The 115343-nt window shown below is 70.9% G+C and carries 101 protein-coding genes and 1 pseudogene (2 of these 102 cut by a window edge); 62 read left to right on the plus strand and 40 right to left on the minus strand.

From position 1 onward, the window contains the following. The 3 genes in view from ACIHFB_RS04585 to ACIHFB_RS04595 are tightly spaced (each overlapping or abutting the next) and all read right to left on the minus strand, a layout consistent with a single transcriptional unit that may run on beyond the window. Nucleotides 1-185 carry the beginning of a xanthine dehydrogenase family protein molybdopterin-binding subunit gene (locus ACIHFB_RS04585; RefSeq protein ID WP_400125187.1) on the minus strand. It extends 1942 nt beyond the left edge of the window, so the window shows 185 of its 2127 coding nt (coding positions 1-185); its start codon is at nt 183-185; its stop codon lies beyond the left edge, outside the window. Next, the gene (locus ACIHFB_RS04590; protein WP_400125189.1) at nt 182-1174 is read right to left on the minus strand and encodes an FAD binding domain-containing protein; all 993 of its coding nucleotides are present in this window, start codon (nt 1172-1174) and stop codon (nt 182-184) included. The genes ACIHFB_RS04585 and ACIHFB_RS04590 overlap by 4 nt, the downstream gene beginning before the upstream one ends. Beyond that, complete coding sequence (locus tag ACIHFB_RS04595) at nt 1171-1743, minus strand: 2Fe-2S iron-sulfur cluster-binding protein (RefSeq protein WP_400125191.1); 573 nt, start codon at nt 1741-1743, stop codon at nt 1171-1173. The genes ACIHFB_RS04590 and ACIHFB_RS04595 overlap by 4 nt, the downstream gene beginning before the upstream one ends. Nucleotides 1744-1987: 244 nt before the next feature. Between ACIHFB_RS04595 and ACIHFB_RS04600 the strand changes: the two genes are divergently transcribed. Next, nucleotides 1988-2575 carry a TetR/AcrR family transcriptional regulator gene (locus tag ACIHFB_RS04600; RefSeq protein WP_400125192.1) on the plus strand — a complete coding sequence of 196 codons (588 nt, stop codon included), beginning with the start codon at nt 1988-1990 and terminating at the stop codon, nt 2573-2575. Nucleotides 2576-2717: 142 nt separating this feature from the next. Continuing rightward, nucleotides 2718-3737, plus strand: coding sequence for a DUF5954 family protein (locus ACIHFB_RS04605; protein ID WP_400125194.1), 1020 nt, complete (start codon nt 2718-2720; stop codon nt 3735-3737). 26 nt (nt 3738-3763) lie between these two features. Here ACIHFB_RS04605 and ACIHFB_RS04610 read toward each other — a convergent pair whose 3' ends face one another. Next, complete coding sequence (locus ACIHFB_RS04610) at nt 3764-3988, minus strand: heavy-metal-associated domain-containing protein (protein WP_400125196.1); 225 nt, start codon at nt 3986-3988, stop codon at nt 3764-3766. A gap of 109 nt (nt 3989-4097) precedes the next feature. Further along, a complete protein-coding gene (locus ACIHFB_RS04615; protein WP_365269968.1) occupies nt 4098-4715 on the minus strand; it encodes a 2'-5' RNA ligase family protein in 618 nt (205 codons plus the stop codon). A gap of 400 nt (nt 4716-5115) precedes the next feature. Between ACIHFB_RS04615 and ACIHFB_RS04620 the strand changes: the two genes are divergently transcribed. Continuing rightward, a complete protein-coding gene (locus ACIHFB_RS04620; protein WP_400125198.1) occupies nt 5116-6285 on the plus strand; it encodes an MFS transporter in 1170 nt (389 codons plus the stop codon). 15 nt (nt 6286-6300) lie between these two features. Here the strand turns inward: ACIHFB_RS04620 and ACIHFB_RS04625 are convergent, their stop codons facing one another. Both ACIHFB_RS04625 and ACIHFB_RS04630 read right to left on the minus strand, forming a co-directional pair. Continuing rightward, a complete protein-coding gene (locus ACIHFB_RS04625; RefSeq protein ID WP_400125200.1) occupies nt 6301-8679 on the minus strand; it encodes a glycoside hydrolase family 65 protein in 2379 nt (792 codons plus the stop codon). Next, the gene (locus tag ACIHFB_RS04630; RefSeq protein ID WP_365269977.1) at nt 8676-9434 is read right to left on the minus strand and encodes a beta-phosphoglucomutase family hydrolase; all 759 of its coding nucleotides are present in this window, start codon (nt 9432-9434) and stop codon (nt 8676-8678) included. Before ACIHFB_RS04630 ends, ACIHFB_RS04625 begins: the two co-directional genes overlap by 4 nt. An 88-nt stretch (nt 9435-9522) precedes the next feature. On the opposite strand from ACIHFB_RS04630, the gene ACIHFB_RS04635 reads away from it, so the two are divergent. Further along, complete coding sequence (locus ACIHFB_RS04635; RefSeq protein WP_400125201.1) at nt 9523-9978, plus strand: archease; 456 nt, start codon at nt 9523-9525, stop codon at nt 9976-9978. 36 nt (nt 9979-10014) lie between these two features. On the opposite strand, the gene ACIHFB_RS04640 is transcribed toward ACIHFB_RS04635, so the two are convergent. Both ACIHFB_RS04640 and ACIHFB_RS04645 read right to left on the minus strand, forming a co-directional pair. Then, the gene (locus tag ACIHFB_RS04640; RefSeq protein ID WP_400125203.1) at nt 10015-10671 is read right to left on the minus strand and encodes a phosphoribosyltransferase; all 657 of its coding nucleotides are present in this window, start codon (nt 10669-10671) and stop codon (nt 10015-10017) included. Nucleotides 10672-10747: 76 nt separating this feature from the next. Beyond that, a pseudogene (locus tag ACIHFB_RS04645) lies at nt 10748-11073 on the minus strand (DNA polymerase/3'-5' exonuclease PolX); the annotation flags it as partial. A gap of 66 nt (nt 11074-11139) precedes the next feature. Here ACIHFB_RS04645 and ACIHFB_RS04650 point away from each other — a divergent pair. Further along, nucleotides 11140-11616 (plus strand): pyridoxamine 5'-phosphate oxidase family protein, encoded by a 477-nt coding sequence (locus ACIHFB_RS04650; protein ID WP_400125205.1) that lies wholly within the window; start codon nt 11140-11142, stop codon nt 11614-11616. A gap of 136 nt (nt 11617-11752) precedes the next feature. Beyond that, nucleotides 11753-13699 (plus strand): protein-arginine deiminase domain-containing protein, encoded by a 1947-nt coding sequence (locus tag ACIHFB_RS04655; protein ID WP_400125207.1) that lies wholly within the window; start codon nt 11753-11755, stop codon nt 13697-13699. A 43-nt stretch (nt 13700-13742) separates the two neighbouring features. Here ACIHFB_RS04655 and ACIHFB_RS04660 read toward each other — a convergent pair whose 3' ends face one another. Both ACIHFB_RS04660 and ACIHFB_RS04665 read right to left on the minus strand, forming a co-directional pair. Then, nucleotides 13743-14465, minus strand: coding sequence for a response regulator (locus ACIHFB_RS04660; protein ID WP_365269992.1), 723 nt, complete (start codon nt 14463-14465; stop codon nt 13743-13745). Continuing rightward, the gene (locus ACIHFB_RS04665) at nt 14462-16087 is read right to left on the minus strand and encodes an ATP-binding protein (RefSeq protein WP_400125209.1); all 1626 of its coding nucleotides are present in this window, start codon (nt 16085-16087) and stop codon (nt 14462-14464) included. Before ACIHFB_RS04665 ends, ACIHFB_RS04660 begins: the two co-directional genes overlap by 4 nt. Nucleotides 16088-16304: 217 nt before the next feature. On the opposite strand from ACIHFB_RS04665, the gene ACIHFB_RS04670 reads away from it, so the two are divergent. The 4 genes from ACIHFB_RS04670 to ACIHFB_RS04685 all read left to right on the plus strand — a co-directional run bounded on the left by ACIHFB_RS04670 (nt 16305) and on the right by ACIHFB_RS04685 (nt 20513). Continuing rightward, nucleotides 16305-17291 carry a tripartite tricarboxylate transporter substrate binding protein gene (locus tag ACIHFB_RS04670; RefSeq protein ID WP_365271052.1) on the plus strand — a complete coding sequence of 329 codons (987 nt, stop codon included), beginning with the start codon at nt 16305-16307 and terminating at the stop codon, nt 17289-17291. 31 nt (nt 17292-17322) lie between these two features. After that, nucleotides 17323-17859: a tripartite tricarboxylate transporter TctB family protein gene (locus ACIHFB_RS04675; RefSeq protein ID WP_365269998.1), complete on the plus strand. Its 537-nt coding sequence runs from the start codon at nt 17323-17325 to the stop codon at nt 17857-17859. Nucleotide 17860: 1 nt separating this feature from the next. After that, nucleotides 17861-19354 carry a tripartite tricarboxylate transporter permease gene (locus ACIHFB_RS04680; protein ID WP_400125210.1) on the plus strand — a complete coding sequence of 498 codons (1494 nt, stop codon included), beginning with the start codon at nt 17861-17863 and terminating at the stop codon, nt 19352-19354. Nucleotides 19355-19514: 160 nt separating this feature from the next. Then, entirely contained in the window at nt 19515-20513 is a 999-nt protein-coding gene (locus ACIHFB_RS04685) for a trypsin-like serine peptidase (protein WP_400125211.1), read from the plus strand. A gap of 63 nt (nt 20514-20576) precedes the next feature. Here ACIHFB_RS04685 and ACIHFB_RS04690 read toward each other — a convergent pair whose 3' ends face one another. Together ACIHFB_RS04690 and ACIHFB_RS04695 are read right to left on the minus strand one after the other, a co-directional pair. Beyond that, entirely contained in the window at nt 20577-22217 is a 1641-nt protein-coding gene (locus tag ACIHFB_RS04690; protein WP_400125213.1) for a thiamine pyrophosphate-binding protein, read from the minus strand. Beyond that, nucleotides 22214-22999 (minus strand): cyclase family protein, encoded by a 786-nt coding sequence (locus ACIHFB_RS04695; protein ID WP_400125215.1) that lies wholly within the window; start codon nt 22997-22999, stop codon nt 22214-22216. The genes ACIHFB_RS04690 and ACIHFB_RS04695 overlap by 4 nt, the downstream gene beginning before the upstream one ends. 104 nt (nt 23000-23103) lie before the next feature. Between ACIHFB_RS04695 and ACIHFB_RS04700 the strand changes: the two genes are divergently transcribed. After that, nucleotides 23104-24282 (plus strand): cytochrome P450, encoded by a 1179-nt coding sequence (locus ACIHFB_RS04700; protein ID WP_400125216.1) that lies wholly within the window; start codon nt 23104-23106, stop codon nt 24280-24282. A gap of 6 nt (nt 24283-24288) precedes the next feature. Here ACIHFB_RS04700 and ACIHFB_RS04705 read toward each other — a convergent pair whose 3' ends face one another. Together ACIHFB_RS04705 and ACIHFB_RS04710 are read right to left on the minus strand one after the other, a co-directional pair. Beyond that, a complete protein-coding gene (locus ACIHFB_RS04705) occupies nt 24289-26265 on the minus strand; it encodes a trypsin-like serine peptidase (protein WP_400125218.1) in 1977 nt (658 codons plus the stop codon). Between the two features lie 121 nt (nt 26266-26386). Continuing rightward, nucleotides 26387-28078 carry a heme peroxidase family protein gene (locus ACIHFB_RS04710; protein WP_400125220.1) on the minus strand — a complete coding sequence of 564 codons (1692 nt, stop codon included), beginning with the start codon at nt 28076-28078 and terminating at the stop codon, nt 26387-26389. 373 nt (nt 28079-28451) lie between these two features. On the opposite strand from ACIHFB_RS04710, the gene ACIHFB_RS04715 reads away from it, so the two are divergent. After that, nucleotides 28452-31247: an AAA family ATPase gene (locus tag ACIHFB_RS04715; protein WP_400125222.1), complete on the plus strand. Its 2796-nt coding sequence runs from the start codon at nt 28452-28454 to the stop codon at nt 31245-31247. A gap of 16 nt (nt 31248-31263) precedes the next feature. Here ACIHFB_RS04715 and ACIHFB_RS04720 read toward each other — a convergent pair whose 3' ends face one another. The 5 genes from ACIHFB_RS04720 to ACIHFB_RS04740 all read right to left on the minus strand — a co-directional run bounded on the left by ACIHFB_RS04720 (nt 31264) and on the right by ACIHFB_RS04740 (nt 36481). Beyond that, on the minus strand, nt 31264-32370 hold the full coding sequence (locus ACIHFB_RS04720) for an NAD(P)/FAD-dependent oxidoreductase (RefSeq protein WP_400125223.1): 1107 nt from the start codon (nt 32368-32370) through the stop codon (nt 31264-31266). 175 nt (nt 32371-32545) lie between these two features. Then, nucleotides 32546-32887 carry a VOC family protein gene (locus tag ACIHFB_RS04725; protein ID WP_365270028.1) on the minus strand — a complete coding sequence of 114 codons (342 nt, stop codon included), beginning with the start codon at nt 32885-32887 and terminating at the stop codon, nt 32546-32548. 79 nt (nt 32888-32966) lie between these two features. Then, complete coding sequence (locus ACIHFB_RS04730; protein WP_400125225.1) at nt 32967-34385, minus strand: DEAD/DEAH box helicase; 1419 nt, start codon at nt 34383-34385, stop codon at nt 32967-32969. Nucleotides 34386-34575: 190 nt separating this feature from the next. Beyond that, complete coding sequence (locus ACIHFB_RS04735; protein WP_210586179.1) at nt 34576-34779, minus strand: cold-shock protein; 204 nt, start codon at nt 34777-34779, stop codon at nt 34576-34578. Between the two features lie 328 nt (nt 34780-35107). Beyond that, nucleotides 35108-36481, minus strand: coding sequence for an alpha/beta hydrolase-fold protein (locus ACIHFB_RS04740; protein WP_400125227.1), 1374 nt, complete (start codon nt 36479-36481; stop codon nt 35108-35110). A gap of 263 nt (nt 36482-36744) precedes the next feature. Between ACIHFB_RS04740 and ACIHFB_RS04745 the strand changes: the two genes are divergently transcribed. Next, nucleotides 36745-38136: a hypothetical protein gene (locus ACIHFB_RS04745; RefSeq protein ID WP_400125229.1), complete on the plus strand. Its 1392-nt coding sequence runs from the start codon at nt 36745-36747 to the stop codon at nt 38134-38136. Between the two features lie 68 nt (nt 38137-38204). Here ACIHFB_RS04745 and ACIHFB_RS04750 read toward each other — a convergent pair whose 3' ends face one another. Next, nucleotides 38205-38828, minus strand: a complete 624-nt coding sequence (locus ACIHFB_RS04750; RefSeq protein ID WP_400125231.1) for a hypothetical protein — start codon at nt 38826-38828, stop codon at nt 38205-38207. Nucleotides 38829-39070: 242 nt separating this feature from the next. On the opposite strand from ACIHFB_RS04750, the gene ACIHFB_RS04755 reads away from it, so the two are divergent. From ACIHFB_RS04755 to ACIHFB_RS04775, 5 genes are all read left to right on the plus strand, one after another. Continuing rightward, nucleotides 39071-40210: a sensor histidine kinase gene (locus ACIHFB_RS04755; protein ID WP_400125233.1), complete on the plus strand. Its 1140-nt coding sequence runs from the start codon at nt 39071-39073 to the stop codon at nt 40208-40210. Beyond that, entirely contained in the window at nt 40207-40857 is a 651-nt protein-coding gene (locus tag ACIHFB_RS04760; protein WP_400125235.1) for a response regulator, read from the plus strand. Before ACIHFB_RS04755 ends, ACIHFB_RS04760 begins: the two co-directional genes overlap by 4 nt. A gap of 151 nt (nt 40858-41008) precedes the next feature. Beyond that, complete coding sequence (locus tag ACIHFB_RS04765) at nt 41009-42268, plus strand: EfeM/EfeO family lipoprotein (RefSeq protein ID WP_400125237.1); 1260 nt, start codon at nt 41009-41011, stop codon at nt 42266-42268. Continuing rightward, nucleotides 42265-43485: an iron uptake transporter deferrochelatase/peroxidase subunit gene (gene efeB, locus ACIHFB_RS04770; protein WP_400125239.1), complete on the plus strand. Its 1221-nt coding sequence runs from the start codon at nt 42265-42267 to the stop codon at nt 43483-43485. The genes ACIHFB_RS04765 and efeB overlap by 4 nt, the downstream gene beginning before the upstream one ends. A gap of 185 nt (nt 43486-43670) precedes the next feature. Further along, nucleotides 43671-45548 carry an alkaline phosphatase family protein gene (locus ACIHFB_RS04775; RefSeq protein ID WP_365270055.1) on the plus strand — a complete coding sequence of 626 codons (1878 nt, stop codon included), beginning with the start codon at nt 43671-43673 and terminating at the stop codon, nt 45546-45548. Between the two features lie 125 nt (nt 45549-45673). Here ACIHFB_RS04775 and ACIHFB_RS04780 read toward each other — a convergent pair whose 3' ends face one another. Continuing rightward, nucleotides 45674-47308, minus strand: a complete 1635-nt coding sequence (locus ACIHFB_RS04780) for an APC family permease (RefSeq protein ID WP_365270058.1) — start codon at nt 47306-47308, stop codon at nt 45674-45676. 323 nt (nt 47309-47631) lie between these two features. Here ACIHFB_RS04780 and lanKC point away from each other — a divergent pair, with 323 nt between their 5' ends. From lanKC to ACIHFB_RS04800, 4 genes are all read left to right on the plus strand, one after another. Then, nucleotides 47632-50238 carry a class III lanthionine synthetase LanKC gene (gene lanKC, locus ACIHFB_RS04785; protein WP_400125242.1) on the plus strand — a complete coding sequence of 869 codons (2607 nt, stop codon included), beginning with the start codon at nt 47632-47634 and terminating at the stop codon, nt 50236-50238. A 36-nt stretch (nt 50239-50274) separates the two neighbouring features. Then, complete coding sequence (locus ACIHFB_RS04790) at nt 50275-50403, plus strand: SapB/AmfS family lanthipeptide (RefSeq protein WP_006130296.1); 129 nt, start codon at nt 50275-50277, stop codon at nt 50401-50403. Nucleotides 50404-50585: 182 nt separating this feature from the next. Next, the gene (locus tag ACIHFB_RS04795; protein ID WP_400125244.1) at nt 50586-52367 is read left to right on the plus strand and encodes an ABC transporter ATP-binding protein; all 1782 of its coding nucleotides are present in this window, start codon (nt 50586-50588) and stop codon (nt 52365-52367) included. 20 nt (nt 52368-52387) lie between these two features. Then, nucleotides 52388-54250 carry an ATP-binding cassette domain-containing protein gene (locus ACIHFB_RS04800; protein ID WP_400125607.1) on the plus strand — a complete coding sequence of 621 codons (1863 nt, stop codon included), beginning with the start codon at nt 52388-52390 and terminating at the stop codon, nt 54248-54250. Between the two features lie 45 nt (nt 54251-54295). Here ACIHFB_RS04800 and ACIHFB_RS04805 read toward each other — a convergent pair whose 3' ends face one another. Further along, nucleotides 54296-54901: a response regulator transcription factor gene (locus ACIHFB_RS04805; protein ID WP_365270067.1), complete on the minus strand. Its 606-nt coding sequence runs from the start codon at nt 54899-54901 to the stop codon at nt 54296-54298. A gap of 576 nt (nt 54902-55477) precedes the next feature. Between ACIHFB_RS04805 and ACIHFB_RS04810 the strand changes: the two genes are divergently transcribed. From ACIHFB_RS04810 to solA, 12 genes are all read left to right on the plus strand, one after another. Continuing rightward, entirely contained in the window at nt 55478-56278 is an 801-nt protein-coding gene (locus ACIHFB_RS04810; protein WP_400125246.1) for an N-acyl homoserine lactonase family protein, read from the plus strand. A 105-nt stretch (nt 56279-56383) separates the two neighbouring features. Further along, a complete protein-coding gene (locus tag ACIHFB_RS04815) occupies nt 56384-58039 on the plus strand; it encodes an ABC transporter substrate-binding protein (protein WP_400125247.1) in 1656 nt (551 codons plus the stop codon). Then, nucleotides 58032-58910 (plus strand): ABC transporter permease, encoded by an 879-nt coding sequence (locus tag ACIHFB_RS04820; RefSeq protein ID WP_400125249.1) that lies wholly within the window; start codon nt 58032-58034, stop codon nt 58908-58910. The genes ACIHFB_RS04815 and ACIHFB_RS04820 overlap by 8 nt, the downstream gene beginning before the upstream one ends. A 26-nt stretch (nt 58911-58936) precedes the next feature. Next, nucleotides 58937-59986 (plus strand): ABC transporter permease, encoded by a 1050-nt coding sequence (locus ACIHFB_RS04825; protein WP_400125250.1) that lies wholly within the window; start codon nt 58937-58939, stop codon nt 59984-59986. Nucleotides 59987-59991: 5 nt separating this feature from the next. Further along, nucleotides 59992-60681, plus strand: a complete 690-nt coding sequence (locus tag ACIHFB_RS04830) for an alpha/beta hydrolase (RefSeq protein ID WP_365270082.1) — start codon at nt 59992-59994, stop codon at nt 60679-60681. Further along, nucleotides 60678-61724 (plus strand): ABC transporter ATP-binding protein, encoded by a 1047-nt coding sequence (locus tag ACIHFB_RS04835; RefSeq protein WP_365270085.1) that lies wholly within the window; start codon nt 60678-60680, stop codon nt 61722-61724. The genes ACIHFB_RS04830 and ACIHFB_RS04835 overlap by 4 nt, the downstream gene beginning before the upstream one ends. Next, the gene (locus ACIHFB_RS04840; protein WP_400125253.1) at nt 61721-62740 is read left to right on the plus strand and encodes an ABC transporter ATP-binding protein; all 1020 of its coding nucleotides are present in this window, start codon (nt 61721-61723) and stop codon (nt 62738-62740) included. The genes ACIHFB_RS04835 and ACIHFB_RS04840 overlap by 4 nt, the downstream gene beginning before the upstream one ends. Then, nucleotides 62737-63501, plus strand: coding sequence for an amidohydrolase family protein (locus ACIHFB_RS04845; RefSeq protein ID WP_400125255.1), 765 nt, complete (start codon nt 62737-62739; stop codon nt 63499-63501). Before ACIHFB_RS04840 ends, ACIHFB_RS04845 begins: the two co-directional genes overlap by 4 nt. Further along, nucleotides 63498-63956, plus strand: coding sequence for a cytidine deaminase (locus tag ACIHFB_RS04850; protein WP_400125257.1), 459 nt, complete (start codon nt 63498-63500; stop codon nt 63954-63956). The genes ACIHFB_RS04845 and ACIHFB_RS04850 overlap by 4 nt, the downstream gene beginning before the upstream one ends. A gap of 20 nt (nt 63957-63976) precedes the next feature. Then, nucleotides 63977-64825 carry a creatininase family protein gene (locus ACIHFB_RS04855; protein WP_365270097.1) on the plus strand — a complete coding sequence of 283 codons (849 nt, stop codon included), beginning with the start codon at nt 63977-63979 and terminating at the stop codon, nt 64823-64825. Between the two features lie 91 nt (nt 64826-64916). Further along, the gene (locus ACIHFB_RS04860) at nt 64917-66374 is read left to right on the plus strand and encodes an aldehyde dehydrogenase family protein (protein WP_400125259.1); all 1458 of its coding nucleotides are present in this window, start codon (nt 64917-64919) and stop codon (nt 66372-66374) included. Then, the gene (gene solA, locus ACIHFB_RS04865) at nt 66371-68839 is read left to right on the plus strand and encodes an N-methyl-L-tryptophan oxidase (protein ID WP_400125261.1); all 2469 of its coding nucleotides are present in this window, start codon (nt 66371-66373) and stop codon (nt 68837-68839) included. Before ACIHFB_RS04860 ends, solA begins: the two co-directional genes overlap by 4 nt. Before the next feature lie 35 nt (nt 68840-68874). Here the strand turns inward: solA and ACIHFB_RS04870 are convergent, their stop codons facing one another. Continuing rightward, nucleotides 68875-69564: a GntR family transcriptional regulator gene (locus ACIHFB_RS04870; protein WP_365270106.1), complete on the minus strand. Its 690-nt coding sequence runs from the start codon at nt 69562-69564 to the stop codon at nt 68875-68877. Between the two features lie 143 nt (nt 69565-69707). Between ACIHFB_RS04870 and ACIHFB_RS04875 the strand changes: the two genes are divergently transcribed. From ACIHFB_RS04875 to ACIHFB_RS04900, 6 genes are read left to right on the plus strand one after another with little or no spacing between them, the layout of a single operon-like run. Further along, nucleotides 69708-70361 (plus strand): cyclase family protein, encoded by a 654-nt coding sequence (locus tag ACIHFB_RS04875; RefSeq protein ID WP_365270109.1) that lies wholly within the window; start codon nt 69708-69710, stop codon nt 70359-70361. Next, on the plus strand, nt 70358-71980 hold the full coding sequence (locus ACIHFB_RS04880) for a gamma-glutamyltransferase family protein (protein ID WP_400125263.1): 1623 nt from the start codon (nt 70358-70360) through the stop codon (nt 71978-71980). The genes ACIHFB_RS04875 and ACIHFB_RS04880 overlap by 4 nt, the downstream gene beginning before the upstream one ends. After that, complete coding sequence (locus ACIHFB_RS04885; protein WP_400125265.1) at nt 71977-73938, plus strand: primary-amine oxidase; 1962 nt, start codon at nt 71977-71979, stop codon at nt 73936-73938. The genes ACIHFB_RS04880 and ACIHFB_RS04885 overlap by 4 nt, the downstream gene beginning before the upstream one ends. 41 nt (nt 73939-73979) lie before the next feature. After that, the gene (locus tag ACIHFB_RS04890) at nt 73980-75332 is read left to right on the plus strand and encodes a Rieske 2Fe-2S domain-containing protein (RefSeq protein ID WP_400125267.1); all 1353 of its coding nucleotides are present in this window, start codon (nt 73980-73982) and stop codon (nt 75330-75332) included. Between the two features lie 5 nt (nt 75333-75337). Then, the gene (locus ACIHFB_RS04895; RefSeq protein ID WP_400125268.1) at nt 75338-76768 is read left to right on the plus strand and encodes a glutamine synthetase family protein; all 1431 of its coding nucleotides are present in this window, start codon (nt 75338-75340) and stop codon (nt 76766-76768) included. Continuing rightward, nucleotides 76758-77729, plus strand: a complete 972-nt coding sequence (locus ACIHFB_RS04900; protein WP_400125270.1) for a PDR/VanB family oxidoreductase — start codon at nt 76758-76760, stop codon at nt 77727-77729. Before ACIHFB_RS04895 ends, ACIHFB_RS04900 begins: the two co-directional genes overlap by 11 nt. Before the next feature lie 32 nt (nt 77730-77761). Here ACIHFB_RS04900 and ACIHFB_RS04905 read toward each other — a convergent pair whose 3' ends face one another. Continuing rightward, nucleotides 77762-78190: a YjbQ family protein gene (locus tag ACIHFB_RS04905; protein WP_365270127.1), complete on the minus strand. Its 429-nt coding sequence runs from the start codon at nt 78188-78190 to the stop codon at nt 77762-77764. 123 nt (nt 78191-78313) lie between these two features. Between ACIHFB_RS04905 and ACIHFB_RS04910 the strand changes: the two genes are divergently transcribed. The 6 genes from ACIHFB_RS04910 (at nt 78314) to ACIHFB_RS04935 (ending at nt 83482) form a co-directional block, all read left to right on the plus strand. Continuing rightward, nucleotides 78314-78397: a putative leader peptide gene (locus ACIHFB_RS04910; protein ID WP_343234701.1), complete on the plus strand. Its 84-nt coding sequence runs from the start codon at nt 78314-78316 to the stop codon at nt 78395-78397. A 127-nt stretch (nt 78398-78524) separates the two neighbouring features. Next, nucleotides 78525-79439 (plus strand): ABC transporter permease, encoded by a 915-nt coding sequence (locus tag ACIHFB_RS04915; protein ID WP_365270130.1) that lies wholly within the window; start codon nt 78525-78527, stop codon nt 79437-79439. Then, nucleotides 79412-80152 (plus strand): ABC transporter ATP-binding protein, encoded by a 741-nt coding sequence (locus ACIHFB_RS04920; protein ID WP_365270133.1) that lies wholly within the window; start codon nt 79412-79414, stop codon nt 80150-80152. The genes ACIHFB_RS04915 and ACIHFB_RS04920 overlap by 28 nt, the downstream gene beginning before the upstream one ends. 27 nt (nt 80153-80179) lie before the next feature. Next, nucleotides 80180-81205 carry an ABC transporter substrate-binding protein gene (locus ACIHFB_RS04925; RefSeq protein ID WP_365270136.1) on the plus strand — a complete coding sequence of 342 codons (1026 nt, stop codon included), beginning with the start codon at nt 80180-80182 and terminating at the stop codon, nt 81203-81205. Beyond that, nucleotides 81205-82344 (plus strand): LLM class flavin-dependent oxidoreductase, encoded by a 1140-nt coding sequence (locus ACIHFB_RS04930; protein ID WP_400125273.1) that lies wholly within the window; start codon nt 81205-81207, stop codon nt 82342-82344. The genes ACIHFB_RS04925 and ACIHFB_RS04930 overlap by 1 nt, the downstream gene beginning before the upstream one ends. Before the next feature lie 70 nt (nt 82345-82414). Beyond that, nucleotides 82415-83482: an NAD(P)-binding domain-containing protein gene (locus tag ACIHFB_RS04935; RefSeq protein WP_365270142.1), complete on the plus strand. Its 1068-nt coding sequence runs from the start codon at nt 82415-82417 to the stop codon at nt 83480-83482. A gap of 12 nt (nt 83483-83494) precedes the next feature. Here ACIHFB_RS04935 and mltG read toward each other — a convergent pair whose 3' ends face one another. Both mltG and ACIHFB_RS04945 read right to left on the minus strand, forming a co-directional pair. Next, complete coding sequence (gene mltG, locus ACIHFB_RS04940) at nt 83495-84337, minus strand: endolytic transglycosylase MltG (protein ID WP_365270145.1); 843 nt, start codon at nt 84335-84337, stop codon at nt 83495-83497. Nucleotides 84338-84380: 43 nt separating this feature from the next. Then, nucleotides 84381-86183: an ABC transporter ATP-binding protein gene (locus ACIHFB_RS04945; RefSeq protein WP_400125276.1), complete on the minus strand. Its 1803-nt coding sequence runs from the start codon at nt 86181-86183 to the stop codon at nt 84381-84383. 94 nt (nt 86184-86277) lie between these two features. On the opposite strand from ACIHFB_RS04945, the gene ACIHFB_RS04950 reads away from it, so the two are divergent. Further along, the gene (locus tag ACIHFB_RS04950; protein WP_400125277.1) at nt 86278-86742 is read left to right on the plus strand and encodes a MarR family winged helix-turn-helix transcriptional regulator; all 465 of its coding nucleotides are present in this window, start codon (nt 86278-86280) and stop codon (nt 86740-86742) included. Nucleotides 86743-86807: 65 nt separating this feature from the next. On the opposite strand, the gene ACIHFB_RS04955 is transcribed toward ACIHFB_RS04950, so the two are convergent. Together ACIHFB_RS04955 and ACIHFB_RS04960 are read right to left on the minus strand one after the other, a co-directional pair. Further along, nucleotides 86808-88184, minus strand: a complete 1377-nt coding sequence (locus tag ACIHFB_RS04955; RefSeq protein ID WP_400125279.1) for a cation:dicarboxylate symporter family transporter — start codon at nt 88182-88184, stop codon at nt 86808-86810. Between the two features lie 168 nt (nt 88185-88352). Further along, nucleotides 88353-89966, minus strand: coding sequence for a peptide-N4-asparagine amidase (locus ACIHFB_RS04960; protein ID WP_400125281.1), 1614 nt, complete (start codon nt 89964-89966; stop codon nt 88353-88355). Nucleotides 89967-90146: 180 nt separating this feature from the next. Between ACIHFB_RS04960 and ACIHFB_RS04965 the strand changes: the two genes are divergently transcribed. Next, nucleotides 90147-91934, plus strand: coding sequence for an ABC transporter ATP-binding protein (locus ACIHFB_RS04965; RefSeq protein WP_365270160.1), 1788 nt, complete (start codon nt 90147-90149; stop codon nt 91932-91934). Then, the gene (locus ACIHFB_RS04970; RefSeq protein ID WP_400125283.1) at nt 91931-93712 is read left to right on the plus strand and encodes an ABC transporter ATP-binding protein; all 1782 of its coding nucleotides are present in this window, start codon (nt 91931-91933) and stop codon (nt 93710-93712) included. The genes ACIHFB_RS04965 and ACIHFB_RS04970 overlap by 4 nt, the downstream gene beginning before the upstream one ends. An 82-nt stretch (nt 93713-93794) precedes the next feature. Here ACIHFB_RS04970 and ACIHFB_RS04975 read toward each other — a convergent pair whose 3' ends face one another. Next, the gene (locus ACIHFB_RS04975; RefSeq protein ID WP_365270166.1) at nt 93795-94316 is read right to left on the minus strand and encodes a hypothetical protein; all 522 of its coding nucleotides are present in this window, start codon (nt 94314-94316) and stop codon (nt 93795-93797) included. A gap of 277 nt (nt 94317-94593) precedes the next feature. On the opposite strand from ACIHFB_RS04975, the gene ACIHFB_RS04980 reads away from it, so the two are divergent. The 5 genes from ACIHFB_RS04980 to ACIHFB_RS05000 all read left to right on the plus strand — a co-directional run bounded on the left by ACIHFB_RS04980 (nt 94594) and on the right by ACIHFB_RS05000 (nt 98480). Then, nucleotides 94594-96105: an alpha/beta fold hydrolase gene (locus tag ACIHFB_RS04980; protein WP_400125284.1), complete on the plus strand. Its 1512-nt coding sequence runs from the start codon at nt 94594-94596 to the stop codon at nt 96103-96105. A gap of 120 nt (nt 96106-96225) precedes the next feature. Continuing rightward, the gene (locus ACIHFB_RS04985; protein ID WP_365270172.1) at nt 96226-96828 is read left to right on the plus strand and encodes a sigma-70 family RNA polymerase sigma factor; all 603 of its coding nucleotides are present in this window, start codon (nt 96226-96228) and stop codon (nt 96826-96828) included. After that, on the plus strand, nt 96812-97465 hold the full coding sequence (locus ACIHFB_RS04990; protein ID WP_365270175.1) for a hypothetical protein: 654 nt from the start codon (nt 96812-96814) through the stop codon (nt 97463-97465). The genes ACIHFB_RS04985 and ACIHFB_RS04990 overlap by 17 nt, the downstream gene beginning before the upstream one ends. A 229-nt stretch (nt 97466-97694) precedes the next feature. Further along, nucleotides 97695-98165, plus strand: a complete 471-nt coding sequence (locus ACIHFB_RS04995; protein ID WP_365270178.1) for a DUF5709 domain-containing protein — start codon at nt 97695-97697, stop codon at nt 98163-98165. Between the two features lie 57 nt (nt 98166-98222). Further along, nucleotides 98223-98480 carry a type B 50S ribosomal protein L31 gene (locus tag ACIHFB_RS05000; RefSeq protein ID WP_365270181.1) on the plus strand — a complete coding sequence of 86 codons (258 nt, stop codon included), beginning with the start codon at nt 98223-98225 and terminating at the stop codon, nt 98478-98480. 122 nt (nt 98481-98602) lie between these two features. Here the strand turns inward: ACIHFB_RS05000 and ACIHFB_RS05005 are convergent, their stop codons facing one another. After that, nucleotides 98603-99397 carry a metal-dependent hydrolase gene (locus ACIHFB_RS05005; RefSeq protein WP_365270184.1) on the minus strand — a complete coding sequence of 265 codons (795 nt, stop codon included), beginning with the start codon at nt 99395-99397 and terminating at the stop codon, nt 98603-98605. Between the two features lie 145 nt (nt 99398-99542). On the opposite strand from ACIHFB_RS05005, the gene ACIHFB_RS05010 reads away from it, so the two are divergent. Continuing rightward, entirely contained in the window at nt 99543-102056 is a 2514-nt protein-coding gene (locus tag ACIHFB_RS05010; RefSeq protein ID WP_400125287.1) for a DEAD/DEAH box helicase, read from the plus strand. A 19-nt stretch (nt 102057-102075) separates the two neighbouring features. After that, entirely contained in the window at nt 102076-102942 is an 867-nt protein-coding gene (locus tag ACIHFB_RS05015) for an acyl-CoA thioesterase II (RefSeq protein ID WP_365270190.1), read from the plus strand. Between the two features lie 7 nt (nt 102943-102949). Here the strand turns inward: ACIHFB_RS05015 and ACIHFB_RS05020 are convergent, their stop codons facing one another. After that, nucleotides 102950-103843, minus strand: a complete 894-nt coding sequence (locus tag ACIHFB_RS05020) for a DUF6397 family protein (protein WP_365270193.1) — start codon at nt 103841-103843, stop codon at nt 102950-102952. A 121-nt stretch (nt 103844-103964) separates the two neighbouring features. Beyond that, entirely contained in the window at nt 103965-104378 is a 414-nt protein-coding gene (locus ACIHFB_RS05025) for a roadblock/LC7 domain-containing protein (RefSeq protein ID WP_365270195.1), read from the minus strand. Between the two features lie 93 nt (nt 104379-104471). On the opposite strand from ACIHFB_RS05025, the gene ACIHFB_RS05030 reads away from it, so the two are divergent. After that, nucleotides 104472-104900, plus strand: a complete 429-nt coding sequence (locus ACIHFB_RS05030) for a PPOX class F420-dependent oxidoreductase (protein ID WP_400125290.1) — start codon at nt 104472-104474, stop codon at nt 104898-104900. Nucleotides 104901-104914: 14 nt separating this feature from the next. Here ACIHFB_RS05030 and ACIHFB_RS05035 read toward each other — a convergent pair whose 3' ends face one another. The 5 genes from ACIHFB_RS05035 to ACIHFB_RS05055 all read right to left on the minus strand — a co-directional run bounded on the left by ACIHFB_RS05035 (nt 104915) and on the right by ACIHFB_RS05055 (nt 109897). Continuing rightward, on the minus strand, nt 104915-105520 hold the full coding sequence (locus tag ACIHFB_RS05035; protein WP_400125291.1) for a GTP-binding protein: 606 nt from the start codon (nt 105518-105520) through the stop codon (nt 104915-104917). Between the two features lie 114 nt (nt 105521-105634). After that, nucleotides 105635-106048: a DUF742 domain-containing protein gene (locus ACIHFB_RS05040; protein ID WP_365270204.1), complete on the minus strand. Its 414-nt coding sequence runs from the start codon at nt 106046-106048 to the stop codon at nt 105635-105637. Nucleotides 106049-106070: 22 nt separating this feature from the next. After that, a complete protein-coding gene (locus ACIHFB_RS05045) occupies nt 106071-106544 on the minus strand; it encodes a roadblock/LC7 domain-containing protein (RefSeq protein WP_400125294.1) in 474 nt (157 codons plus the stop codon). Then, nucleotides 106541-109063, minus strand: coding sequence for a nitrate- and nitrite sensing domain-containing protein (locus tag ACIHFB_RS05050; RefSeq protein ID WP_400125296.1), 2523 nt, complete (start codon nt 109061-109063; stop codon nt 106541-106543). Before ACIHFB_RS05050 ends, ACIHFB_RS05045 begins: the two co-directional genes overlap by 4 nt. A gap of 60 nt (nt 109064-109123) precedes the next feature. After that, complete coding sequence (locus ACIHFB_RS05055) at nt 109124-109897, minus strand: MHYT domain-containing protein (RefSeq protein WP_400125297.1); 774 nt, start codon at nt 109895-109897, stop codon at nt 109124-109126. Between the two features lie 152 nt (nt 109898-110049). Here ACIHFB_RS05055 and ACIHFB_RS05060 point away from each other — a divergent pair, with 152 nt between their 5' ends. Further along, nucleotides 110050-110649, plus strand: coding sequence for a class I SAM-dependent methyltransferase (locus ACIHFB_RS05060; protein ID WP_400125299.1), 600 nt, complete (start codon nt 110050-110052; stop codon nt 110647-110649). Between the two features lie 3 nt (nt 110650-110652). On the opposite strand, the gene ACIHFB_RS05065 is transcribed toward ACIHFB_RS05060, so the two are convergent. After that, nucleotides 110653-111408, minus strand: coding sequence for an alpha/beta fold hydrolase (locus tag ACIHFB_RS05065; RefSeq protein ID WP_400125301.1), 756 nt, complete (start codon nt 111406-111408; stop codon nt 110653-110655). Nucleotides 111409-111559: 151 nt separating this feature from the next. Between ACIHFB_RS05065 and ACIHFB_RS05070 the strand changes: the two genes are divergently transcribed. The 4 genes from ACIHFB_RS05070 to ACIHFB_RS05085 all read left to right on the plus strand — a co-directional run bounded on the left by ACIHFB_RS05070 (nt 111560) and on the right by ACIHFB_RS05085 (nt 115167). Then, nucleotides 111560-112099 carry a PadR family transcriptional regulator gene (locus tag ACIHFB_RS05070; RefSeq protein ID WP_365270219.1) on the plus strand — a complete coding sequence of 180 codons (540 nt, stop codon included), beginning with the start codon at nt 111560-111562 and terminating at the stop codon, nt 112097-112099. Nucleotides 112100-112271: 172 nt separating this feature from the next. Continuing rightward, nucleotides 112272-112511: a hypothetical protein gene (locus tag ACIHFB_RS05075; protein WP_400125303.1), complete on the plus strand. Its 240-nt coding sequence runs from the start codon at nt 112272-112274 to the stop codon at nt 112509-112511. Nucleotides 112512-112702: 191 nt separating this feature from the next. After that, complete coding sequence (locus ACIHFB_RS05080) at nt 112703-113578, plus strand: hypothetical protein (RefSeq protein WP_400125305.1); 876 nt, start codon at nt 112703-112705, stop codon at nt 113576-113578. Between the two features lie 197 nt (nt 113579-113775). Beyond that, complete coding sequence (locus ACIHFB_RS05085) at nt 113776-115167, plus strand: tannase/feruloyl esterase family alpha/beta hydrolase (RefSeq protein WP_400125306.1); 1392 nt, start codon at nt 113776-113778, stop codon at nt 115165-115167. Nucleotides 115168-115171: 4 nt separating this feature from the next. Here ACIHFB_RS05085 and ACIHFB_RS05090 read toward each other — a convergent pair whose 3' ends face one another. After that, on the minus strand, nt 115172-115343 hold the 3' portion of the coding sequence (locus ACIHFB_RS05090; RefSeq protein WP_365270231.1) for a hypothetical protein. It continues 11 nt past the right edge of the window; only the last 172 of its 183 coding nucleotides appear in the window; its start codon lies off the right edge, out of view; the stop codon is at nt 115172-115174.

A 115343-nucleotide genomic window follows, 5' to 3' on the forward strand; every position in this document is an offset into this window, starting at 1 on the left:
ACGGCGTCGGTGTCCATCGCGCGGACACGGCCGCGGGCGATCGTGGACAACACCAGCCAGCCGTGGGCGAGTTCGGCGAAGGGGATCTCCGCTGCGTAGCGGGCGGCACCGGTGACCTTGTCGCGTCCCTCCACACGGGTGTGCGCGGTGCCGACGGAGCCCTTCAGCGGCGTGACGGTGGTCATCGGGCGGTCTCCTGGGCGAGTTCGGTCAGCACGGCCACCATCAGGTTGCGCATGAGGGTCACCTTGTATCCGTTGTGCGGCAGCGGTGTCGCGGCGGCGAGTTCGGCGTCCGCGGCGGCCTCGAAAGTGCGGGCATCGGCCGGTGCGCCCTTCAGCACCCGCTCGGCCTCCCGGGCCCGCCACGGCCGCGACGCGACCGCCCCGAGGGCCAGGCGTACGTCGCGTACGACGCCTGCCTCGACGTCCAGCGCGGCGGCGACCGAGCCGATCGCGAAGGCATACGAGGCACGCTCGCGCACCTTGCGGTAGCGGGAGTGGGCGGCGACCGGCGCGGGCGGCAGGGTGACCCCGGTGATCAGCGCGCCCTGCGGCAGGGCGGTCTCCAGGTGCGGGGTGTCACCCACCGGCAGATAGAAGTCCGCGAGCGGCAACTCGCCGGGCCCGTCGGCGGTTTCGTACGACACGACCGCGTCGAAGGCGGTCAGCGCCACGCCCATGTCCGACGGGTGCACGGCCACGCAGTGATCGGAGGCGCCGAGGATCGCCGAGTTGTGGTGCTCGCCCTCGATCGCGGGGCAACCGCTGCCGGGGACACGCTTGTTGCACGGCTGGGTCACGTCGGCGAAGTAGCCGCAGCGGGTGCGCTGGAGCAGATTGCCGCCGACGGTGGCCATGTTGCGCAGCTGCCCGGAGGCGCCGGCCAGCACCGCCTGTGTCAATGCCGGGTAGCGGCGCCGGACTTCGGGGTGGGCGGCGAGATCGCTGTTGGTGACCGTGGCGCCGATCCGCAGCGCGCCCTCGCGCGTCGACTCGATGCGGTCCAGCGGGAGTTCGCGTACGTCGACGAGCCGGGCGGGCCGCTCGACGCCTGTCTTCATCAGATCGACGAGGTTGGTGCCACCGCCCAGGAAGCGGGCGTCCGGATCCGCGTCGAGCAGCGCGACGGCGCCTGAGACGTCGAGCACGCGCTGATAGCCGAACTCCCTCATGCCGCCTCCTCCGTGGTCTGCGTGGTCTCCGCGCCGGCGGCGGCAGCCTGGGCGACCGCCTGGACGATCGACACATACGCGCCGCAGCGGCACAGGTTGCCGCTCATCCGCTCGCGGATCTCCTCGGCGGTCAGTGGCGGCGGTCCCGCCTCGGGCCGTACATCGCCGGTGACGGCGCTCGGCCAGCCCGCGGCGTGTTCCTCGATCACCGCCACGGCGGAACAGATCTGGCCCGGTGTGCAGTAGCCGCACTGGTAGCCGTCGAGGTCGAGGAACGCCTGCTGGACGGGGTGCAGCCGTTCGCCTTCGGCCAGGCCTTCGACGGTGGTGATCTCACGCTCCTCGGCGGCCACCGCGAGTTGCAGACAGGAAACGGCTCGGCGGCCGTCGATCAGGACGGTACACGCACCGCATTGGCCCTGGTCACAGCCCTTTTTGGTACCGGTGAGGTCGAGGCGCTCGCGCAGGGCGTCGAGCAGGGTGGTGCGGTGGTCGACGGACAGCAGATGCTTCTCGCCGTTGATGTTCAGGGTGATGGCGCTGTACGTAGACGTGGGGGCTGGAGCCATGATCAGCCTTCTTTCGCAGATCCGGAGCGCGTCGGGGGAGGCGATCCGGCAGACAGGCTTGCAACGAGATTCGGAGGCGTCAGGAGAGAGAGTGAGGGGAAAGAGACAGCTCCATGCGTGGCTGGATCCACTCGGGCGCCGCTATGGTGAAACCAACCGGACAGCTGTCCGCTATCAGGAAACGTACCGGACAGCTGTCCGCTTAGCAAGGCCGGGCCCGTCCGCGAGTCCGCAAGGAGGACCAGTGGCGGAGAAGAAGGAAGCACCGTTGCGCTCGGACGCCCAGCGCAACCGCGAACGCATCCTGGAAGTGGCGCTGGTCGAGCTGACCCGCGACGCCGACACCCCACTGAGCGTGATCGCCAAGAAGGCGCGCGTCGGACAGGGCACGTTCTACCGGAACTTCCCCAACCGCGAGGCGCTCGTCCTGGAGATCTACCGCCACGAGATCCAGCAGGTCGCCGATCACGCGGCCCAGTTGCTCGAGACGCGGGAACCGGACCGGGCGCTGCGGGAGTGGATGGACCGGCTGGCCCGGTTCGCCATGACCAAGGTCGGCCTGGCGGACGCGATCCGTCAGGTCACGAGCGCGCCGGGCGCCGCGGTGAAGCCCGAGTACACCCCGGTGACCTCCGCCGCCGACCTCATCCTGCGCGCCGCCGAGAAGGCCGGCACCATCCGCCCGGGCATCACCGCGGACGACTTCATCCTCGCCATCTCCGGCATGTTCCTGATCGATCCGCACGGTGACTGGGAGGCCCGCACCACCTGGCTCTTCGACCTGGTCATGGACGGACTGCGCGCGGGAGCGCCCGGCCGGAAGGCCGACTGAACGGGGCACGAACCCGCCCGATGCGCTTGCGACCCTCTTCGACCAGGTGGCATAAGGACCTACCGCGGCAAAGGAGTTCAACACTTCGGTCAGTTGCGATCGTCCGACCGGGCGGGCCACGCCGGGCCAGCACACTGTGTGCATGACCGATGACTGGAAGCGACAACTGGACCGGATCCACGCGGAGTTCGTACGGCGCGACGATCCTGCCGCCTGGGTGACCGAGGCCGATGCCGTCGAGGCGTCGCTCCGCTACCCGCACCTCGCGGTGCGCGGCCCCGTCTTCGGCATCGCCGTGCAGGATCAGCGATCCGGCCCGCACTGGCGGGTGTTGAAGCCGGTGACCGACGGAACGCCCCAGCAGGCCCGGGACGGTCTCAACTCCCATCTGTGGTTCCGGGCCAAGGACGACACCGACGATGCCGCCACCCGTCGCGCGCTGCTGGCCGCGGTCGCCGTTCTGGAACGCGAGCCGGTCGACGAACTGGAAGTCCTGGGCCTGCGCTACCGGGTGGTGCGCGGGGACGAGTTCGCGCGGTCCGGTGACGACGGCCTGGAGCCGCCCCGGCCGACCGACCGGGAGCCGCCCGAGTCGTCCTGGGACGGCCGACACCTCACCCCCACACCGGACATCGATGTCGTCCTGGACCCCGACCCCGGCGACACCGGCGTGGCGGCGGCCGCACTGCGGCTGGGCCTGACGGACTTCGCCTACGCCGGCACCCGCTTCCCCACCGAAGTGCGCAGGGACTCCCAGCGGTCCGTCACCACCCATCCCGGCATCGCCCTGCTGCCCGTCGGCTTCGGTGTGGCCGAACGCGCCGACAAGGGCTGGCAGCCGGTGGGCACCCTCATGCCCACCCCGCACGACGCCCGGCGGCTGCTGTACGGCGGGATGACCGAGACCTGGCCGCTGGTCTACCAGTTCGACGACGAGGAACGCGCGGTGTACGCGCAGGCCGCCGAGGCGTTCCGGGCAGCCGGCCGCGCCAACGAGGTCCGCGTGGCCGGCACCCTCTACCGCATCATGCGCACCGAACGCCTGGTCCGGATCGGCCCCGACGGACCGGAACCGCCCCGCCCCTCCGACCAGGACTCCTACGGCCCGATGAAGCTCCACCCGACCATGGACGAGAACGGCACGGTCCACCACGACGACTGAACGCCGCAGAGCCGGGGTGGAGACGCTCAGGCCGCGGTGGCCCGCGCGCCCTGCGTGACCTCGAAGCCCGCCTCGACGATCGCGCTGCGCACCGCGTCCTCGCCGAACGAATCACCGCGCACGATCACCCGGCCTGCCCGCACGTCGACGTCGACTTCGGTGACGCCGGACACGGCCACCACCTCTTCGGTGACGCTCGCCGCGCAGTGACCGCAGCTCATGCCGGAGACGTAGTACAGCTTCTCGGCCATGGCAGGTGCTCCTGTCGTACGGGGCTGGTGTGCCCTGAGGTACGTGACCGGGAGCAGTGGTGTTCAACGGCCTTGCGTGGACGGCCGGTTGAGAGGACGGCCGGGGCCGTCACCCCGCACCTCCCAGCGGCACGAACGCCAGCTCCTGCCAGCGGATCTCGTGCCGTTTGCGGTCCTGGACGGCCTCCACGAGCCGCACGCCGTCCACGGTCAGCGTGGCCCGCTGAGCCGTGGCGCTGCGCAGCCTGCCCTGGAGGAGGCGCGAGTCGCCGGATGTGATGCCATAGGCGAGCGCAACCCTCGGGCGCTCCTCCTCGTAGTCGTCGGCCTCCTCGCCGAACACCTCCACGACCGCGTCCCTGGCCTGGTGCCGCAGCTCCACGAACTCGGTGTCGGGCGCGAGGTCGAGCAGGACACCGCGCCGACCCGCCACCGCCCCGCCCACCGTCACTGTGAACGTGGGCAGTCCGCCCAGCCGTTCACGCAACCGGGACTCGAACAGGGCGAGTTCGGGGGCGGTCACCTCGCGCGCGGGCCGGTCGTCGACGACGGCCAGCGTCTCGTGCAGCCACTCGTCCTTGACCGGCGAGACGAACCCGAACCGGGCGAGGACCGGGCGGTAGGCGTCGGTCACCGGTTTGATCTCGGGGAGCCGCGGGACGAAGTCCACCCTGAGCTTGGTCCAGCCGTCGGGCCAGAGCGTCGCCCCCGTGAGATACCGGTCCATGAAGCTCCCTCTCATCCAGCCGAAATCGACGCCGTCCATGCCGCCGACCCGGCGCCGCGACCAACCCGTACCGGGTACGGCTCACGGCAGTCTGCCGCAACCGGGCTCCGGTGTGTAACGGCCGCGGTACTGGGAGTCGTCGCCGACTGCCCCCGATTGACCGGCGGTTGACCGTCGAGCACGTCCAGGGCCGGGCGATCATGCAGGTCATCGCGGTCTCGGCCCTGCACCGCCCCCGTCATCGAGGTCGGATCCCGTCGCCATGACGTGAGTTGACGTCGGGGAAGGCCCCTATCCGTCCCTCAACCAGCTCCGGTACGTTGGACCGCCTGAATCGGGTCTGTCGACGCGCCGGTGGCTGGGTAGCGCGTCTCCTCGACATGCCCGACGGAGACCGCACGTGTCCTACCGCTCCCTGCTGCGCATCGCAGGCCCCGGCTTCTTCCCCCTCGGATTCCTCGCCCGGCTGCCGTACGCCTGTACCGCCCTGTCCACCCTCGTCCTGCTCCAGGCGTCGACCCGCAGTTACGCCTTCGCCGGGCTGGCCACCGCGGCGCAGAGCCTGGCCGTCGCCGTCGGCGGTCCCCTGGTCGGCGCCCTCGCCGATCGCCACGGTCATCGCTCCGTGGGAAGTGCCGCGGCGCTCGCCGACTTCGGTGCCTGGGCCGTCCTGTTGGCGGCGAGTCAGGGCACGCGCGCGTCCATGGTGGTGGCGGCCGCGCTCGTAGGCCTGACCCAGCCCCAGGTCGGCCCCCTCGTGCGCGTGCACTGGGCACGACTGGTCCGGGCGCACGACCGGCAGCACCTGCTGACCACGGCCCTGTCCTACGAGGCGACCGCCGACGAACTGAGCTTCGTCGCCGGACCCGCGCTCGTCGGACTGCTGGCATCGGTCAGCCCCTTCGCACCCGCCGTGGTGACCATGTCGCTGATCGCGGGGGCCACCCTCCCCTTCGCCCTGCGCCACGCCCACGGCGGCGGCCACAGGCAGCCTTCGAAGCAGCACCGCAAGCCGCCCCTGCCGTGGCGCCCCCTGGCCGTCGTATGCCTGGCGATGGTGGCGATGGGCGCGGTCTTCGGTGCGCTCCAGACCGCCGTCACCGTGTACGCCGACACGATCGGCGAGCCGGGCGCCGCGGGGCTGGTCTACGCCGAGTTCGGCGTCGGCAGCGCACTGGCGGGTGCCGCCTGTGCCTGGCTCCCCGGGCGGTTCTCCCTGCGGGCCCGCTATGTCTGGTTCGCCGCGGCTCTCTGCGCCGGTACGGCGTGGCTCCTCGTCGGCACCCCGCTGGTCTCGCTGCCCGTCGCCGTCGCCCCGGCGAGCCTGACCGTGGCGCCGTACATGATCAGCCTGTACGCCCTCACAGAGCGGCTCGCGCCCGCCGAACGGGCCACGACCGCCATGACCGTCCTGTGCGCGGGCGGCCCCCTCGGCACGGCCGCCGGTCAGGCCGCCTCGGGAGGTCTGGCCGAGTCGCACGGTCTACAGGGCGCGCTCCTGGTGGCCTTCACCGTCGCGGCCGGTGCCCTGCTGCTGGCGCTGGCCGGGCGGCGGGTTGCGCACCCGTGAGCGGTCGGTGCGCCGTCACCCGGGCAGCACCAGTCGCCGCATCTCCCCCGGCTGGACGGAGACCGTGTGGTCCGGCAGCCGGACGTCGATCGGGTCACGGTCGGAGGCGGGCACCGCGATCTCCAGCCGTCCGCGTTCCAGCCGGAGCCGTACGCCCCAGTGGCCCTGGTACTGGACGGCGAACCCGTACGACGACAGCTCCGGCAGCGGCACGGGGTTCAGCCACAGCGCCCCGCCCCGGGTCTCCAGTCCGGTCAGTCCGCGCTGGACGAGGTCGAGGGTGCCGGCCATGGCGCCGAGGTGGATGCCCTCACCGGTGGTGCCGCCCTGGAGATCGGCGATGTCGCCCCGCAGGGCCTCCTGGCAGAACATCCACGCCTCGGCACGCCGGGCCCTGGCCAGCACCCAGCCGTGGACCAGGCCGCTGAGCGTGGAGCCGTGGCTGGTGCGGCGCAGGTAGTAGTCGACCGTGCGCCGCCAAGTTTCCTCCTCCAACGGGTACCCCAACCGGCCGAAGAGGGAATGGAGTTCGGCAGGCGAGAACAGATAGCCGAGCATCAGCACGTCCGCCTGTTTGGATGCCTGGTAGCGGTTGACGGTGTCGCCCTCCGCCTCCAGGATCCGGTCCAGACGCCGGATGTCGCCGTAGCGCTCGCGATAGCCGTCCCAGTCGAGTTCGGCGAGGTCGCCGTAGCCCTCGAACTGGCTGACGACTCCGCTGTGAAAGGGCACGTGGAGGGTGCGGGACACCTCCTCCCACTGTTCCCTCTCGCCGCCGTCCAGGCCGGTGCGTTCGAGGAGTTCGCGGCGGCGGGGCTCGGGCAGGGCGGTCAGCACCTCCAGAGTGCGGGTGAGCACCCACGCGGCGGCGACGTTGGTGTACGCGTTGTCGTCGAGTCCGGGTTCCTTCGCGTCGGGGTAGGCGTCGTGGTACTCGTCGGGCCCGACCACACCCCGGATCCGGTGCCGGCCCAGACTCTCGTCGTAGACCGCCGAGTCGGCCCAGAAGCGCGCGATCTGGAGCAGCATCTCGGCGCCCTTGGTGTGCAGGAACTCGTCGTCGCCGCTCGCCTCGCAGTACTGCCAGACGTTGTAGGCGATCGCCGAGCCGACGTGGTGCTGGAGCCGGGAGTGGTCCGGCAGCCAGCGTCCCGAGCGCGGGTTGAGGTGCAGTTCCTGGGTCTCCTCCCGCCCGTCGCTGCCGCTCTGCCACGGGAAGAGCGCACCGCGCCGGCCGACCGCGCGGGCCGCGGCACGGGCCTGGTCCAGGCGCCGGTGGCGGTAGTGGAGCAGGGCGCGGGACACCTCCGGGAAGTGCAGGTTCAGATATGGCAGCACGAACAGCTCGTCCCAGAAGACATGCCCCCGGTACGCCTCACCGTGCAGGCCCCGCGCCGGCACGCCCACGTCCAGGTCTGCGGTGTGCGGCGAAAGAGTCTGGAGCACATGGAAGAGATGCAGCCGGAGGATGCGGCCGGCGCCCCCGGGGACGTCGAGTTGGGCCCGGCGCCACAGCTGGTCCCAGGCCGTGCGATGGGCCTTCAGCAGGTCGTCGAAGTCGGATGCCGCGGCCACGCGGTCCACGGCGGCGTCCAGGGGATCGCTGATCGCCCGGTCGCGGGAGGTGTGCAGGGCGACGGTCTTGTCGACGGTGACGGTACGGCCGGGGGTCAGGTCGAGGCGGAGCCGCTGGACGGCACGGGTGACTTCGAGCCGCGGGGTGACCCGGGCGTCGGCGGTCAGCCGGGACGCCATGCCGATCCGGATGTCCGAGGTACGGGTCCGGCACCGCAGCCACACGGTGTCGGGCGTGGAGCCGCCGCTCTGGATGTGGGTCAGATGATGGCCGTCCAGATCGCGGTAGCGCGCGATCCCGCCGTTGGTGACGCCCCCGTCGAGCGCCGCCTCGACATCGAGACCGCCGGTGAAGCCCTCAGCGGTGAACTCGGTGCGCAGGACCGCCAGATGGGGGTCGGCCATGTGCACGAACCGCTGCTGCCGTACGAACAGCGAGCGTCCCTGCGCGAGTGAGTACCGGGTGCGGCGCTCCATCAGCCCCGATTCGAGATCCAGCAGCTGACGGTGGTCGAGGACCGTCGCCGTGTCCGGTGCGAGCCACTTCCCGCCGGGGCGGCGGAAGCGCAGGGGCAGCCAGTTCGGCAGGTTGACCATGTCCTCGTTCTCGACGCGGCGCCCGTCGACGTCCGTGGTGAGCCGGTTGTAGCAGCCGGCCGCGTAGGTGCCGGGGTAGTGCACCTCGTCGGCGGTGCACTCCGGGAACGCGCCCCGGGTGGCGAAGTATCCGTTGCCCAGGGTGCACAGCGATTCCCTGAGGCGTTCGTCCTCGGGTTCGTAGCCCTCGTACTCCCAGGTCCAGGCCGTCGCTGCCGTCACTGCGGTGTCCCTTCCACGAGCAGTTCCCCCAGGTCTCGTACGACGATGTCGGCGCCGTGCCCGAGCAGTCTCGCGCCGGTGTCCGCACCGGCGGCCCGGTCCACGCCGACGACGAGTGCGAACGCACCCCGACGCCCCGCTTCCACGCCCGCCAGCGCGTCCTCCACGACGGCGGAGTGCCCGGCGGGGACACCGAGCCGGCGGGCCGCCTCCAGGAAGAGGTCGGGCTCGGGCTTGCCGGCGAGCCCCAGCCTGGCCGCCTCCCCGCCGTCGACCAGGGCGTCGAAGAGATCCCGCACCCCGGCGTGGGTGAGCAGCTCACCGGCGTGCCGGGAGGCCGAGGCCGCCGCCACCGGTACCCCACCCCGGCGCAGGGCACGCACCAGTCGCACGGTCCCCGGATAGGCGTCGACGCCCTGTTTCCGGAGCCGCTCGGTGAACAGGCGCTCCTTGTCCGCGGCGACGGCCCGCACGGACCCCTCCGATGTGTCGAGGCCACGGGAGGCGAGGAAGGCGGCGGCCCCGTCGAGCCGGGACTTGCCGTCCACGTACCGCAGGTAGTCGTCGCCGGGGTCGAACGGGCGCCGTTGCCGCGGATCCTCGGGCGGGTGGGCGGCCAGATAGGCGTCGAAGGCGGTCCGCCAGGCTGCGGCGTGCACGCGGGCCGAGTCGGTGATCACCCCGTCGGTGTCGAAGACGACGGCTCTGACGTCCCGCAGTGCGGGTGCGAGCGCGGGGTGGGTCGGGTCGGTCATGGCGGCTCCTGAGGCGGTCGGTGCCCTGCCGGTCGATATCCCGCCCCTGAATCAGTGTGCGCCCCGGATCGGGGGGAACACGGACAGCATGGTCGGCGACATGGGCGACGACATCACGGCGCGGAGAGTCGGTGTGAGCGGCCACCGACTGGTGCCGCACACGGCTGACGTGCGCGTCGAGGCCTGGGGAGACAGCCGTGAGCGCTGCCTGGTGGAGGCCGTCACGGGCATGGTGGAGGGGTTCGCGGACGTCTCCGGGACGCGGCCGACCGGCGTGGCCCGGCTGCGGCTGACCGAAGGCAGCCCGGAGGACCTGCTGACCACGCTGCTCGACGAGGTCGTCTTCCGGCTGGAGGAGCACGGCCAGGTGCCGGTCGACGTGGAGGCGGAGGCGTTCGACGAGGGACTCGATGTGCGGATGGCGGTCGCCGACCTCGGCGTCGTGGAGGTCATCGGTGCGGCGCCCAGGGGCATCGCGTGGGAGAACCTGCGCATCGAGCCGGGTCCGTACGGCTGGTCCTGCGCGGTGACCATCGACATATGAGCCCATCCGGCGCTTCGATCACTCGCTCTCCCTTCCTCAGCCGGGTGTGGTGTGGGAGGCGTGCAGCGCGTCGAGGACCTCGTCGTCGGTGAGCTGGTCGAAGTTCTCGTACCAGAGACCGACGGCCATGAACTGCTCCGGCCGGTGCAGACAGACCACGTCGTCGGCCTCTCCGCGCAGCAGCGCGACCGCCTCCGGTGAGCAGACCGGCACGGCCAGCACGACCCGCCCGGGCGACTCACGGCGTACCCGGCGCAGCGCGGCGCGCGCGGTCGCGCCGGTGGCCAGTCCGTCGTCGACGACGATCACCGTGCGGCCCCGCAGATCCAGTGCGGGACGGCCGCGCCGGTAGCGCTGCTCGCGACGCCGTACCTCCTCCTGCTCCCGTTCGACGGTCCCGGCGAGAGCGGCCTCGCTCAGGCCCAGCCGGTCGAGGGCCCGTTCGTCGAAGAGCGGAGGGTCGTCACCGGCGATCGCGCCGACGCCCAGCTCCTCCTGGAACGGCGCTCCGATCTTGCGGACGACGAGGACGTCGAGCGGGGCGTCCAGCACATGCGCGACCTCACGGGCGACCGCGGCACCACCGCGGGGCAGGGCGAGGACGACGGGGTGCGGGAGGATGCCCTTCTCGTGCAGGGTGCGCAGCCGCTCGGCCAGTTCCCGCCCGGCCTGCTTGCGGTCACGGAACTGCATGGCCGCTCCCTTCCGGTCTCCGGTTGCCTCCGTGCGCGCCCCCCGGGTACCCGGCCCACCGGTCGCCCACACGGCGTCACCGCCGCTGCGAGCCCTTGCGCAGGAAGCGTCGCAGCCGTGCGTGCGGCCAGGTGTTGATCACGTCGTCCCTGGTGAGCCAGCCGCGCTGTGCCGTGCCCACGCCGTAGCGCATGTTGGCCAGGTGGATGACGGAGTGCGCGTCGCTGTCCACGGCGAACTTCGCCCCGTGCCGGTGCGGGCGCAGGCGGCGCAGAACTCGTCGAGGCCGACGTCGAGGCCGGGTCGCTTGCCGATGAGGCGTGTGGTGGGGTGGCCGATGATGTTGACGTACGGGTTCTCGCAGGCCCGGACGAGCCGGCGGGTCAGCGCCTTGCGTCCCTGGATGAGTTCGCCCGCTCGCCGCAGTCTGCACCTGAGAACGAACGAGAACCGTCCCATGAGAGCGGAGTGATCGACGTGGCGCAGGACGAGGCACAGGCGCTGGTGCGCGGGATCATCGAGGCCAATCGCTACCTCGTGCTGTCCACCGCCGACGCGGCGGGACGACCGTGGGGTTCGCCCGTCTACTTCGCCCACATCGGCTGCACCGAGTTCTTCTGGGTCTCCTCGCCCGAGGTCACGCACTCCCGCAATATCGCGGTGCGCCCCGAGGTGGGGATCGTGGTCTTCGACTCCCAGGTGGCGATCAGCACCGGGCAGGGCGTCTACATGCCCGCCGTCGCGGAGTTGGTGGACGACGATGCGACCGCCCGGGGCATCGAGGCGTTCTCGCGTCGTTCGGTGGCTCACGGCGGCCGGGAATGGACCGGCGAGGACGTCCGGTCCGGCGGCGCAATCCGGCTCTACCGGGCGACCGTCGACTCCCACTGGATCCTCGCCAAGGACGGCAGCCCCGACCACCGCGTCCCCGTACACCTCGCCTGAACGCTCTGCCGCAGCCCGTCATACCTGGGTATGAACCCTCCATACCCAGGTATGAACTCCCCGCCTCACAGTCAACGCACTGCTTCCATTCCTTCTCTTGCACGGCGAACACCCCCCACCTGAGAAGGGATACGCCGTGCGCGCACGTACGCGTATACGCACCCACCCCGCGGGACCCGTGCTCCTCGCCCTCGCCGCCACAGGATCCGTGCCGGCCACGCCGCTCTCCCCCGCGTTCGCCGCGGAACCGGCCGCGACGGCTGATCTGCGCGCGGACGTCGACCGCGACGGCCGGGTCGATGTCACCGGCGACACCGACACGGCCGGCGAGGACAGTTGGACCGTCGGCCGCGGTGCGGTCACCTTGCCCAACATCGACGACGACACCAAGCGCTGCCCGGTCACCGGACCCGGCGGCAGACCGTTGTCCGACGCCAAGCTGGCCGCCTGCAACGACGCCTCCGACACCGAGGTCAACGGCCGGACCGACGCCGCCGACCTGGCCCGGGTCCGTTCAACGCCCCTGCCCGGCCTGCCGGCGGACGCCAAGGGCAGCCTGAAGGTCACCGCGGGTGCCAAGCAGACGCACGTCTTCCTCAAGCGTTCCGGCCGGTGGGTCCTGATCACGCCCCGGACCCGGCTGACCGCCGTCGAGGTTTGCTCCGGCGTGGAGTTCGGCGTCGAGGCCACCGACGTCATCCGCAACACCGCGAAGTGGGACGGCCGGACGGTGATCCGCCTGACCGTGGCGTCCGCGGCCGGCACCACCTCCGACGAAGTCACCCTGCGCGTGGCTCCGCTCCTCACCCACCACCATCTCCAGCAGACCCAGCAGGTGATGGTCACCAAGGCGCAGGGCGAGCAGGTCTTCCGGCGCTTCGTCCGGAATCTGGAGAAGGAGGTCCGGCGCGCCGGCATCACGAAACCACTGGTCACCTTCGACAAGTACGGCGACATCTGGGCGCAGGACTTCGTCGAGCCGGCGTACGTCGGCATGACCGGACCCGGCGGGCGTCGGCAGGTGATGCGTGTGATGCTGCGCTCGGCCCAGCCCGACCGGGAGGCGGGCCGGGAACTGTTCGAGAAGATCCGCGGCCGGGACATCGGCGTCGTCCAGGTCACCGACCGGTCCGAGCAGCGTGACTGGTCGCTCAATTCGATGGGCAACCTGGAGACCGTCCCGCCGTACGCCCACAACGGCCGCTCGTTCCCGGCGGGGCGGATCATCATGGGCGAGCGCAAGGACAGCGGCGCACGGCCGTCCCAGGTGATGCGTACGATGCTGAAGTCCCAGGGGCTTCAGGACCCGCTGCTGCTCGACACCTCCTGGCTGGGCGTCGGCCATGTCGACGAGTTCGTGCAGTTCCTGCCCGCCGACACCCCGCGTGGCTGGCGGATCGGCGTCGCCGCCCCGGAGGCCGGGCTCAAGCTGCTGCGCGACGCCCGGCAGGCCGGTCACGGCAGGACGAAGATGTTCTCGGTTCCGCGTCTCGGGGACCGGCCGGCCCCGAGGGAAACCATCGAACAGGCCCTGGCCTCCCGGCACCTGGTGGCCGACAACACCATGGCGGCCCGGCGGATCGCGGCCAACCTGGAGATCCTCAAGCGCGAGACCGGTGTCACCGACGACGAGATCGTCCGCGTACCGGCCCTGTACACCCGCGACATGGAGGTTTCGGCGGGCGGACGTGCCACCCCCATGCCACGCCTGACGCGCATGGGCGGCGACGCGGCTCTCGCGGACGCGGCCGGGAAGCACGGTCAGCAGAAGTGGCTCGCCGAGAAGTCGGACGCCTCGGCGGCTCCGGCCACCGTCACGACGAGCGCCTACGTTCCCGGCGCCGTCAATGGCGTGCTGCTCGCCCGCGACCGCTATCTGGCGCCGAAGCAGTGGGGGCCGGTCGTCGGCGGCAAGGACATCTTCACGCAGGCGGTCACAGCCGTCTATCGGCGGGCCGGCCTGAAGGTGTCGTACATCGACGACTGGTACACCTACCACCTCGGCATGGGCGAGGTGCACTGCGGCACCAACACCCTGCGGGACGCGTCGGGCGCCTGGTGGCAGAGCACCGCGCGGCGCTGACACACAGGTCCGATGTGTGATCGGCCGGCATCGCGAGGGTGACTCACCGTATGACGGCGGGCTGTCCGCGGAACCGGTAGCGGCGTTCGGGGCGCCCTGCCGCGCCGTAGCGCAGGGAGACCTCCGCGTTGCCGGTGGTGTGGAAGTACTCCAGGTAGCGGCGGGCGCTCACCCGGGAGACACCGGTCAGGGTCGCGCACTCGGAGGCGGACAGCGTGCCGGGACAGTCGCGGAGGGTGCGCTCGATGAGGTCGGCGGTCTCCACGCTCATGCCCTTGGGCAGCACGGAGACGCCCGACGCCGGTACCGCGGCACCGGCCAGGACCCGGTCCACGTCGGCCTGGCTGCGGACGACCGTGGTGTGCAGCCGGCCGCGCTGAGCGGCGTACCGCTCCAGCCGGGAGCGCAGGTCCTGGAACTCGAACGGCTTGAGCAGGTAGTCCACGACACCGCGGCGGACGGCCCGGCGTACCGTGTCGGCCTCACGTGCGGCGCTGATCACCATGACGTCGCAGTCGTGGCCGGCGGTGCGCAGCCGGGGTATGACGTCGAGGCCGAAGACGTCGGGCAGGTACAGGTCGAGCAGCACGACATCCGGGCGCAGTCGGTCGACGGCGGCGATGGCCTCCTCGCCGGTGGTGGCGACGCCGACGACGGTGAAGGGCGGGACGCGTTCGACGAAGGTGCGATGGACCCTGGCGACCATGAAGTCGTCGTCGACGACGAGGACGCCTATCTCGTTCGACTCGTCGGTCGTGCCCATCATGTTGCTCCTTCCGCCACCGCGTCGGTGAGATGGCTGACGGTCATGCGCGCGGTGAACATGGCCCCGTCGGGGGTGTTGGTCACCGAGATCTCACCGCCGTGACGTTCGCAGACCAGTCGGGTGAGCGCCAGACCTATGCCGCGCTCGCCCTCGTGGGCGGCCTTGGTGGTGAAGCCGTGTGTGAACACCTCCCGGGCGAGTTCCGGGGCCACGCCGGGACCGGAGTCCCGTACGACGATCTCCACGCTGGAGGCGTCCTGCCGCAGTTCGACCTCGACCCACCGTTCGCCGTCGTGCGCGGCGGCATCCACGGCGTTGTCGACGAGGTTGCCGACGACGGTCGCCACGTCCGCGGCGTCCTCCGGGGTGAGCCGGTCGAGCGCGGTGTCGTCCGAGATCCGCAGCGTCACCTTGCGTTCGGCGGCGAGGGAGGCCTTCGCCGTCAGCAGGGCGGCGACGGCGGTGTCTCGGACGCGGCGGCTGAGGGTGACGTCAAGGGACTGGCGGCGCCGGCTCAGCGCGCGGATGTAGCGGACCACCTCGTCCTGTTCGCCGATCTGGATGAGCCCGGAGATGGTGTGCAGCTGGTTGGCGAACTCGTGGGCCTGGGCGCGCAGCAGCTCCGACGAGCTGCGGAAGGAGCCGATCTCCCGCTCCAGACGGGCGAGTTCGGTGCGGTCCCGCAGGGTGGTGACCGAGCCGAGCAGACGGCCGTCCTTGGTCACGGTCATCCGGTTCATCACCAGGACGCGGCCCCGGCGTACGACGACCTGGTCCCGCTGTTCGGGCGCGGCGCCGGCGAGGACGTCCCGCAGCCGTCCGTCGATGCCGAGTTGGTCCAGGCTTCGGCCCACGCACTCCTCGGGCAGGTCGAGCAGGGTCCGGCCCATCTCGTTGACCAGGGTCAGCCGGTCCCCCGGATCCAGGGCGATCACGCCCTCGGCGATGCCGTACAGCATGGCCTCGCGGTGTTCGGCAAGGCCGGCGATCTCGCGCGGCTCCAGACCGAGGGTCTGCCGTTTCACGCGCCGGGCGAGCAGCCAGGAGCCGGCCACGCCGAGACCGCTGGCGATACCCAGGTAGGCGAGGAGATAGGAGGACGCGCCGCTCAGCCGCTGCCACACCGTCGGGTCGGCTTCGCCGATCATGACGGTGCCGAGGTGCCGGCCGAGGTTCTCCTGTGTCGCCCCGAGGACGGGCACCTGGGCGACGCGCTCCCGGCTGCCGTCCAGTGTCAGCGGCCCCGACCAGCCGCGCCCCGCCGCGGTGCCCTCCCCGAGGGGCAGCCGGTCGCCGATCACCGTGGGGTTGGTGGAGCTGACGATCCGGCCGGCGGCGTCGGCCACCGTCACCGAAGTGACTCCGGACTGGGTCTGCATGGAGTTCACCAGCGGGGCGAGGCCTTCCTGCGGCACCGGCTGGTCGAGCTCGCTGCGCACCAGCGGGGTGGCGGCCAGTTGCTCGGCGAGCGCGGTGACCCGGCGGCCCTCGACGCGGTTGAAGGTGGCCTCGGACTGGGCGAGGGAGACCGCGGCGATCGCGAGCAACACCACCACGACAATGGCGAGTTGGAGCACCAGCATCTCGCCCGCGAGGGTCTGGCGACGGAAGGTGGTGACCACGACGTACTCAATCTCTGACCTGGTGGTTCGGGTGCCGGGACGCCCATGATGGCCCGGGGCCGTGGCCAGGGGAAGACATCCGTCGACGCCCGGCCCGCTGACACAAAGACCAAAACCTCCGTTGGTTCCGGAAGCGAGACAGGTCGTCGACGCCCGTGCAGCATGTGGCCCACATCACGCTCCTCTTACCCGCATCGACCGACAGGTGGTGAAACTCGTGCGCCTGCGCTTCCTCCTGGCCCTGCTCGGGGCCGCCGTGCTGGTCCTCGTCGGACCGCCGCTGCTCACCACCGGCAGCGGCTCCGAGACCGGCACGCAGATCCCGGGCCTGCGCTTCATGGTCCCCAACACGCCTGGTGGCGGCTACGACATCACGGCCCGGACGGCCGCGAAGAACGCCGAGGACGCCGGACTCACGCACAGCATCGAGGTGTTCAACCTGCCCGGCGCCGGCGGGACGGTCGGCCTGACCCGGCTGGTCGGCGAGCACGGCAACGGCAAGCTGGCGATGTCCATGGGACTCGGTGTGGTGGGCGCGGCGCGCTCCAACCACGCGCCCAAGACCCTCGCCGACACCACGCCGATCGCCCGGCTCACCGAGGAGCAGGACGTGGTCGTGGTCGCCAAGGACTCGCCGTACCAGACGATCGACGAGCTCATCGACGCCTGGAAGGCCGACCCGGGCAAGCTGCCGGTCGGCGGCGGCTCCTCGCCCGGCGGGCCCGACCACATGGCGCCCATGCTGATGGCGCAGGCCGCGGGCATCGCGCCGAAGCAGGTCAACTACATCCCCTTCGACGGCGGCGGCGAGCTGCTCGCCTCGATCCTCGGCAACAAGGTCGGCTTCGGGGTGTCCGGCGTCGGCGAGTACCTCGACCAGATCAAGGCGGGCGAGCTGCGGGTCCTCGCGGTCACCGGCCCCGAGCGCGTCGGCGAGCTCAAGGACGCGCCCACGCTTCTGGAGTCCGGGTACGACGTGAACTTCACCAACTGGCGGGGGATCGTCGCCCCGCCCGGTCTGTCCGCCGCCGAGCGCGACAAGCTCACCCGGCTCATCACGGAACTCCACGACTCCCCCGAGTGGCAGAAGTCGATGGAGCAGAACGGCTGGGAGGACGCCTTCCTGACCGGCGAGAAGTTCGGCGACTTCCTGGACGCCCAGGACAAGCGCGTGGTGTCGGTGCTGAAGGAGCTGGGGCTGTGACGACCCATACGGAAGTGAAGGAGTTCGGGCCGTGACGACGCAGACAGATCTTCCCCCCGCCGAGCCGGCCGAACGGCGCTCATGGTTGCGTGAGCACTCCGAACTCGGCGTCTGCGCCCTGCTGTTGGCGCTCGGCGTGCTGGTCCTGACCGACGCGCTGACCATGGACGTCGAGATCACCCAGCGCGGTCCCGTCGGGCCCAAGACCGTGCCGATCGTCGTCGGCATCGGCCTGCTGGTCATCGCCGCGCTCCTCGCCTTCGACGTGCTGCGCGGCGGCCGTGGCCAGGCCGAGACCGGCGAGGACATCGACCTGTCCGAACCCGCCGACTGGCGCACCGTGCTGCTGCTCGCCGGGGTGTTCCTCGGCGCGGCCGTCCTCATCGAACCGCTGGGCTTCCCCGCCGCGGGCGCCCTGCTCTTCTGGGGCGCGGCCTTCGCCCTCGGCAGCCGCCGCATCGACCGCGACCCGCTCATCGCGGCCGTCCTGTCCCTCGTCACCTACGCCGTCTTCAACAACCTGCTCGGAGTGCCGCTGCCGGGTGGCCCGCTGATGGGAGCGCTGTGAGATGAACGCCCTCAACTCCCTTCTGGACGGCTTCGGTACGGCCCTCACGCCGATCAACCTGCTGTGGGCCGCCATCGGTGTGCTGCTCGGCACGGCGATCGGCGTGCTGCCCGGCATCGGGCCGGCGATGGCCGTGGCGCTGCTGCTGCCGGTGACGTACGGGCTCGAACCGATCGGCGCGTTCATCATGTTCGCGGGCATCTACTACGGCGCGATGTTCGGCGGCTCCACCACCTCGATCCTGCTCAACACCCCCGGCGAGAGCGCCGCCGTGGTCGCGGCCATGGAGGGCAACCCCATGGCCAAGTCGGGGCGTGGCGCACAGGCCCTCGCGGCCGCCGCCATCGGTCACTTCGCGGGCGGTCTGATCGGCACGATCCTGCTGGTGGCGCTGGCGCCGACGGTCGCCGATCTTGCCGTCGACATCGGTGCGCCGGACTACTTCGCCATCATGGTGCTGGCGTTCATCGCCGTGACGTCGGTGCTGGGCTCGTCCCGCGTTCGGGGACTGGCCTCCCTGCTGATCGGCCTGACGCTCGGCCTGGTGGGCCTGGACCAGATGACCGGGCAGCAGCGGCTCACCTTCGGTTCCCTCCAACTCGCCGACGGCATCGACGTGGTGATCGTGGCGGTGGGTCTCTTCGCGATCGGCGAGGCGCTGTGGGTCTCGGCGCATCTGCGGCGCAATCCCGGCGAGGCCATCCCGGTGGGCCGCCCGTGGCTGGGCCGCGGCGATGTGCGGCGGACCTGGAAGTCTTGGCTGCGCGGCCCGTTCATCGGCTTCCCGTTCGGCGCGATTCCGGCGGGCGGCGCGGAGATCCCCACCTTCCTGTCGTACGTCACCGAGAAGCGTCTGTCGAAGCACAAGGACGAGTGGGGCAAGGGCGCCATCGAGGGCGTCGCGGGACCGGAGTCGGCGGCGTCCGCCTCGGCGGCGGGCACGCTGGTGTCGATGCTGACGCTGGGGTTGCCGACGACGGCCGTCGCGGCGGTCATGCTGGCCGCGTTCCAGCAGTACGGCATCCAGCCCGGGCCGTTGCTCTTCGAGCGCGAACCCGAGCTGGTGTGGGGCCTGATCGCCTCACTGTTCGTCGGCATGGTGCTGCTGCTCGCCCTCAATCTGCCGCTGGCGCCGGTGTGGGCGAAGCTGCTGCGCATTCCCCGGCCGTACCTCTACGCGGGGATCCTGTTCTTCGCCATGGTCGGCGCATACGCGGTCGGCGGTGAGGTCATCGACCTGGTGACCCTGCTGGTCATCGGGCTGATCGGCTTCGGCATGCGGCGCTACGGACTGCCCATCCTGCCCGCGGTCATCGGCGTCATCCTCGGGCCGAACGCCGAGCAACAGCTGCGTCGTGCCCTGCAGATCAGCGACGGGAGTGTCTCGGGTCTGGTCAACACGCCGTTCGCGGTGACCGTTTACGCGGTGGTGGCGCTGCTGCTGGTGTGGCCGCTGGTCAGGAAGGTCATGGTCCGGGGCCGAACCGAGGCCTGATGTATGCGGGGTCTGTGCAGTTTCGGCCATCGTTGTGACGTGCACCTGCCCAGACACCGCTTCCTGATGGCACGCTGCCCTCACCGCACGCAGTAACACCCCTGCCCACCCGGGCGGATGGTCCGCTCCGCCCGGTCCCCCCACCGCAGAAGGAGACCGCGTGAAAGGCAGCCTCGGCACATCCGGCGGTGCTCGCGTCCGCCGCACCGTTCTCGGCGCTCTGGCCGGCGTCGCCGCACTCCTGGCCACCGGTGTCACCGCGTCCCCGGCCGGCGCCGCCGCCGAGGAACCGGGGGCGGTGACCCTCTCGGCGCAGGAAGACGCCCGTGACTTCTGGACTTCGGAGCGGATGCGGCAGGCCACTGGGCTGGACGTCCTCTCCCTCGACCGCTCCGACGTGACGGCATCGACTCCTCGCCAGGGCGAGAAGACCGTCGTCGCGCCGAGCGCCCCGGCATCCACTGTCGGAGCCCTGGCGTTCCCCAACGGCGGCGGCGCCTGGACCGGGGGCGGGGCCGTGGTGCAGACCGCGGGACGGGTGTTCTTCAGCTACCAGGGCCGTACCGCATCGTGCTCCGGCAACGCGGTCACGAGCGCCAACAAGAGCACCGTGCTCACCGCAGGGCACTGTGTGAAGTTGGAGGGCGCCTGGCACACCAACTGGGTGTTCGTGCCCGGCTATCACGACGGCCAGGCTCCGTACGGCACCTGGTCCGCGTCCAAGACCCTGTCCACGCCGCAGTGGACGGCCAGCGAGGACATCAACTACGACATAGGCGCGGCCGTGGTCGCCCCGCTGGACGGCAGGAGTCTGACCGACGTCGTGGGCGGTCAGGGCCTGGCCTTCAACACCGGCTACAACAAGGCGATGTACGCCTTCGGCTTCCCCGCCGCCGCCCCGTACGACGGTGAGAAGTTCATCTACTGCAGCGGCACCACGTACCGGGACTTCCTGCTGTCCAGCGACCACGGCCTCACCTGCGACATGACCGGCGGGTCCAGCGGAGGCCCCTGGTTCACCCAGTTCGACGAGGCCACCGGCACCGGCCTCCAGTCCTCGGTGAACAGCTTCAAGTACAACTTCCTGCCGACCGCGATGTACGGGCCGGTCTTCGGCACGGACGCGCAGAACCTGTACCAGACCGCCCAGTCGTCCTGAACGTTCGCTCCGTCCGCCGGGCCCGCGCCGAACGCGGGCCCGGCGGCACAGCCGACGGAGCGCTCAGTGCCCCCGGAACGCCTCCTCCAGCCACCAGGACCCCTGGTCGCGGACCACCTTCGCGTCGATGAGCAGCGGTGCGGAGCGTGGTCCGGCCACCCAGTCCGCCACGGCCTTCAGATCCGCCGGCGTGCGCACGGTGACCGCCTCGAAGCCGTACCCCCGTGCCACGGCGGCGATGTCCGTCGGCGGGAACTCGACCAGGTCCAGCGGGTGTCCGTCGGGCCCGAAGTGGTGCACCTCCGCTCCGTAGGAGTCGTCGTTGTAGACGACGACCACCATCGGCAGCCCGAGCCGTCGGACCGTGTCGAAGTCGGCGGCGCCCATCATCGCGCCGCCGTCCCCGAGCGCGGCCACCGGAAGCCGGTCCGGCCGGGCCAGGGCCGCGCCGATCGTGGTCGCAAGTCCCAGGCCGATCGACTGGAAGGCCTGGGTGAAGCAGAAGCCGTCCTGGTCCGGCACCGACAGGAACATGCTGGGGTGGCCCATGAAGTTGCCCGAGTCCACGCCGATCACCCGCTCGCGGGGAAGGATGTCGTCGAGCGCGATACTCAGCGTCCGCGGGTCGATCCGGTCACGGCCGCTCGTGTCCTCGTACGGCACGTCCCGCCACTGCACGCGTTCCGCCACGGCGGCGCCGACCTCGGGGGTCCGGTAGCCCTGCCGCGGTCCGCCGCCCGCGTCGAGAACGCTCCGCGCGGTGCGGGCCACGTCACCGGTGACGCCGAGATCCACCGCCCGGTGCGCGCCGAGAGCCGACGCGTCGTCGTCGACCTGGACGACCGTCGCCTCGGGGCCGATCAGCCGGCCGTGCCGCATGGTCCACATGTTCAGCGCACAGCCCCAGCCCACGATGAGGTCCGCGCCCTGGATCAGTTCGGCGGCCAACGGGGACGCGAAGCCCCCGGACACGTCGAGCGACCACGGGTTGCCGTGGAACAGGCCACGGGCGACGGCCGACGTCGCGAGCAGCGCACCGTGACGCTCGGCGAGCGCCTCGATGGCGTCGCGGCCGCCGGGGCCGCGTGCTCCCCGCCCGGCCACGAACACGGGGCGTCGGGCCTGCTCCAACAGCCTTGCCAGCGCGGCCACTTCGGACGCCGCCGGTTCGACCACCGGCCTTTCGGGCGGCGCCGCGGCCTGCGCCAAAGCTCCGTCCGGCACCTCCAGAGCCTGCATCGGCAGGGGGAGGTTGAGCAGTACGGTGCGCCGTTCGTGCAGGGCCCGCCATACGGCCGCGCACGCCTGCCCGACGGCGTCCTCCGCGGACGTGACGCGCGCCGTGACCGCGCCGACCGCGTGTGCCAGGGCCTCCTGGTCGACGTAGAAGTTCGACCTCGGCTCGGTCACCTCGGCGGCGAGCACGAGGAGGGGCGTACGGCTCTTCGCCGCCTCGGCGATCCCCGTGACGGCGTTTGTCAGGCCCGGTCCCTGATGCACACTCAGGGCGGCCACCGTGCCGCTCATCCGCGCGTACGCGTCGGCCATCGTCGCCGCACCGCCCTCATGGCGTGCGGCGACGAACCGCGCTCCCGCCGCGACCATGGCGTTGGTCGGGTGGAAGTTGCCCGACCCGACCACGCCGAAGACCTGCTCGACCCCGGCCGCCACCAGCGCCCGGCCGACGGCTTCCGCGACGTTCATGCGCGCTCCACCAGGGCGAGCACGCGCGCCGGGGCCCCGGACCCGGTGACGATGGGCAACGGTCCCGCGATGACGACGGCACCGGTCGGCGGCAGCGCGGCCAGGTTCTGCAACTGGGTCAGCCCGTACTTGTCGCTGCCCATGAGATAGGAGTGGCACGGGAATGCGGGGTCGAAGGAGTGGGCGCGTCCGGCGTCGGTGCCCACCGTCTCGACGCCGAGACCGATCACCGGCGACTCCTCGGCCACCCAGCGGGCGCAATCCGGCGAGAGGCCGGGGGTGTGCGGACCGTTCTCGTCCGCGTTGAGAAACGCCTCCTGCGTGTGCGACCGGGCATCCCAGCCGGTGCGCAGCAACAGCCAACCGCCCTCGGGCAGCGGGCCGTTCTCGGCTTCCCAGGCCTTCACATGGTCCACTTCGACCAGGAAGTCCGGGTCGGCGTCCGCCTCCGCGGTGAAGTCCAGGACGGCGGCCGGTGCGATCAGCCGCCCGGCCGGCACCGAGGCCACGTCGATGAGGTCCTTGCCGGTGACCCAATGGTTCGGTGCGTCGAAGTGGGTGCCGGTGTGCTCACCGCTGCGGAAGTTGTTCCAGTACCAGGCCGGCCCGCGGTCGTCGTACCGGCTGATCTCCTCCAGCTCGAACACGGCGGTCTGGCCGAACTGGGGCGGCAGCTGGATCACCGGTGTCGACGAGGACAAGGGCGAGGTGAGGTCGACGACGTCGATCGAGCCACTCCGCAGCCCGGACACCAACGAAGCGAGAACGGACGGCTCGGACATGGGCGCCTCCTGAGTCGATGATGGAATTGACAGCATCGCAGGCCGATATGGCGCCTGTTCAGATGCAGCACCGGAACTCCCGTGACAGAACAGAGGCAGCTCTCATGGAGACAGCGCACCGGTTTCCGCTCGGCGCCACGACCACACTCGCGGAACTGGAGGACGACCCCCACCCCAGGCTGGCCCTGCTGCGGGCCGCCGAACCGGTTTCCTGGCTCCCCGCGCTGGGCGGCTGGCTGGTGACCCGGCGGGATCTCGCACTGCGGGTGATGCGCGACGCGACCGGCTTCACCGTGGACGACCCCCGCTTCTCCACCGCGCAGGTGGTCGGCCCCAGCATGCTCTCCCTGGAAGGCGCCGAGCACACGCGGCACCGCGCTCCGTTCACCGATCCGTTCCGCGCGCGGGACGTGCAGGACCGGTTCGCGGGGTTCGTGGAAGGGGAAGCCGCCCGGCTGGTCGAGGCCGTCCGGCCGCGGGGCGGCGCCGAGCTGCGCCGCGAGGTGGCAGGGCCGCTGGCCGTCGCGGTGGTGGCCGAGTCCCTGGGACTGGTCGACGCCGACGCCAAGGCGGTGCTGTCCTGGTACGACGCCATCGTGAGCGCGGTCTCCGACATCACCGCGGGCCGGCCCGGGAATCCTGCCGGAGCGGCGGCCTTCGAGGAGTTGAGGGGCAGCGTCGAGGCGACGGTCGCCGCGAAGGTCGATGCGTCGCTGCTGGTCGCGGCGGCCGAACGGCTGAAGGTGCCCGAGGTGGTCGCCAATGCCGCCGTGCTGATGTTCGGCGGCATCGAGACCACCGAGGGCATGATCGCCAATGCCGTACTGCACTTGCTGGCCGATCCCGGTCAACTCGCGCTTCTGCGGGCCGATCCGGGTCTCGTCGACGCGGCGATCGAGGAATCGCTCCGCCTGGAGCCCGCCGCCGCGGTCGTCGACCGCTACGCCACCGCCGATGTGCCGATCGGCGGGGCCGAGGTGCGCCGCGGGGATCTCGTGGTCGTCTCGCTCGCCGGCGCCAACCGTGATCCCGAGGTCTTCGAGGACCCCGACCGTTTCGACCTGCGACGCACCAACTCACGTCTCCAGCTGGCCTTCGCCCACGGCCCGCACTTCTGCCTCGGCGCCCACCTCGCCCGGCTGGAGACCCGCGTCTGCCTTCTCACGCTCCTCAATCGTCTGCCGGGCCTGCGCCTCGACGACGCCTCACCCGCCGCGCCCACGGGCCTGCTCTTCCGGAAGCCACCGGCGCTGCACGTCCGTTGGGACACGCCGGGGTCGTGACGCTGCCTAGGGGCGGGCGCCGCGACCGATTTCGGCTGCGACCCGGGCGTGGGCGAGGTACTGCGTGATGTCGTGCGCCCGGTCCTTGCGGTTGGCGCAGAGCACGTCGCGCACCCCGGTCCAGGTGTCGCCGAGCGGACAGCCGATGGCGACGGCGTCCGCAGCCGCCCACGCGTTGATCCACACGCCCACCTGACCGGGCCGGACGGGTCCGCCTGCGAGCAGCCGCCGGTACACGGCGTCGAGTCCGAGGGGGCTGCCCGCGGTCACGAGCAGCGGCACGGAGGCCCGGCGGTGCAGCCGGGTGAACAGGTCGAGCGCGACGACCGTTCCGAGGCTGTGGGTGACCAGCACGATCTCGCCGTCATCGGGCATGTCGGCCAGGACCGCGTCGAGTACGGCGTCGCGTACCGGCTTGTTGTCGAGGTAGGCCGACACGTCGCGGAACACCGTCGCGATCAGGATGTCGTCGAGCCCGCTGCGTGCCGCGATCCAGGACAGCGGTCGTTGCAGTGCGGAGATCACCCCGCCGATGAGGCCCGACTCCTGCGCGCCCGCACCCTCGTGCGCGGGTACGCCTTCCTCCACCGTCTCCCGTTCCGACCTGGGCATCCCGGCGCGCTCGGCGGCCTCGGCGAGCAGGGTGGCGTACACCGCGCGGGCGCCGGGATCGGTGGGCGCGTACGCCTCGGCCGTGGTCGTCGCCGTTTCGGGGGCGAGCCGCTCGCGGTCGGCGGCCGTGGCGGCCAAGGCGTCGCCGTAGTAGGGGAACCAGACGTCGCCGGCCTCGATCGGAGGAAGGCCCGCAGCCGCCAGTCCGATGGCCAGGCCGCCACACCATCCGGCCCGCAGGGCGGCGGGATCACGGTCCTCCTGCCCACGCCCGTGCAGGAACACCACGCGCCTGCCCGCGCCGGTCCGCCCGGTGACGCCGCGCCGCTGCTGAGCACCCGCGCCGGCCTCGGCACGCACCTCGGGCAGGGGTGCCGCGGCCGGGAGGACGCCTGCGGCCAGCTCCGCTTCGCTCGGCACCGCCTGTGGGCCCAACTCGGCGAGCAGCTGCCTCTGTTGCGTGGGCAGCTCGGCCAGAGCGAGGTGCCGCAGAATGGCGCTGACGCGTGCCCCCTCGTTGGCGATCCAGCCCTCACCATCGGGGTCGGGTACGCCGGCGTGGTGCAGCGCGACGACCTCCCACTGGTCGTTGAAGACGGGCGAGCCGGAGTTTCCGGGCTCGGTGTCCGTGCGGTAGTGCAGGAACTGCGGCAACTGGTTGAGCAGGGCGTTGTCGCGGACCGCGACCTCTTTCGGTCGCGCTTCGGGATGGCCGACGACGTTCACCGGCTCACCGATGACGATCTTCCCCTGCTGGGCGATCAGCCTGAGCCAGCCGTGCACCACGCCGGGTCGGCCGCCGTCGGTTCCCGCCGTGATCGCGACGAGGGTGTAGTCGAGCTCGGCGTCGGTGACGAACAGGTCACCCGGGGCCAGGTCGTAGGAGGCGACCGGTTTGGGCACGCCGTCGACGTCGGATTCGAGGTCGAACTCCGCGAAGGACCCGGTCGCCGTCCTCACGTCGGGCAACACATGGTTGTTGGTGAGGAGCAGCCGCTCCCCCACCAGGAATCCGGTGCCGAATCCGGCCCGCCGTCCGTTGTCGATGATGGATATGCGGGCGACCGCACGGGCCGCACGTGCCCCGCGGGCAAGGAAGTTGACGCTCTGGAGCTCGCTCGCGGCACCGAGGATCCGTTCGGGCACGACGGCGGGAAGCACCGGGCCCCCGTCGGTCGGCACCGGCGCCAGCGTCTCCGGATCGACCTCGCGCTTGCGCAACAGCCGCTCCGCCCGGGCGAGCAGCTGCTCCTCGCTGTCGACCACGAAGGGCACACCGGTCTCCGCCTGCCGACGCCGGATCTCCTCGCGCTGCCGCTCCGTGTCCCGGTATCGCTCGATCATGTTCCGTTGCTGTTCTGGTATGTCCATGCGCGGATGCTCCTCGGCAGGGGACGTACGGCGCTTCGGGGAATTCCCTACGGCCTACAGGCGCGCCCCCGCCGATGCGGACCGGCGGGGGCGTGGGGGGGCACAGCTGGGCGGGGGTGGGTCAGAGGACGCCGGCGAAGCGGAGGAAGTCCGCGATCGTGCGCACCGGTCGGCCGTTGGGCAGCAGGACGCCCTGCGCGGGGCTCCAACTCGTCTGGTTGACGTACGAGCCGGAGTCCTGGCGGACCTGGCCGACGATGGTCTCGGCGACGATGCGGCTGCCGACCTCACCCAGCCGCCGGCCCAGCTCCCTTATCTCCGCCTCTTTCAGCACGTAGAACCAGAGCGGGGTGTGGTCGAACAGGGCGCTCCTGTTCAAGGCCGCCTTGACCTTGTCGCTGCTGCCCTGTTCGAGCTCCGTGCGACTGAGCGGTGCGACTCCGAGGGCCTTGGCCACCGCCTGTCCGGTGGGGGCCGCGAGCCGGTAGCCGCGCAGGAGGTTGCGGCGAGCGAGCTGCTTGAGCAGTTCCCTGATCCGCTCCGTCAGCTTCGGGTCCTCGCCCTCGTTGCGCAGGTCGGCGAGCGGCGGCGCAATCTTGGTGTCGATGAGCCGTGCGAAGCGGTTGGCGAACTGGCTGTTCTTGTCGACCATCCGGTCCCACTCCACCGGCCAGTTCGACGGCAGCGTCGGCGCGTCGTTGATGAATCCGCCCTTGCCGGTGAACTGGAAGAGCTGCTGCAGGGTGGCGATGGGAGTGACGTTGTCGCCGGGACGGCCGAAGTTGCGGTTCCAGTCGTAGGCGCCGCGCACCATGCTGTGGCCGAAGCGGAAGGCCGCCACCGAGAACTCGATGGGCATATAGGTGCCCCGCCGGTCCATGTGAAGCAGATTCTCGTCCGCGGTGTCCACGAGGTCGACGACATCGGGGCGAGCCACGGTGCGCAAGTAGTCGTGCACGCACAGCCACTGATAGGTCCACCGGGTGAGGTCCCGGGCCCGTTGGAAGACCTCGACGTCCGACTCCCGCTCGGGCTCGTTCTCGCGCACCCAGTCGACCGACGCGTTGTGGAACCGAAGGAAGGCCACGTGCAGTTGGGCCACCACGAGGTTCTCGTCGTTGCGGGTGTCGCCGATGAGCGGGGTGTGCTTCTCGTCGTCCTCGCGCGGCAGATCCCGTTGCATGTCGTCGACCGGGGGGATCAGCACTCCCACCGGGGTCGGCGTGAGCAGGCCGAGCCGGAACCTGATCCCGTCGTAGGGAACGCTGTTCTGGTCCGCCGCTGGTACCGCGAACGGCCCGTCACCGTAGACCGAGTCGAGGTTGAGCGCCGGGGTGCGCAGGTTCTTCAGCCGCTTGATCACCTCCTCCGGCTTTACGGGCGGCAGGTTCTCGTCCGTGATGCTGATCGTCAGGTCGTTGTCGGTCGCCGCTGTCAGGTCGTGGTCGACGAACTGACCCCAGTAGGTGTAGATCGTCGGGATCGGCGAGTTGAGCAGCGGGTCACGCACTTCCTCCGGCGTCTCCACCACCGCCGCACCCAGGTCGAGCAGGGCATTGACGACCTCTGCGATGTCGTCCTGCGGCAGGTGGTGTGCCGGGAACCCGTCCGCCAGGTCGGCGAACAAATACTGGAAAGACGTGGTCCGCACGTGTGCCGCCGTCTCGGCGGGCTCCTGGACCACTGTGCTCAGCGCGCTGAGACCGTCCTGGCTCTCGACAATCTTCTGGTCCGGGTCCGCTTCGTCGAGGAGCGCGTGACCGCCGTGCGCGAGGTTCGTGATCACCCGCCGTAACTGTCCCTGCTCAGCCATTCCAAACCCCCTCGTAGTGCTGGAGGAGGCGAGTATGTTCTTCCGGTCACGCCGCGGCTTCGGGGAACTCCCTACCTCCGGCCGCGACATGCGCTCCGGTGCTCTCCGACGGCGCGTCCCACGTAGCGCCTACGCCACCCGTCGCGGCATGACGGTACTGAGGCCGCCGTAGCCCCGCCCGATGTGTCGTCGAAACTCTCCGACCGCCCACGCCGATCACCCTCCCGGGAGCACTCTGGTGACGTGACGGACCGCCGCAGGGGAGCGGCAGGCGTACGGGGGCGCCATGGACGAAACAGCCACGACCGGCGTGCCGGTCGACCTTGAAGTGAACAGTTGTGCACCGTCCTGTTCACTCGGACCGTACTGCGTCGTGGATCACGCCGCTCCCGACGAGTCCACGCACGTCCCCGGACCCGTCACCCTCGTCGGCCGGACCACCGAACGCGACCTCGTGGCCGGCCTGGTGGACGCCCTGCCGCACCGGGGCGGTGCCCTGCTGCTGAGCGGTGAACCGGGGATCGGCAAGAGCATGGTGCTGCGCCACGCGGCCGACCGCAGCCAGGGCGCCCGGGTGCTGTGGGCCTGCGGAGTGGAGTCGGAGGCCGTGCTGCCGTACGCGGTGCTGGCCGATGTGCTGCTGCCGCTGCGCCACCACTTCGGCGAGCTGCCGCCGGCCCAGCGCACGGCCGTGGAGGGCTGTCTCGCGCTCACTGATGTGGCCGAGCCGAACCCGTACGCGGTGTGCGCGGGCGCACTCGGCGTGCTGGCCGCCGCCGGGGAGGCGTGGCCGCTGCTGGTCCTCGTCGACGACCTGCACTGGGCCGATCCTTCGTCGCGGCAGGTGCTTCAGTTCGTGGCCCGGCGGCTGGCCACCGAGCGCGTGGCCCTCGTGATGGCCGCGCGCAGCGGGCCGGAGGAGGAGGGGATCGAGGAGAGCGTGCCGCACGCCGTGCTGGGGCCGCTGACGGACGACGAGTGCTGGACCCTGTTGCAGCGGCATACGCTCGACCGGGCGGACGCGGCGGCGGGCCGGATCGTACGGCTGGCACACGGCAACCCCTTGGTCCTGGTCGAGTACGCGGCGGCGCTCGCCCGCACCCGTGCGGGCGGTGCCGAGCCGTGGGACGACTCGTGGGAGGCGCCCGGGCCGCTGGTGGAGCGCGCATGGCGCGGCCAGCTGCGCATGCTCCCCCTGCGCAGTCGAGAAGCGCTGGTGTACGTCGCGGCCGGTCGAACCCCGCAATGGCCCCTGCTGCAACGGGCGTTGGCGTCCGACGGACTCATGACCGCCGATCTGGACGCGGCCGAGGCGGCCGGACTGGTGCGGATGCGGAACGGCGCGTGCGAGCTGCGGCATCCCGTGCTGCGGCCGGTGGTGCTCGGACAGTGCGCCACGGTCCGGCGGCTGGAGGTGTACCGGAGGCTGGCCGCCGTGAGCTCGGGCGAACTGCAGACCTGGTACCTGGCGGCCGCGGCCCCCGGCCCGGACGAGTCGGTCGCTGCCCGTCTGGTGGCCGACGCCCGGCAGGCCCGGCAGCGGGGGGCGTTGGCGGCTGCCGCGCCCATCTGGCGCCGTGCCGCCGAGCTGTCCCCGGACCCCGCGGACGCGGCCCGCCGTCTGTTCGAGGCAGCGCACGACGCCTTCTACGGCGGAACGACGCGGGATGCCGCCCAGTGGTGCGAGCAGGCTCTGTCGCACAGCCGGGACCCGCTGATGACAGCGGACATCGAGCTGCTGCGCGGCCAGGCCTGCACCTGGCTCGGAGACCCCGGCCGTGCGCATCAACTGCTGGTCGGCGCCGCCCGCGCGGTCGAGCCTGTGGACCCCTCACGTGCCTGTGGGTTGTACGGGGCCGCGGTGGTGCCCGCGACGATGGACGGGCGGATGCGCGAGGCCTGCGACATCGCCGCCCGCTGTGCGGAGTTGGCGGAGGGCACACACGGCACCCAGCGTCGGCACGCCGCCGTGATGCGCGCCCGGGCGCAGGCTCTGGGCGGCGACGTACGCGAAGGCCGTACGGCCCTGCTCGGGCTGCTGGCACAGACGCGCGGCCGGCCCGGCCCCGAGGAACGTCAGACGACGATGGAGATCGCGCAGGGCCTGTCCTGGACCGGCGACGGGGAACTCGCCCGCCGTGTCCTGGACACGGTGATCGAGGGGATGCGCCGCGACCACTCCCCCGCCCTTCTGCCGTACACGCTGCTGGCCCGGTGCGAGGTGGAGATGTGGTCGCGCTGGCCGATGGCCCGCGCGGACGCCACCGAAGGACTGCGCTGGGCAGAGGAGTTCGGGCATCTGGCGATGACGGGTTACGCGCTGCTTCAGCTCGCACGACTGGACGCCCTGCGCGGCGACGTCGGGGCCTGCGAGGAGCGTGTGGCGCAGTACGAGCGCTGGTGCGGCGGTCGGCTGCGCGGCCTGTCCTTGTTCGCACGCGGTGCGCTGGGGACGGCTGCGCTCACCGCGGGTGATCCGGAAACGGCACGTACGCACCTGGAGGCGGCGTTCGCGATGGCCCAGGAGATGGGGCTGGTCAATCCCTGCCTCATGCCGTGGGTCGCCGACCTCGCCGAGGCCTGTCTGCGCGCGGGGTCGAGAGAGCGAGCCGTCGCCGTCGCGGACTGGCTCCGGGAGCGCGACACCGCGACCGGTCTGGCCTGGCCGGCGGCCGCGCACGCCCGCTGCCGGGTGATGCTCGCACGGTCCGCCGAGGAGGCCGCCGACTGGCTGGCCGTCGCGGAACGCGTCCATGCCGACCAGGAGATGGCCTTCGAGCGGGCCCGGACCCGGCTCGTCGCAGGAGAGGTCCTACGCCGGTTCCGGCGGCCGTCCGCGGCACGGGAACCGCTGCTGCTCGCCCGGCGGACGTTCACCGCGCTGGACGCCGTGCCCTGGGCGGTCCGGGCCGAGGCCGAGGTCGCGGCGACGGGGCACCGCACCGCCGTCCACGGCAACGAACCGCCGCCGGTGGCCCTGCTCACCCCGCAGGAGCTCCAGGTGGCGCGTGCCATCGGTGAGGGGCTGAGCAACGTGGAGGCCGCCGCGTCCCTGTTCCTGTCCCGGAAGACGATCGAGGCCCACCTCACCCGCGTCTACCGCAAGCTGGGCGTCCGCTCCCGCTCCGACCTGGCCCGCTGTCTGGCCCACGCCGGGGTGACGGGGTGACGGGGTGAACCTCCGCTCAGGTCGCTGTGTACCCGAGCTGGCGCCTCATGTACGGGGTCATGAGTGTCTTCGCCTTGGCCATCACGGACGTACGGCTGCCGAGGACCGCGGTCTCGCCGCCCGGCACGGGCAGCACGGTCAGTCCGTCGCCCGCGCCGAACGGCACGATGATCGGAGTGCGCTGCATCGGCCGGTACAGCCGGGGCTCCTTGCGGTGCTTGCCGGAACTGTTCAGGTAGGAGCGGATGTTGTGGGCCGCGAGGTCAGCCTGGGCGAGCGCGGCGGGAGTGATCTTGAGCTCCGTGGCGTCGTTGACGTCGCCGACCGCGAACACGTCCGGCTTGCCCTCGACCCGGAGCATCCGGTCGACCTTCACGTGTCCGGAAGGGTTCAGCCAGTCGCCGTGCCCGGCCAGGCGCAGCCAGAGCGTGTTGGGGGTGGTGCCCGTCGCCCAGAAGGAGAGGTCGGCCGCGACGATGTTGCCGTGGGCGTCGCGGTAGGTGCCGAAGTCGTTGCCGGGCGCCATGAAGGAGTCGAGCCGCACCTCGACGTCGTGGGACTCCAGCCAGTCGCGTGCCTTGCGCCCGGCGCGGGCACTGCCCGTGGCGTTCAGCAACGCCGGCCCCGCGTGGGCGAGCGTGACCCGGGCGTCGGGGCGGGCCAGCCGGATCTCCGCGCTGAGTTCGACGCCGGACGGCCCGCCGCCGACGACGAGGACGTGCTCGGCGGCGGCGATGCTCCGCTGGTGCTCGGCGAACGACTTGACCGCCTCGTCCGCGGTCGTGCCGGTGAAGCGGGCGGGTTCCGGGTAGTCGGCGCCGGTGGCGATCACCAGCACGTCGTACGGCAGCCGCTCACCCGTGGCCAGCACCACCTGCCGCTCAGTCGTCTCGACGCGAACGGCCTTTCTCGCGACCACCTGGCCGTGGCGCAGCAGCCTGTCGTACGGGATGAAGGGCGTCGCCGACCACTCCGGGCGCACGCCTGCCCGCAGGGAAGCGATGCGGTGGAAGAAGATCTCCTTGCGGTCGACCAACGTGACCCGTGCGGTATCGTCCAGCCGTTTCGCCAACCGAACGCCCGCATAGCCGCCACCGATCACCACTACGTCGCCGTCATGCACACCGAGTCTCCTGAGCCTGGTGGGGGGAGAGAGTGCCGCGGCGTGTGGGGCACCTTCGGCCACTCGACTGCCGGTGAGCGTAACGTTTGAAACATAAAGTTTCAGCAAGGTCTCTGTGGGCGTTCGGTGAAGCGAGTGCATGAGTGAGCACGCCGCTCGAACCGGCCGATCGCCGTCAGAGCGGACCCCCGCCGAACCCGATCTCGTTTCCCTCCGGATCGCGGTACGTGACCTTGCGTACGCCGTTCGCGTAGGTCTCTCGCTGCGAGGGCTGAAGTCCCCGGTCGATGATCGCGTCTACGCGGCTGTCGAGGTCGTCGACGAAGAGGGTGAGCAAGGCGTGGCCGCCGTGGCCGGGCCGATGCTCGATGTACACATACCGGTGTTCCGCGAGCTCCCAAACGGCCTCCGTGTCGTTCGGGAAGAACGCCGGCTCGGCACCGAACAGCCGCTCGTACCAGGTCAGTGCCGTTGCGTAGTCGTTGACGAGGATGCCTGCGAAGAGATCGACGGCCATACCGCCATCGTAGGGCCCGGCCTCGGCCCGTCTGCGCCCACAGGGGCAATCACAGGCGTGGCAGCCGGTGCCGCGGGTCCTATGCGCCGCGACGGACCCTGGCGGCCTTGCGGGCCTCGGCGATCTGACGGGCCTCAGCGGACCGTCGGGTCTCGCCCCCGGCCCGCCCCGAGCGGCTGCCCATGCCCCGGAAGGGGGCCCCGCCGCGCTTCGGGCGCTCCGCGACCGGCGCACTGCCGCTGACGGGGACACCGGAAGGCGCCTGGGCGCCGGTGATGCGGCTCAACTCGGCCTCGCCGGACCGGACCTGCGTGATCTGCGGCCTGATGCCCGCGTCGGACATGAGACGGGCCATGTCCCGGCGCTGGTTGGGCAGGACCAGGGTGACGACGGTGCCGGACTCGCCGGCGCGGGCGGTACGGCCGCCGCGGTGCAGGTAGTCCTTGTGGTCGGCGGGCGGGTCGACGTTGACGACCAGGTCGAGGTCGTCGACGTGGATGCCACGGGCCGCGACGTTGGTGGCCACCAGGACGGTGACGTGGCCCTCCTTGAACTGGGCCAGGATCCGCGTGCGCTGGGGCTGCGACTTGCCGCCGTGCAGCGCCGCCGCCTTCACGCCGCTGCTCAGCAGGTGCCTGGTGAACTGGTCGACGGCGTGCTTGGTGTCGAGGAACATCAGCACGCGTCCCTCGCGGGCGGCGATCTCGGTGGCGGTGGCGTGCTTGTCGGCGCCGTGCACCTGGAGCACGTGGTGCTCCATCGTGGTGACCGCGCCCGCCGACGGGTCGACCGAATGAACCACCGGGTCGTGGAGGTAACGACGGACCAGGAGGTCGATGTTGCGGTCCAGCGTCGCCGAGAACAGCAGGCGCTGGCCGTCGGGGCGTACCTGGTCCAGCAGTTCGGTGACCTGGGGCATGAAGCCCATGTCGGCCATCTGGTCGGCCTCGTCCAGGACGGTGATGTTCACCCGGTCCAGTCGGCAGTCCTTGCGCTCGATGAGATCCGCGAGGCGGCCAGGGGTCGCCACGACCACCTCGGCCCCGGCACGCAGTGCGCCGGCCTGTCGGCCGATCGACAAGCCGCCGACCACCGTGGCCAGCCGCAGCTTCAGCAACCGGGCGTACGGGGTGAGCGCATCGGTGACCTGCTGGGCCAGCTCGCGGGTGGGGACGAGAACCAGGGCCAGCGGCTTCCGCGACTCGGCGCGCTGCCCTGCCGTGCGCACGAGGAGCGCCAGGCCGAAGGCGAGCGTCTTGCCCGACCCGGTGCGCGCGCGGCCCAGGACGTCGCGCCCTGCGAGGGAGTTCGGCAGCGTGGCGGCCTGGATGGGGAACGACTCGTTCACACCGAGACTGGTGAGCATCTCCAGCACCTCGACGGGCATGTCCAGCTCGCCGAAGGTCGCAGCCGCGGGCAGGGCGGGGGCGACAGTGGCCGGCAGCGTGAACTCTCCCTGCGGCCGGGAACGGTCATTCGTTCGACCTGAACGGCTCATGGAGAACCTTCCTCGACGGGCACGCATCGAGGAATTCCCGACAGAGGCGAGTCGGATGAATTGCAAGCACGAGCCGAAATTGAATACTGGAATAAACACCGGTGGAATGGGTTCATCGGAATACCGAAAAGCAGCAAGCTGGGGCCCCACCTTGACGGTGGGACCCCAGCTGCTTCATACGCTTCTTGCGTCAGGCGGGGGTGATGTTCTCCGCCTGCGGGCCCTTCTGACCCTGCGTGACGTCGAAGTTCACCTTCTGGCCTTCCTGAAGCTCACGGAAGCCCTGGGTGGCGATGTTCGAGTAGTGGGCGAAGACGTCGGGGCCGCCACCATCCTGCTCGATGAAGCCGAAGCCCTTTTCCGCGTTGAACCACTTGACGGTGCCAGTAGCCATGTCACATCTCCTTTGGGGCAGTGCCCGGGGTTCAACACTGTGCGAACCCCTGTGTTGCCACAATGACCCCGTCCGGATAAGCACCGGAGATACAAAAGTGCCCGACGACATACGGTCGCCAAGGCACTTGAAGTTTCGGGAACCACAACTGCAACTATCGACGATTTTAGCACGGCTCACACATCCGCACTACTTTTCGCCCGGGACGCCGGGTCCCGCTCTCGCGGAAGCGCCGGATCAGCGCCCCACCCGGCGCCAACTCGAATGCATGCGGAAGGTATTATCCCGATTCGTGGACGTCCCTGCCGGGCAGGCGCGCTGAGCTGGCCTACCGGGACTGGCGCATGATCCAGTCCCGGATGCCCGGGATCGTGTAGGCGATCTGCCACGTGCCCATGTGCGCGCTCGTCCCCGAGCCGGCGGCCACGGTCGTGCCGGTCTGGAACGACGCGTAGTTGACCGGGGCCTTCTGCTTCTCCAGGTTGCGCACGTCGGCGGCGAACTGCGCGGCGGTGGACTGGCCGTCCCACACGGCGGTGCCGACCTCGGTGCCCTGTTCCTGGATGACCTTGGTGATGGCGTTCTCGCCGGAGTAGGACTTGTCGTCGTCCTGGGAGACGAGGATCCAGAGGTTCTTGTCGGCGAGCGGGGCAGCCTGCTCGGAGGGCCACTGCCCGGCGACGATGAACGCGGCCGCGAACAGGTCCGGATACTTGATGTTCAGGCCCAGCGACATCATCGCGCCCATCGACTGGCCGGTCGTGTAGCGACGGTTCTCGTCGACGCTGTACTTCTTCGTCACCGCCTCGACGAGGCCCGCGGTCGCGTCGAACAACGTCGAGGGCTTGTAGGTGTCGTCGACCACGACCGAGCCGTACTCGGGGGCGAGAACGAAGCACTCGTGCCTCGCCTGGTCCTCGGGGCTCGCCCAGCACACGGCTCCCAGACCCTGGACCAACGGGCCCTCGGTGGCGACGTTGACGACACTCGCGTCGTGCATGAACAGCACGAGCGGGTAGCGCTTGCGCGGGTCGTAGTTCTTGGGGACGAAGAGGTTGTACTTCAGGGTCTGGCCGGTGGCGGAGTCGTCGTAGGTGAACTGCTGGAAGTCGTCGACGATCAGGTTCACCACCTTGTCGGTGGTCAGCGTCGTGCCGGTGGCCGGGTAGCGGGTGCCGCGGGCCGTGGTGACGGTGCCCTTCTGGACGAGCGAGGCCTTGGCCGCCACGATCGTCCCGCCCGGGGTGCTGTCGCCCACCTTCGGCCCGCCGCCTCCGGGGGCGCCGGAGCTGCTCGCGCTGGGGCTCGGTGTGGCCGTACCGGTGCCGGAGCCCTGCTGCGTCACCCACAGCGCCGCCGCCGTGTCGTCGGGAGACAGCTCGACGATGACGTAGCGCCCGTCGCTGCCCCGCTCGGCGAGTTCGGCCGTCCGGTTCGCGTAGACCTTCGTGACCGTCCGGTCGGTGACGGCGAACGTGGACGTCGAGAGCGCGGAACCGTCGACCTCCCGGTCGTACTCGACGGCCACCGCCACGAGCTTCTGCCCGGCGCCGAACACCTTCGTGATCGCGGTGACGCCGCGGACGTGATCCGCCGTCGAACCCGATCCGTCCGGTTCGGCCGCCGCGCTCAGGGTCGCTCCGCCGACCGCGGACACGCCTGAGACGGCCACGGCTCCGGCGATGAACGTACGCCTCTCCATCAATGCACTCTCCTAGGACGGATCAGTTGGACCACCAAACGTCGACAAACCTAAGGAGACCAGTTCGGAAAAAGCTGTGAGAAATTCAGCCAGGAGGCCGCTGAGGCGCTCATTTCCACAGGCTACGCAGATATTTCCTGGTCACGCCCAGCCCGCAGAACGCGCAAGCTCAGCTTTCGCGGACCGGGCTTTGTGACGAGCACCACCCCCTGCAACATCAGTGACCTTCCGACCGCTGATTGTGAAGGAGAGTTGTGCATTCCATGGCAGAGAACGGGGAAATGAAGAACGGCCCGATCCGTCGCCGGTCGTTCCTGCACGGTTCCGTCGCCGCCGCGGTGACGGCCGCGTCCCTGACCGGCGGTACGACGGCCGGTCGGGCAGCCGGCCAGGAAGGCACCCGCGGCACTGGCGCCTCAGCGGGACTGAAGGCGGGAGCGGGCCGGGCCGCGATCGACATCCCGGCCTCGCTCCTCCCCCTCGACGGCTTCACCACCGTCCAGGATGACCTCTGCGTGCGGATCCTGCTTCTGGAGAGCGCAGCCCGCCGTATCGCCCTCGTCGTGCTGGACCTGACGTCGATCAGCGCGGAGGCGATCACCGCGATCCGGGCGACCATCTCCGAGGCGGCCGACGTGGCCACGGCCGACATCGTCGTCACCGTCACCCACACCTTCTCCGCGCCCCATGTGCAGGCCACGAGCAGCAGCCCCGCGGCGGCGCAGTACCTGCGGCAGATCGCGGAGGCGACCTCGGCCTCGGTGGCGGGGGCGCTCGCGGATCTGCGCCCCGCGCGGGTCGGGTTCGGCACCGGCAGGTGCGATGTGAACGTCAACCGTGACGTCCGCACCGCCGACGGCTGGTGGCTGGGCACCGGCGAGGCGGGGCCGTCCGACAAGAGCGTGGGCGTCACCCGCCTCGACGACATGCAGGGAAAGCCGATCGCCGTCCTCGTCAACTACAGCGTCCAGTCGTCGGTGATGATGGAATCGGTCATGGCCAGCGGCGACCTGCCCATCACGGCCGACCTCGCCGGCGCGGCGATGCGCCATGTGGAGAAGAGTTACGGCGACGACGTCGTCGGGTTCTTCCTCGTCGGCTCCTGCGGCGACCAGGCACCGGCGTTCCGGTCCAAGCGGTACATCATCGACAAGGACCGCAACTGGTCCCAGGTCGACGCCCGGGACGCGGGGTGGATCCTGCTCACGGTGCAGGGCGAACGACTCGGCACGGAGGTGGTCCGGGTCAGCGAGACCATCGAGGCGTCCGCCATCAGTGCCACGTCCCCGCTGCGTCTGCTGACCGACTCCGTCACCGTCGACACGATCGCGGCGGGGCACCCGACCGGACCGACGACAACGTACGACTTCACATCGAACGGCACGGCCGAGGTGCCCATCCGGGTACTCACCATCGGCGAGGGGGTGTACGTCGGGGTGTCACCGGAACTGTCCACCGACACCGCCCTGGACATCAGGAAGAATTCGCCGTTCAAGCACACCGCTGTCATGTCGATGCTGGAGGGCGGCGCCAAGAACATGGCCGAATCCCGGAGTTATGCCCGCATCACGTACGAGGCGATGGACTCCTCGTACGCCAAGGGCTCGGCGGAAACCGTCGCGGCGAAAATCAACGCTGTTCTCCATTCGCTCTGATATCGAAGGAAGCCCTCCCCGAATTTCTCCCCGAAGTTCTCCCCGAAGTTCTCCCCGAATTCCTCCCCTCAGACGAGCCTGCGATCCGGAACGCCGGTGTGGTCGGTCGCCACGGCGGACTGCCACAGGGCGGTCGAGAGCCACACCAGGGCGGCTCCGACGACGATGTGCAGCGCGCTCGTGACCACGGAGTCGGGCAGCGCGATCAGGAACGCGAACAGGGGCAGCACTACGGCGTAGGCCCATGACGGGACCTTCGGGAACCGTCCGGAGCGGATCATCGCCGTCCCGAACAGGGCAGAGCCCACCGCGAAGACGACGGCCGAGGCGAGGAACACGGGAATGGTGGGGCCCGTCAGTTCCGCGTCGATGACGTCGTCGTCGAGATAGAACAGCACCAGGTTCGAGGCGAACGCCGCCCCGCCGAACAGGCCGAGGCCGATGAGGTTCACGAGGTAGGCGGTTTCTCCGAAGCGGCCGGTGGCCCGGCTCTGCCGTTGGTGGAGCGCCGTGAGGAACGGCAGGGAGAACGCCGGGGACAGGGCGAGGAGGAGGCTGGTCGCGGCGGTCTCACCGGTGAACGCCTCCACGAGTGCGGGCAGCGCGATGAGCAGGCCGGCCAGTGCCCCGGAGAGGGCGCCGACGCGGGCGAGGCGGGAGGAGACCGGCGCAGAGCTGATCGGCGAGGACATGAGGGCCACTCCGGTTCGTCGAGGGGCAGGTCAGGCCCGAAACGGTAGGGAGCGGCCGGCCGACTCAGGGAGGTGCCGGGCGGTGACACCAACCGCTGGAGGTCACTAGTTCCCCGGGCGGTTCCGATGCCGTTCGGCATGTGCCGTTCGGCCATACCCGGCCGGAGTTTCCCTCGCGCCGTCGCCCGGCGTGCGCGCCCGGCCTAGCCTGGGCGGCAGCGTCGGGCGGGTGGGGGGTGTGCATGGCGGCGTATGTGCCTGTGCCGTGGGTGTCACCGCTGCTCCACGGCGCGGTGCTCACCGGCGGTCTGTACTACCTGGCGGCGGATCTGGGCGACGGTCCCGGGCTGGTGTCCTGGCGCACCGCCGGTTTCGTCGCCGGGCTCGCGGCGCTGTTCGCGCTGGAGGCGGCAGGGCATCGCCGGAGCCTGCCCGGCGTGCCCCTGCTGCTCGGCCGGTTCGTGCTGACGGGTGCCGTGGTCGTCCTGGATGCCTCGGAACTGTCCCAAGTGCTGTTCGTGCTGCTGCCGTTCACCGCCTACTTCGCGTTCGGCCGCACGGCTGCCCTCGCGCTGGGGGCGCTGTGTCTGGCCGGACTGCTCATCGGCTATCTGCTGACGGCCCCCGGCTGGTACCGCGACATGGAGTACGTGTCCGACCTGCTGATGCTCGGCATCGGCCTGGTGCTGGCGATCTCGATGGCCGCCGTCGCCGTCGGCGAACAGCGGGCCCGGCTTGAACTTCAGGAGTACGCCGCGCGGGTGGCGGAGCTGTCCGCCGCGACCGAGCGCAACCGGATGGCCCGGGACATCCACGACAGCCTCGGACACCATCTCACCGCGATTTCGGTGCAGTTGGAGATCGCTTCGGAGTTCCGCGCCCTGGACCCGGACGCCGCGGGGCGGGCGATGACCGAGGCCAGACAGTCGGTGAGGCTCGCGCTGGGCGACGTACGGCAGTCGGTGCGCGCGCTGCGCGGCGAGGCGGCACACCCGTCGCTGTCGGCAGCACTCGCGGGTTGGGCCCGCGACGGCGGCACGGGACCGTGTGTGACCGTCGAAGTGACCGGCGACGAGGACGGCTACAGCACGGCGGAACTGACCGCGTTGTACCGGGCCGCGCAGGAGGGGCTGACCAACGCGCTGCGGCACGCACAAGCCTCGCGGGTGTCGGTGGTGGTCCGGTTGTCCGAACACGCCGCACGGCTGGCCGTCGCCGACGACGGTCGCGGCTTCGCTGCGGACGGGGCCACGGCCGGATTCGGCCTGACCGGTATGCGGGAACGGGTGCATCTCGTGGCGGGCAGCGTGGACGTCGACAGCAGGCCGGGCGAGGGCACGCGGCTCACGGTCGTCGTCCCGCGGGGCGGGGGCGAGCGGTGAGCGAGGAGCCGACGGCGGTACGGGTACTGGTGGTGGACGACCAGCAGCTCATCCGGGACGGCATCGCCTCGCTGCTCTCTATCCGGCCGGGCATCACGGTCGTCGGCACGGCGTCCAACGGACGGGAGGCCGTGACGAAGGCCGTGGAAATGCGGCCCGACGTCGTGCTGATGGACGTACGGATGCCGGAGCTGGACGGCGTGGAGGCCGTGGCCGTGCTGCGCGGCCGGGCGCCGGAGTGCCGGGTCGTGATGCTGACGACGTTCGACGACGAGGAGTACGTCGTCCAGGCGCTGCGGGCGGGTGCCAGCGGCTATCTGCTCAAGGACCTGCCGGCCGAGGAGCTCGCGCAGGCGATCCGCCTGGCACACGCGGGAGTCACCCAACTCGATTCCTCGGTGGCCGGCCGCCTTGCCGCGGCGCTGCCGTCGCCCTCCGCCGCCCCGGCGCCGGCGGTCGCCCTGAGCCCGCGCGAGATCGACATCCTGCGGCTCGTGGCGCGTGGTCGGACCAACCGGGAGATCGCCACGCAGCTCTATCTCAGCGAGGGCACCGTGAAGAACCACGTCTCCCGCATCCTCAGCCGTCTCGCCCTGCGCGACCGCACCCAGGCCGCGCTGCGCGCCCGCGACCTGGGTCTGCTGTGACGGTCACCGGCGATGCCGTGCGTGAACCGGGGACGAATTCTCTCTTTTCCTAAGGTCAGGGGCTGGTCAGGAATTCGGATTCCGGAGGTGGGGGCCGCCTAGCATCGACCGCGCCGCCTCGTTCGTACGTACGACCCCCCGGAGGCCCGGCGTGCCCGAAACCGCACTCGCCGCCGAACCCGAACCCGCATCGTCCTCCGTCTCCGGCTCCACCGCCCGGCGGCGCCCCCTGCTGCTGGCGGGCTGTGCTCTGCTGACCGCCGGAGCGGTGACGGCCGCCGTGCTCGTGGGCGGCGCCTCCGGTGACGACACGCACCGGGCGACCGCGGCCGACGGTCTCCGCCACACCGCGGTCGAGGTCACTCCCGCCGGTTGTGGACGCGGGTGGACGCACCCCGAACCCGGCCACCAGGTCTTCGACCTGAGCAACACCTCCGGCACCGCGGCCGAGGTCTATCTGACCGACCCGCGGACAGGCGCGGTGTACGGCGAGGTCGAGGGGCTCGCCCCGGGCACCGTCCGCCCCATGGGCGTGACCCTCGGCAGGGGCTCGTACGCCTTCAAGTGCCTGGCCGACGACGCGGACGCCGTCACGGGCCCGACCGTGCGCATCACCGGCGGCGGGTCCGTGCACAGCGGCCCGGCCGCGGTCCCGGTCACCGAGCAGGACCTCATCCCGCCCACGCTCGCCTACCAGAAGTGGATCCAGGACCGCACGGTCGAACTGGCGCGGAAGACGGACACGCTGAGCGACGCCGTCGACCGCGGGGACCTCGCCGCCGCCCGGGCCGCCTGGCTGCCCGCCCACCTGGTCTACGAGCGGATGGGCGCCGCCTACGGCACCTTCGGGGACGCCGACGCGGCGATCGACGGCACCACCGCCGGACTGCCCGGAGGGGTGCGCGACGCGGACTTCGCCGGCTTCCACCGGGTCGAGTACGGGCTGTGGCACGGCGAGTCGGCCAGCGGCCTGCGCGGTCCGGCCGACCGGCTCGCCAAGGACGTACGGACGTTGCGGGACAGCTGGCCCGATCAGCGGATGGACCCGGCCGACGTCGGTCTGCGGGCGCACGAAATCCTGGAGAACACCGTGCAGTTCGAACTCACCGGCCGTACCGACTACGGCAGCCACACCAACCTGGCGACCGCCCGCGCCAACCTCGATGGCACCCGGGTCCTGCTCGGGTATCTGCGCCCGCTGCTGAAGGCCCGTGCCGCCGGCCTGCCCGGCATCGACGCCTGGATGAACCGTGTGCAGAGCACCCTCGGCGGATTCGAGCACGACGGACGGTGGACTCCGCTGACCCGGCTGACGCGTGCCCAGCGGGAGAAGGCCGCTGCGGACCTGGGCGAACTCGTGGAGCGGCTTGCCGATGTGGCCGCCCTCACCGACGTACGGAGGACCGCGTGAACCGCCCGGACGACGTGGGCCGCCGGGGCTTCCTGGCGGGAGCGGCGGCCGTCGCCGGCGCCGGGCTCGTGGCCGCCGACCACTCCACCGCCACCGCCGCCCCCAGCGCCGCCGGCGAGCGCGTGTCGTTCCACGGGCGCCACCAGGCCGGGATCCTCACACCCGCCCAACGGGCCACGGCGTTCGTGTCCTTCGACGTCACCGCCGAGAACCGCGGTGAACTGGCCGACCTGCTGCGTACCGTCACCGAGCGGGCCCGTTTCCTCACCTCCGGCGGGAGTCCCGAACCGCTGGGCATCACCGCCCCGCCCAGCGACTCCGGCACCCTCGGCCCGGACCTGCCCGCCGACACACTGACCGTCACGGTCGGCGCCGGCGCCTCGCTGTTCGACGACCGCTACGGCCTCGCGGCCCGCAAGCCGCACCGGCTCACCGCGATGGCGTCCTTCCCCGACGACGACCTCGACGCGGCCTGGTGCCACGGCGATCTGAGCGTGCAGTTCTGCGCCGGGAACGCCGACACCGTGCTGCACGCGCTGCGCGATGTCGCCCGGCACACCCGGGGCGGCATGCAGGTGCGCTGGCGGATGGACGGCTTCGTCAGCCCGCCCCGCCCCTCGGGCACCCCGCGCAACCACATGGGGTTCAAGGACGGCACGGCCAATCCGGATGTGCGCAACGCCCGTGAGATGGCCCGTCTGTTGTGGGTGGGCGACGGTGACGGCGAGCCGGAGTGGGCGGTCGGCGGCAGTTATCAGGTCGTACGGCTGATCCGGATGCTGGTGGAGTTCTGGGACCGGGTCTCGCTCACGGAGCAGGAGCGGATGTTCGGCCGCGCCCGCGACACCGGCGCGCCCCTCGACGGTCGGCACGAGACCGACACCCCGCAGTACGCGCAGGACCCCAAGGGCGACGTGATCCCCCTGGACAGCCACATCCGGCTCGCCAACCCACGCACCGCCCCGACCTCCGACCAGCGCATCCTGCGCCGCGCCTACAACTACGACCGCGGCACCGACAGCAACGGCAACCTCGACATGGGACTGCTGTTCTGCTGCTACCAACAGGACCTGGCCCGGCAGTTCGAGACCGTGCAGAAGCGGCTGGCCGGCGAACCGCTGGTCGACTACGTCACCCCGTTCGGCGGCGGCTACTTCTTCGCCCTGCCCGGAGTTCGGGACGCCTCCGACTGGCTGGGACGCGCGCTGTTGGCGTGAACTCGCCCGCCAATACCGGTCAAGAACAGGCCAAAAGCCCATGGGGCTTTCCTGACCGGACGTTCGCTCGACCGTCGTTGTCGCTCAGCCGGGCCGCCGACACGATGGCGGAGGATCCGGCCGTAGCAGGCCGACAGGTGGCACAGCCACCGATACTTCACCGCTTCCTCGGAAGGCGAGACAGCATGTCCGGCACAGCAAGAACTCGGGTGGCACGCCTCAGTGCCCTGCTCGGCGCCGCGGCGCTGGCGACGGCAGGCGGGATCGTCCCCGCGGCGGCCTCGACGCACGGCGGGCACGGTCACTCCGGCACGCACACCGCGACGCCGATCAAGCATGTGGTGGTGATCTACGACGAGAACGTGTCGTTCGACCACTACTTCGCGACCTACCCGAAGGCCGCCAACACCGACGGCACCCCCTTCAAGTCCGCCTCGCACACCCCCAAGGCGGACAACCTCCTCAACGCCGGGCTGCTGAAGACGAACCCGAACCTCTACCTGCCCGAGCGGCTGGCCAGTTCGCAGGCCATGACCTGCGACCAGAACCACTCCTACGGCCCCGAGCAGTACGCGGCCGACGGCGGCAAGGCCGACAAGTACGTCGAGAACACCGAAGTCAGCAAGTGCACCGGGCTGTTCGGTGAGCCCGGCCTGGTGATGGACTACTACGACGGCAACACCGTCACCGGCCTGTGGAACTACGCCCAGCAGTACGCGCTCAACGACAAGTCGTTCAGCTCGGTCTACGGCCCCTCCACACCCGGCGCCCTCAACCTGATCTCCGGCCAGACCCACGGCGTCATATCCGTCGACCCCGCCTCCGGCACCGAGAACCCGAAGCAGACGTCGACCCCGGACCCGTACGCCGTGGTCTCCCCGGACGCCAAGGGCGTCGGCACGGTCACCAACGACCCGGACCCGGCCTACGACGACTGCTCCGACAAGGACCACACCAGCAGCAGCGCGCTCGCGGTGATGCAGGGCAAGAACATCGGTGACCTGCTCAACGCCAAGAAGGTGAGCTGGGGTTGGTTCCAGGGCGGCTTCCGGCCCAGCACCGCGTGGGACGGCAAGAGCGGTGACCACGCGCAGTGCGCCGGTGCCACCCACACCGACATCGGCGGCGCGGCCTCGGAGGACTACAGCCCGCACCACTCGCCGTTCGAGTACTACAAGTCGACGTCCAACCCGCACCACCTGGCCCCGAAGAACGTCGCCGAGATCGGCCACGACGGACGGGCCAACCACAACTACGACCTGACCGACTTCGACGCCGCCGTCAAGGCCGGAAATCTGCCCGCCGTGAGCTTCCTCAAGGCCGCCGAGTACCAGGACGGCCACGCCGGCTACTCCGACCCGACCGACGAACAGCACTTCCTGGTCAAGGAGATCAACGCGCTCCAGCAGTCCCCGGAGTGGAAGTCGACCGCGGTCGTGGTCGCCTACGACGACTCCGACGGCTGGTACGACCATGTCGCCTCGAAGGTCGTCAACGGCTCGAAGGACTCCACCGTCGGCTCCAACGGCAAGGCCGTCGACAGCGCCGCCTGCCAGTCCGGCCCGGCCGCGGCGAACGGCTACGCGGACCGCTGCGGACCCGGCACCCGGCAGCCGCTGCTGGTCGTCTCCCCCTACAGCAGGGTCAACTCGGTCGACCACACCGCGACCGAGCAGGCGTCGATCACCCGGTTCATCGAGGACAACTGGCACACCGGCCGGATCGGTGACGCGTCGTTCGACCAGCGGGCCGGCACACTGACGAACATGTTCGACTTCCGGCACCCCAACAACAAGCAGGTGCTGCTGAATTCGGACGGCTCGGTCAAGTCCGTGAAGAAGATCCCGCACTCCACGCACACGGCCATGTCCACCTCCGCCAAGGGCCCGTACGCCCCGTACACACAGGACCTCGCGGCACAGAACGTCGCCGACTCCACGTCCGCCTCCACCGCCCTGCCGATCGCCGTCGCAGCCGGCATCGCCACCGCGGCGGCCGCCGTCGGCGTGGTCGCCCTGCGCCGCCGCCGGGCACACAACTCGGGCACGCCCACGGCCGGGTGATCCACTGACCGACGCACGGTCGGTGGCGATGACACCGTCCCGACCGGTGCACGGACAGCCCGTCGCCCTTGGCGCCCCGGACGCAATGCCCGGGGCGCCGGCGCCGCGGACAGCGGGGTCCGGCTTCAGTGTGCGGGTGCCTCGGTAACCACGATCTCGTCGATGCTGCGCTCGATGTCCTCGGGCCGGGACGCGGTTGCCCTCGCCCAGTAGTAGATCAGCAGCGAGAACGCGGCGACGACCAGCATGTCCCACCACAGGCCCAGATGCCCCTCGCCGCCGAAGCCGCCCTGCCAGGAGATCAGGCCCAGGCCCAGCAGGTACACCAGCAGCCACTGCGCCGCCTTCCAGTCCAGTCGGGGCGCGTCGGGCCGCCCCGCGGCGACGGCGTACCAGGCGTACCCGCCGAGCAGCAGATAGCCGATGACGATGGCCACTCCGAGCCGCCACAGCGTGTCCCAGCCGGCCCAGTAGATGATCAGGTTCGCCACCACGAACGACAGCGGGGCGACAACCCTGCCGCCCGGCAGTCGGTACGGGCGTTCACGCTCCGGCAGCCGGTCGGCGAACACGCCGTACGCCAAGGGGGCACCCGCATACATCAGGACGCTCGCCGAGGTGATGAAACCGACCAGCTCCTGCCAGCTGGGGAAAGGCAGGAAGCAGACCACGCCGGTCACGAAGGAGATGATCAGCCCGAACCAGGGCACGCCCCGCCGGTCGGTGCGGACGAACGCCTTGGGGGCATAGCCGTTCTTCGCGAGACCGTAGGAGACGCGCGAGGTCGCCGTCGTGTAGATCAGGCCGGTGCCGCCGGGGGAGATCACCGCGTCGATGTAGAGCACCACGCTCAGCCATCCCAGACCCACCAGGGTCGCGAGACCCGCCCAAGGCCCGCTGATTCCCTCGAAGTTCAGCTTTGCCCAGCCGGCGGCGAAGGTGCTGTGCGGGAGCGCCGCGATGAACACCACCTGGAGCAGCACATAGACGACGGCACCGATCGCCACCGAACCCAGCGTCGCCCGGGGCAGGTCCCGCTTCGGGTCACGGCTCTCGCCCGCGAGCTGGATCGCCTGCTCGAAGCCCAGCAGCGCGAAGATGATGCCGCTCGAACTGATCGCGCTCAGCACGCCCTTCGCACCGAACGGCGCGAACCCTTCCGAAGTGAAGTTGCCCGGGTGAAAGTTTCCGGCAGCGATCACGAAGATGGCGAGCAGTGGCACAGCGATCTTCCACCACGTGGCGGCGCTATTGGTGTGCGCCAGCACCCGGACGCCGAAGAAATTGACGGCCACGAACACGGCCATGAGGAATACGGCGACCGCGAACCCGGACGCGGTGAGCGTTCCGTCCGTGTGCTCGAAGCCCTTCGCCCAGCTCCAGTGCCCGGCGTATCCGATCATGGCCTCGACCTCGATCGGCGCCACGGTCGCCGCCTGCAGCCAGGAGAACCAGCCGAAGGACATCCCGGCCAGACCGCCGAAGGCGTAGTGCGGATAGCGCGCGGTGCCGCCGGCCACCGGGAACATGCCGCCGAGCTCGGCGTGCACCAGCGCCAGCAGCACGATCGCCACCGCGCCGATGACCCAGGAGACGATCGCCGCTGGCCCGGCCATGACCACGGCCTTCTCGGCACCGTAGAGCCAGCCGGATCCGATGATGGAGCCGACCGAGGCCCACATGAGCCCGATCAGTCCGACGTCCCGCCGCAGACCGGACGGGCTCCCTTGTGTCTCCGGTATTGCATCGACGCTTACCATAAATTAATGAGCCTCTCACGAAATGTCTGCATTTCACGTGCCAGAGGCTCCAGATTAGGAATCGCAGGTCTTTTCGCTGAAGATACCTGCCGAAAATTTGACCGCCTTACGGGTATTTCCTGGAAAGCGTTTCAGGAATTCGCGAGATCCCGGAAACCTGGACGACTTGGATTCCGCAAACGGCGCACATGCGTCGGCGTCGTTCCGTCGCGCGAAGTTACCCGTGCGTTCCGCACATCGGAGTGATGACAGCGGTAACTGTGCAGGGCGGTACCCGGCGTGTCAGCGTCGTCCCCGTCGGCGACCGGCGGGAAGGAGAAGGCATGAACAAGGGTTATGCCGTGTACTGCGACGCGGACCCGCACTTCTACGACGCTCCGCACCGCACGGCTTCCCGGACCGGGACCGGGCGCTCCCGGTACGCCGCGGCCTCCTCACCCGTACCGGAAAATTGGCAGCGCAACGAGAGCGGGGACTGGCTCGCTCTGCGCCCGGTCGACGCCGACCTGCCCGTTCAGGGGTGGAAGATCCACATCTCCGCCTGCCTCGACAACGCGGAGTCCGTGCTCGACCGCGTGTGGCGGCACTGCGTCGGCGACGGCACGGCCTTCAAGTTCGTGCCCAGTCGCTACCTGCTTCACCAGCGAAACGCCAAGTACGCGGACCGGGCCGGCAGCGGCAAGTTCATCACCGTGTACCCGGCGGACGAGGCGGAGTTCGAACGGCTCGTGAACGAGATGTCCGACCTGCTGGCCGGTGAGCGCGGACCGCACATCCTGAGCGACCTGAGAATCGGCGACGGCCCCGTCCACGTCCGCTACGGCGGCTTCACCCGCCGCAACTGCTACGACGCGGACGGGGAGTTGCGGCCCGCCGTGACCGGCCCCGACGGCGGGCTGGTGCCCGATCTGCGCGGTCCGGTCTTCCGCGTGCCGGACTGGGTGAGCCCGCCGTCCTTCCTGCGCCCGCACCTCGACGCCCGTTCCGCGGTGACCGTGGCCGGCCTGCCCTACACCATCGAGTCGGCGCTGCACTTCTCCAACGGCGGTGGCGTCTACCTCGCCCGCGCCAAGGGCACCGGCGAGCGGGTCGTCCTCAAGGAGGCCCGTCCGCATGCCGGGCTGGCGGCCGACGGCGCCGACGCCGTGACCCGGCTGCACCGTGAACGCCGGGCGCTGGAGCGGCTGTCGGGCCTCGACTGCACGCCCGAGGTGCTCGACCACCTCACGATCGGGGAACACCACTTCCTCGTCCTGGAGTACATCGACGGCAAGCCGCTCAACACCTTCTTCGCCCGCCGTCACCCGCTCATCGAGGCCGACCCGGGTGAGCGGAGACTGGCCGAGTACACCGCCTGGGCCCTCGACGTCCACGCGCGTGTGGAACGCGCCGTCGAGGACGTCCACGCCCGGGGCGTGGTCTTCAACGACCTGCACCTGTTCAACATCATGATCCGGGACGACGACAGCGTCGCCCTCCTGGACTTCGAGGCGGCCCACCGCGTCGACGAACCGGGCCGTCAGACCGTGGCCAACCCGGGGTTCGTGGCGCCTTCCGACCGGCGGGGCGTGGCGGTGGACCAGTACGCGCTGGCGTGTCTGCGGCTCGCGCTGTTCCTCCCGCTCACGAGTCTGCTGGCCATCGACCGGCGCAAGGCGGCTCACCTCGCCGACGTGGTGGCGGAGCAGTTCCCGGTGGACCGGGCCTTCCTGGACGCGGCGGTCGACGAGATCACGCGCGTCGACGGCGCCCCCTCGGCGCGAGGGCCGGCCGGGCCGGTGGCTCCGGTCCGCCCCGACGACTGGCCGCGCAGCAGAGACTCCATGGCCGAGGCCGTCCGCGCCTCCGCGACGCCGTCCCGTACGGACCGTCTCTTCCCCGGTGACATCGCGCAGTTCGCCACGGCCGGCGGCGGGCTGGCCTTCGCCCACGGCGCGGCGGGAGTGCTGTACGCACTGGCCGCGAGCGGGGCGGGACGGGACGAGGACGGCGAGCAGTGGCTGCTGGAGCGGACCAAGCAACCGCCCTCGGGGATGCCGCTCGGTTTCCAGGACGGGCTCGCCGGAATCGCCTGGACGCTCGACCGGCTCGGCCACCGCGACCGTGCCCTCGACCTCACCGAGCTGCTTCTCGACCAGCCCTTCGACCAGTTGGCCCCGGATCTGCACGGCGGCACCGCGGGACTGGGCCTGGCCCTGGACTCGCTGGCCGTCACCACCGGGGAGACCGCGCTGCACTCCGCGGCTCTGCGCTGCGCCGAACTTGCCGCCGCCGGCATGCCGGTCGGGCGCGGCGAACCCGCCCGCCCCCGCGCGGGGCTGCTGCACGGTGCCGCGGGACGCGCGCTGCTCTTCATACGGCTCTTCGAACGCACCGGTGAAGGTGCCCTGCTCGACCTCGCCCGCGACGCGCTGCGCCAGGACCTCGCCCGCTGTGTCCGCGGCGCGGGCGGCGCGCTGCAAGTCGACGAGGGATGGCGCACCATGCCCTACCTGGGCGCCGGCAGTGTGGGCATCGGCATGGTGCTGGACGACTACCTGGCGCACCGGGAGGACGCGGAGTTCGCGCGGGCCCGGACAGAGATCGTGGCCGCGGCCCAGGCGATGTTCTACGCCCAGCCGGGTCTCTACCGGGGCGTGGCCGGCATGGTGCTCTACCTCGGCCGCACCACGGCCACGGCGCCCGGCACCGGCCCGGAGGCCGTCCGGCGCCAACTCGACGCGCTGTCCTGGCACGCCATGTCCTACGACGACCGGCTCGCCTTTCCCGGCGAGCAGATGATGCGCCTGTCCATGGACCTCGCCACCGGAACGGCCGGATGCCTGCTGGCCGTCGCCTCCGTCCTCGGCGACGCGCCCGCCGGGCTGCCGTTCCTGCCGCCGCTGCGCCCGAGCAGTGGCCCCCTGACTCGGCCCCACCAGGGGTCGTGAAGAAGCACACCCGCTGCCGTACGAGAGGAAGATGTCATGAACCTGTTCGACCTGCAGTCGATGGAGACCCCCAAGGAAGAGGCCATGGGGGACGTCGAGACCGGTAGCCGCGCGAGCCTGCTGCTCTGCGGCGACAGCAGCCTGAGCGTCACGACCTGTAACTGACGCCGGAGTTGCCGACCACGGCGATGTGGTGAGCCATCTCGCCGGGCACAGCGCCCCGGGGTCCACTCCCGGGGCGCCGACGCCTGCCCGCGCGGTCACCAAGGCTGGGCGGGCCGCCGAATCCGTTGGGTCCGCCGGGTCCGCGACCGGCGTTCCAGGGGGACGGACGGAGGTATTCGCTGATGCGGACGAGCAGGCCCTGGGGACGGCAGACGCCCCGGACGCGGGAGGGGGCCGACGGCTCGGCACCCGGGCGCACGCCGGAAGCACTGGTGCTGCTGTGCTCGGTCGCAGCGGCCGCGGCGGCGGTGGCCCAGCCTCTCGTCCTCGGCCGCACACTGGACCTGCTGCTGCGTGACGGCGACGCGGGCCGGTGGCTCCCGCTGAGCGCCGGGCTGCTCCTGGGCGAACTGCTGCTGGACAGTCTGACCTCGCTCTTCACCGGACGCTGCAACGCCGCATGGACGGCGTCCATACGCTCCCGTGCCCTGCGCGGACTGCTCCGCGCCGTACCCGACAGCGCGCGCGCCCACCCGCCCGGGGACGTCGGGACCCGCCTCACCCTCAACGCCGCGGACGCGGGCGGCGCCCCGGCGGCCCGCGCGGCGCTCGGGGCCTCACTGATCACCCCGCTGGGCGCACTCGTGGCACTGGCCTTCGTCGACATGTGGGTGGCCGCCTGCGTGCTGACCGGTCTGCCCGCCCTGGCGCTGGTGCTGCGGACCTTCGCCCGTGACACGGGCGCCTCGGTCGCCGCCTACCAGCGGACGCAGTCCCTGATCGCGTCGCGGCTGCTGGAAGCCCTGGAGGGCGCGGCCACGATCGGCGCCGCGGGGACCGGCGAGCGCGAACGCGCCCGCATCCTGGCGCCGTTGGCGGAACTGACCGCCCAGGGCCGGCACATGTGGGCGCTGCACGGACGGGCGCTCGGCAGGAGCAATGTCCTCGTCCCACTGCTGACGCTGGCCGCCACCGCGGTCGGCGGCCTGCGACTGGCGGCCGGCGAACTGAGCGTGGGTGACTTGCTCGCCGCCTGCCGGTACGCGCAGCTCGCGGCCGGCATCGGCGGTGCCGCGACCCTGCTCGGCGCGCTCGTACGCGCCCGCGAGGCACGACGCCGGACCCAGGAGCTGGAGCGGATGCCCCCGTTGGCGTACGGATCGCGGCGGTTGCCTCCGGACGGCCCCGGCGAGCTCGAACTGCGCGGTGTGCGCGTGGTGCGCGAGGGCAGGCAGGTGCTGCGCGCCGACCTCCTGCGGGTGCCGGGCGGCAGCACGGTCGCGGTGGTCGGCCGCAGCGGGGCGGGGAAGTCCGTCCTGGCGGCCGTGGCGGGACGGCTGATCGACCCGGACGAGGGGTACGTGCTGCTGGACGGCGTTCCACTCGACCGGTTGACGCGCGAGGCACTGCGCACCGAGGTGGCCTACGCCTTCGAACGCCCTGTCCTCGGTGAGGGCACGGTCGCGGAAGCGATCGCCACCGGGTCGCGGCAGCCGGCCCCCGAGCAGGTACGGCAAGCGGCCCGCGCGGCGGGCGCCGACAGCTTCGTACGCCGGTTGCCGCACGGTTACGACACCCCACTGCCGCAGGCGCCGCTCTCGGGCGGGGAACACCAACGTCTCGGACTGGCGCGGGCGTTCGCGCACGCCGGACGGTTGCTGGTCATGGACGACGCCACGTCCAGTCTGGACACCGCCACGGAGCACGAGGTGAACCTGGCACTGCGCCGCTCGGTGCGGTTCGGCACCAGGCTGGTGGTCGCGCACCGCCCGTCGGTCGCGGACCGGGCGGACCTGGTGCTCTGGCTGGAGGAGGGCGAGGTGAGCGCCGTCGGGACGCACCGCGAACTGTGGCACACGGCCGGCTACCGCGCGGTCTTCGGCGCCGGCGGGACCGGGGCAGACGACGTGACGCCGGGCGAAGGGCCCGCACGCCGCCATGAGCCCGAGGAGGTGCGGCCGTGACGTCCGCAGGGAACCGGGATGTGCGGGACCCAGACGTCGACGGCCCCCGGGACGACGGGACCGGAGCGCTGAGCCGCCTCGCACCGCAGGCGCGTCGCTTCCTCGCCCGCCGCAAAGGCGTGCTGGCGCGACTCGCGCTCTGGTCGCTGGCCGAGTCGGGGCAGGCGTTCCTGGTGGGCTACGGGGTCGCCCGCTCCGTCGACGAGGGGTTCCTCGCCGGTGACCCGCGCCGGGGACTGTTGTGGCTCGCGATCGCCCTGGCCGCCGTGCTGTCCGGCGCCCCGGTCGTCCGGGGGGTGTTCGCGCAGCTCGCCGGGTTGACGGAGCCGCTGCGCGACGGTCTGGTGCGGCATGCGGTCGACCGTTCCATGGCCCAGGCGGCCCGCGGCGGACCCGGTGGAACGGACCGGGCGGCCGTCTCACGGCTGACGAACCAGGTCGAGATCGCCAGGGACAGCTTCGCCGGTCTGGTTCTCACCCTGCGTTCCTTCGTCTTCACCGCCGTCGGAGCCTTGCTGGGCCTGCTGTCCCTGAACCCCGCCCTGCTCGTGGTGGTCCTGCCGCCCATGGCGGCTGGACTCGCGCTGTTCCTGTGCACGCTGCGGCCCATGGCGGCGGCCCAACGCCGCGCCCTGGCGGCGGACGAGGCTCTGGGCGATCACGCGGCGCGGTCCCGCGCGGCGCTGCGGGACCTCACCGCGTGCGGGACCGGGCCCCGGGCCGAGCGGCGCGGTGCGGACCTGGTCGCGGATGCCGCGGCGCAGGCCCGGACCCTGGCGGGCTGGGCGGCAGTGCGCACGGCGGCCCTCGGCGTCGCCGGCCAACTGCCCGTGCTCGCGCTGTTGGTGGCGGTGCCCTGGCTGCGCGGGCGAGGAGTGAGCGCGGGTGCCTTGCTGGGGGCGTTCACCTACCTCGTCCAGTCCCTCCTGCCCGCGCTGCACACGCTGATGACCGCACTGGGCGCGGCCGGTGCCCGGCTGCTGGTCGTCCTCGACCGGGTGCTCGGCCCGGTGCCGGACGCGGCGCCGGGAGTCACGAGCCCGTCGGGTCCGTCGGAGGCCGTTCCGACGGCTCGCACCGCCGCCGACGGCCACGGTCGCGGAACCGGTGCACGGGCACCGGCAGACGTGGTGCGCCCGGTACCCGGACCCGCGGCCCCGGCGGTGGAACTGCGATCCGTCACCCTGTCGTACGGCGTCCGCGCCGAGCCCGTACTCGACGCGCTCGACTTGCGCGTCGCCCCGGGGGAACACCTTGCCGTGGTCGGGCCGAGCGGCATCGGCAAGTCGACCCTCACCCGCCTCGTCTCGGGGACGCTCCCGCCGAGCCGCGGCGAAGTGCGTGTGGCCGGACGCGTGGTGACGGGACGCGCCGCCGCCGAACTCTCCGCACTGCGGGTGCTCGTCCCCCAGGAGGCCTACGTGTTCTCCGGCACCGTGGGCGACAACCTCGCGTATCTGCACACGGACGCGCGCCGGGGGGAACTCGACGCCGCTGTCCGGGTACTGGGTCTGGAGCCGCTGGTCGAGCGCCTGGGCGGACTCGGGGGCCGGGTACGGCCCGCCGAACTGTCCCCGGGGGAGCGGCAGTTGATCGCGTTGGCCCGGGCGTACCTGTCGCCCGCCCCCTTGCTGCTGCTCGACGAGGCCGGCTGCCACCTCGACCCGGCGTCCGAGGCCCGCGCGGAGGAGGCCCTCGCGGCACGGCCCGGAACGCTGCTCGTGGTGGCGCACCGGCTGTCCTCGGCGGTCCGTGCCGACCGGATCCTGGTGCTGGACGGCGTACGGGCGGTATGTGGCACGCACGACGAACTGCTGGGCCGTTCGCGTCTCTACCGCGACCTGACGGGCCACTGGCAAGCGGACCCGCCTCGACGGCCGTGACCGCGGCCCGCACCGTGCGGCGCCGAGGCCGTGGCTACGGTCGCGTCACGTCCAGCCGGCGCTCTGGACGATGCGTATCGCGTCGACCCGGTTGCGGGCTCCCACCTTCCGGATCGCCGTGGCCATGTAGTTGCGGACCGTTCCCCGGGACAGATGCAGGCACGTCGCGATCTCAGCGATCGGCGCCCCCTGGGACGCCAGAGCCAGCACACCCAGTTCCCGGGTGGTCAGCGGCATCTCCGCGCCCTTCAGCAGGGCCACGGTGAGCGACTCGTCCAGGAAGCGCTCACCCCTGGCGACCGTGTGCACCGCCGTGATCAGCCGATGCGCCGGGGCGTTCATGTCGACCAGCCCGAGGGCACCGCCGTCGAACGCCCGGCGCAGCACCCCCGGCCGCTTGGCCGTCGTCAGGACGACGAGCCGGTCCCCGTACCGGGTCCACAGGCGCTCACCGCGCCCCTTGTCCGGGCCCGTCAGACACTCGCCATCCACGACACAGACGTCGGCGCACAGCGCTTCGCGATCCGGAACGTCGGCGTCGGGACAAAGCGACGAGACGTCCAGTGTGTCGTCCGATCTGAGCAGTTGTGCCAGCGCCGAGCTCAGCAGTTTCTCGTCGTGCACCACGAGAGTACGAACCATCTCCCCCACCCCCTGTCAGCGGCTGTCACGTTCCTGAGCCGGCTCCCCGCGGCCAACGGACCAAGTGCCCCCGTCCGGTCCGGCGGAACACGACGCGTGCTCACGCACGAACCGCACCGGAGTCAATCCGCCGTCTTCGGCGCTCCGTCGGGCGTGTGCCGAGGCGAGTGCCCGAACGAAGAAGGGCGGATAACACACCAGTCCACGCTCCGCCCTCGCCCGGACGGGCAGCGACCAGCGGCCGCCTGTTCCTCGTCCGGGCCCTGGCATCCGGGTCCGGCCGAAAATCGCCGCTGTCCAATCTGGCGCGAAAAACACCACCCCGATCGAGACCCAGGACTCTCGGTGGGTGCAGCCGGCACCTCACGCAAGGAACGACAACCGAACCAACCTGTCTGCATTGTCACGATTCGTGTCCACAAAACTCCCTTAAGACAACCCCGGCCTGCTCGGCTCCACGTTGTTTACTTCGCCGCAACCCGTCATTGGATCCAAATATCTACACTGCGGATCCTTGTGACCGAACGGGCACCACGGAAGGGTCATCGAATTGACCACGCCGACGCACCGCCACCCGGACCCCATGTGACCCGCCACGGCGTGCGGCGGATCGTGCCGCTGCTGCTCGGCTGGGAGGAACTCCCCAAGTCGGTCTCGGTGCACGGCGCCCCGTACGAGGAGCGGCTGCGCGAGCCCGTGCCCGCGGTGCTGCTGGAGTGCGACGGCGGCTGGCTGCTGCTCGACACCGGTTTCAACACGGCCCTGATCCGGGACCCCGCGCTCCGCCGCCGCTTCTACGGCTCCCCCAACTACCGTCCCGTCCTGCCCGGGCCCGGCGAACCACTGGAGGAGGCCCTGGACGCGGCCGGTATCGCGATGGACGCGATCCACGCGGTGGCGGTCAGCCATCTGCACGCCGATCACGCGGGCGGGCTGAAGCACTTCGCGGGCCGGGCGCCGGTGCATGTGCAACAGGCCGAGCTGGCCTACGGGTTGTCGGGGCGGCCCGAGGTGGAACGGCACTCGATCTTCCGGGTCGACTTCGACGATCCCCGCATCGACTGGCGGCAGGCCGACGGCGATATGGAGATCGCGCCCGGGGTGACGGCCGTACTGACCGCCGGGCACACACCAGGACACCAGAGCTTCGTGGTGGACCTCGCGGCCGGCGGAGGGCTCGTGTTCGCCTTCGACGCCGCCGACCTCACCGAGAACATCGAGCACGAGCTGCCGATCGGCGCCTCGATCGGGGTCGACCCGGAGCAGACGGTGGAGCCGATCCGCCGGCTCAAGCGCATCGCCGCCGAGCGCGGCTACGAGCTCATCCCCGGCCATGACCCCGTGGTCTGGCCGGAGTTGATGCGGCGCCGGTTCACACGCCTTTAACTCCCGGGACACAAGGAGGATTTCGTGACCCGTGAAGCTCTTTTTGGATCCAATCCAGCACACATTAGATCCAGTTTCCGAGGATCGGTGCCCAAGGAGGCCCACATGCCGGACCGTTCACATGGATCGCTCTCGCCCGGCTCCACCACGCCGGAGGTCTCGCGCCGGACCATGCTCAGGGGCGCCGGACTCCTCGGTGTGGGCGTCGGGTTCGGGCTCCCCGCCCTGTTGAGCGCCTGCGGTGCGGCGGCCGACGACGCCGACGGAAGCGGCAAGGGCGGCACGCTGACCCTCGCGATCGACGCGACGAGCGCCGTCAACGACCCGGCTTTCTACACCTCGTTGGGCGACTGGATGGCCGTCGACTGCATCTGTCGCGGCCTGAGCTTCATCTCCTTCGAGACCAACGAGCCCACGCCCGACCTGGCCAAGAGCTGGAAGATCTCCGACGACCTGCTGACGTACACCTTCACCCTGCGCGAGGGCGTCAAGTTCCACGACGGCACCACCCTGACCTCGGCCGACGTACTGGCCAGCCTGGGCCGGCAGTTCGACGAGAACGACAAGACCCTCCCCAAGGGCGGCACCCGGCCGCTGGCGAGCCTCGGCACCAACGTGGCCTCGCTGACCGCCGAGGACGACCTCACCGTGAAGATGGTCCTCAAGCAGCCCGACCGTACGGTGCTCGGCCGACTGTCCGACATCGGCGGCCGCATCATCTCCAAGGCCGCCCTGGAGAAGTACGGCGCCGACATCGGCAAGCACCTCGTCGGCACCGGCCCCTTCGCCTTCTCCTCCGCCACCTCCGGCCAGGCGATCACCCTGGAGGCCTTCGACGGCTTCCGGCTCGGCAGACCGCCCATCGACCGCCTGGTGCTGCGCCAGGTCCAGGACCCGTCGGCCATCGTCAGCTCGCTGCTCAGCGGCGATGTGTCGGCGACCCAGTTCACGCCGTACTCGGCGGCCGACCAACTGCGCGGGGACGACTCGGTCACCGTCTACGACACCCCGCACAACGCCGACGCGATCATGATGATCGACGCCCGGCGCATCCCCGAGATCAAGGTGCGCAAGGCGATCAACCTCGCCGTCGACCGCAAGGCCATCCTCAGCCAGGCGTTCTTCGGCATGGGCAGCGAGCCGAAGGGCTACACCATCCCGCCCGCCCAGAACGGCTACGACACCGCCCTCGCCGACCTCAGCACCCAGAACGTCGCCCAGGCGAAGCGGCTCGTCACCGAGGCCGGCGCCGAGGGCCGCACCATCCGGATCATGGCGGCCAGTGACTCGTGGCACCCGAAGGCCGCCCAGATCGTCGCTCAGAACCTCACCGACGTCGGGTTCAAGGTGAAGACCACCTCCGTCGACCCGGCCACCTACTTCGGCCGCCTCCTCGACCCGGACGACGAGTACCACGACCTGATGATCTGGGAACGCAACACCTACGTCCCCGACGCCAACGACATGGTCGGCGCCATGGCCAGCCCCACCGGCATCTACGGCTCCAAGATCACCGGCATGGACACCCTCGACGGCGTCGACTCCCTCGCGGACGACCTCTTCGCCGCCAAGAACCTCCCGGACGGCAAGAAGCGCACCGCCGCCTACACGAAGATCCAGCGGCGCTGGGCGGAGGAGTACATGGTGCTGTCGATGCTGGCCTGCTTCACCAACCTCGTCGTCAGCGGCTCGCAGGTGAAGGACATGAACACCAGCGCCCTTGCCAACCACCGGTGTTACATGGAGAAAGCCAGTGTCTGACGCGGCCTTGGCCACCGTCACGCGCAGGCCGTCCGTCGTGGCCGCCCTGCGCGGGCGTCGGCTCGCGCGGTCCTGGCCGGCCGTCCTGTCCTGGCTCGTCCTGGCCGCCGTACTCCTCGTCGCCGCCGTCGGCCCGCTCCTCGTCCAGGCCGACCCACTGCGCCAAACCCCGTCCGCGCTCCTGCCGTTCGGGTCTGCCGGGCATCCGCTCGGCACCGACGACCTGGGCCGCGACGAACTGGCCCGGCTGGTGCACGGGGCACGCCCGCTGCTGCTGGTGTCGTTCGCTGCGACGGCTCTGGCCGCCGTGGCGGGCACGGCGATCGGGCTCGTCGCCGGGTACGCGGGCGGGGTCGTCGAACAGGCCCTGATGCGCCTGGTGGACCTCGCCCTCGCCTTCCCCTCCATTCTCCTCGTCATCCTGCTGGTGGCGGCGGCCGGACCGGGCACGGTCAGCCTGATCGTCGGCATCGGCGTCTCGCTCGCGCCCGGACTCGCCCGGCTGGCCCGCGCGTTGACGGCCCGCGAGGCGGCCCGCGACTACGTCGTCGCCTGCCGCCTCGGCGGCACCGGCACCCCGCGCATCCTCGTACGGGAACTGCTGCCGAACATCGCGGGCCCGATGCTCGCCCAGGTCGTCATGACGCTGTCGGTCGCGGCGGGCTTCGCCGCCGGGCTGTCGTACATCGGCCTCGGCATCCAACCGCCGCAGCCCGACTGGGGATACATGGTCCAGGCGGGACAGGAGTTCCTGTACTCCGCACCCCGGCTGGTCGTCCTCCCCGCCACGCTCACTCTGCTGTTCGTCGTCGCGTGCAACTTCGTCGGCGACGACCTGCGCGACGCCCTCGATCCCCGGGGGACGGCATGAGTGCGTCCGCGCCTTCCCTCGTTCGCGTGCACCTGCCCAAGTGGGCCAACAGCACAGCCCTGTTGGTCGTACGACGGCTGGCAGTCATCCCCGTCGTCCTGTTCGCGTTGGCCAGCCTGGTGTTCCTCGCGATACGGCTGCTGCCAGGCTCACCCGCGACCTCGCTCTCGGCGGGCCGCGGCGACATGTCAGCGGCCGACGTGTCGGCGAACGAGGAGCGGGTCACCAAGGCACTCGGCCTCGACCAGCCGCTGCTCACGCAGTACGGCCACTTCCTGAACGACCTGGTGCATCTGCGCCTGGGCACTTCGTTCTTCGGGTCCAACAGCGTCCTCGGGCTGCTCGGGGACGCCCTCCCGGCGACCATCGAGCTGACCCTCGCCGCGATGACGATCGCGGTCGTGCTCGGTGTCGTCACCGGCGTGATCGCCGCGCTGCGCAAGGGCAGTTGGGTCGACACCTCGACGCGGGTCGTGGCCACGGTGAGCTTCTCGCTGCCCTGGTTCGCGCTCGGTGTGCTCGGCATCGTGGTGTTCGGCGTGTGGCTGCGCTGGCTGCCGGTCCTCGGCCGACTGCCCAGCTCGCTCGACTACCACCCGACGACCAACTTCGTGCTGCTGGACGCGATCCTCCAGGACCGCCCCGAGCTGGTGTGGCCCTGGATCCAGCATCTGATCCTGCCCGCCGTGACGTTGGCGCTGTCGATGGCCGGGTTAATCACCCGCATCGTGCGCGCCTCGGTCCTGGAGGTGCTCGGCGACGACTTCGTACGCACGGCCCGGATGAAGGGCCTCAACGAGGGCGTGGTCGTCCGCCGCCATGTGCTGCGCAACGCCTGGCTGCCCATCGTGACCGTCCTGGGGCTCCAGTTCGGCTCGCTGCTCGGCGGTTCGGTGATCACCGAGACGGTCTTCTCGTACGCCGGTGTCGGCCGCCTCCTCGTGCAGGGCGTCCTGCAACGCGACTACCCCGTCGTCCAGGGCGCCGCGCTCGCCATCGCCCTCCTCTTCACCCTGGTCAACCACGCGGTGGACCTGCTCTACACGGTCCTCGATCCCCGCATACGGAAAGGATGAGCCGCATGGACATCGTGCTGGTCCACGGCGCCGGCGGACGGCCGACGACCTGGTCCGCGGTGGAGCCCTTGCTCGCCGCCCTCGGCCACCGGCTGTTCACCGTCACCAATCCGATGACCTCGCTGACGGACGACGTCGCCCACACCTCCGCCGTGCTGGCGGAGACCTGGGGCCCCGTGCTCCTGGTCGGGCACTCCTACGGCGGCGCGGTCATCAGCAATGTCGGCCGCGATCCACGGGTCAAGGGCCTGGTGTACATCTGCGCGTTCGGCCCCGACGAGGGCGAGACCGTCAACGAGATCGTCGAGCGGTACGAGGAGGCCGAGATCTCCAAGTACATGCGGCGCGGCCCGAACGGCGAGTGGAAGTCGGAGACCAGTCCCGAGTTCTGGGCCGAGATCGGGCCAGACCTCTCCCCCGAGCAGCGGGTGATCGTCGAGGCGGAGGGGCGCAAGGCGGAGAACCTCATCTTCAGGCAGCCGACCGGTGTCCCGGCCTGGCGCACGCTGCCCAGCTGGTACATGGTCGCCGACGACGACCGCACCCTGCGCCCCGAGATCCAGCGGGACATGGCCGAGCGGATGAAGGCGACGGTCGAGCATGTGCCGGGCAGCCACTACACGACCCTCGTGTGGCCGCAGCGCGTCGCCGACCTGATCCACACGGCCGCGCTGGCCGTCGGCACCGCCTCATGACGGCCGCACTCGAACACCCCCCGGTCCAGGCCGTGTCCGAGCCCGTACTCGAAATCCGCGACCTGCGCGTGCAGTTCGACGTGCCCGCCGGGCGGTTGCCGGCGGTGGACGGCGTCGACCTGACCCTCCGACAGGGTGAAGTCCTCGCCCTGGTGGGCGAGTCGGGGTCCGGCAAGTCCGCCCTGTCGATGAGCCTGGTCGGCCTGAACCGGGGCCCGCGCACCCACATCACCGGCGAGGTGACCTTCGGCGGCCGCGACCTGGTCACCGCCTCGGAACGTGAACTGCGCGCGGTCCGGGGCAAGGAGATCGCGGTCGTCTTCCAGGACGCGCTGGCCGCCCTCAATCCGCTGCACCGGGCGGGGGCCCAGGTCTCCGAGATGATCCGCGCCCATCGTGACGTATCGCGCGAGCAGGCGACGGGCCGCGCGGTGGAGCTGCTCGGCGAGGTCGGCATCGCGGGCCCTGACCGCGCGGCACGTTCCTACCCGCACCAGCTGTCCGGCGGTATGCGGCAACGCGTGATGATCGCCATGGGACTCGCGAACGATCCGGCCGTACTGATCGCCGACGAGCCGACAACCGCGCTGGACGTCACCATCCAGGCCCAGGTCCTGGCGGTCCTCAAGCGGGTACAGCGCGACCACGGCACCTCGGTGCTGCTGATCACCCACGACCTGGGTGTCGTGGCCGAAGTCGCCGACCGGGTGGCCGTCATGTACGCGGGCCGGATCGTGGAGCAGGGACTGCGGGACGAGGTGCTGTTCAACCCTCAACACCCTTACACCATGGGCTTGTTGGGCTCCGTGCCGCCGATCGACGGTCCGGTTCTACGACGGCTGCCCGCGATCGCCGGGAGCCCGCTGACCGGGGTGGAGCGGCCGTCCGGCTGCGCCTTCGCACCCCGGTGTCCGTTCGTGCACGACGCCTGCGACGAGCGTCCGGAACTGCGGCGGCGGCACGGTGGGGACGGGCATGTGGATGCCTGTGTGCTGCCCGGTTCCGAGCGCGCCGAGGCCCGTACCAAGGGGGGCGCCGAATGAGCGCCCCGCTCGTCTCTGCCCGCCGGCTGCGGGTCGAGTATCCAGGAAGGGCCGGGGGCCGGGTCAGGGCCCTGCGGGACGTCGACCTCGACATCCTCCGGGGCGAGACGCTCGGTCTGGTCGGTGAGTCGGGGTGCGGCAAGTCGACGCTCGGCCGGGCGCTGCTGCGGGTGATCGAACCCTCGGCGGGCCGGATCGAGTTCGACGGTTCCGACCTCACCCGGCTGCGGGGGCGGGAACTGCGGCGTACCCGGGCCGAGTTGCAGATGGTCTTCCAGGATCCGTTCGGTTCGCTCAACCCCCGCCGACGGGTCGCCGACATCGTCGCCGAGCCGCTGCTGCGGGCGCGCGGAGCGACCCGTGTCGAGGCCGCGCGGGCGGTGGCCGAACTCCTCGACCTGGTCGGTCTGGGCGTGGAGGCCGGGGCGCGCAGGCCGCACGAGTTCTCCGGCGGGCAGCGTCAACGTATCGGCATCGCACGGGCGTTGGCCTCCTCGCCGCAGTTCGTGGTGGCCGACGAGGCGGTGTCGGCGCTGGACGTGTCGATCCAGGCGCAGGTGCTGAACCTGCTGTCGGACCTGGTCCGCGACCGGGGTCTGACGATGCTGTTCATCTCGCACGACCTGGGCGTCGTACGGCACATCGCCGACCGGATCGCCGTCATGTACCTGGGTCAGATCATCGAGATCGCCTCCCGGGACGCCTTCTTCACCGGCCCCGCCCATCCCTACAGCCGGGCGCTGCTCTCGTCCGTACCGGCGCTGCGGCGGCCCGGCGGTGATCCTGCGCGCGAACGGGAGGTGCTGGAGGGCGAGTTGCCCGACCCCGCGAATCCGCCGGAGGGGTGTCTGTTCCGGACGCGATGCCCCATCGCCACCGACGAGTGCCGTACGCGCGTGCCCGAGCTGCGGGAGATCGCGCCGGGGAGAAGCGTCCGCTGTCATCTGCCCCTGATCTCCGGCGACTTCGGACCAGGCGAGTCCGCCAGTCCAGCGATTAAGGACGTGACCCTTTGATCATCGACGCCTACAACACCACGCAGGACGTCCGGGGCCGCTCGGACTACCTCACCGGAGCGCGCAAGGGCCAGGCCCCGCCGCCGCACACGCCCTTCGACCCCCGGCGAATCCTCGACCGGATGGACGCCGCCGGGGTGGACATGGCGATGGTGTGCTCACTCGCCCAGCGCATCGAGAACGACTTCATCGCCTCCCTGGTCGCCGCGCACCCGGACCGCTTCTTCGGCTTCGGGCAGGTGCTGCCGCAGGCCGACGACGCGATCGAGGAGATCGACCGGATGGCCGACGCGGGCCTCGTCGGTCTGAAGCTGCATCCGAGCCTGCACGGCTACCACGTCGCCGACCACGGTCTGCTGGACCCGGTGTTCGAGGCGTGCGCGCGGCGCGGGCTGCTGGTGATCATCAACGCGCTCGACGACGCGTTCTGCGCGCCGTTCGCGATCGAGGAGATCGCCCGCGACCACCCCCAAGTCCCCACGATCATCGCCCACATGGGTGCCGTCTGGAACGTTCCCGAGGCGATCATCGTGTCCGAGCGTCAGCCGCACGTGTACCTGGAGACGTCCGCGACCCTGCTGAGCGACGTACGGCGGGCGTACGCGCGGCTGGGCCCCGAGAAGATCCTGATGGGCAGCGAGTGGCCCGGCTCCGACTTCGACCTGGAGCGTATGAAGATCGCGAAGGCGATCGAGGACGAGAAGGACCGGGCGCTGATCGAGGGCGGGAACATGGCCCGGCTGCTGGGTCTTCCGGTATGAGCGCGGCCGGCGTCGCCTCCGTCTCCGTCCCGCCTTTGATGAGCGTCGAGGACGCCGAACTGCTTTCCGTAGCGGAGGAGTTGCTGGCGCGGGTGTGGCAGCACGGCCGACACGAGGTGGCTACCGCGCTGCGTACCGCCGACGGCCGTATCCACACCGGCGTGCACATGGAGGGTTCCTGTCGGCGCAGTTCGGTCTGTGCCGAAGGGGTGGCCATGGGGGCCGCGCGGGGCGCTCTGCCGGGCGGGGCTCCGCTGGGCATCGCCGCCGTGGTGTCCGTGCAGATCAAACCGGCCGGGCAGTTCCGGATCATCGCGCCGTGCGGGGTGTGCCGGGAGCTGATCAGCGACTACTGCCCGGACGCCACCGTGTGGGTCACCACGGTCGACGGGGACGAGCCGGTCCCGCTGCGCGCCCTGGATCTGCTGCCCGAGAAGAGCCGGCGCCAGTGGTGAACGCACCTTTGAGGAGAGATATGTCCACTTTCATCACCGGGCCCTCCGGACGGACCGTACCCACGGAACTGGACGTCCCCGACCTCGCCGCCCAACTCGGCGGCACCGGCGCCCCCGTGCTGTGGGAGGAACTGACCTGGCCGGAGGCCGGGACCACGGCCGCCGCGCAGGACGCCGTCATCATCCCCGTGGGCGCCACCGAACAGCACGGCCCGCATCTGCCCCTCGCCGTGGACACCCGGATCTGCGAGGCCGTCGCCCTCGGGGTGTCCGCCCTGACGGGGGTCCCCGTCCTGCCGCCCCTGAGCTTCGGGGTGTCCGCGTCCCACGGTGACTTCGCCGGGACGGTGGCGCTGCGCCCCGAGACGATGATCGCCGTCGTCGAGGACGTCATCGACTCGCTGTACGCCTCCGGGGTACGGCAGTTCGTCCTGCTGAACGGGCACATCTGGAACAACGGGGCCCTCGACGTCTCGGCCGAGAAGCTGAGGGTCCGTCACAGGGACGCACGGGTACGGGCGTTGGGGTACGTGACGATGTACCCCGGTCCCGAGGTCGACGGGCACGTCACGTACGGCCGGGCGCTGATGCACGCCAACTTCTTCGAGACCTCGGTGATGTTGCACCTGGCCCCGGAGCTGGTGCGGATGGACCGGGCGACCTCGCATGTCGACGTCGACTCCTTCTGGGACTACCGCATGGACCAGGTCAGCGAGACCGGCGTGTGGGGCAGGGACGTGACCGACGCCGACGCCAAGCACGGGGCCGCGGAGTTCGACCGCTGCGTCCTGACCACCGCCCGGGCGGTGTCCGCGGCGGTGCGTGAACCGTGGCCCGATCCGACGCACCGGCCCGGCGGACGTACGTGAGCCTCGCCTGACCCGTGCCCTGACCCGCACTTGAGCCGTGGACGACCCGGACGTGCCCCCTGCGTGACCCCTTGCCCTGAAGGAGCACACCTTGGACCCCAGCCCCACTCTCCCCCCACTGCCGGACTGCGAGCCCATGCTCATCGGCGGCGACTGGACCACGGGGACCTCGACGCAGCGGATCCCGGTGCTCGACCCCGCCACCCGCGAGCAGCTCACCACCGTCGCGCAGGCGGGCCCCGCAGAAGTGTCCGCAGCGGTCGCCGCCGCGTCCGCCGCGCACCGCGACCGGCGCTGGCGCGGCCTGCCGCCCCGGCAACGCCGTGACGTACTGCTCCGCCTCGCCGACCTGGTGGAGCGGGACGCCGAGCAGCTCGCGGTCCTGGACACCCTCGACAACGGCAAGGCCATCGAGCGCGCCCGCGCCGACGTGGACCTCGGCCTCCAGGCCATCCGGCACTTCTCGGGCGCCCCGGCCAGGCTGACCGGCACCGTGCACCCGGCCGGGCCCGACCGGCACGTCTACAGCGTGCGAGAACCGGTCGGCGTGGTCGCGGCCGTGCTGCCGTGGAACTTCCCCTTCATGATCGCCGCCTGGAAGATCGCCCCGGCGCTGGCGGCGGGCTGCACGGTCGTGGTCAAACCGGCCGAGCAGACCCCGCTCACCGCACTGCGGCTGGCCGGGCTGTGTCTGGAGGCGAGCGTGCCCGAGGGGGTCGTCAACGTGGTGACGGGTGACGGCCGTACGGGGGCGGAGCTGGTCGCCCACCGGGACGTCGCCAAGGTGTCCTTCACCGGGTCCACCGAGGTCGGGCGGCTGATCATGGCAGCCGCCGCGCCGACGGTGAAGCGGCTCACCCTCGAACTGGGCGGCAAGTCGCCCAACATCGTCTTCGCCGACGCCGACCTGGAGGCCGCCGTACCGGCCGCCGTGCGTGCGGTGTTCGGGCACTCCGGACAGATGTGCACCGCCGGGAGCCGACTCCTGGTCGAGCGGACGGTCGTCAAGGAGTTCCTCGATCTGCTGGTGCCCGCCGTGGAGGCGCTGCGGATCGGGCCGGGCCTGTCCGGCGGGATCAACATCGGTCCGCTGGTGTCGCAGGAGCAGTACGACCGTGTCACCGGCTATGTCGAGCTGGGCCGTGCGGAGGGTGCGGGGGTGGCCGTGGGCGGCGAACCGATGGACGGGCCGGGCTGGTTCGTGAAGCCGACCGTGTTCACGGGCGTCACGCCCGACATGCGGATCGCCCGGGAGGAGATCTTCGGCCCGGTCGCCGCGGTCATGCCCTTCGACACCGAGGAGGAGGCGATCGCGCTCGCCAACGACAGCGACTACGGGCTCGCCGCGGGCGTGTGGACCGGCAGTCTCCAGCGCGCCCACCGCACCGCCGCCGCACTGGAGGCGGGCACCGTGTGGGTCAACACGTACAACGAGTTCGATCCCGCCGTGGCCTTCGGCGGCATGAAGCAGTCCGGCCTCGGCAGGGACCTGGGCGACGCCGCCGTCGACGGGTTCACCGAGCTCAAGAGCATCACGATCGCCCTGTGAGCGCCCCTGTGACGACCGGGACCACAGCCCAGTCCTCGCCCCCGACCACCCGCACGCCGGACGTCGCGGCCGAGCGCGCCCAAACCCCCGGCTGCGCCACCGGCCACCACTTCAACGCCGCCGGTGCTGCCCTGCTCGCCAACGGCACCGTCGAGGCGGTCATCGACCACCTCCGCGCCGAGAGTCTGTCCGGCGGATACGAGGCCGCCAAACACGCCGCCCCCGCCCTGGACGCCGTCTATGCGCGTACCGCTCGACTCCTCGGCGTCGGCCCGGAGGAGGTCGCCCTCGTCGAGAGCGCGACGGCGGGCTGGCAGCGCTCGGTGTCGGCGCTGCGGTTGCGCCCCGGCGACCGGGTTCTCGCCGCCCGCTCCAGCTACGTCAGCTGCGCCCTGCACCTGCTGGCGGCCGAGCGCGACCTCGGCGTCCGCGTCGAGCTGCTGCCCAACGGCCCTGACGGGGCGGTGGACTTGGAGGCCTTGGAGGCGGCGCTGCGCGCGGGTCCCGCCGCGCTGGTCACCGCGGCCCATGTGCCGACCTCCTCGGGCCTGGTCGAACCCGCCGCCGCGATCGGCGCGTTGGCGAGGGCCCATGGGGTGCCTTTCCTCCTGGACGCCACCCAGTCGCTCGGCCAACTGCCCGTCGACATGGGCGCCATCGGCTGCGACCTCCTCATCGGAACCGGCCGCAAATTCCTGCGCGCCCCGCGCGGCACCGGCCTGCTCGCGGTCCGCCGCCCGCTCCTGGAACGGCTCACCCCCGAGGCCCCCGATGTCCGGGGCGCGCACTGGACCGCCGAGCGAAGCTGGGAACTGGTCCCGGACGCCAAGCGGTTCGAGCTGTGGGAGGCCGCGCACGCCCTGCGCCTCGGCCTGGGTGCCGCGCTGGCCGACTTCGACTCCTTGGGCGTGGACATCGTCGCCCCTCACCTGGCGACACTCGCCACAGGTCTACGGGAACGGCTCGCGGAACTGCCGGGCGTGCACGTCACCGACCCACCGGCGGCCGGCGGCGCGATTGTCACCTTCGTGGTCGACGGGCTGGACGCCTCCGACGTACAGCGCGAACTCGCCGAGCGTCGGGTCCATCTGGTCGCGGTCCCGGCCGGGCACGGGCGCTGGGACATGGATCCCCGGGGCCTGGCCAAGGTGGTCCGGGCCTCGGTGCACGTCTACAACGACCGGTCCGACCTGGACGCGCTGGTGGAGGCGGTGCGGGAGATCGCGCGGGGGCGTGGGGCGGACGTGCGGGCCGCAGGGCGGGGGAAGGTTTCGGAGGCACCTGCGCTCAGGGCGGACGTACGGGCTGGTCCAAGGACGGTTTCGGAGGCGCCCGCGCTTCATGTCGCAACCGCCCCCGCACCCCGGCGTCATGACGCGATCGTCGTCGGTCTCGGCGTCCACGGCAGCGCCGCCCTGCACCGGCTGGCCGCACGCGGACTCGACGTACTGGGCCTGGAGCAGTACGCGTCGGGCCACGAGCTCGGCTCCTCGCACGGGGCGACCCGGATGATCCGGCGCGCCTATCCGCACCCCGACTGGGACGGCCTGGTGGACACCGCTTACCGGGCCTGGGCGGATCTGGAGGAGGCCGCGAAGACCCAACTCCTCGACATCACCGGGGGGTTGTACGCGGCGCCGCTGGACCGGCCCGACCCGCTGCGCGGCCCCGGTTGCCGACAGGTCGATCCCGACGAGGCGGCGCGGATCTTCCCGGGGCTCCGACTGCCCGCCGGATTCGGCGCGGTGCACGACCCGGGGGCCGGGATCATCGACGCGCGGGAGACGCTGCGAGCCCAACTCACCCTGGCCGAACGGGCGGGCGCGGCAGTGCTGGACCGTACACCGGTCCTCGGCTGGGAGCCGGACGGCGACGAGGTCGTCGTACGCACCGCCGACGGCGAACTGCGTACACGCCGACTGGTGCTGTGCACGGGTCCCTGGACGGCGGCCCAAGTCCCTTCCCTCGCATCGCATCTGACGGTCACTCGGATCGTGAACGCCTACTTCGCGGCCGACCCCGAGGGCCCGCTGGGCCGGTCCGGTCTGGGGAGCTTCTCGGTGGATCTGCCGCAGGGCCTGCTGTACGGGTTCCCCGCCGCCGACAGCCGTGGTCTCAAGGCGGGGCTGGACAGCGGACCGGCCTGGGATCCGGACGCGCCCCGTCCCCCGGCGAGCGCGGACGAACTCGCACTGCTCGCCGAGGCGGTGGCGGAAGTGCTACCCGGGGCCGGACCGGTGACCGAGAGCCTGACGTGCCTCTACACGATGACGGCGGACCGTCGCTTCCTCGTCGGCGAGGTGCCGGGCATGCCCCAGGTGTTGGTGGCGTCGGCCTGCTCGGGGCACGGGTTCAAGTTCGGGCCGGCGATCGGGGAGGCGCTGGCCGATCTCGTGTGCGGGACCGCCCGCCCGGACCTCGAATTCCTCTCCCCTGCACGGCTGTTGACGGGCGGGGCCCGATGAGGGGCCCCGCGGTCGCCTCAGCCGTCTCAGCCGCCTCAGCCGTGGAACACGGTCTGGGAGCGGCGCTCGTACCAGGCCGTCAGATGCTCGCCGGAGCTGATGACGTGGTCGCGCATCGCGTCGTCGGCCCGGTCGGGGTCGCGGGCGGTCAGGGCTTCGACGATCGCCTCGTGCTGGCGGATGTTCTCCTGCCGGTGGCGTTCGTCGCCGGCGAGGGCGAGCGAGGAGACGTTGCGCGGGAAGCTCTCGTTGATGCGGTCGATCATCCGGCTCAGCCAGGGGTTGTCGGCCGCCACGCAGACGACGGTGTGGAAGCAGTCGTTGGCGGCGGTGGTGGCGGGACTGCCACCGGCCTCGCGCTCCGCCGCCTCCCTCAAGACGGCATTGTGCTCGCGCAGTTCGGCGAGTTGGCGCTCGGTGATGCGGGTGGCGGCACGCCGGGCGGCCAGGCCCTCCAGCTCGGCGCGCACCTCGTACGCCTGGCGCACCTCCCAGGGCGCGGGCACCCGGACCACGGCGCCGCGGTGGGGCTGCATCTCGATCAGGCCGCCGTTCTGCAGCTGACGCAGCGCCTCGCGCACCGGAGTGCGGCTGACCCCGAACTCGGCGGCCAGTGCCGCCTGGCGCAGCGGTTTGCCGATCGCCAGTTCGCCGTTCATGATCCGCGCGCGGATGCGGGCCGCGATGTCGTCGACGAGGGGGCCCTCGTCTGTGTGAGGCGTCATCGGAGTCGGTCAAGCCCTTCTCGGGGTCGGTCGGAGGGTGCGCGGTGGTGGAGAAGTTTCCCACGCACCCGAGGGCATCCACAGCCATCGATTATTGGATCCACTTCCATGATATCCGTATCCAATAGGAAGGCCGCCTGAACATGAACCTGGATTTCGCCAAGGCCATCGACGTGTCCGTCCCCATCCACCCCGGAATGCTGCACTGGGGCCGCCGTCCCGAGATGGAGATCGTGGAGTCCCGGACCGCCGGTGACCCGTCCAACGTGAGCCGTTGGCGCATCGGCGCCCACACCGGCACCCACATCGACGCTCCCGCGCACTTCATCGACGGCGGAAAGACCGTCGACCAGCTCGATCTGACCGCGCTCAACGGCGTCGCCCGCGTCCTCGACCTGACCCATGTGAAGGAACAGATCACCGCCGCCGACCTGGACGCGGCCGGCCTCGGCCACGAGGAACGGGTGCTGCTGCGCACCAGCAACTCGGAGGGCGTGCTCCGCAGCCCGTGGAAGGCCAGGGAGTGGGTCGGTCTGGCCCCGGACGGCGCGGAACGCCTCATCGACGCCGGAGTGCGCACCGCGGGCATCGACTACCTGAGCATCGAGGCCGTCGCCTACACAACCCACTGGGAGACCCACCAACTGCTCTGCGCCTCAGAGGTGTTGATCCTCGAAGTGGTCGACCTGCTGCACACCCCGGCGGGCGTCTACGACATGCTCTCGCTCCCCCTGCCGTTGCAGGGCGCCGAGGCCGCCCCGTCGCGGACGGTGCTGCTGCCACGGGACGACGCGTGAGCGCCGACTCCCGGCTGATCCTCGCCGCACCGCACCCCGCCGCACTCGCGGCCGCCCGCCGAGCGGCGGAACGCGGCGGCAACGCAGTGGACGCCGCGCTGGCCGCGGCCGCCGCCCTCACCGTCGTCTACCCCCACCAGTGCTCCCTGGGCGGCGACTTGATCGCCCTCGTCCACTCCCCCGACGGCACCGTGCGCGCGATCGTGTCGGCCGGGGCCGCCGCGCAGAACGTGGACGTCGGGGCACTGCGCGCAGCTGACCGCCGGATGCCGGCGCAAGGTCCGCAGACGGTGACCGTGCCGGGCGTAGTAGCCGGTTGGACGGCACTCGCCGAGTCCTACGGCACGCAGGGCACCCTCGCGGCCACGCTGCGGGACGCCGCCGAACTGGCGGAGAACGACGCCACGGTGTCGCCGGGCCTTGCACGCGCGATACGCGAGCGGGCCACGCAGATCGCCGCCGACCCCGGACTCACCGCCCTGCTGACCGACCCGGACGGGGCCCCGCTCACCGAGGGCGCCCCGCTGCCCCAGCCGCGACTGGCCGCCGTACTGCGGAATCTGGCAGACGATCCGTGGTCCTTCTACCGGGGGGCGGTGGCCGAAGCACTCGCGGAGGGCCTACGCCGGGCAGGCAGCCCACTGACGGCTGCCGACCTGGCGGCCCACCGGCCCGAGACCGTCGAGCCGTTGGTGCTGGACACGGCCGACACCCGCTGGTGGGCCGCGCCTCCGCCGAGTCAGGGCGCGACCCTACTGGCTGCGCTGGACGGAACTGATGAACTCCGGCGCGGCACAGCGCCCCGCAAGGGGCGCGGGGAACTGCGCGACCAGCCCCCACCGGCCCGCAGCCAACGAACTGCCCGTTCAGCGGAACACTTGATCACCCGCTGCCAAGACGCCTCCGCGGCCCGCGACCGCCTCCTAGGCGACCCACGCCGCTCGCAGCCAAACCTCGACGGCCTGCTGCACCCCGCGCCGCTGGCCGGGACGCAACCCCCGGAGCCACCTTCCCGCCCTGCCGGCGACACCGTAGCCATCACGGCAATCGACGACTCCGGCCTAGCGATCTCCCTGATCCAAAGCGTCTACCAGACCTTCGGCTCCGGCATCTGCGACCCGTCCACCGGCATCGTCCTGCACAACCGCGGCTCGGCGTTCAGCCTGGAGCCCGGCCACCCGGCACGCATCGGCCCCGGCCTGCGCCCCCCGCACACCCTGTGCCCAGTACTCGGCCGCTCCGGCGACCTGCTGCTCGCCGCCGGCTGCCAGGGAGGCCGAGCCCAGCCCCAGATCCTCGCCCAAACCGTGCCCGCCCTGATGGACCCCGACGCCGACCCGGCCGCCGTGCTGGACCGTCCCCGCTGGGTGGTCGGGTCCCGCGACATCGGCCAGGAGACGCAGACCCTACTGGCCGAACCCGGGTCCGTGCCCGAGGAGTTGTCGCCCGGCATACCGGTCGTCGTCACACCCGGCCGCACCGACCTGGCGGGCCACACCCAGGCCGTACGACTGTCCGCGGACGGCCGCCTAGACGGTGCCGCCGATCCACGCGCCGACGGCGGAACCGTGCTGTACGGCGCACCCACGGCCCCCGCACCAGAAGGAATCCCCGCATGAGCACCCTCGCCCCCGAACCCGTACCGGTGGCCGCCGCACCGCACCCGCTCGACCCACTGACCGTCACCGAACTGGCCGCCGCCGTCACGGTGTTGAAGGCGGACACCCGGGTCACCGAGGACGCGCGCTTCTGGGGCGTGGCCCTGGACGAGGACCATGCCCGTGGCGCCGCCCCCGGCGATCCGAGGCGGGCCCGCGCAGTCGTGATCTGCCCCTCCGCGCACCTCGCCTACGAGGTCGCCCTCGAACTCGGCGACAAGCCGCAGAGCACCGCCTGGCGGGAGTTGGACGTACGCAGCCCTGGCTGCTCCTCCGAGGAGGCCCGCCAGGCCGCCGCCATGTGCCGGGCCGACCCGCGCTTCAGGGAGGCACTGGCCCTGCGCGGCATCCACGACGTGTCGCTGGTCATGGTCGACCCGGAGTCGATCGGCGGCTTCGAACCGCCCGAGTACCCGGGGCGCCGGCTGACCTGGGGCAGCGTCTGGCACCGCACCTCCGAGGACGACAACGGCTATGCGCGCCCGGTGCAGGGCGTGGTGCCGATCATCGACATGGAGTCGATGGAGATCCTGCACATCGAGGACCACGGGGTCGTCCCACTGTCGGAGGAGTCCGGCGTGTTCGGCGCGGGCGTCGTGCCGGAGCGAACGGGCCTGAAGCCACTGGAGGTTGTCCAGCCCGACGGGCCCAGCTTCACCGTCACCGGTCAACGGCTCGACTGGCAGGGCTGGTCGGTGCGGGTCGGCTTCAGCCACCGCGAGGGCCTGGTGCTGCACGACCTGACCTTCGACGCGGCCGGGAAGGGACCAAGGCAAGTGATCCGGCGTGCGGCGGTCAACGAGATGTACGTCCCCTACTTCGACACCGCCTCCACCCAGTACCGCAAGAACTTCTTCGACTGGGGCGAGTACGGCGCGGGCCCGCTCACCAACTCCCTTGCCCTGGGCTGCGACTGCCTCGGCGTCATCCAGTACTTCGACGCGGCGGTGCTCGGCGGCGACGGCGTCCCCCGGCTCATACCCAACGCCGTGTGCGTGCACGAGGAGGACGACGGCATCCTCTGGAAGCACCACGACGGCCGCACCGGCCGCACCGAGGTCCGCCGCTCCCGCCGTCTGATCATCTCTGCGTTCGCCACGGTCGCCAACTACGACTACGGCTTCTACTGGTCGCTGTACCAGGACGGTTCGGTGGCGCTGGAGATCAAGATGACCGGCATCCTCTCCGCGACCGGTGTCACGGAGGACGAGGAGACCCCGTACGCCCGCCGGGTCGCCCCGAACGTCGCGGTCACCAACCACCAGCACTTCTTCGCCGTACGCCTGGACATGGCGGTGGACGGCACCGCCAACCGCCTGGTCGAGGTCACGGCGGAGCCCGAGCCGGACCCGGAGCTGAATCCGTACGGCAACGCCGCCCGGACCGTGCTGCGTCCGATCCTCAGCGAGGCGGAGGGCGCCCGGAGCACGGACCCCTCCCGCGCCCTGCACTGGCGCGTGGAGAGCACCGAGGCCCGCAACCGGATGGGCGAACCGACCGCGTACCGCGTGCACTTGGAGAACACGGCGGTGCTGCCGGTGCGCGAGGACAGCGTGTGCGCCCGCCGAGCCCCGTTCGTGGGGCGGCAATTGTGGGCGACGGCCTACGACCCGGAGCGGCGGTTCGTCGGCGGCGAGTACCCCAACCAGGCCGAGCCGGGCGCCGACGGTGTGCGCAAGTGGCAGGAGGAGAACCGCTCGTTGGACGGCACCGACCTGGTGCTGTGGGCCACGATCGGCTCCCACCACTTCCCGCGCCCCGAGGAGTGGCCGGTGATGCCGGTGGCCAAGGCCCGGCTACGCCTTGAGCCGGACGGCTTCTTCGACCGCAACCCGGCCCTGGACGTGCCCGCGCCGGTCTCCTGCCACGCCCCGAAGCAGCCGTCGTCCGCGACGCCCACGGACCACTGCTGCGGCTGACCCCGCCCCCCACCCTCCGCGACACCTCGGAAAGGCATCTGATGCGCGAGGAAGAGAACCAACGGCTCACCCGAACCGGCCCGGGCACCCCGGCCGGCGAGTGGATACGCCGCTACTGGCAGCCCATCGCCCTGAGCGAGGAACTCGACGGCGCACGGCCCCTGGTGGCGCCCCGGGTGATGGGCCAGGACCTCGTCCTGTTCCGGGACGACGACGGCGAACTCGGCTTGGTCGACCGCGGCTGCCCGCACCGTGGCGCCGACCTGGCGCTCGGCCGGCTGGAGGACGGCGGCCTGCGCTGCTGCTTTCACGGCTGGCTGTTCGGCCGCGACGGCAGCTGCCTGGACACGCCCGCCGAGCCCGTCGGCAGCCCCCTCAAGTCCCGGGTGCGACTGGGTAGTTACCCGGTCCGTGAGATCAACGGCATCGTCTGGGGCTACCTCGGCCCCGGCGAGCCGCCCGAACTCCCCGCCCTGGACTGCTTCCGGGCACCCGCAAGCCACGCCTTCGCCTGGAAGGGCCTCCTTGAGTGCAACTGGCTCCAGGCCCTGGAGGTCGGCATCGACCCCGCCCACGCCTCCTACCTGCACCGCTTCTTCCAGGACGAGGACCCCGAGGACAGCTACGGCAAGCAGTTCCGGGCCGCCTCCCGGGGCACCGACCTGCCGATGACGAAGATCCTGCGCGAGTACGGGCGCCCCGACATCGACGCCGTGCGCACCCCGTACGGCATCCGCATCACCGCCCTGCGCACCCTGGACGGCACCGACACCCAGGGCCGCGCGATGGACGGCAGCCGCACCCACGTCCGCGTCACCCACCAGGTCTTCCCGCACGCCTTCCACATCCCGCTCGACGCGGAGACGGCGATCACCCAGTGGCACGTGCCGATCGACGACAACTCCTGCTATTGGTATGCCCTGTTCACCAGCGTCGGCAGTCCGGTGGACGGCGAGGAGATGCGTCGGCAGCGGGTCGGGGCGGTCACCCTGCCCGACTACCGGCCGCGCTTCGGACGTGCCAACAACTACGGCTACGACCCCGAGGAACAGCGGACGACCACGTACACCGGTCTCGGCACCGACATCAATGTGCACGACCAGTGGGCGGTGGAGGGCCAGGGCGCGGTCCAGGACCGTACGCGTGAGCATCTGGGCCGCTCGGACAAGGCGATCGTGATGTACCGGCGGATGCTCGGCGAGGCCATCTCCGCCGTCGAACGCGGCGAGAACCCGCCCTTGGTGCTGCCGCCCGAGGAGGCGGAGCAGCTCCAAGGGCCGGTCACGCTCGACGGCATCGGCCCCACCGAGGGCTGGCAGGAGCACTGGGCGGCCGCCACGGCCAAGCAGCGCGCCGACAGCAGTTGGGCGCAGCCGGTCGGAACGGACGGCTGAGCGGCGTGGGATTCATCGAGCGCCACGGGCTGTGGAGCCCCGAACAGGCCGCGGCGGCCAAGGAGATACGCGACAGCGGTGGGATGAAGGTCGTACGGCTGGTCTTCGCCGACCAGCACGGGTTGCTGCGCGGCAAGACGGTCACCGTCGGCGAACTGCCCAACGTGCTGCGCGAGGGCACCGGCATCGCCTCGTCGTTGCTCGCCAAGGACACCTCGGGGCGGACCGTCTTCCCTCTCTTCACCAAGGAGACGCCGCTCGGGCTGCCCGAACTGCGGGGCGCCGCCGACATGGTGATGGTCCCGGACCCGCTGACGTTCCGGATGCTGCCCTGGTCGCCGGGTACGGGCTGGCTGCTGTGCGATCTGCGCTTCACCACCGGAGCGCCGGTGCCGTTGTGCACGCGCGGTCTGCTGCGCTCGGTGCTGGAACAGGCCGGCGGGCTGACCTACCGCACCGGTCTGGAGGTGGAGTTCCACCTCTTCCGGCTGACCGATCCGCGCCTGGGCCCCGGTGATCTGGGTCAGCCGGGTGCCGCTCCCGAGGTCGGCATGCTCAACCACGGCTACCAATACCTCAGCGAGCTGCGGTACGACGAGCTGGACCCGATCCTCGACGTCCTGCGCGCGAACATCGAGGGGCTGGGGCTGCCGCTGCGCAGCCTGGAGGTCGAATTCGGGCCGAGCCAGGTCGAGTTGACCCTCCAGCCCGCCGACGGGCTCGGCACGGCCGACGCGATGGTGCTGCTGCGCGGCGCCGTCAAGCAGGTCGCCGCCCGCCACGGGCATCACGCCACCTTCATGTGCCGCCCTCATCTGCCCGGGGTGTTCTCCAGCGGCTGGCATCTGCACCAGAGCATGCTGCGGGACGGCGTCGGCATCTTCGCCCCGGAGGGAGTCGGCGCAACCCCGTCCGGGGCGCCGCCCCTGTCGCCGTACGGAACCGCCTTCCTCGGCGGGCTGCTGCGGCACGCGCGGGCCACCAGCGCGTTCTCCACGCCTACCCTCAACGGTTTCAAGCGTTTCCGGTCGCTGTCGCTGGCCCCTGACCGTGCGGTGTGGGGGCGTGACAACCGCGGGGCGATGGTGCGGGTCCTGGGTGACGGACCGTCATCCACCCGTCTGGAGAACCGAATCGGTGAACCGGCGGCCAATCCCTACCTCTATCTCGCCTCCCAGCTCGCCGCCGGCCTGGACGGGGTGGCGGGCGGCTTCGACCCCGGCCCGGCGGCGGACGAGCCGTATGCCACCCGCGCCGAGCCCCTGCCGCGCTCGCTCGGCGAAGCCCTGGACGCACTGGAGGCGGACGAGGGCCTCGCGGACCGGCTCGGCAAGGACTTCGTGTCCTACTACGCCGGCATCAAGCGCACGGAGATCGCCCGCTTCGAGCAGGAGGTCACCGACTGGGAACAACGGGAGTACTTCCGTGTCTTCTGACGCCTCACCACATACGGAACGCCTGCTGGTCCGGCAGGTCCGCTGGGTCGCCCGCGACGTGGTGGAACTCCGGCTGACCAGGCCCGACGGCGACGAACTGCCCCTGTGGGAGCCGGGGGCGCATGTCGAACTCACCCTGCCGTCGGGGCTGCGACGCGCCTACTCCCTGTGCGGGAACCCGACGGATGCCTGCACGTGGACGGTCGCCGTGCACCGCGTGCCCGACGGGCGCGGCGGCTCGCGGGAGATCCACGACACCGCGTTGGTGGGACGGGAGCTGGAGGTAAGAGGCCCGGTGAACCGCTTCCCCTTGCTCCCCGCAGAGGGCTATCTCCTGCTGGCCGGCGGCATCGGCGTCACCCCTCTCCTCCCGATGGCCCGCGAGCTCACCGCACGCGGCCTGCCCTGGCGGCTGGTCCTGGGCGCCCGCGACCGGTCCCGTCTGGCGTACGCCGAAGAACTCCTGGAGCTGGGCGAGGACCGCGTGCTGCTCGTGCCGCAGGACGAGGCGGGTCTGCCGGACCTGGCCGCCGAGATCACCGCCGCTCCACCCGGTCACGCGGTCTATGCCTGCGGGCCGGCGCCGATGCTCGACGCGGTGATGTCCCTGTGCCGCGCGGCGAACCCGGCTCGGACGGCGTACACAGAGCGCTTCGCCTCGGGCGACGGCGGCAGGCAAGTCGTAGGCACAGAGGGAGAGTTCGAGGTCGTGCTGTGTCGCTCCGGACTGCGTGCGACCGTACCTGCGGACCGTTCCGTGCTGGACGTCGTCCGGGAGTTGCTGCCGGCCGTGCCGTACTCATGCGAGGAGGGCTACTGCGGCAGCTGCGAGACACCGGTCGCGGCCGGGGTACCGGACCACCGCGACACGGTGATCGACTCGTCCGAACGTGCTACGGCCACCACCATGATGATCTGCGTGAGCCGCTCCGCGTCCGCGGTGCTGGAGCTCGAACTCTAGACGGCAGGCCGACCGAAGATCTGGGCCTTGCTTCAGGAGCCCGCAAGGAACGTCACGCGCACCTTTCGATCAGGATTATCCCTATTTGTATCCACCAGGCACACTGACTGCCACGTCCCCAGCTCCAGCCGTCCGCCCACCACCGGCAACGTCGCATGCGGCGGGACGAAGGCCGGCAGGACGTGGTCGCGACCATGGCCGGGGCTGCCGTGGCGGTGTTGCCAGCGGTCGTCGGCGGGCAGGAGGACGTGCAGGGCGGCGAGGAGGTCGTTGTCGCTGCCGGCTCCTGTCTCGATGATCGCGATACCGGCGGTGGCGTGGGGGACGAAGACGTTCAGCAGGCCGTCGCGACCGGCGGCCGCCTCCCGCAGGAAGTTCTCGCAGTCGTGGGTGAGGTCGACGACCCGCTCCACGGAACCGGAGGTGACGTTCAGCACTCGGGTGGTGAAGGCATCTGACATGCGTCCCATCCTCACGCACAGCCCCCGTCTCGTGCGTCACCGGACGGCCGAGGTGTGATACCCGCGGTCCACACCGCGAGACACCGTTGACCGCGCGCATGCCATCTGGCTACTTTCAGCCGCATGTTGCGTTCAGCCCTGCTCACCACGCGCGGTCACATCGACCTGCTGCGGGTGGCCTCCGCCGCGTGTTGTCGCGGCTGCTGACGCCTTTCTCCCGCCTTTCTCGCGCCTGCGCACCCTCCTGTCCGCACGCCTGATGCGCTGATCCGCTCGGGCACGGCGGGGCTCCGGCGCATCTCCTCACCGGCCGCTCTCCTCCCGTGGAGCACTCATGAGCATCAGCCATGCCCCGCCCGGTTCCCATGAACCCGATATATCGGCAAAAGACGAGAATCCAAACCCTTCGCCGGGCCACTCTCGGGGCCCCTCTCCAGGCTCTTCACCCGACCTCGTCCCCCTCGTCCCCACCTCCTCCCGCCGCACCCGCGTCCCCCGCTGGCTGCGCCGCACCACCGGGCCGATCCTGCTGCTGGCGCTCTGGCAACTGCTCAGCGTCACGGGCGTGTTGACCGCCGACGTGCTCGCCTCTCCCGGCCGTATCGCGCAGGTCGGGGGTGATCTGATCGCCGACGGTTCGCTGCCGTCCGCCATGGGCACCTCCCTTCAGCGCGTCGCGCTGGGGCTGCTGCTGGGCACCGTCGTCGGCACCGGACTCGCCCTGGTGTCCGGGCTGTTCCGGATCGGGGAGGACGTCGTCGACGCTCCGGTGCAGATGCTGCGGACCGTTCCCTTCGTGGGGCTCATCCCGCTGTTCATCATCTGGTTCGGTATCGGTGAGGCCCCGAAGGTCGCCATCATCACGCTGGGCGTCACCTTCCCGCTCTACCTCAATGTCTACGCCGGGATCCGGGGCGTGGACGCCCAGTTGATCGAGGCCGGGGAGTCCCTCGGGCTGTCGCGCTGGGGGCTGGTGCGGCATGTCGTCCTGCCGGGTGCGCTGCCCGGCGCGATGACCGGGCTGCGCTACTCGCTCGGCATCGCCTGGCTCGCACTCGTCTTCGCCGAGCAGGTCAACGCCGACTCCGGCATCGGATTCCTCATGGTGCAGGCCCGGGACTTCCTTCAGACCGACGTGATCGTGGTCTGCCTGATCGTCTACGCCTTCCTCGGCCTGCTGGCCGACTTCGTCGTCCGCTCCCTCGAAAGGCTGCTGCTGCAATGGCGACCGACGTTCACCGGCCGGTGACCACCCAGGCGGCCGTGCGGGTCGAGGGGCTGACCCGCTCCTTCGACGGCCGGGCCGTGATCGACGACCTCCGACTCGACGTCCGTCCGGGCGAATTCGTGGCCCTGCTCGGCCGCAGCGGCTGCGGCAAGTCCACGCTGCTGCGCATCCTGGCCGGCCTCGACCGCGACATCGAGGGCACCGTCCTCGTACCGCGCCGCAAGGCTGTCGCCTTCCAGGCACCGCGGCTCATGCCGTGGAAGAAGGTGTGGCGCAACGTCCTGCTGGGCCTGCCCGGCAAGCCGGAACGTGCCGTCGCGGACAAGGCCCTGGAGGAGGTCGGCCTGACCCAGCGCTCGGACGCCTGGCCCAAGACCCTGTCCGGCGGTGAGGCCCAACGCGCCTCCCTGGCACGGGCCTTGGTCCGCGAGCCCGATCTGCTGCTGCTCGACGAGCCGTTCGGGGCGCTGGACGCCCTGACCCGTATCAAGGCCCAGCGTCTGGTGGGCGAGTTGTGGCAGCGCCGCGGCTGCGCGGTGCTGCTCGTCACGCACGACGTCGAGGAGGCCGTACTGCTCGCCGACCGCGTCCTCGTGATGGACGGCGGTGTCATCGCGCACGAGCAGGAGATCACCCTCGACCGGCCCCGTGACATCACCGATCCCCGGTTCGCCGAGCTGCGCGCCGGCCTGCTGGAACGGCTCGGCGTCGACACCGCCGCCGAAGCCGCGTAACTCCCCATCCCAGAGAACGGACCCACCATGCGACGACGCCTCGTCCCCGCCGCGCTGCTCCTCCCCCTCGCCCTCCTGCTCACGGCCTGCGGCGGGAGCTCGTCCGCCAGCACGGGGTCCGACACCGACGGCAAGGGCTCCCTCACCCTCAACGTCGGTGACCAGAAAGGCGGTTCCGAAGCCATCCTGCGAGCTGCCGGGGAGCTCAAGGACCTCGACTACAAGATCAAGTGGTCCACGTTCACCTCCGGCCCACCGCTCCTCGAAGCCGTCAACGCCAAGGCAGTCGACATCGGCGGGGTCGGCAACACCCCGCCGGTCTTCGCGGCCGGCGCCGGCTCCAAGGTCACGGTGGTGGCCGCCTGGCACGGCACGTCCGAGGGCGACGCCGTCCTCGTACCGGACGGGTCGGAGCTGAAGAAGACCGAGGACCTCAAGGGCAAGTCCGTCGCCGTCGCGCAGGGTTCCTCCGCGCACTACCAACTGGTCGCCTCCCTCAAGGCGGCCGGGCTGACCCTGGCCGACGTGCAGGTCAAGTACCTCCAGCCGGCCGACGCACTCGCCGCATTCACCTCCGGCCGGGTCGACGCATGGGCGGTCTGGGACCCGTACACCTCGCAGGTGCTCCAGGCGAAGCAGGGCACCGTGCTCACCACCGGCGAGGGCGTGACCAACGGTCTCACCTTCCAGGTGGCGGCGCCCTCCGCGCTCCAGGACGGCAAGAAGTCCGCGGCGATCGAGGACTACCTCGGCCGACTGCGCCGCGCCTACGACTGGGTGTACGACCACCCCGAGGAGTGGGCGAAGGTGTGGGCGAAGGACACCGGGCTGCCGTACGAGGTTGCGCTGGCCTCGGTGAAGCGGACCAACGCCTCCCGGGTCGCGGTCGCCGTCGACAAGCCGCTCATCGCCTCCGAGCAGGAGATCGCCGACACCTTCACCGCCCTGAAGCTGATCCCGCGCCAGGTCGACTTCGCGAAGTTCACCGACACCCGCTTCAACGGCGATCTGCCGCCGTCCACCGCCAAGCCCCGTATCTACAAGGAATCCTGATGACCGTTCACCTGCACTGGTTCCTGCCGACCGGCGGTGACGGCCGCACCCTCGTGGACCGGCACGCTTACGCCTCCAACGCGCGCTCCGTCCATGGCATCCGTCCGCCCGACATCGAGTATCTCGCCCAGATCGCCAAGGCGGCCGAGCAGTTGGGCTTCGAGGCGGTGCTCACGCCGACCGGCACGTGGTGCGAGGACGCGTGGCTGACGACGGTGGCGCTCGCGCAGCACACCGAGCGGCTGAAGTTCCTGGTGGCGTTCCGGCCGGGGCTGATCTCGCCGACGCTGGCCGCGCAGATGGCGGCGACCTATCAGCGGGTGACCCGTGGGCGGCTGCTGCTGAACGTCGTCACCGGCGGCGACTCGACCGAGCAGCGGCGCTTCGGTGACCGGCTCGACCACGATCAGCGGTATGCCCGTACGGACGAGTTCCTGACGGTCGTACGCGGGGTGTGGCGCGGACAGCCGTACGACCTCCACGGCACGCACTACCAGGTCGACGGCGGGCTGGTCGCGCTGCCGCCCGAGCCGGTGCCGCAGTTGTTCTTCGGCGGGTCCTCCGAAGCCGCCGGCCCGGTCGCGGCACGGCACGCGGACGTCTATCTGACCTGGGGCGAACCGCCCGCGCAGGTCAAGGAGAAGATCGACTGGATCCGCTCGCTGGCCGAGCGGGAGGGCCGCACGGTCCGCTTCGGGGTCCGGCTGCACACCATCTCGCGCGATTCGTCGGCCGAGGCGTGGGCCACCGCGAACCGGCTGCTCGACGATCTCGATCCCGAGACGATCTCTGCCGCGCAGTCGGCGCTCGGGCGCAGCGAGTCGGTGGGGCAACAGCGCATGCTGGCCCTGCACGGCGGCTCCCGGGACGGGCTGGAGATCCACCCGAACCTGTGGGCGGGCGTCGGTCTGGTCCGCGGTGGGGCGGGGACGGCCCTCGTCGGCAGCCATGGCGAGGTCGCCGATCTGATCGAGGAGTACCACGCGCTGGGCGTCGAGCACTTCGTGCTCTCCGGGTATCCGCATCTGGAGGAGGCGTACTGGTTCGGGGAGGGCGTGATCCCCGAACTGACCGCTCGTGGACTGCTCGACAGCCGTACGGCGGCCGGCGCGCCGATCCTCGTGGCGGGCGGGCGTTGACGGCAGGTGACAACAGGACGGGCGCTGATCCCTCGGGAAGATCCACGCACCCCGCACTGTTAGTGGAAACGTGAACAACACCCAGGTAGTCGTCATAGGCGCCGGCCAGGCGGGTCTGGCCGGCGCCTATCACCTGCGGCGCTCCGGATTCGAGCCGGAGCGCGACTTCGTGGTCCTCGACCACTCCCCCGGCCCCGGCGGCGCCTGGCAGTTCCGGTGGCCGTCGCTGACGTACGGCAAGGTGCACGGGATGCACGCCCTGCCCGGCATGGAACTCACGGACGCCGACCCGGCACGGCCGTCCTCCGAGGTCATCACGGAGTACTTCGACGCCTACGAGCGCGCCTTCGACCTGCGGATACGGCGACCCGTCGATGTCCGTGCCGTACGCGAGGGCGACGCCGGACGGCTGCTCGTCGAGACCTCGGACGGTGTGTGGTCGACGCGGGCGCTGATCAACGCGACCGGGACCTGGGACCGGCCGTTCTGGCCGCGCCTTCCCGGTCAGGAGACCTTCCGGGGGCGGCAGTTGCACACGGCGCAGTATCCGGGGCCGGAGGAGTTCGCCGGGCTGCGGGTCGTCGTGGTGGGCGGGGGTGCGTCCGGCACGCAGCATCTGCTGGAGATCGCGCCGTATGCCGCGGCCACCACCTGGGTCACCCGGCGGCCGCCGGTCTTCCGCGAGGGGCCCTTCGACGAGAACGCGGGCCGCGCGGCGGTCGCGCTGGTGGAGGAGCGGGTGCGGCAGGGGCTGCCGCCGAGGAGCGTGGTGTCCGTCACGGGGCTACCGCTGAACGACGCCATTCGGCAGGGGCTGGCGGACGGGGTCCTGGACCGGCAGCCGATGTTCGACCGGATCACCCCGGACGGGGTGGAGTGGAACGACGGGCGGCAGGTGCCCGCAGACGTCATCCTGTGGGCGACCGGGTTCCGGCCCGCCATCGACCATCTGACGCCGCTGAGGCTGCGCGAGCCGGGCGGCGGGATCCGGCTCGACGGGACCCGCGCGGTCGTCGATCCGCGGATCCATCTGGTCGGCTACGGTCCGTCGGCGAGCACCATCGGCGCCAACCGGGCGGGCCGTGCGGCCGTGCGGGACATCCGTCGACTGCTCGCCGAGGAGCCGGTGGCCGCGTGATGTCCCGGCCGGTCAGGTCTTCGACTGCGGAGTCTTCTTCTGGAGGGCGTTGAACTCGGCGACGTTGCGCTGGTGCTCGACGTAGTCGGCCGTGAAGCGGGTGTCGCCCGGCTTGACCGTGACGAAGTACAGCCAGTCGCCCGGAGTCGGAGTGACAGCGGCGCGGACGGCCTCCTCACCGGGGTTGTCGATGGGCGTGGGCGGCAGGCCCATGCGCTGGTAGGAGTTGTAGGGGCTCTCGATCCGTGTGTCGTCAAGGGTCGTCTTCAGGGTGGAGCGGTTGAGCGCGTAGTTGATGGTGGAGTCCATCTGGAGCGGCATACCGCGTTCGAGTCGGTTGAAGATGACCCGGGCCACCTTGCCCATGTCGGCCTTGGTGGCGGCCTCGGCCTGCACGATGCTTGCGATGGTGACCGCCTGATAGACGTTCATCGCGTTGCGCTGCGCGCCGGCGGCGATCGGGGCACCGCTGAACCTCTGGTTGGCGATGTCGACCATGGACGACAGCAGCGTCTCGGGCGTCGTCTTCTCGTCGAGCGGATACGTCGCCGGGAAGAGATAGCCCTCGGGGTTGCCCTCGGCGTCGACCGGCAGTCGCAGGCTGGCCTTGGCCAAGGACTTCTTGGTGGTACCCGGCGGCAGTTCGAGGGTCTTGTCGACGGTGTCGTAGACCTGGCCCGCACGCCAGCCCTCCGGGATCACCAGGGTCGTCGGCTTGGCCTCGTCCTCGTCGCCCAGGGTCAGCAACGGCACCGCCACGGCGGTGCCGGCCAGGACGGCCCCGGTCGCGATGAGGGCGAAACGGCCCCGGCGCGTCAGGCGAAACGTGCTCCGTGGCGGAATGTTGAAGTGCATGCGGGAACGGTAACCCGCATAACCTCACAAACCCGACATATCTTTAGCTGGTCGGCTCCAGTTGGGCGTCCCTGCGGACCAGCGCCGCATACCGCCCCTCCCGGTCCAACAGCTCCTCGTGCGTGCCGCGTTCGACCGCGCGCCCGGCATCGAGGACCACGATCTGGTCGGCACCCCGAATGGTGGACAGCCGGTGCGCGATGGTGAGCGTGGTGCGGTTGGCCGACAGCGCGTCGATCGCCTCCTGGACGGCGTGTTCGGTGCGGGTGTCCAGGGCGCTGGTCGCCTCGTCGAGGATCAGCACCGGCGGATCGCGCAGGATCGTGCGCGCGATGGCCAGGCGCTGCTTCTCGCCGCCGGAGAAGCGGTGACCACGCTCGCCGACGACCGTGTCGTACCCGTCGGGCAGCCCGGCGATGTGGTCGTGGATCTGGGCCGCCTGCGCCGCCGCGTGCAGTTCCTCGTCGGTGGCGTCCGGCTTCGCGAAACGCAGGTTCTCGGCGATGGAGGCATGGAAGAGGTACGTCTCCTGGGAGACGACGCCGACCGCGCGGGCGAGGGTGTCGAAGTCGAGGTCGCGGACGTCGACGCCGTCGAGGGTGACGCGGCCGCCCGTCACGTCGTACAGCCTCGGCACCAGATAGCCGAGCGTCGACTTGCCCGCGCCGGTCGGGCCGACGAGCGCGAGGGAACTGCCCGCGGGGACGGTGACGTCGATGCCGTCGAGGATCGGCCCGCTCTTGGCGTCGTAGCGGAACTCGACGTCCTCGAAGCGGACCTCGCCCTTGACGCGGTCGAGGTGGACGGGCTGTTCGCGTTCGGTGATGTCGATCGGCAGGTCGAGGTACTCGAAGATGCGCTGGAAGAGGGCGAGCGAGGCCTGGATCTGGACGCCGGTGCCGAGCAGGCTGACGGCCGGCCGGAACAGGCCCTGCTGGAGCGAGACGAAGGCGACGATCGTGCCGATCGAGACCGCGGGGCCGCCGACTTGGAGGGTGATGCCCGCGGCCCAGTAGATGACGGCGGGCATGGCGGCCATGACGATCGTGATGACGGCCATCCGCCAGCGTCCGGCCATGCTCGACCGCACTTCGAGGTCGACCAGGTCCTCGGACTCCTCCCCGAAGGACTTCGTCAGCGAGTCGGAGCGGCCCATCGTGCGGCCGAGCAGGATGCCGCTGACGGAGAGCGACTCGGTGACCGTGGCGGCCATCACGGCCATCTGCTTCTGGCGCTGGGTGGTGATCTTCCGGCGTTCGTTGCCGACGCGTCGGCTGATCCATACGAACAGCGGCAGCAGGAGCAGCGAGACGACGGTGAGCCGCCAGTCGAGCGCGATCATCGCGATGATCGTGGCGACGACGCTGGTGAAGTTGGCGACCAGCGAGGTCGCGGTGGAGGTGACGGTGGCCTGCATGCCGCCGATGTCGTTGGCGATGCGGGACTGGACCTCGCCGGTGCGCGTGCGCGTGAAGAAGGCGAGCGACATGCGTTGCAGACGGCCGTAGACGGCGGTGCGCAGGTCGTGCATCACGCGCTGGCCGACGGTGGTGGAGATCAGGGTCTGGAGGACGCCGAAGACGCTGGTGAGGACGGCGCTCAGGATCATGCCCAGCGCGAGCAGGCTGAGCAGGCCGGTGCGGCCCTGCGGGATCGCGGTGTCGAGGATCGCCTTCAGGAAGAAGGGGGTGGCGACGGAGACGAGGGACGAGGCGCCGACCAGGAGGCCGACCACGGCGAGGCGTCCGCGGTACGGACGGAAGAGTTTCAGGATGCGGCGCACCTGCCGGGGCTTCTCCTCGGCGTCGGTGAGCGGGGTCCACACGGGTTCGTGTTCGGGTTTCATGGGCTCCTGCGGGAGGTGAGTGGATGATGACTGACGGAGCTTAGCTCATTGTTACCTATGCTCACAATGAACGTAGTCCTGATATTGTTCCCGCATGACCGCCGCCCCCGCTCCCACACCCTCCCCCGACACCGACGGCCCGCTGGCCGAGCAACTGCTGCGGCTCACCCGTCGTGTGCACCGCATCCAGAAGCGCCACCTGCAACAGCGCTGTCTGGGGATCACCCCGGCCCAGTCCCGACTGCTGCGCACCCTCGCCCACTACGACTCGCCGCCGCGCATGGCCGACCTGGCCGAACGCCTCGAGGTCGTCCCGCGCGCCGTGACGACGCTGGTGGACGGGCTGGAGACGAGCGGCAAGGTGCGGCGGGCGCCCGATCCGACCAATCGCCGGGTGATCCGTATCGAGCTCACGGACGACGGTCAGAAGACACTGCGGGCGCTGCGGGCGGCGCGACGGTCCGCGGCCGAGGAGATTCTGGCGCCGTTGACGGACGCACAGCGCGAGGTGCTCGGCGGGCTGCTGGACACGTTGGTCGACGGGGTGCCGAGCTGTTGAAAACACTGTGGCCACCGCCCCGGGGAGCGATGGCCACGTAGTGGTGCGACTGAGTCCCGACCGACCTAGGAGGCGGGCTCCTTGGCCGACCCGGCGGGGACGGCCGCGGGGGCGGGCGGGACCTCGCCGTCCTCCGTCTCGGACGCGGGCTCGACCTCGCCGTTCAGCACCTTCCTCGCCCGCTCCGTGTCCAGCGCGCCCTCCCACCGGGACACGGCGAAGACGGCGACGCAGTTGCCGAGCAGGTTCGTGACGACGCGCATCGAGTCCATGATGCGGTCCACGCCGAGGAGCAGGGCGACGGCCCCGGCGGGGATCGCCCCCAGCGAGGAAGCGGTCGCGGACAGCGCGAGGAAGGCCGAACCGGGGATGCCGGCCATGCCCTTGCTGGTGAGCATGAGCACCAGGATCACGGTGATCTGCTGGCCCAGGCTGAGGTCCACGCCCACGGCCTGGGCGATGAACAGCGTGCCGATGGACAGGTAGAGCGAGGCGCCGTCGAGGTTGAAGGAGTACCCGGTGGGCAGCACCAGGCCGACGGCGTCGTCGCGGGCGCCGGCCCTCCGCAGCTTCTGCATCACGCGCGGCATGACGGACTCGGTGGAGGCGGTGCCGAGCGCGAGGAGCATCTCCTCGCGGATGTAGCGGAGGAACTTCCACAGGCTGAGTCCGGTGACCACCTTGAGCGCGACGGCGAGGAGCACGATGAAGAGCGCCGCGGCAACGTAGCACAGGACGATCAGCTTGGCGTAGGTCTCGATCACTCCGAGCCCGTACTGGCCGATCAGGACGGCCATCGCGCCGAACACCGCGATCGGGGCGAGTCGCATGATGAAGCCGACGATCGCGAAGATGATCTCCTGGGCCTGCTCGATGGCGGGCAGCACCTTCGGCACCTTGGTGTGGCCGAGGTGAAGCAGCGCGGCGCCCACCAGACAGGCCAGGATCAGCACCTGGAGGAGTTCGTTCTCGGCGAAGGCACCGATGAAACTGGTGGGGATCGCGTTGACGATGAACTCGGTCGTCGAGGGCAGCGAGCCGCCGCCCGTCTTCGCGTCGACGGCCGAGGTGTCGAGCGTGGAGGGGTCGACGTTCATCCCCGAGCCGGGCTGCACGACGTTGGCGGCGAGCAGCCCGATGAGCAAGGCGAGCGTGCTCGCGACCTCGAACCAGATGAGGGCCTTGAGCCCGATCCGGCCGAAGGCCTTCAGGTCACCGGCCTTGGCGATACCGACCACGACCACGCAGAACACCAGCGGCGAGATGATCGTCTTGATGAGCCGGGTGAAACCGTCGCCGAGCGGCTGGAGATCCGCGGCGAAGTCGGGCCACAGCTTGCCGACGACGATTCCGAGCACGAGCGCGCAGGCGACCTGCGCGAAGAGAGAGGTACGCAGTATGCGTGCGACGCGTCGCGGCAGTGACGGTACGGACTGCGGCACGGGCACTCCTAGTGGGGGACGGCTGTATGTCAGAAGCCCAGGGACTTCTGACATACGGAAAGCGGTTTCCGGGTTGGATCACTCTCGGGGTGCCGTTGATCCATCCGGAAACCGCCGCGTATCAGCCAGGTAAATCAACCGCCGGGTGACCCATCGCACACCACCTGCTCAGCAGCGCTCGCGGTCCTCGGTCAGCACGCCCTGAACGGTCGTCAGCGCACGGTCGTGGCACCCGCCCGATCCGTACAGCCGGTACCGCTCGCTCGTCGTACCGACCGCGTGCCGCTGGTCGCGCGGCACGTTGATCGTGTACGTGGCGTCGCCCGCGTAGGTGTCGTCGAGCCGCGACCACGCGAGCCGCCGACCGCCCTGCGAGGTGACGACCGAGGCGCGGTCTCCGAGCGTCAGGACCGTGCGCAGCCTGTCACCGGCGCCGAGCGTGGTCGTGCCGTCCATCGTGTACGTCCGTTGCGCGCGCGTCGTCCGGGCCGGACCGCGTCCGTCGACGGTGACCGACTCGTCGTCCGTCCAGCGGGCGTCGAGACCGTCGACGGTCTCGCCCTCCGTCCAGCGGTGCACGGAGCTGTTCGCCAGGGACCGGCTGACGGTGGTCGTCACCCGGCCGTGCGAGGTGTCGACGTATCCGGCGACGGTCAGCCGATGTCCGCCCTCGGTGTCCACACGGTGTTCCGAACCGGGCGTATGCGTCGAGGAGTCGGTGAGCTCCCCTTCCCGGTGGACGGTGAGCTTCCCACCGACGTGCGCACGCTTCACGTCCTGCCAGGCGAGGACGTTCACGGGAGCGCTCCAGCCGACCTGTCCCTCGGGGACGCCGACCACGGAGACCTCGATGCGGTGCGGACGGCCGTCGTTGAGGATGCCGGCGAAGGGGGTGAGGTCGTATTCGATCGGCTTGATGTCGAAGGCGCGGGGCCCCGGAACGACGTACCAGAGGAAGGGGTTCGACCAGCCGCCGGTCCACACCGTCGGGAACGGCGCGGCGATTCCGGCCAGTTGACCGTCGACCTTCACCTGCACCTCGCGGTAGGGACCGTCGTCGGCCTGGCAGGAGTAGGGCGCCGAGTCGGGCACGGTCAGATACCAGTACTCCTCGCAGCCGCCGCCCGAGCCGGTGGCGTACACCTCGGCGACGATGCGTTCGCTGTTGCGCGGGGTGGTGAGGGTGGAGTCGGCGGCGAGGGTGAGGACCTGGTCCGGAGGCGCGGCCGCGGCCTGCTCGGCCGCCTTCCCGGCCGCGTAGAACGTCAGCGTGACCTTGACGTCGATGATCCCCGTGTACGTGTCGTCCACGACGTTCCCGATGAGCATCTCCACGTCCTGGGCGTCGCGGAACGTGTCGCTGTAGCGCGTGACGTCCTTCTCGACGGACCACTCGATGCCGTCGGGCGACGGCTGCGGTGTCGACGTACGGAAGATCTCGACGCCGCCGACGTGCAGATAGCCGAGCCGGTCGTACTGGCGCCCCTTGACCTTGCCGTCCATCCGCAGGACGACCTTGCTCCAGCGGTCGCCGCAGCCGTCCGGTGGTGCGTAACCGCCGGTGTACGGCGTGAAGTCACGGAACTGCGCCTCGGCGAGGGTGACTTGGCAGGACGTGCCGGCGGGCTTGGTGACGGGCGGAGCGGCGGTGACGGGGTCGTGCCAGTCGCTGGTGCTGAACTCGGGCGGGACGTCGGCGGACTGAGCGGGGGTCGCTGCGAGGACCGTACTCGCGAGGAGGGTCGCTCCGGCGAGCATGGACATGATGATCCGTCTCTTCATGGCCGGTGTTCTACGGGGAGTGGGGTGTCCCGCGCAATGAGCAGCCGGGACGGGCTCCCCGATCCGCACCGGGGAACGGAAAACCGGTTGCCTCCGGACACGCTGCGACGCGAACCTGTCACGGCTTGTTGCCGCCTTCCACACCACCCCTTCCGACCTGAGACGAGCCACTGGGACGTCATGCAGATTCAAGACCTTCCGTATCCCGACCCTGGTGTGCCGGACGCACGCTCGGGGCCACGATTCCTGTGGTGGCTCTTCCGGAATCAGCTGGGCGGGCAGCTGAAGTCGCTGGCCTCGGGCCTGCTGCACTTCGGATCCGTCTCCGCGCTGCCGTTCTTCGTCGGACTGGCCGTCCAGGCCGCCGTCGACCACTCCGGCGACCGGCTCGCCCTCGCGGGCGGTCTGCTGGCGCTGGCCTGCGTGGGCACTGCGACCGGCGAACTCCTCCTGCACCGCACCGCGGTCACCAACTGGATCACCGCCGCCGCCCGCGTCCAGCAACTGCTGGCGCGCAAGGCCTCGGTGCTGGGCTCGGCGCTCACCCGACGCGTCGCGGCCGGTGAGGTCGTCGCCGTCTCCACGGGTGACGTCGAGAAGATCGGCTGGTTCGTGGAGGCCGTGTCCCGGTTCACCGCGGCCGCGGTCACCGTCGTGCTGGTCTGTGTCGCCCTGGTCGTCTACCAGCCCGCGATCGGGGTGGTCGTGGCCGTCGGTCTGCCCGTCGTGGCGGTCGCCGTGCTGCCACTGCTGCCCCGGGCCACCCGGCGGGCGGACATCCAGCGCGAGAAGGCGGGGCGTGCGACCGAGCTGGCCTCGGACACCGTTGCCGGACTGCGCGTCCTGCGCGGCATCGGCGGCGAGGAGCTCTTCCTGGACCGCTACCGCAACGCCTCGCAGGAGGTGCGCCGCGCGGCGGTGCGCAGCGCCCGGATGTGGTCCCTGATCTCCGCGATCCAGGTGCTGCTGCCGGGGCTGCTGTTGATCGCCGTCGTCTGGTACGGCGTGCACCTGGCCCGCCAGGGCCGGATCACCGTCGGCGAACTGGTCACCGTCTACAGCTCGGTCATGATCATGACCTATCCGCTCAGGCACTTCGAGGAGATCGCCATGGCGTACTCCTTCTCACGTCCGTCGGCCCGGCGGGCCGCACGTGTGCTGGCGCTGGAGCGCGCCACGGACACCGGCGGATCACGGGCCCCCGAGGTGCCGTCCGGGGACCTCTACGACCCGGCGACCGGTCTGCTGGCTCCTGTCGGCCGGTTCACCGCGGTGGTGTGCGGCGACCCCGACGCGGCGGGACGACTGGCGGAACGGCTCGGCGGGCACCCCGCGGAGGAGAGCACGTCGGTGCTGCTGGGCGGCGTGCCGCTGGACGAGCTGCCGCTCGACTCCGCGCGGACGGCCGTCCTCGTCCAGGACAAGGACCCGGTGCTGCTGTCGGGTTCGCTGCGCGAACTGCTCGACGTGCCCGCCTCCGGTGACGTGGCCCCCGAGCAGGCACTGGCGGCGGCGCAGTGCGACGACGTCCTGACGGCGCTCGCGCAGGCTTCGCTCGACGCCGAGGACCCGCTGGACGCCCGGATCACCGAGCGCGGGCGCTCCCTGTCCGGCGGCCAGCGCCAGCGGCTCGCACTGGCCCGGTCGCTGCTGACGGACCCGGAGGTACTCGTCCTCGACGAACCGACCTCCGCCGTCGACTCGCACACCGAGGCACGGATCGCGGGAGGCCTGAAGGAGCTGCGCGAGGGGCGCACGACCGTCGTGTTCACCTCCTCGCCGCTGCTCCTGGACCGCGCCGACCGGGTCGTGCTGGTACACGAGGGCGAGGTCGCGGCGGTCGGCGTACACCGCGAACTCCTGCTCAAGGCGCCCCGGTACCGCGCCGTCGTCACCCGGGAGACCGACGAAGAGGCCGCGCTGAACGACGTATGGGAAGAACTGGAAGAGATCGAGGAGACAGCATGATCGGCGTGGCGCCACCGGCCTACGACCCGGCGGCCCCGACTACGGCGAACACCCTGCCCGTCGGCGCCACCGCGACCGTACGCGCCTATGTGGCCGAACTCTTCCGCCGGCACCGCCGTGCCTTCCTGCTCCTCGTCGGCGTCAACACGGTCGCCGTGGTCGCCTCGATGGCGGGCCCGTACCTGCTCGGCGGGCTCGTGGAGCGCGTGTCGGAGGATGCGCGCGAGCTTCATCTGGAGCTCACCGCCGCGCTGTTCCTGGTCGCGCTCGTCATCCAGGCCGTGTTCGTACGGGAAGTGCGGCTGCGCGGGGCGATGCTCGGCGAACGGATGCTGGCCGATCTGCGCGAGGACTTCCTCGTACGCTCGGTCGGGCTGCCGCCGGGTGTCCTGGAACGGGCCGGGACCGGCGACCTGCTGTCCCGGATCACGACCGACATCGACCGGCTGGCCAACGCGATGCGCGAGGCCGTACCGCAGCTGGCGATCGGTGTGGTGTGGGCGGCGCTGCTGCTCGGCGGACTCGTCGTCACGGCGCCGCCGCTCGCCGCCGCGGTCCTGCTCGCCGTGCCGTTGCTGGTCGTCGGCTGCCGCTGGTACTTCAAGCGCGCGCCGTCCGGCTACCGCTCGGAGGCCGCCGGGTACGCGGCCGTGTCCGCCGTGCTCGCCGAGACCGTGGACGCCGGGCACACCGTCGAGGCCCACCGCCTCGGTGACCGCCGTATCGAACTGTCCGACCGGCGGATCAAGGAGTGGACGGCCTGGGAGCGCTACACGCTGTGGCTGCGGTCGGTGCTCTTCCCGGTCGTCAACATCACCCATGTGACGGTGCTCAGCTCCGTCCTGATGGTCGGCGGAGTGTTCGTCCTGCACGGCTGGATCGACGTCGGCCAGCTGACGACGGGCGCGCTGATCGCGCAGATGCTCGTCGATCCGGTGGGGCTGATCCTGCGCTGGTACGACGAGCTCCAGGTGGCCGAGGTGTCGCTGGCCAGGCTGGTCGGGGTCCGGGAGATCGAGCCGGACGCCGGTGACGCCGCCCTCGACCCCGACGGGCGCGATGTGCGGGCGGACCAGGTCCGCTTCGGCTACCTCGAAGGCGTGGACGTGCTGCGCAAGGTGTCCCTCGACGTCGCCCCGGGCACCCGGCTGGCGCTGGTCGGCCCCTCGGGCGCGGGCAAGTCCACGCTGGGCAGGCTGCTCGCCGGGATCTACGCGCCCCGGGACGGCCGGATCACCCTCGGCGGTGCCGAACTGTCCCGGATGCCGGCCGAGGCCGTCCGCTCGCACGTGGCGCTGGTCAACCAGGAACACCACGTGTTCGTCGGCTCCCTGCGGGACAACCTGCTGCTGGCCCGCACGGGCGCCACCGACGCCGAGCTGTGGGCGGCGCTGGGCGCCGTGGACGCGGACGACTGGGCGCGGGCGCTCGACGACGGCCTGGACACCGAGGTCGGCTCCGGCGGGGCGGCGCTCACTCCGGCGCAGGCCCAGCAGATCGCGCTGGCCCGCCTGGTGCTGGCCGACCCGCACACACTGGTCCTGGACGAGGCGACCTCCCTGCTCGACCCACGGGCGGCGCGTCACCTGGAGCGGTCCCTGAGCCGGGTACTGGACGGCCGCACGGTCGTCGCGATCGCCCACCGCCTCCACACCGCCCACGACGCCGACGTCATCGCCGTCGTCGAGAACGGCCGGATCAGCGAGCTGGGCAGCCATGACCAGTTGGTTGCGGCGGAGGGGGCGTATGCGGCGCTTTGGCGGTCGTGGCATGGGTGAGCGGGGGGGGCGGGAGCGGGGGCGGGTGGTTGCCGTTGGCGGGTGAGTGGCAGCCGTACGTCCCCGCACAGCCTGTACCTGTTCAGTAGCCGTAGCCGCCCGTGCCGTTGTCGTTGTCGTCCGCCGACGGAACGGCACTGGTGACGGCCTTGCCCTTGTCGTCGAGCACGTACCAGATCCTGTCGATGCCCTGTCCCTTCACATCGCCCTCGGCCCGGTCCTGGGCGTAGTAGTACAGCGGGTGCCCGGCGTAGGTCGCCTGCTGCTCGCCGTCGCCCTTCGTGGTGCCGATGAGCTTCGCGTCGACGCCCGGGCCCGCTTCCGGCTTGCCTTCCATGGGCGGCCACAGCTTGAGACAGGCCGCGTCACAGTCCATGGAGTTGGTGTTGGTGCCGTCCTCCGTGAAGAGGTACAGCGTGCGGCCGCTGCCGTCGACGAGGATGTCCCCCAGCGGCGACTCGCTCGTCCTGACGGTGGAGGTGTCGGTGCCCGCCGATGCCCCGCCGCCGGCCTCGTTTCCGCCTCCGCCTCCGCCTCCGCAGCCGGCCAGCGTCAATGCCGCCGCGAGCGCGAACCCTGCCGCGGTGATACTGCTTCGCCTCATGATCTCTCCGTCCCTTCTGACGGAGGTTCTACGGGCGAGCGGCGCAAAGGGATTGTCCGGGAAGAACTCGGGACCCTAGGAACAACTCGGGGCCCTGGAAGAACTCAGGGGCCCGGGAGGCAACCCCTGAGGCGTCACCCTGAGCAGAACCCTGACCACGTCCCGGTGCCTTCCCTGATTCCCGTCCCGCACGGTTGCGGCCCCGATTGCCTCGCTGCCACGTTCGCCGAGCGGGGCGACCCGTGATCCGTTTCGCGAGATCCTCGGAAGGGACTTCATGCAACTGCTCGTCAGAGCGCTCACCGGAGTGCTCGCTGCCGGGGTGTTGGCCGGAGCGTCGACGCCGGGTGTGGAGTCGGCGGGAGCCTCCCGTCGGGGCACGAACATGCAGGCACAGGAAAGGATCGACTGGAAGCCGTGCCCTCAGGACCCCTCGGCTGAATGCGGCACCTTACGCCTGCCCGTCGACTGGGCACGCCCGTCGGCCGAACAGTTCGATCTCGCGGTGGCCCGTCGCAAGGCGGCCGAACCGGGGCGCCGGGTCGGCGTGCTGCTGGTCAACCCGGGTGGGCCGGGGGAATCCGGTGTGAACTTCGCCGTAGGACGTGCCACGTCCTACATCAGCGCGGACATCCAGGAACGGTTCGACATCATCGGGTTCGATCCGCGGGGCGTCGGTGGCAGCAGTCCGGTGAAGTGCTCGACGAAACTGCTGGCCCAACGCCCCTCGCCCTACCCCCGTAACCAGGCGGAGTTCGATCAACTCGCCGAGTACAACCGCACATTGCGCGAGGACTGCCGACGGCACAGTGGTCCGGTCTTCGACCACGCCGACACCTTGAGCGTCGTCAGGGACATGGACGCGATCCGCAGGACCTTGGGCGAGAAGAAGATCAACTACTTCGGTCACTCCTACGGAACGTTGATGGGTGAGCAGTACGCCGAGCAGTACGGCGACCGGATCCGGCCCATGGCCCTCACCGCGAACATCGACCACAGCCTCGGCACCCGGGAGTTCCTCGTCTCCTCGGCCGCCACCGCGGAGGACTCGTTCCGCCAGTTCGTGCAGTGGTGCGATCGCACCAGCTCCTGCGCGCTGCACGGCCGGGACGTCACTGCCGTGTGGGACAACCTGCTCGCCAGGGCGGACCGGGGCGAGATACGCGATCCGAAGAGTCCGGACCAGATCCTGACCGCGCACGCGATCGCGCTCGCCGCCTTTGCGGAGTTCTACGGCCCGGACCGGGACGAACTGGCCACGCATCTGGCAGCCCTCGACGCACAGACACCGAGGGAACCGCAGGAACCGCAGCAGCCTCAAGCGCGGACGTCGCAGGGAACCGGGCCGGAGACGACCGCCGAGCCGTTCCACGCCGTGTTCTGCCAGGACTGGCGATTCCGGCCGAAGAACTACCCGGAGTTCGCCCGCCTGACCGAAGCCGAACTGCGGGCCGCACCGCACATGCGCGGCACCCCACGCGTCCACGCCGCGGTGGCCGGCTGCGTCGGCCTGCCGAACGACGTGAACAACCCCCAGCACCGTCTGCGCATCACCGACGCACCCAAGATCCTCATGCTGCATTCGCTGCACGATCCGGCGAACAACTACGCATGGGCGACCAATGTGCACCGGCAGACCCGCGGGACGACCGTCCTGGTGCCGTACGAGGGCGCGGGACACAGCGTCTACGGCCGCAGCGACTGCACACGCGACGCCGTCGACGATTACCTCACGGAGCTGAAGATCCCGAGCGCCGGGAGCCGTTGCGCCCCTGCCGCGGAGGACTGAGCGGAGGACGGTTTCTCAGTCGGTTTCGGAGTCGGCTGCGCAGTCGGTCAGCATCCGGGCCGACGACGACTGGTTGGTCCGGGCTCAATCCCTTCGGCGCTCTCGTGCGTACATAGATGTGTGGAGCTGTTCCCGCGCGCCGACCGGGTCGACGACGCCTCGCTCGTCGCCGGCCTCGCGCTGGGCGACGAGCAGGCGGCGGTCGCCTTCGTCCGACGCTTCCAGGACGCGGTGTACGGCCTCGCGCTGTCGGTGACCCGCGATCCCGGCCTGGCCGAGGACGTGAGCCAGGAGGTGTTCGTACGGGCCTGGCGAGCAGCGGGAAACTACGACGCCCGGCGTGCGTCGGCCCTCACCTGGCTGCTCACCATCACCCGCAACGCCGCCATCGACGCGGTCCGGGCCCGGCGCTCCACTCCCGTACTGGCCGAGACCCTGGAACGGCTCCTCACCGTGACCCTCCGGTCCGACGCCGAGGCCGACGGCGCCGCACGGTCGGCGCTGGCCGCGCTGGAGAGCGAGCGCGCCCTGCGGCGGCTGCGCTCCCTGCCGATCGAGCAGGCACGCGCGGTGGCACTGGCCGTGCTCGGGGGCAGTACGGCGGCCGAAGTGGCCCGGCACGAGAACATCCCGCTCGGCACCGCCAAGACCCGCATCCGCACCGGTCTGAAAAGGCTGCGCGACTCGCTGAAGGAGGGGAGCCCCGATGGCACACCACCCTGAAGAGGACGAGCTGATCGCTCTGGCCCTCGGTACGCTCCCCGGCGAGCAGACGGAGCTCCTGCACCATCTCGCCACCTGTCCGACCTGCCGCTCCTCGTACGACGACATCTCGGCGGCCGTCGACTCCGTGCTGCCGGCGGCGCCCGCGGTCGCGGCCCCGGCCGGGTTCGACGCCCGGGTCCTCGACCGTCTGGAACTCCACCCCCGGACCACCACCCGCCACTCCTACCGGCGGCGGCTCTTGCTGGTCGCCGCTGCCGCCGCGGCCGGTCTCTGCCTGGGCGCGGCGGGCGCGACGCTGCTCGACCGCGACGCCCCGGGCCCGGTGCAGGTGACCGCGAGCGACCGCGGAGCCCTGCTGGTCACCGGTGCCGGGACCACGGTCGGCACCGTGGAGCCGAGCCGCTTCGGCGCCGAGCGCGTGGTGGTCATGCAGATCACGGACGGTCCTCCCGGTACCCACTACACATGCCGGCTCCTGCTCACCGACGGAACCACGCGTGACGCCGGCGCCTGGTGGATGCCCTCCTCCGGCCGGGCCACCTGGATCGCGTACGGGGATGCCGCCACCGTCGATCGTGTCGAGCTCGTCGCGGACGGCGGTCACGTGTGGTCGTCGGCAGACCTGGACGGCTGACGTCGCGATGCCCCGTCCCACCCTTGCGGCACTGGGTGACCCGGACCGTCTCCGCCTCGTGCCGTTGCGCGGTCCCGAACCGGGGTGGAAGGCTGGATATCGGTACCGGCTCACGGAGTGCACCCGGGAACCGCTCGGTTCCCATCGAGTGCCGCCCGCGCCCCGCGCACCGGCCGCCCGCCACCGACCCTGGTCGGAACGGGCCCGTCCCCCTCACCTGGAGGTACCCGTGAACAGCGCCGACGGATGGGGAGACGACGTCTACCAGCCCGACGGATCCGAGGTCCAGGACGACGCGGGGCTGCTCGACGCGGAGGACACCCTGGACAACGACGGTGTCGACGACCCCCTCGACCGGGGCTGGTCTCCGCCGGACCGACCATGGGCGGTGGAGCGCTCCGATGTGACGGCCGCCGAGCGTCAGCAGGGCGAGACGCTCGACCAACGGCTCGCCGAGGAGCTTCCGGACCCCGCCGAGCCCGACGGGGACGGCCTCGGCGACTGCCAGGGCACCGACGGGGAGCTCTGGGACAACGAGGTCGGCGCCGCCCGCTCCGGTCGTCTCGTGGCCCCCGACGAGGGGGCGCACGAGGACGAGGAGAGCGCCATGGTCGCCACGGATGTCGGCATCGACGGAGCGGCCGCCTCGGCCGAGGAGGCCGCGATGCACATCGTCGACGAGGACACCCTGTCCGGCTGATCCCGTCGTCCACGCGCCGCCGCCGGCGGCCGTCCCCACGCCGTACAAGGAGCCCTTATGCAGCAGGACAAGCACCCCGACTACCACCAGGTCGTCTTCCGCGACCGCGCCGCCGGCTACGCCTTCCTCACCCGGTCCACCGCCACGAGCGACCAGACCATCGAGTGGGACGACGGCGAGACCTACCCGGTCGTGGACGTGGAGATCTCTTCCGAGAGCCACCCCTTCTACACCGGCAAGGCACGGACGGTGGACACCGAGGGCCGCGTCGCCCGCTTCGAGAAGCGCTACGGCGCCACCGGCCAGGGCGGCTGACGACAGACCTGGTTCCTGACGTCTGGTTCGTAACGCCTGGTTCGTGACGTCTGGTGCATGACGTACGGCGGTCGTATCCGGCCTTCGAGATCGACAGGCCGCCCCGTGCGTAGGCGCCGAGGTCAGATGAAGTTCAGCGCCGCCGCGCAGCCCACGCCACCGAGCAGCATGAACGCCGGCATCAGCACCTTGAGCTCGACCCAGCTGCCCGCCCGGAACCGCATCACCTTGGGCGGGCCGATCGGGTACCAGCGCTTGCGGCCCACCGGTATCGGCCACAGGATCGGGCAGCCGGAGACCGTCAGCGCATCCCCGATGTCGTGCACCAGCGCGCCCAGCAGGATGGGCAGCCCCAGCCACAGGTACTCCTGGCCGGGTGCCGTGAACAGCCAGTCCGCGCCGTTGCCCGGCTTGTCCAGGACACCCGCGAGAATCCACGCACTGGTCGCCGCCAGCAGCCAGACGAGGACGTCGGCGCTGGATCCCCGGGTGGCTCGCCACAGCAGCCCTTCGATGGCCAGCACTATGTGCGCGAACAGAATCCCCAGCACCGCCCAGCGGCCCCCGGTGATGGCCAGGACGGATGCGCCCCCACCGATCAGGACCGCCCACAGCCAGGTGTGCGTGAGCGTGCGGTGTCCGCCGGAGCGGCGCGGGTCGCCCTGCTTCTTCGTGGCTTTGTAGACGGCGTACGACAGCTTGTCGACGATCTCGCAGAGCCCACGGGAGAGCGGCCCGAAGGCCCGTGAAATGGTCGCCGCCTTGTGGTCGAGGTCCGGGGCGAGCGCGGCGCCGGCGCAGATCAGGGCTCCGACCAGGAGGACCGGCCAGGGCATGGTGCGCCCGGTCGCGGCGGCCGCCGCACCGACGCCCAACCAAGCCGCGGCTCCCGACAGTGAGTGTGCTGGTCCCATCATTGCCGCTGCCCGCCCCATTCCTCGTGTGCCACTGTCCAGTTGACTTGCTGCGCTGACGTTCCGTCGGCGACACAGCGTAGCGTTCGCGATCTTCGGGTCTGCATCCGATTCCCCCATCGGGCAGGAGGGCAGGCAAGATGGGGGCGTGACCCTCATCGATCAGCTGCCGCCGACCGCCGACCCCGACGCTCTCTATGAGGCCTTCGAGTCGTGGGCCCAGGAGCGCGGCCTCACCCTCTACCCCCACCAGGAGGAGGCGCTGATCGAGGTGGTCTCCGGTGCGAACGTGATCGTGTCCACGCCCACCGGCTCCGGCAAGAGCATGATCGCGGCGGGTGCGCACTTCGCCGCCCTCGCCCGTGACGAGGTCACCTTCTACACCGCCCCGATCAAGGCGCTCGTCTCGGAGAAGTTCTTCGAGCTGTGCAAGATGTTCGGAACCGAGAACGTCGGCATGCTCACCGGCGACGCGTCCGTCAACGCCGACGCCCCCGTGATCTGCTGCACCGCCGAGGTGCTCGCGTCGATCGCCCTGCGCGACGGCAAGAACGCCGATGTCGGCCAGGTCGTCATGGACGAGTTCCACTTCTACGCGGAGGCCGACCGGGGCTGGGCCTGGCAGATCCCGATCCTCGAACTTCCGCAGGCGCAGTTCGTCCTGATGTCGGCCACGCTCGGCGATGTCTCGATGTTCGAGAAGGACCTCACGCGGCGCACCGGCCGCCCGACCTCGGTCGTCCGCTCGGCGACCCGTCCCGTCCCCCTCTCCTACGAGTACCGGCTCACCCCGCTCACGGAGACGCTGACCGAACTGCTGGACACCAAGCAAGCGCCGGTCTACATCGTGCACTTCACCCAGGCGCAGGCCGTGGAGCGGGCGCAGGCGCTGATGAGCATCAACATGTGCTCGCGCGAGGAGAAGGACCAGATCGCCGAGCTGATCGGCAACTTCCGCTTCACCACCAAGTTCGGCCGCAACCTCTCCCGCTACGTCCGGCACGGCATCGGTGTCCATCACGCCGGCATGCTGCCCAAGTACCGCCGTCTGGTGGAGAAGCTCGCGCAGGCCGGTCTGCTGAAGGTCATCTGCGGCACGGACACGCTCGGCGTGGGTGTCAACGTCCCCATCCGCACCGTGCTGTTCACGGCTCTCACCAAGTACGACGGCAACCGCGTCCGCACGCTGCGCGCCCGGGAGTTCCACCAGATCGCCGGGCGTGCCGGGCGCGCGGGCTTCGACACGGCCGGCTTCGTGGTGGCACAGGCGCCCGAGCATGTCATCGAGAACGAGAAGGCGCTCTCCAAGGCGGGCGACGACCCGAAGAAGCGCCGCAAGGTGGTCCGCAAGAAGGCGCCCGAGGGTTTCGTCGGGTGGACCGACAACACCTTCGAGAAGCTCATCGCCTCCGATCCGGAGCCGCTGACGTCCCGCTTCCGCGTGACGCACACGATGCTGCTGTCGGTGATCGCCCGGCCCGGCAATGCCTTCGAGGCGATGCGGCACCTCCTGGAGGACAACCACGAGCCGCGCAAGCAGCAGCTCAGGCACATCCGGCGGGCGATCGCCATCTACCGCTCGCTGCTGGACGGCGGCATCGTCGAGAAGCTGGACGAGCCGGACGCCTCGGGCCGCATCGTCCGTCTCACAGTCGATCTCCAGCAGGACTTCGCGCTGAACCAGCCTCTGTCCACCTTCGCCCTGGCCGCGTTCGAGCTGCTGGATCCCGAGTCGCCGTCGTACGCCCTGGACATGGTGTCCGTCATCGAGTCGACGCTGGACGACCCGCGGCAGATCCTCGCCGCCCAGCAGAACAAGGCGCGCGGCGAGGCAGTGGCCGCGATGAAGGCGGACGGTGTCGAGTACGAGGAGCGCATGGAGCGGCTCCAGGACATCTCGTACCCGAAGCCCCTGGAGGAGTTGCTCTTCCACGCCTACAACACCTACCGCAAGAGCCACCCCTGGGTGGGGGACCACCCGCTGTCGCCGAAGTCCGTCATCCGTGACATGTACGAACGGGCGATGTCGTTCACGGAGTTGGTGTCCTTCTACGAGCTGGCCCGCACCGAGGGCATCGTCCTGCGCTACCTCGCCGGCGCCTTCAAGACCCTCGACCACAACATCCCCGACGACCTCAAGTCCGAGGACCTCCAGGACCTGATCGAGTGGCTCGGCGAGATGGTGCGCCAGGTCGACTCCAGCCTGCTGGACGAGTGGGAACAGCTGGCCAATCCGGAGGAGATGACCGCCGAGGAGGCCCAGGAGAGGGCCGACGAGGTCAAGCCGGTGACGGCGAACGCGCGCGCCTTCCGGGTCCTCGTCCGCAACGCCCTGTTCCGCCGCGTCGAGCTGGCGGCACTCGACCAGGTCGAGGAGCTGGGCGAGATGGACGCGGAGTCCGGCTGGGACGCGGACGCCTGGGGCGAGGCGATGGACAAGTACTGGGACGAGTACGACGACCTCGGCACCGGCCCCGATGCCCGCGGTCCCAAACTGCTCGTCATCGAGCAGGAGCCGCAGAACGGTCTGTGGCGCGTACGCCAGATCTTCGACGACCCGAACGACGATCATGACTGGGGCATCAGCGCGGAGATCGACCTCGCCGCGTCCGACTCGGAGGGCCGAGCGGTCGTCCGGGTCACCGATGTCGGCCAGCTGTGAGCACAGGAGAATCCCACGCATGACGAATCCGGCCGAGAGACTTGTCGACCTGCTCGACCTGGAGCAGATCGAGGTCAACATCTTCCGGGGCCGCAGCCCGCAGGAGTCCCTGCAACGGGTCTTCGGCGGACAGGTGGCCGGCCAGGCGCTGGTCGCCGCCGGGCGCACCACGGACGGCGAGCGCCCGGTGCACTCGCTGCACGCGTACTTCCTGCGCCCGGGCCGGCCGGGCGTGCCGATCGTGTACCAGGTCGAGCGGGTCCGGGACGGGCGGTCGTTCACCACCCGTCGGGTCACCGCCGTGCAGCAGGGCCGCACGATCTTCAATCTCACCGCCTCCTTTCACAAGCCTGAGGAAGGTCCCTTCGAGCACCAGCTGCCGCCGGCCCGCAAGGTCCCGGACCCGGAGTCCCTGCCGACGGTGACGCAGGAGATCCGGGAGCATCTCGGCGCGCTTCCCGAGCAGTTGGAGCGCATGGCCCGGCGTCAGCCCTTCGACATCCGCTACGTGGACCGACTGCGCTGGACCGCCGAAGAGGTCGAGGACGCCGAGCCGCGCAGCGCCGTGTGGATGCGTGCCGTCGGGCCGCTCGGTGACGACCCGCTCGTGCACACCTGCGCGCTGACCTACGCCAGCGACATGACCCTCCTGGACGCCGTCCGTATCCCGGTCGAACCCCTGTGGGGCCCGCGGAACTTCGACATGGCGTCTCTTGACCACGCCATGTGGTTCCATCGGCCGTTCCGCGCGGACGAGTGGTTCCTGTACGACCAGGAGTCGCCGATCGCGACGGGCGGACGGGGTCTTGCCCGTGGTCGTATCTACGACGTGGAGGGACGCCTGCTGGTGTCCGTCGTCCAGGAGGGGTTGTTCCGGGCGCTGTAGGTCACGCTCACGCTCCTCTGCGGCGCAGCCAACCCAGCAGTCCTCCCCGCGATCGCCCGGGCTCTTCGGTTCGGGGCGGGGTGCGGTCCGGGGCGGCAGGTGGATCGGGCTGCTTCGCTTTTGGCCGGGGTGCGGGGCGGTGTGTGCGCGCCTCGTTCAGCGCCTGTGTCAGGTCCGCCCGGAGCCAGCTGATCTCGTCCGGGTCGCTCGCCGTCATGATCCGCTCGGCGAGGTGTGCGGCGGGCGATCCGGGTGCGCCGTGGGCGGGCGGACCGGGCCGGAACCTGTTCAGGTGGGCCCGCTCATAGGGGTCTGTGGCGATCTCCGCGATCTGGACGGGGTCGAGCAGGGCGGCCACGGCACCGGCGTGCTGCCAGGGGTCGTCGGCCTGCCGCAGCAGGAATCCCAGGTGGCGGCCACGCCAGTTGCGGGGCCGTAGGTCCAGGCCCGCGTCCAGCTGGTCCTTCAGCCCTTCGGGCGTCCGGCCGTTCAACAGCGGAGCGTTCTTCTCATCGGCCGCGAACTGGCGTAGTTCCTCGGCCAGATAGAGCCAGACCACTGCTCGGTAGCGGTTGAGGTAAAACGTGACCGGCACCACGAGACCGAGCCGCGCGAGTCGGGTGAACCTCGCTGGGGTCACCTCCATGATGTGGGCACCCTCCGTGGTGCCCACGGCCTTGACGGCACCGAGCAGCGCCTCGGGGAAACCGTCGTCCGCGCGCAATCGCTCGATTTCCTCGTGCGACACGCGCCGGCCCCCGCCTCCTTCGTCGGGCACGGTCCGGATGCGGCCCAGGTTGACAGCGAGTTCGAACTCTCGCCGCTTGAGCCCGAGTTCGCGGGCGGCTCGGCTCGGCGCCCAAGAGAGTCGGTGCGGTTTCGTGATGGTGTCGCCGGACATGTCTCCCCCGTGGAGTCAGCGGCTCACGCCGTGTGCGCTCGCCGTGAAAAAACCGTAGCCGGTCCGGCGGATCTCGTGGCGGGCCTGTGGATAACTCCAAGGGCGAGGGGAAACGCGCAGGTCAGGGGTCTGTGATCGGGCCCTGCTCGGGCTGACGGGCGTCCACGCCGAGGTGCTCGCCGACGCGATTGACGAGCAGGGTCATCTCGTAGGCGATCTGGCCGATGTCTGCCTCCGCACCGCTGAGCACGCAGAGACAGCTGCCGGTGCCGGCCGCGGTGACGAACAGGACCGCGTCGTCGAACTCCACCATCGTCTGGCGTACTCTGCCCGCGCCGAAGTGGCGTCCCGAGCCCTTGGCCAGGCTGTGCAGTCCGGACGAGACGGCGGCGAGATGTTCCGCGTCCTCGCGCCGTAAGCCCGTACTCGCCCCCGTGACCAGCCCGTCATTGGACAGGACCAATGCGTGCCGTACCTGTTCGACGCGCTCGGTCAGGTCGTCCAGCAGCCAGCCGAGTCCCTGGTTCTGCGCCATGATCCGTCTCCCCGTGTGATGTCTCCCCCTGGCTGGAGGATCTGCTGGCCAGCCTTCCGGACGACCGGGCGTCGGGGCAAGGAGGATGGGGGCATGGCGCAGAAGATGACTGACGAGGAATGGCGGGAGTTCGTCTCGTACGGCACCCGCACGGGAAAGCTGTCGACCGTCCGTGCAGACGGGAGCCCACATGTGACGCCGATCTGGTTCGTGCTCGACGGGGACGAGGTGGTGTTCAACACTCACGGCACAAGCGTGAAAGGGCGCAATGTGGCCCGTGACGGACGCGTTGCGCTGTGCGTGGACGACGACCGGCCGCCGTACGCCTATGTGGTGCTGACCGGTCGCGCCCACATCTCCGAGGATCTCGCGGAGCTGCGGCACTGGGCCGGACGGATCGGTGCACGGTACATGGGCGAGGACCGCGCCGAGGAGTTCGGGGACCGCAATGGCGTCCCGGGCGAACTCCTCGTCCGTGTCTCGATCGACAAGGTCCTGGCGGAGAAAAACGTCTCGGACTGAGCCGAACTGCCTTCTCAACCCACGGAGTCGAGCAGCCGGGCGGTGTGCATCCGCCCGGCGTACTCGACGAGCCGGATCAGAACTTCCTTTCCCGAGTCGCGGTCGCGGGCGTCGCAGAGCACCACGGGCGTTCCCCGGTCGAGGTCGAGCGCGCGGGAGACGTCATGGGCTCCGTAGGCGCGTGCGCCGGCGAAGCAGTTCACGGCCACCACGAACGGGATGTGCCGGTGCTCGAAGTAGTCGACCGCGGGGAAACAGTCCTCCAGGCGCCGGGTGTCCGCGAGGACCACGGCGCCGAGCGCGCCTTGCGCCAACTCGTCCCACAGGAACCAGAAGCGGTCCTGGCCCGGCGTGCCGAACAGGTAGAGGGACAAGCCGGACCGGATGGTGATGCGTCCGAAGTCCATGGCGACGGTGGTGGTGACCTTCTGGTCCACTCCGCCGGTGTCGTCCACCAACTGACCGGCTTCACTGAGCAGTTCCTCGGTGCGCAGGGGCCTGATCTCGCTGACCGCGCCCACCAGGGTGGTCTTGCCCACGCCGAATCCGCCGGCGACCAGTATCTTCAGCGCCAGGGGGGCGGAGTCGCCGCCCTGGGCGTCGGAGTGCTCGGAGACCATCGATCACTTCTCTCGGGAGTGCCGGCAACGGTCGACGTGTGAAGTCAGCATCATGGCAACTGCGGCCCGTTCTTGAGGGATTGGACCGCTATTGGCCTGTTTCCGAACGTTCATCTACAGCGCTCGCAATCCATCGATCACCTCGCGCAGAATCCGTTCGTCGGGCAGCTGCGCCGGCGGCACCGGGCGGCGGACGGTGACGCAGCCGAGTTCCAGCAGGTCGCCCAGGAGCACGCGCACCACACCCACGGGCAGTTCCGCGCCCGCGGCGAGTTCGGCGACCGACTGGGTCTCGGTGCGGCACAGGTCGATGAGGGCGCGGTGTTCCGGCCCGAGCGCGGTGTCGTCGTCGAATCCGGGCGCGCCCGCGTCCAGGCTGACGAGGGCGATGAGGTCGAACCGCACTCCGGTGGGACCGGGTTTGGTGCGCCCGCCGGTCATGGCGTAGGGGCGGACGAGGGGCCCGGCCTCGTTGTCGTACCACTGGCTGCCCTGCTCCCGCTGGGCGCCCGTCGTGTCCTCGGTCATGTGCGCGGACCGCCCTCTCGGCTCAGCCGGCGGCGGGCGGCCGCGAGGCGACGCGTGGCGCCGCGTAGAGGTGCTCGCCGACGCGTTTGACCAGCCGCGCCATCTCGTAGGCCACCAACCCGATGTCGGCGGTGACGGCGGTGAGGACGGCGAGGCAGGAACCGTCGCCCGCCGCGGCCACGAACAGGAAGGCGTCGTCCATCTCCACCATGGTCTGGCGTACGCCGCCCGCGCCGAAGTGCCGGCCGGCGCCCTTGGCCAGGCTGTGGAAGCCGGAGGCGACCGCGGCGAGGTGTTCCGCGTCCTCGCGCCGGAGATCGGTGGAGGCACCCACGGCCAGTCCGTCGTTGGACAGCACCACGGCATGCCGGACCTCGCTCACGCGCAGCACCAAGTCGTCCAGCAGCCAGTCGAGTTCGCCGGACCTCCCCCACTCTCGGCCTCGCTCGACCGGGGGGACCCCCGCGTCGGCTCTCATGCTCGGGTCCTGGATCATGCGAGGTCTCCTTCGCGTCCGTCGCTGCCCGCTGTGGTCTCCGGGGTGGCACCGCGTCCCGGCTGTCTGCCGCCGCCGCGCACCCAGCCGTCGCGATAGGCCGCCATGCGGTCCCGTACGCGTTCGGGTGTGCGCTCGTCGTCACTGCGGGCGGCGGGCGGTGGTGCCGGGTCCTCGGGGCGTCCGTCGCGCAGTTGAGGGGCGAGGCTGGCCTGCCGTACCCGGCGGGGGAGGTCGTCGGAGGCTTCGGAGTCGTCCGGGGGGCGATGCAGTCGCAAGGTGGTGACTCCGGGGGGTGGTGTGTCTGCCGCGGTGTCCGCAGCGGCAGTTACGGGGGCGACCAGCGCGGGTCGGTCCGCGGACGCGGCCACTGACTCCTGGTGCCGGGCGGGGCCGGGCACACGCGCGTACTCGGGCTCCGCGGGTCGTTCCGCCTCTGCCGCCTTGCGGGGGGAACGTTCCGCCGCGCCACTGTGCAGCAGGGCCGTGGGCAGCAGGACGACCGCGGTCGTGCCGCCGTAGGGCGAGGTACGCAGGTGCACCTTGATGCCGTGCCGGGCCGCGAGCCTGCTCACCACGAAGAGGCCGAGCCGGTCGCTGTCGAACAGGTCGAGGGTCTCGGACTGCTCGATGCGATGGTTGGCTTCGGTGAGAGTCTCCTTGCCCATGCCGAGACCACGGTCCTCGACCTCGATGGCGTAGCCGTTGCCGACAGGTTCGCCGGTGATGCGCACGCGCGTGTGCGGGGGCGAGAACTGGGCGGCGTTCTCGACGATCTCCGCGAGGAGGTGGGTGAGGTCGGCGACGGCGGCGCCGATGACGGCGGTCTCGGGGAGTTGTCGTACCTCCACGCGCGCGTAGTCCTCGACTTCGGAGACTGCCGCTCGGACCACGTTCGTCAGGGAGACCGGCATGCGCCAGGCCCGGCCGGGTGCCGCTCCGGAGAGGATGATCAGGCTCTCGGCATGGCGCCGCATTCGCGTGGTGAGGTGGTCGAGCCGGAACAGGTCGCTCAGCTCGCCCGGGTCCTCGGAGCGGCGTTCCATGCTGTCGAGGAGGCTGAGCTGGCGGTGGACGAGGACCTGGCTGCGACGGGCGAGGTTGACGAAGACCCCGGAGATGCCGCTGGCGAGCTCGGCGCGCTCCACGGCCGCCCGCAGGGCTGCGCGGTGCACGGTGCCGAGGGCCTCGGCGACCTGACCGGCCTCGTCCTCCGCGGGCGGACCGGGCGGCGCCTCGGCGCTGACGTCGATCTCCTCGCCCGCGCGCAGCTTGCCCATGGCCTCCGGGAGTTTGCGCCGGGCGATCTCCAGGGCGCTGTTGCGCAGACTCACCAGCTCGACGACGAGGGCGCGGCCGATGCGTACGGAGATGACGAGCGACGCGGCCACGGCAGCGAGGCCGAACAGGACCGCGGCACCGGCCGGGGTGAGCAGACCGCGGGTGAACGGGTCGGCCCGGTCGGCGACACCGCGCCCGGCGTCCTCCTCGATCGTGCGCATCGCGTCCTGCACGCGCGCGTGCGCCCGGTCCCAGGTGGCTTCCGGTGCGGCGTGGATCGCCCGTGCGCCCGACCCGGTGGCGAGGACCTTGTCCTCGGCGGCGCCCACGGCGGCATAGGCGCTGCCGTCGGCGAGTTCCCGCCAGGCGGTGCGTTCGGGGCCGCGCAGGTCCGCGACGGCGGATTCGGTGAGAGCGCGGCGGGTGTCGACAGCTCCGGTGAACAGCCGCATCCGCTCACCGTCGAGCCGGCCGGCGAGGCGTGCGCCGGCCAGCACGACGTCCTCTTGAGCCAACGCCTCGCCCGCGCGGGAGAATTCGAGCAGCACGCGCGCGTCCGAGCCGAGTTCGGCGTCCTGGATGCCGGTGAGTGCGCCGCCCACTCCGAAGGCCGTCGCGATGGTCCTCGTGTACTGCCCGTACGTCTCCTCCCAGCCCGCACGCCGGTCCAGCACCGCGGTTCGCAGCGGCCGCAGTTCCTCGGCGGCGGTGACGAACGCCTCCAGACGCGCGGCCACTCCCGCGGGCAGTTCCTCGCTTTCGGCGACGGTGTTGTGCTCGCCCAGCCGCAGTTCCGCGACGGCCCGGTCCGTGCGCTCGGAGAGCCGCTTGATGTCGCCGCTCTGCCCGGCGGACGGATCGGTCGCATGACGCACGGCGGCCTCCCGCTCGGCCTGGAGAGCGGCGACGGCGTCCGCGACGGGGGCCCGGATCGCCGAGTCCACGCGCTGCAACTGCCGCAGCCGGGAGACGTCCTGGGCGGTGCTGACGGTGGCGTACGCCCAGAGGGCCAGCAGCGAGACCACAGGCACCATCAGCAGGCAGACGATCTTGGCGCGTACGGTGCGCGGTCGTATTCGCCATCGTCCCCCGCGCGCGGGGGCATCGTCGACGATCGTGCCCGCGGACTCGCCCGGACCTTCGTCCGCGGGTGGTCCGGCATGGGCGCGACGGCCGCGCACGGATGGCTGGGGCGGCGTCTCGGCGCCGGCTTCACGGGTCCTACGGGGTGTACGCATGGCCTCCTCGCTCGGAAGTCGTTCGGGGGCTGTCGGACCGTCACCGGGCCGGATCCGCCGCTAGCGGGCGACGCTCTCGACCGGACGCTGGGCCGAGGCGGATGCCTCGCGCTCGCCCTTCGTGGGCGACAGAGCGACGAAGGCCGAGGTCAGGAAGAGATAGGAGCCGAGACCGACGGCGAGGGGGAAGATGAACTGCATCGCCGTGGCCCCGGGCAGGACGTCGCCGGAAGGCGTGACCCGCACGGTCACCGCGAACATCCCGGTGTAGTGCATGCTGGTCACCGCCGCCCCCATGATCAGCGAGGCGATGGTGACGGCGACCGGCGACTTGATGTTGAGCGCCGCCCACAGGGCCGCCGTGGCGGCGACGACGGCGATCAGCACGGAGAGTCCGACGAGTACCGGGTCGTAGTCGACGTGGCCGTGCAGGCGCACCGCCGCCATGCCGAGGTAGTGCATGCTCGCGACGCCGAGGCCGGTGGTGAGCCCGCCGATCAGAAGTGCACGGCCGCGGTCGCGGCTGTAGCCGACGGCGAAGACGCCGGCACAGACGACGGCCATGGCGACGAGGAGGCTCGCGACGGTCAGCGGCACGTCGTAGTGGATGTCGGTGCCGCTGACGCTGAAGCCGAGCATGGCCACGAAGTGCATGGTCCAGATGCCGGTTCCGATGGCCGAGGCGGCGGTGATGAGCCAGTTGCGGCGTGACCGGCCACCGGCGCCGAGCGCGCGGACGGTGCAGCGCAGTCCGAGCGCGGCGCCGATACAGGCCATGAGGTACGACAGCACGGGTGTCAGCCAGCCGAGGGCGGCGTGGTCCAGGTGTCCCATGGCCCAGGGACGCTAGTCGGGGCAGGGGCGCACAAAGGGGGCGCATTTCGAAAGGTGCTGGAATATGACGCAGAGAGGTACCTGAACGATCGCGTCGCGCTCGAACGTGTGCGCCGCGACGTCACCCTTGTCGGTGAGGGATCATGCGGACCATGAGCGACGACCACACACATGTCCAGGAGTTCTTCACCGCCCGCGCCGCGGACTGGGACTCCCGCTTTCCGGACGACGGTCCGGCCTACGCGTCCGCAGTGGCCGAACTGGCTCTGCATGAGGGGGCCCGTGTGCTCGACGCGGGCTGCGGCACGGGCCGCGCCCTGACGCCGCTGCGTGCGGCCGTGGGGCCCTCCGGTGTGGTCCTGGGGGCCGATCTGACCCCGGCCATGCTGGAGGCCGCAGTACGGGCCGGACGGGACCGGGACGGGCTACTGCTGCTCGCCGACGTCGCCGCACTGCCGCTCCGCTCGGAGTCACTCGACGCGGTGTTCGCGGCTGGACTTGTCGCCCATCTCCCCCAACCGGAGCAGAACCTCAAGGAGTTGGCGCGCGTGGTGCGCCCGGGCGGCACGCTGGCGTTGTTCCATCCGATCGGCCGAGCGGCTCTCGCGGCACGCCAGGGACGGCAGATCACCCCGGACGATCTGCGTGCGGAACCCAATCTGCGCCGTCTCCTGGCGCGTTCGGGGTGGCGTATGACGTCGTACGTCGACGAGGACGCCCGCTTCTTGGCCCTGTCCGTGCGCGAAGCCTGAGCCTCATGCCCGTCCGGCGACCGCCGCCGCGAACGCGTCGGGTTGGTCGAACATGACGTTGTGACCGGCACCGGGCACACTCACCACGCGCACGCCCGCCGCCTCCAAGCCTTCCCTGCCCTCGAGTTCACCGCTCAGCTCACCCTGCAGATACACGCGGTCGATCGGCAGGCTTTTGAGAATGGTGCGCATCACAGGCTCGGATCCACGCTCTAGTCCGACTGCGGAACGGTGCAGAGCGCGCGGGTCGGCCAGTCGCATGGTCGCCGCCCACAGGGGGCCGATCTTCTGGAGCACGCGCGCGTGGCCGTGGTCGACGAACTCGTCCTCCTCGTAAGAGGCGATACCACTGCCCCCTTCGGCGGGCGGCGGAAAGGCGTCGAGGTTGGCTTCCGTGAGGACCAGGCGGGAGACCAGGTCGGGCCGCCGGTGGGCAAGCACGAGGGCGACGGCACCGCCCATGCTGTGGGCGATCAGCTCGGCGCCCGTCAGGCCCGCTGCGTCCAGTGCCGCCGACAACGCGACGGCGTGGTCCTCGAGCGTGTAGCCGAAGTGAGCGGGCCGGTCGCTGATGCCGTGCCCCGGAAGGTCGACGAACAGACTGCGCCGTCCCGCGAGACCGGGCCGGGCCGCGATGTGCGCGTGGTACACCGCCGAAACCGACCCCAGGCCGTGCACATAGACACGCGCGGGTTCCTCACCCGGCGTCTCCGTCCATCGAATGCAACTTCCCTTGCCGTCGAACTCTGCCTGTTGCATGGCGTACTCCCCCGCGTGGTTGCGTCAGCACTCCCAAGGAGGATACATCGCAACCGATGTATTAAGTAGCCGATGTATTTATTGAACGATGCACCTGGCAAACGATGTACATAGCCTCAGATGTACAGCGAATGTGCGAGACAATGCGGTCATGCTGGAGCTCGCCATCCTCGGATTCCTGTACGACGCCCCCCTGCACGGCTATGAGCTGCGCAAACGCATCACCGCGCTGACAGGCCACGTGAAGCCCGTCGCCGAGAGCACGTTGTATCCGGCGATCAAGCGCCTGGAGCAGGCTGGGCTGCTGGAACGCGCCACCGAGCCCGGCTCCGTGGCCGCCCCTCGGCACGTGCTGACGCTCACCGAGGAGGGAGGACATGAACTGCGCCGCAGGCTCGCCGAGCCCGTCCAGCGCGACATCACCGACGAGAACCGCTGGTTCACGGTGCTGGCGTTCCTCCGGCACCTGGACGTCCCGCCGGCCCAGGCAGCCGTACTGCGGCGCAGACTGGCGTTCCTGGAGGAACCCGCGAGTTTCTTCTACGAAGGTGACCGGCCGCTGCGCGCCGAGGAACTGGACGACCCCTTCCGGCGCGGCGTGCTGACCATCGCGCGCGCCACGTCCCGCGCCGAACTCGCCTGGCTGCGGGAGACGATCGACTCACTCGACGCAAAGCAGGTCCAGAAGTAAGTCGTCGGTGAGCCTGCGGCGCGGTCGTACGGTCCATCCGCCGCATCTGTTCGAGTCACTCGAAACGCTTCACCGCGCCGTCCCCCTTCTGCCGCCGGAACTCCAACTCTACGTTGAGGACCAGGAGATGAAGGATCAGCCGTGGCAACCACGCAGGGGGAAGGTGGTCAGCATGTTCGGGAGGGTCCGCAAGTCCGGTGCGAAGGTTCTCAACGCCTTGCGCGCGGAGCGGGAAACCGGCCGGGACAGGCGTACGCACAACCTGTTCGAGGCCGCCGCCACATACGTCTCGGCCTGTGCCGAGGACGACCAGGATCAGATCGACGAGGCCGCGGGCTGGGTGTCGCCGGAGGCGCTGTCGTTCGGGGTGAGCGAGCTCGCCTGCCGGGCCGTCATCGCGCTCGCCCGGTAGCGCGACGAGTCACCGCGAACCGTGGCCCGGGAGCTCCTTGGACTGCCGGCGGCCTGACGTCCGGGAGCACCTACGGTCGATTCGCCCCGTCGAGCCGGAAAACTGCAGCTCCGGCTGCGCCTGGGAATCGTGACAACGACCTTCCCGTCGCACTAGGGTGCGCCGTTGTACGAACCGATGGGGAGGCTGGGATGGCCGGGACGGACGAGGATGCCGTCGCCGCCGAGGACGACGCACTCTATGTGCTCACGGCGGCGCTGCTGACGCCGGCGAAGTTCCCGAGCGTGCTGGGCGACGACTATCCGGCTGCCTGCGCGTCGCTCGGTCTTGCGCCGCTGGCCGACGGGTACGGCCTGATCCTCGGCCAGGACGGCGACGGCGCCCGCTGGACGGTCGCCATCGACGACGTGTCGCTGGTCGCCGTCGCCATCGCGTCCTGGGACTGCGGCATGGAGTACGACCTGTCGCCCGACGAGCGGACGGTCGTGGCCGCCCTGCCCGGCTGGCCGCTCGATGTCGCCGTCGCGGCTCCCAATGTGCCCGCGCCGCACGACCCCGGACCCGACATCGCGGACCGCCCCCCGCTGATGCCGCCGGACACCAGCATCTGGGGTCCGGCCCAGCGCCGCCTGGGCGCGGACGAGATCGCACGCCAGTGGGCGATGTGGCGCGAGCAGATCAACGACGCGGACTTCACGAGCCCGAACGGCTCGTCCACTGCGGCCACGGACACGGACGAGGCCGAGCAGGACGACAAGAGCGAGGAGAGCGAGAAGTCCGAGGCGGGTGCCAAACCCGGAAACAGCAACATCCGGCGCGTCCTCGCGGAGGCCCGCGCGTACGTCGACACCCCGCCGCCGCTCGGCCGCGTACGGTCGTCCTTCGCGTCGGGCGACGCACGCATACTGCGCGCCGACGGCCCCGGCTGGTCCCTGGTGGCCAGGACCGACGACATCGCCTTCGTGCTGCTCGACGAGGAGCCCGGCGAGGTCATGCCGGTAGGCCGCGGACCGGAGCTGCCGGGCTTGCTTGAAGCCCTGGACAAAATGGCCGTACGCCCCACTTGAGCGGGCCACGGCCCGGGGGCTCAGTGTCGCGCGGCGGCCGAGCACGATGTCGGAGCCGAGCCCTCCACTCTGCACGCCTGTTCTGAACCCCCATGCGCTGCCGGCGTCCCATGTGGTCCCAACCCATGGATGGCCTGCGGACGGGACAGCACCATGCACTGAGTTCCCGCTGTCTCGCGTCCCGCCCGGAGGCTGTCATGCGTCTGTCCCGAGGTACTCCCCTCCTCGCCGCCGTGGTGGTGGCTGCGGCAGTCACCTGGCCGACTCCCGCCGCGGGCACGGCAGTCCGGGACGGCCACTGTGCACGCCAGGAACAGGTACGGGTGCCGGGCTCGGCCTTCCAGCAGAGCGCCTGTCTGTCGGATCTGACGACTGCCGGACTCGCCGGCACCCCGTACACGGACCTGGCCGACCAGGCCGGTCTGACCGCGGCCGGCACGCGCACGCCGTCCGGTGTGCCCGGTCTCCAGATCGACGGCTACTTTCCGGACTCCTCGCACTTCAACGCCACGCACGGCTGGCGACACGACGCCCAGTTCGTGATCCGGCTTCCGGACCGCTGGAACGGCGGCCTGGTCGTCACCGGCGCGCCCGGCACCCGCAGACAGTACGCGACGGACAAGGCGATCTCGGACCAGGTCCTCGCGCAGGGCTACGCCTACGCGGCGACCGACAAAGGCAACAACGGCTCCGACTTCTACCGGGACGGCACCCGCCCGGGAGATGCGGTCGCCGAGTGGAACACCCGGACCACTCAGCTCACACGGGCGGCGAAGCGGGCGGTTGCCCAACGCTACGGGCACGCCCCGCGGCGCACCTATGTCACCGGCATCTCCAACGGCGGCTATCTCACCCGCTGGCAGTTGGAGAACCACCCGGAGCTGTACGACGGCGGCGTGGACTGGGAGGGCGCGCTCTGGACCACGGACGGGCCCAGTCTGCTCACCTCGATGCCCACCGCGGTGGCGCGGATGCTCGGCTCGGCGCGGGATGAGGACCTGTACGCGGTGGGCTTCGCGCGCGGCTCGGAATTTCTCTGGCCGTACCACGAGACGGCCTATTGGGGGGTCACACAGAAGATCTACCGCGCCGAGTTCGACCCCATCTACGACCCCGCCTGCCCGGGCCCGTCCGCCGGGAACACCCCGGAGCGGATTCTCGCCCCGTGTCCGGCCGACGCGGCCTACGACTACGCGTCACGTCCCGCGTCCGTCCGTCGCGCCGTGGCCAAAGTGGCGCTGACCGGCCGCATCGGAAGGCCGCTGATCACACTGCATGGCGATCTGGACGCGCTGCTGCCCAAGGCTGCCGACTCGGATGTGTACGCGCGCATGATCGATGTGAGCGGACGGGGCGCACTGCATCGCTTCTACACGATCCGGGGCGGCACACATGTCGACGGGCTGTACGACACCTTTCCCGACCGGTTGCGGCCGATTCTGCCCTGCTACCGGTCGGCGTTCGACACGCTGGTGGCCTGGGTGGAGCAGAGCACCATGCCGCCCGCGGACCGTGCCGTCGACAGGCCCGTGGGCGGCGATGTGGTCGGCTCCTGCGCACTGGCCGACCGGGATGCGCCGGTGCGTTAATGCCTCAGCGGCCGAGCTCCTTGCGGGAGACGCGGCGCAGCCTGCGCCGCTGCGAGGGGTCCAGCGCCAGGTAGGCGCCGGCCGGGACTCCCACCACGATCAGCAGTACGGCCCACAGGGGCAGCCAGATCCATAGGAAGAGTCCGACCGCCACACCTCCTATGGCGATCTTCGCG

Origin of the sequence: Streptomyces sp. NPDC051963 (genome assembly GCF_044593495.1) — a bacterium.
In the GTDB taxonomy this organism is placed as follows: domain Bacteria; phylum Actinomycetota; class Actinomycetes; order Streptomycetales; family Streptomycetaceae; genus Streptomyces.

Coding starts and splice junctions, on each gene's coding strand:
- ACIHFB_RS05030 (WP_400125290.1), top strand. CDS start 104,472: ATGGCGCAGAAGATGACTGACGAGGAATGGCGGGAGTTCGTCTCGTAC.
- ACIHFB_RS04735 (WP_210586179.1), bottom strand. CDS start 34,779: ATGGCTACTGGCACCGTCAAGTGGTTCAACGCGGAAAAGGGCTTCGGC.
- ACIHFB_RS05015 (WP_365270190.1), top strand. CDS start 102,076: ATGACGAATCCGGCCGAGAGACTTGTCGACCTGCTCGACCTGGAGCAG.
- ACIHFB_RS04815 (WP_400125247.1), top strand. CDS start 56,384: ATGCCGGACCGTTCACATGGATCGCTCTCGCCCGGCTCCACCACGCCG.
- ACIHFB_RS04960 (WP_400125281.1), bottom strand. CDS start 89,966: ATGAAGAGACGGATCATCATGTCCATGCTCGCCGGAGCGACCCTCCTC.
- ACIHFB_RS04630 (WP_365269977.1), bottom strand. CDS start 9,434: ATGACCGACCCGACCCACCCCGCGCTCGCACCCGCACTGCGGGACGTC.
- ACIHFB_RS04595 (WP_400125191.1), bottom strand. CDS start 1,743: ATGGCTCCAGCCCCCACGTCTACGTACAGCGCCATCACCCTGAACATC.
- ACIHFB_RS04640 (WP_400125203.1), bottom strand. CDS start 10,671: ATGCAGTTCCGTGACCGCAAGCAGGCCGGGCGGGAACTGGCCGAGCGG.
- ACIHFB_RS04950 (WP_400125277.1), top strand. CDS start 86,278: ATGACCGCCGCCCCCGCTCCCACACCCTCCCCCGACACCGACGGCCCG.
- ACIHFB_RS04710 (WP_400125220.1), bottom strand. CDS start 28,078: ATGGCTGAGCAGGGACAGTTACGGCGGGTGATCACGAACCTCGCGCAC.
- ACIHFB_RS04930 (WP_400125273.1), top strand. CDS start 81,205: ATGACCGTTCACCTGCACTGGTTCCTGCCGACCGGCGGTGACGGCCGC.
- ACIHFB_RS05065 (WP_400125301.1), bottom strand. CDS start 111,408: ATGCAACAGGCAGAGTTCGACGGCAAGGGAAGTTGCATTCGATGGACG.
- lanKC (WP_400125242.1), top strand. CDS start 47,632: ATGAACAAGGGTTATGCCGTGTACTGCGACGCGGACCCGCACTTCTAC.
- ACIHFB_RS04885 (WP_400125265.1), top strand. CDS start 71,977: ATGAGCACCCTCGCCCCCGAACCCGTACCGGTGGCCGCCGCACCGCAC.
- ACIHFB_RS04970 (WP_400125283.1), top strand. CDS start 91,931: ATGATCGGCGTGGCGCCACCGGCCTACGACCCGGCGGCCCCGACTACG.
- ACIHFB_RS04775 (WP_365270055.1), top strand. CDS start 43,671: ATGTCCGGCACAGCAAGAACTCGGGTGGCACGCCTCAGTGCCCTGCTC.
- ACIHFB_RS04680 (WP_400125210.1), top strand. CDS start 17,861: ATGAACGCCCTCAACTCCCTTCTGGACGGCTTCGGTACGGCCCTCACG.
- ACIHFB_RS04840 (WP_400125253.1), top strand. CDS start 61,721: ATGAGCGCCCCGCTCGTCTCTGCCCGCCGGCTGCGGGTCGAGTATCCA.
- ACIHFB_RS04615 (WP_365269968.1), bottom strand. CDS start 4,715: ATGGACCGGTATCTCACGGGGGCGACGCTCTGGCCCGACGGCTGGACC.
- ACIHFB_RS05025 (WP_365270195.1), bottom strand. CDS start 104,378: ATGGCGCAGAACCAGGGACTCGGCTGGCTGCTGGACGACCTGACCGAG.
- ACIHFB_RS04690 (WP_400125213.1), bottom strand. CDS start 22,217: ATGAACGTCGCGGAAGCCGTCGGCCGGGCGCTGGTGGCGGCCGGGGTC.
- ACIHFB_RS04835 (WP_365270085.1), top strand. CDS start 60,678: ATGACGGCCGCACTCGAACACCCCCCGGTCCAGGCCGTGTCCGAGCCC.
- ACIHFB_RS04945 (WP_400125276.1), bottom strand. CDS start 86,183: ATGAAACCCGAACACGAACCCGTGTGGACCCCGCTCACCGACGCCGAG.
- ACIHFB_RS05020 (WP_365270193.1), bottom strand. CDS start 103,843: ATGTCCGGCGACACCATCACGAAACCGCACCGACTCTCTTGGGCGCCG.
- ACIHFB_RS05060 (WP_400125299.1), top strand. CDS start 110,050: ATGAGCGACGACCACACACATGTCCAGGAGTTCTTCACCGCCCGCGCC.
- ACIHFB_RS04590 (WP_400125189.1), bottom strand. CDS start 1,174: ATGAGGGAGTTCGGCTATCAGCGCGTGCTCGACGTCTCAGGCGCCGTC.
- ACIHFB_RS05085 (WP_400125306.1), top strand. CDS start 113,776: ATGCGTCTGTCCCGAGGTACTCCCCTCCTCGCCGCCGTGGTGGTGGCT.
- ACIHFB_RS04635 (WP_400125201.1), top strand. CDS start 9,523: ATGGTCGGCGACATGGGCGACGACATCACGGCGCGGAGAGTCGGTGTG.
- ACIHFB_RS04830 (WP_365270082.1), top strand. CDS start 59,992: ATGGACATCGTGCTGGTCCACGGCGCCGGCGGACGGCCGACGACCTGG.
- ACIHFB_RS04910 (WP_343234701.1), top strand. CDS start 78,314: ATGTTGCGTTCAGCCCTGCTCACCACGCGCGGTCACATCGACCTGCTG.
- ACIHFB_RS05035 (WP_400125291.1), bottom strand. CDS start 105,520: ATGGTCTCCGAGCACTCCGACGCCCAGGGCGGCGACTCCGCCCCCCTG.
- ACIHFB_RS04730 (WP_400125225.1), bottom strand. CDS start 34,385: ATGAGCCGTTCAGGTCGAACGAATGACCGTTCCCGGCCGCAGGGAGAG.
- ACIHFB_RS05055 (WP_400125297.1), bottom strand. CDS start 109,897: ATGGGACACCTGGACCACGCCGCCCTCGGCTGGCTGACACCCGTGCTG.
- ACIHFB_RS05005 (WP_365270184.1), bottom strand. CDS start 99,397: ATGATGGGACCAGCACACTCACTGTCGGGAGCCGCGGCTTGGTTGGGC.
- mltG (WP_365270145.1), bottom strand. CDS start 84,337: ATGCACTTCAACATTCCGCCACGGAGCACGTTTCGCCTGACGCGCCGG.
- ACIHFB_RS04755 (WP_400125233.1), top strand. CDS start 39,071: ATGGCGGCGTATGTGCCTGTGCCGTGGGTGTCACCGCTGCTCCACGGC.
- ACIHFB_RS04695 (WP_400125215.1), bottom strand. CDS start 22,999: ATGTCCGAGCCGTCCGTTCTCGCTTCGTTGGTGTCCGGGCTGCGGAGT.
- ACIHFB_RS04925 (WP_365270136.1), top strand. CDS start 80,180: ATGCGACGACGCCTCGTCCCCGCCGCGCTGCTCCTCCCCCTCGCCCTC.
- ACIHFB_RS04980 (WP_400125284.1), top strand. CDS start 94,594: ATGCAACTGCTCGTCAGAGCGCTCACCGGAGTGCTCGCTGCCGGGGTG.
- ACIHFB_RS04780 (WP_365270058.1), bottom strand. CDS start 47,308: ATGGTAAGCGTCGATGCAATACCGGAGACACAAGGGAGCCCGTCCGGT.
- ACIHFB_RS04610 (WP_400125196.1), bottom strand. CDS start 3,988: ATGGCCGAGAAGCTGTACTACGTCTCCGGCATGAGCTGCGGTCACTGC.
- ACIHFB_RS04790 (WP_006130296.1), top strand. CDS start 50,275: ATGAACCTGTTCGACCTGCAGTCGATGGAGACCCCCAAGGAAGAGGCC.
- ACIHFB_RS05050 (WP_400125296.1), bottom strand. CDS start 109,063: ATGCGTACACCCCGTAGGACCCGTGAAGCCGGCGCCGAGACGCCGCCC.
- ACIHFB_RS04990 (WP_365270175.1), top strand. CDS start 96,812: ATGGCACACCACCCTGAAGAGGACGAGCTGATCGCTCTGGCCCTCGGT.
- ACIHFB_RS04870 (WP_365270106.1), bottom strand. CDS start 69,564: ATGACGCCTCACACAGACGAGGGCCCCCTCGTCGACGACATCGCGGCC.
- ACIHFB_RS04745 (WP_400125229.1), top strand. CDS start 36,745: ATGGCAGAGAACGGGGAAATGAAGAACGGCCCGATCCGTCGCCGGTCG.
- ACIHFB_RS05000 (WP_365270181.1), top strand. CDS start 98,223: ATGCAGCAGGACAAGCACCCCGACTACCACCAGGTCGTCTTCCGCGAC.
- ACIHFB_RS04965 (WP_365270160.1), top strand. CDS start 90,147: ATGCAGATTCAAGACCTTCCGTATCCCGACCCTGGTGTGCCGGACGCA.
- ACIHFB_RS04975 (WP_365270166.1), bottom strand. CDS start 94,316: ATGAGGCGAAGCAGTATCACCGCGGCAGGGTTCGCGCTCGCGGCGGCA.
- ACIHFB_RS04740 (WP_400125227.1), bottom strand. CDS start 36,481: ATGGAGAGGCGTACGTTCATCGCCGGAGCCGTGGCCGTCTCAGGCGTG.
- ACIHFB_RS04915 (WP_365270130.1), top strand. CDS start 78,525: ATGAGCATCAGCCATGCCCCGCCCGGTTCCCATGAACCCGATATATCG.
- ACIHFB_RS04855 (WP_365270097.1), top strand. CDS start 63,977: ATGTCCACTTTCATCACCGGGCCCTCCGGACGGACCGTACCCACGGAA.
- ACIHFB_RS05045 (WP_400125294.1), bottom strand. CDS start 106,544: ATGATCCAGGACCCGAGCATGAGAGCCGACGCGGGGGTCCCCCCGGTC.
- ACIHFB_RS05070 (WP_365270219.1), top strand. CDS start 111,560: ATGCTGGAGCTCGCCATCCTCGGATTCCTGTACGACGCCCCCCTGCAC.
- ACIHFB_RS04795 (WP_400125244.1), top strand. CDS start 50,586: ATGCGGACGAGCAGGCCCTGGGGACGGCAGACGCCCCGGACGCGGGAG.
- ACIHFB_RS04700 (WP_400125216.1), top strand. CDS start 23,104: ATGGAGACAGCGCACCGGTTTCCGCTCGGCGCCACGACCACACTCGCG.
- ACIHFB_RS05040 (WP_365270204.1), bottom strand. CDS start 106,048: ATGACCGAGGACACGACGGGCGCCCAGCGGGAGCAGGGCAGCCAGTGG.
- ACIHFB_RS04875 (WP_365270109.1), top strand. CDS start 69,708: ATGAACCTGGATTTCGCCAAGGCCATCGACGTGTCCGTCCCCATCCAC.
- ACIHFB_RS04725 (WP_365270028.1), bottom strand. CDS start 32,887: ATGGCCGTCGATCTCTTCGCAGGCATCCTCGTCAACGACTACGCAACG.
- ACIHFB_RS04605 (WP_400125194.1), top strand. CDS start 2,718: ATGACCGATGACTGGAAGCGACAACTGGACCGGATCCACGCGGAGTTC.
- ACIHFB_RS04890 (WP_400125267.1), top strand. CDS start 73,980: ATGCGCGAGGAAGAGAACCAACGGCTCACCCGAACCGGCCCGGGCACC.
- ACIHFB_RS04750 (WP_400125231.1), bottom strand. CDS start 38,828: ATGTCCTCGCCGATCAGCTCTGCGCCGGTCTCCTCCCGCCTCGCCCGC.
- ACIHFB_RS04850 (WP_400125257.1), top strand. CDS start 63,498: ATGAGCGCGGCCGGCGTCGCCTCCGTCTCCGTCCCGCCTTTGATGAGC.
- ACIHFB_RS05075 (WP_400125303.1), top strand. CDS start 112,272: ATGTTCGGGAGGGTCCGCAAGTCCGGTGCGAAGGTTCTCAACGCCTTG.
- ACIHFB_RS04920 (WP_365270133.1), top strand. CDS start 79,412: ATGGCGACCGACGTTCACCGGCCGGTGACCACCCAGGCGGCCGTGCGG.
- ACIHFB_RS04660 (WP_365269992.1), bottom strand. CDS start 14,465: ATGATGGGCACGACCGACGAGTCGAACGAGATAGGCGTCCTCGTCGTC.
- ACIHFB_RS04705 (WP_400125218.1), bottom strand. CDS start 26,265: ATGGACATACCAGAACAGCAACGGAACATGATCGAGCGATACCGGGAC.
- ACIHFB_RS04905 (WP_365270127.1), bottom strand. CDS start 78,190: ATGTCAGATGCCTTCACCACCCGAGTGCTGAACGTCACCTCCGGTTCC.
- ACIHFB_RS05080 (WP_400125305.1), top strand. CDS start 112,703: ATGGCCGGGACGGACGAGGATGCCGTCGCCGCCGAGGACGACGCACTC.